The following is a 102,543-nucleotide window of genomic DNA, read 5'->3' as shown; positions in this document are numbered from 1 at the left end:
CCGCCGCCCTCACCTCCGTACGGAGGTGAGGGCGGCGGCACGACCTCTCCGGTCGGCTCAGACCTTGCGGTAGCGCGCCATGCCGAACGAGAACATCCCGAAGAGCACCAGACCCAGCGCGACCAGCACGAGCAGCCAGGGACCGGCCGGGGTGTCCGTGAACGAACGCAGCGTGGCGTCGAAGCCCTTCGCCTTGTCGGGCTCGTAGTCCATGGCGGCCTTGACCACGAACCAGCCCAGCGCCGCGAACAGCAGCCCGCGCGCCAGTCCGCCGCCGACCCCGGTCACGTCGATGTACCGCTTCGCCGCGCGGGACATCTGTCCGAGCTTGAGGTGCTTGTGGTACGACCGCCTCGCGGCGCGCACCCCGATCCACAGACCGGCGGCCAGGATGCCGACACCGGCCGCGCCGACCAGCCACTGTCCGGCGGGCAGTTCCATCGCCTTGGCCGTGACGTCCTGCGACTGCTCGTCGCCCGACGAGCCGCCCTTGTCGCCGGCGGCGAAGGTGAGGACCGAGTAGGCCACGAAGCCGTAGAAGAGGAAGCGCCCGGCCGACAACAGCCGCGTGCTCGTCTTGTGGCCGTCGGGTCCCGCGGCGCCGAACAGCGCCTCGGACAGCCGCCACAGGCACATGCCGACCAGACCGATGCCCAGGGCCCACAGGACGAACGAGCCCATGGGCTTCTCGCCGATCTCGGCCAGCGCGCCACCGCGGTCGGCCTGCTTGGCGCCGCCTCCGAACGCGATCTGCAGCGCCAGCAGCCCGATCAGCAGATAGATGACGCCGCGCGCGGCGAAACCCCAGCGGGCCGCGGCGTCCATCGCCGAACTGTTCGCCGCCTGACGGCCCTTGCTACGGCCTCTGAGTGACATCGTGCGTGCGTTCATGTGGCACCCCTCCCATCGGTGCTGGTCGGGTGCCCCCGGCGCGGGCGCGGAAACGGTGCGGCGGCCCGGCTCAGCTCCAGCCCGCCACGATGACTGACAGTCCGGCGGCGAAGCCGGCACCCAGCAGAGCCACGTACGCGCCGTAGTAACGGCGGAGACGGTGCAGCAGCAGACCGAGCATTCCGAAGACCGCGCCGACCGTCAGGGTCCGCGAGCCGCGGGCCCGCGCGGACTCCGCGAGCCAGTCGGCCGCCGGCACGTCGGCGCGGCCCGCCTCGGCGGCGTACACCTTGAACGGGATGCCGTTCCACGGCTGGTGGCGTACGGCGGACGCCGACTCGGCCGCCAGCTCGTGACGGACCTCCGCGCGCATCCGGTCCGTCGTCAGCGGCGCGGGCAACTGATGCCCCGTGTTCGCCAGTTGGAGGGCCAGCAGTCCGCCGGCGAGGCTTCCGGCGAGCGCGGCGAGGGAGAGCCGCGGCGCCGCGCGGGGGAGGGCCACGCATGCGATGCCGAGCAGCAGTTCGGGCATCAGCGGCCAGCTCAGCGCCTCGGCGCAGGCCCAGGCGAAGGCCAGCGGCAGTCCCCAGCGGGACGCGGCCACCGCCGCCACCCGGCGCCGTACGGGGGAGTCGCGCGGCGGCTCCGTACCCGTACGGGCGTGCAGCGCCGCGACCGCCGCCCGCGCGTCCTCCGGCGTCGCCGACGGCGGCAGCGGCTCGCCGATCCGCACCCGCACCAGCGACGAACGCAGCCGCCCGTGCTTGGGCAGCAGCCGGTCCGTGCCCGCGATACCCACCGGTACGACCGGGACGCCCGCGCGCTCCGCGAGGACCAGGGCGCCGCGGTGGAAGGCGCCGACCGCGCCGTCCGCCCCGCGCGTGCCCTCGGGGAACAGGACGACCGCGCGGCCGGCCCGCAGCCCGTCCGCCATGGACATCAGGTCGTCCATGCCGCCGCCGGTGCGCCGTACGGGGAACCCCGCGGCGAGCACCCGGCAGACGCGCCGTCGCCACGGCGAGGCGAACCAGTAGTCCGCCGCCGCCCCGATGGTGGGACGGTGCCGGGAGTCGAGCGCCGCCAGGAGCGCGGCGGTATCGGCGTGCGAGGAGTGGTTGGCCACAACTACGCACCCACGGGGCGGCAGTTGGCCCTGCCGCCGCACGCCGCCGGTGACGGTCAGGACGACCCACCACAGCGCGCGCCGCAGGAGCGCGCCGAGGCGCGAGGGCGCGAGGGCGGGCGCCTGCGCCGGGCCGGGGCCGCCGGGGACGGTGCGGCTCCCACGCCCACGCCCACGGCCGAGCGCGGAACCGCGCCGCCCGGAGCCACGAAACCGCCGAGCCTCGCTCCCGCAGAGATCACCGGGGCTGCCGACCGCGAACGCGACAGCCGCCGCCCCCGCACCCTCCCCCACACCTGTGCCCGCGTCCGCGCCCGCGCGCCGTCGCCGGTGCCCGACGACCGTCGGGCGGCGCCGCAGCCGTCGCGGCGCCGAGCGTGCCCCGGCCCCCGTACGGGAAGCGATACGTGCCGTCATGCCGTCACCACCATCGCGAGCAGGAGAGCCAGCAGCAGGGAGTCGATCCGGTCGAGCAGCCCGCCGAAGCCCGGCAGCCAACTGCCCGCGTCCTTCACGCCCGCCTCCCGCTTGACCATGGATTCGAGCAGGTCGCCGAGTACGCAGCCGGCCAGCACCGCCGCCCACAGCAGCGGCGTGAAGGCCCCGACGGCGGCCAGGGCGAGGGCGGTCGCCGCCGCCGCGCCGAGAACCCCCGCCCACGTCTTGCTGGGGGAGAGGGGCGACAGCGGCCGGGAGAGCGGGCCACGCCGCCCCAGCGCCGTACCGCCGCACCACGCCCCGACGTCGCCGAGCGCCACCGCCAGCCCGACCGCGACCGCCGTGTCCTGAAGCACCACAAGTCCCATGAGCGGGAGGGGAATCCACAACAGGGCGAAGACGGTGCGCGCGGAGCGGGTGAAGCCCCGCTCGTGGTCACCGGCCAGCAGCGCCGGGAGCGCCGCCGCCACCAGAAGCAGCGCCACCACCCTCAGATCGACCGCCCGCAGGTCCACCGCGTCCGGTACCAGCCACGCCAGTGCCGGGAGCACGACGGCGGCCACGGCCAGTACGGCGTGCTCCGCACGCGGCAGCCCCGTCATCCGCACGTACTCGCTCACCGCCGTCACCCCGAGCGCCGCGGCGAGCGCGAACGCGCCCCCGGCGCCCAGGACCAGCGCCCCGAGGAACACCGGAGCGGCGATCGCCCACGTCCGCCACCTCTTGCGCAGTTCCGCACGCACCGCGACCCGCGACGGCAGCGCCGCCACCGCGATCCCGCTCGCCCCGAGGGCGCCGGCGACGAGGGGCACGGCGCGCCCCACGGCCTCGCCCGCGATCATGACGGCGCTCATGCGAGCTTCCTCCAGACCCAGCCGAACCGCACGACCGCGGTGAGCGCCGAGCCCGCCGCGATCACGACGAGCACCGGCACCGCCCAGCCCGTCGCGGCGGCGATGACGACGAGCAGGCACCGTTCGGTCTTGCCGACGGGGCCCCCGTTACGGCGCGGCGCGCCCGCCGCCGTACCCGCGAGTGACACCCAGGACGGGAGCGTCGCCGCCAGAGCGGCGACCGCGACCAGCCACAGCGGCGCCAGCGCGACGAAGCCGGCCAGGACGACCAGGTCGGCCGCGCGATCACCGAGTTCGTTGAGGACGGCGCCGCGCCGCGTCGTCCGCCCGGTGTCCCGGGCCAGCGCCCCGTCGAGATTGGCGAAGGCCAGACGGGCGGCGAGAAGGGCGGCGACGGGGAGCGCGGCGAGCGGACCGGCGGGCAGCCACGCCACGGCGGCGGCCGCACCGGCCGCGCTGACGACACCCGCCGCGGTGAGCGTGTCGGGCGACACCTCGCGACGGACGAGGGCGGCCCGGACTCCGGAGAGCCGGGACGCGTACCAGGGCTTAAGTGCGTAAAGGCCGTTCATGCGCCAACTGTCGTGGCAGGCACGTTTTTTCGACATGGAGCAACTACTCAACCGGGCACTGAGTACGTGCGCGGGCGCCCGGCCTGAAAGAGTGAGAAGCATGTCAGACCCGCTGCGCACCGCCCACACCTTCGAACTCGACCCGGCGACCCTCGGCGAGATCCGCGCCCTCCTGGACGATGCCTTCGACGGGGCCTTCAGCGAGGAGGACTGGACGCACGGGCTCGGCGGCGTCCATGTCCTCGTACGGGACGGAACGGGCGCGCTCGTCGCCCACGGCAGCGTGATCCAGCGCCGGTTGACGCACGCGGGCCGGTCGTACCGCGTGGGTTACGTCGAAGCGGTCGGCGTGCGCGCGGACCGGCGCGGCGACGGGCTCGGCGGCCGGGTGCTGGAGGTGCTGGAGCGGGTGATCGCCCGGGCGTACGACGTCGGCGCGCTCTCCGCCTCCGACTCCGGCGCGGGCCTCTACCGCTCACGTGGCTGGCACCTGTGGCAGGGCCGGGTCGAGGCGCTGAGCCCGGACGGGGTCGTACGGCTGCCGGAGGAGGAGGGCTCGACCTATCTCTGGCCGGTGCCGGACCGCGAACTCCCGTCCGCCGACGACGCGTTGATCTTCGACTGGCGCGACGGCGACGTGCTGTAGACCGCGGGCCGCCGGGCGGCGGCCCCGCTCAGCCCCTGTTCCCCGGGTCCCTGTCCTCCCGGCCCGTCGCTCCGTCCTCGGCGCCGTCGATCACGTCCTTCCGGACACCGGACCGGGCGGCGATCCCCGCGGCGACGGCGATCGGGACGAACAGCGCCAGGTTGAACTCCACGGCCCCGGAGCCGTACAGGAACGTCAGGATCAGCGCGCTCACCGCCGTCACGGCCAGCAGCGCGCGTGTCCTCCTGCCGAAGTAGAAGCTCCACCGCGGCGTCCCGGGCCGGGTGGCGACCGTCGCCGCCGGTCCCGCGCTCGCCGCCGTGGGCCGCTTGAGATACAGGTAGTACGTCCACTGCCCGCACGGCTCCCAGCCGTCCGGGGCGAGCTCCGACTCCACCGCGCCGCGCCCGCGGCCGGTCAGCACCTCGCGCCGGTACTCCCAGCGCAGCGCCGCGCCGACGGTGCGGCGGCACACGAAGCGGCCGAAGGCGTCCAGCCGTTCGACCTCCCAGCCCTGGTCGCCGTAGACGTTGAACAGCCTGCGGTCGTTGTAGATGTCGGTGGTCCACTTCCACGTCTCGGCGGTGGCCTCCGGCTCCTCGGGCCCGCCACCGGCACCGTCGCCGCCGTTCGTGAGACGCACGGCGAACTCCTCGACCGGCCCGAACTCCTCCTCGGCGGCGGAGCCGGTCTCCGCCAGATACGCGGTCAGGTCGGTGACGGTGACGGTCACCTCGCGCTCGGCCATGCCGCCGGCCCGCAGGGCGGCGGCCAGTTCCTCGAAGTAGCCGGTCCCGGTGGTGGATCGCTCCCGATCGCTCATGACGCCCCCTCGGTGCTCAGCATCTTCCGCACGGTGGTGTGGAACTCCAGCCAGTTGCCGCTCTCGGTGGCGAGCCGGCGCCGACCCTCGTCCGTCAGCCGGTAGTAACGCCGCCCCGGCCCGCGCTCGGCCGCGCGGAACTCCCCGACGACCAGTCCGGCCTCTTCGAGCCGGTTGAGCACGGGGTAGAGCGTCCCGCCCTTGATGTCGCCGAGACCGGCGCCGGCGAGGGCCTTGGAGATCTCGTACCCGTAGCTCTCCCCGTCGGTGAGACAGGACAGGACGAGAAGGTCGAGGACCCCCTTGAGCCAGCTGGATCTGCGGTCTGCTGCCATGGCTGTATTCCACCACCACCTAGATAGGAATGCAATCTAGGTCGCTGTGCCAGATCGATGCTGCCGTCTCAGATGCTAGGACGTCCGACTAACTGTGGAGACAGAACGGCCTCGCTCCCTTAGCTTTGTAGAAGCCGAACGACTCGCTCGACCCAGCGAACGGCGGACGAGAGCAATCGCCCCCACACAGGCAACCCCTGTAGCGCGTGCTCCCCGCCCAACCGGCGCCTCGCAGATGCCTCATACGGCTTCCCCCGGCCGTATGCCTCAGCTGTCTCAAGGAGTCGATCACCATGGCCGAGACGACAATCCGCCGCCGCGTCCGTCACACCCCCCGCGCCAGTGAGTCCGACCGCAAGAACGCCGCAGCGGCGCTCCAGCGTGCCCTCGACCGCAGGGACAACGGCGGCTCCACCGGCCACTGAGTCGGGGCCGCCCCACCGTCGACGCCGGCGACGGCGCCGTACCTGCGCGCCGTCGCCGTCCAGTGCGCCGCGTTCACGGGCACACGCCCGCGCGCAACACGCGATCGTCCGAATCGTGGACCGCGCGTGTCAGGCACTGGGACGCGAAGTAAGGTGCCCGTCATGTCTCGCAGCATCAATCTCGCAGTGATCCCCGGTGACGGCATCGGCCAGGAGGTCGTGGCCCAGGGTCTGAAGGTCCTCAGCTCCGTGCTCCCGCAGGATGTGAAGCTGGAGACCAAGGAGTACGACCTCGGCGCCAGGCGCTGGCACCGTACCGGGGAGACCCTCCCGGACTCGGAACTCGCCGCGCTCAAGACGCACGACGCGATCCTCCTCGGCGCCATCGGCGACCCGTCCGTGCCGTCCGGGATCCTGGAGCGGGGGCTGCTGCTGAAGCTGCGGTTCGCCTTCGACCACTACGTCAACCTGCGCCCGTCGAAGCTCTTCCCGAACCAGGCGACCCCGCTCGCCGGCCGCCCGGACATCGACTTCGTCGTCGTCCGTGAAGGCACCGAGGGCCCGTACACGGGCAACGGTGGTTCCCTGCGCACCGATACGCCCGCCGAGGTGGCCACGGAGGTCAGCCTCAATACGGCGTACGGCGTGGAGCGTGTCGTACGCGACGCGTACGAGCGTGCCGACTCCCGCCCCCGCAAGAAGCTGACGCTGGTCCACAAGAACAACGTCCTCGTCTACGCGGGCCACCTCTGGAAGAGGATCTTCGACCGGGTCGGCCAGGAGTACCCCGAGGTCTCCACCGACTATCTGCACGTCGACGCCGCGACGATCTTCTTCGTCACCCAGCCCGAGCGTTTCGACGTGATCGTCACCGACAACCTCTTCGGTGACATCCTCACCGACCTCGCCGCTGCCGTGACCGGCGGCATCGGCCTGGCCGCGTCCGCGAACATCAACCCCGACCGGGCGTTCCCGTCCATGTTCGAGCCCGTCCACGGCTCGGCGCCGGACATCGCGGGCCAGGGGAAGGCCGACCCCACGGCCACGATCCTCTCGGTCGCGCTGCTGCTGCCGTACGACCGACGAGATCGGTGACGCGCTCGTCGTACGAGTAGCGAGCTGACCCGACGACTCCCACAGCCGCCGGGTCACAGCACCCGGCGGCTGTGCTTTGCGGCCACCGGGTGTCACCATCATCCGTAGGGCCGCATTCACCCCGTTTCATGCCCCGCCCCGCCGGACGCGATAATTGCGCTGGGCCGCGGCATGAGGGAAAGCTCGGACGTCCTAGTACCTGTAGCGGCGTGAGCGCGGTCCGTCACACACAACCGGTGAAGGACAAGAACTCATGACCACGCCCACGACACCGTTGCCCACGCTCGCGCTGAAGCCGTCGTCGAATCCGCTGTCCGACGCGAAGCGCGAGGCGATCCTGGCCGCCCCCGGCTTCGGCCGCCACTTCACCGACAACATGGTGACCATCAGGTGGACGGAGGGCCGGGGCTGGCACGACGCGCAGCTCGTCCCGTACGGCCCGCTCTCCCTCGACCCGGCAAACATGACGCTGCACTACGCGCAGGAGATCTTCGAGGGGCTCAAGGCCTACCGCCGCCCCGACGGCACCGTCGCCACCTTCCGGCCCGAGGCCAACGCCCGGCGCTTCCAGACGTCCGCCCGCCGGCTGGCGATGCCGGAGCTGCCGGTCGAGACGTTCATCGAGGCGTGCGACGCGCTGGTCCAGCAGGACGAGGCGTGGGTCCCGCCGCACGGCGGTGAGTCGTCGCTGTATCTGCGGCCGTTCATGATCGCGGCCGAGGTCGGCCTCGGGGTGCGGCCCGCGAACGAGTACCTGTTCCTGGTCATCGCCTCCCCGGCCGGCGCGTACTTCCCCGGCGGCGTGAAGCCCGTCTCCATCTGGCTCTCCGAGAACCGGGTGCGCGCCGTTCCGGGCGGCATGGGCGACGCCAAGACCGGCGGCAACTACGCGGCGTCCCTGCTCGCGCAGGCCGAGGCGGCGGCGGAGGGCTGCGACCAGGTCGCCTACCTGGACGCCGTGGAGCACAAGTGGGTCGAGGAACTGGGCGGGATGAACCTGTACTTCGTGTACGGGGACAAGATCGTCACTCCCGAGCTCACCGGCTCGCTGCTCGCCGGGATCACCCGCGACTCGCTGCTGAGACTGGCCGGCGACCTCGGCTACACCTCGCAGGAGCGCCGGATCTCCATCGACGAGTGGCGGCGCGACACGGAGAACGGCACCCTCACCGAGGTCTTCGCGTGCGGTACGGCCGCCGTCATCACCCCGGTCGGGCTCGTCAGGTCGGCCAGCGGCGAGTGGACGCACTCGGGCGGGGAGTCGGGCGCGGTCACGTCGAAGCTGCGCGAGGCTCTGCTCGACATCCAGACGGGACGGGCCGAGGACGTCCACGGGTGGATGCACCAGGTGGGCTGACGCGGAGCCCGTAACTCCACCGATGACAGATGCGGGACATCTCTCGCCGAAGAGATGTCCCGCATCGGTGCCTCGGTCCGCTCCGTGCGCACCGCCGTGCCGGGATTCGCTGTGTGACCCACCGGCAACCCCGTGTGCCCGCATCAGGTACAACGGACGGGTGACACCCACCGCGCGCCGCCGCAACGCCGCTCCGCCCCGCGAGGCCGTGCTCGCCGCCGCCATGGACACCATCGCCGGGGGCGGGCTCGACGGGCTCACCATGGCGGGGCTCGGACGTGACGTCGGGATGAGCAGCGGGCACCTCCTCTACTACTTCCGTACGAAGGACGAGCTGCTGCTCCAGACCCTGGAGTGGAGCGAGGCCCGCCGCGGCGCCGAGCGCCGGGGCCTGCTGTCCCGGCAGGCCACGGTGCGGGAGCGGCTGGACGCGTACGTCGACCTGTACGTCCCCGCCGGACACCGCGATCCGCACTGGACGCTCTGGCTGGAGGTCTGGAACCGCTCGCAGGACGCCGACGACGACGCCCGCGCCCGGCAGGCGGCGATCGAGCGGTCCTGGCACCGGGACCTGGTGGCGCTGCTCGCCGAGGGGATATCGCACGGCGAACTGCGGGCGGTCGACCCCGACAGATTCGCCGCCAGGCTGCGCGCGCTGCTCGACGGCTTCAGCGTCCATGTGGTGGTCGGCATACCGGGCACCGGCAGGGCCCAAGTCCTGCGACATGTTCGCGAGTTCATCGAGGACTCGCTGCTCTGAGCCGGGCACGGAGGCGCCACTCGGCCCCGTCCCATCCCACCCGCACCGCCCACGAGGCGCACCCGCATCGCCCGCATCGTGAGACGGGGCTTCCAGCGGAGGACAAACATGCCAGAATGCTGGCGTGTTCTCGTTCGCCATGATTATGGGCAGCAGGCGCGCCGGTCCGCAGTGACCGCCACGTACCACCACGTACGAGCGGCCATCTTGCCCCAGACCCGCGCGCAGACCTCTCGCACCCGCGAGGGGTTTTTTCGTTTTCCGGCCCCACCCCGGCCGAAACGGGAAGCACGCGAAGACGGTGGCAGTGGAGCCAGACCCTCCATCACTCGACAGGAGCCACAGAGGTATGACCACAGAGCCAACGGTCACCGACGACAGTTTCCATGTCTTCGACACCACGCTGCGCGACGGAGCCCAGCGCGAAGGCATCAATCTGACGGTCGCCGACAAGCTGACCATCGCGCGGCACCTGGACGACTTCGGGGTGGGGTTCGTCGAGGGCGGCTGGCCGGGCGCCAACCCGCGGGACACCGAGTTCTTCGCCCGCGCCCGCGGCGAGATCGACTTCAAGCACGCCAAGCTCGTCGCCTTCGGCGCCACCCGCCGCCCCGGTGCCGCCGCCGCCGACGACCCACAGGTCAGGGCCCTGCTTGAGTCCGGCGCCCCGGTGATCACGCTGGTCGCCAAATCGCACGACCGGCACGTCGAGCTCGCGCTCCGCACGACTCTCGAAGAGAACCTGGCGATGGTCGCCGACACCGTCTCCCACCTGTGTGAACAGGGCAGACGCGTCTTCGTCGACTGCGAGCACTTCTTCGACGGATACCGCGCCAACGCCGAGTACGCCAAGGCCGTCGTCAGGACCGCCGCCGAGGCCGGCGCGGACGTCGTCATCCTCTGTGACACCAACGGCGGCATGCTCCCCGCCCAGATCCAGGCCGTGGTCGCCACCGTGCTCGCCGACACCGGCGCCCGGCTCGGCATCCACGCCCAGGACGACACCGGCTGCGCCGTGGCCAACACCCTCGCCGCCGTCGACGCGGGCGCCACGCACGTGCAGTGCACCGCGAACGGATACGGCGAGCGCGTCGGCAACGCGAACCTCTTCCCCGTCGTCGCCGCGCTGGAGCTGAAGTACGGCAAGCAGGTCCTGCCGCCGGGCGCGCTGGCCGAGATGACCCGGATCTCGCACGCCATCGCCGAGGTCGTCAATCTGACGCCCTCCACCCACCAGCCGTACGTGGGAGTCTCCGCCTTCGCGCACAAGGCCGGGCTGCACGCCTCCGCGATCAAGGTCGACCCCGACCTCTACCAGCACATCGACCCCACACAGGTCGGCAACACCATGCGGATGCTCGTCTCCGACATGGCGGGACGCGCCTCGATCGAGCTCAAGGGCAAGGAACTGGGCATCGATCTCGGTGACGACCGCGATCTGGTCGGCCGCGTCGTCGGCCGGGTCAAGGAGCGCGAGCTCAAGGGCTACACGTACGAGGCGGCCGACGCCTCCTTCGAGCTGCTGCTGCGCGAGGAGGCCGAGGGCAGGGCGCGGCGCTACTTCCGTACGGAGTCGTGGCGCGCGATCGTCGAGGACCGCCCGGACGGCTCGCACGCCAACGAGGCGACAGTGAAGATGTGGGCCAAGGGCGAGCGCATCGTCGCCACTGCCGAGGGCAACGGCCCCGTCAACGCGCTGGACCGGGCCATGCGCGTCGGCCTGGAGCGCATCTACCCCCAGCTGGCCAAGCTGGAGCTGGTGGACTACAAGGTCCGCATCCTGGAGGGCAAGCACGGCACCGAGTCCACGACGCGCGTGCTGATCACCACGGGCGACGGCACGGCGGAGTGGTCGACGGTGGGCGTCGGGGAGAACGTGATCGCGGCGTCGTGGCAGGCCCTGGAGGACGCGTACACCTACGGGCTGCTGCGGGCGGGAGTCGAACCGGCCGAGTAGGCGACCTTCGTACCTAGGACGTACGGGGTGTCGGCGACCGCCCGGCCACCGACACCCCCTCCGTAGGAGGCAGCGCCCGCGAGAGAGCCCGCGGGCCCCGGCTACGCCTGGAGCCGCCACTTCTGGTTGGCCGCCCCGGTGCAGCTCCACAGCTGCGCCTTCGCCCCGTTCGCCGACGAATTGCCGGTGATGTCGAGGCACTTGTCGGCCGGAGCGTTCACCAGATCACCGCTGCCGGACTCGTATCTCCACTGCTGCGCCCCGGAACCGTTGCAGTCGTACAGCTGCACCTTCGCTCCGTTCGCGGTCGACCCGGACGCGACGTCCAGGCACTTGCCGAGCGAGCGCACCGTCCCGTCGCCGCCGACCGTCCAGCGCTGCGCCTGTGAGCCGTTGCAGTCCCAGAGCTGGACCGCCGTACCGTTGGCGGCGCTCCCGCCCGCGACGTCGAGGCACTTGCCGCCGAGACCGTTCAGGGTGCCGGAGGTGCCACCGCCGTCGCCGGACTGGCCGCCCGCCCAGGTGAAGGTGGCCGACGTCTTGCCGGGCAGCGAGTAAGCGAAGTTCTGGCCGCCCCAGTTGACCCGGATCTCGCGGGCCTGCGACGCCGCGTTGTACGCGATCAGCGCCTTGGAGCCGTTCGGGTTCTGCCAGGCCACGTTGGGCACGGTGGTGCTGGCGGTGGACTCGATACGGTGCGCGCCCGGCGTCACGAACTTGGTGAGGTGCCCCATCGTGTAGTACTCGATGTTGTACTTCACCTGGCCGTGCTGGGCACCGCCGTTGTTGACGGTGATCAGCCCGTCGCAGGTGCCGCAGCCGCCGTTGTGCGGACCTCGGTTCTGGTCCACGGCCAGGGACCACTTGGTCACCGACTTCGCCCAGTTACGGGTGTAGTTGATGATGTCGGACATGTCCTCGGTCTGCTGATTGCCGATCCAGGTGCCGCCCGAGTGCTCGGTCTGGAAGGCGTCCAGCTGCGGGTACTGGTTGTGCACCTGCGTCTGCTTGTTGACGTCGCCGCCGTAGCCGTGCCAGGCGATGCCGCCGAAGTTGGGGTGGTTGCGGATCGCCGCGTCGTTCACCGTCTCCGCCGCGTAGGCGTCGTACGTGTCCCAGTTCCAGTCGTGCGCCATGACCTTGGTCGGCAGGCCGGCGGCCTGGAGACCGGGCAGCAGTTCGGCCTTGGTGAAGTACGCGAGACCCGAGGCGTTCCAGCTCATGGACGGGTACGACGAGCAGCAGGTCGGCTCGTTCTGCGCCGAGACGTAGTCGATCGGAACGCCCTGATCGCGGTACGCCTGGAGGTACTTGACGAAGTAGTCGGCGTAGACGCCGTAGTTCTCCGCCTTCAGCCAGCCGCCGTTCAGCTGGCCGTTGTCCTTCATCCACGCCGGGGCGGTCCAGGGCGACGCCATCGTCGTCAGCGCCGGGTTGAGCTGCTTCGCCTGCTTCGTCAGCGGCAGCACGTCCTGGAGATCATGTGCGATCGAGAATTCCGACAGATCGGGGTCGGTCTGGCCGGCCGGCATGTCGTCGAACGTGTAACCGAACCGCGCGAGGTCGGAGCCGCCCAGCGGATTGCGGATGAACGAGAGCCCGATGCCGTCGGTCGGCGAGAACAACTTGCGCATCGTGTCGTCGCGCGTGGCCTGGGAGAGCGCCCCGCTGCCCTTCATCAGCCAGGCGGCCGTGTCCGTGAACGAGGCGCCGCCGCCGGTGAAGGTCTGGTACTTGGTGTTCTCGTTGACGGTGAGGTTCGTACCGCTGCCGCCGTTGCCCGGCTGGAAGGTGACCGGCGTCTGCGGCTGGAGGCCGCGCGTCACGGTGCGGCCGCCGCTGTCGCTGGTGGTCGTCAGCCAGATGTTCACCTGCTCGCCGGCCGCCTGCGCCGTACCCGCGGAGACGCCGGTGAGTCCGGCCGTCGTGAGCACACCGGCGAGAAGCATCCTCGTCAGCCGCCGCCGTGGGCCTCCCGGTCCGCTCCGGCCGCTCCGTCTGCTCGTGCCACTCGGTCTGATCATGGGGCGCTGCCCTTCTTTGGCAGAGGGGTGGGGGGTATTCCATGGATCGTGAGGCGAGAGTGAACTCCGATGTGAACTCCAGTCAAGGGATTGAACATTCAGAACCTGAACGCATAACCCCCTCTGGATCCCCAGGAGTCACCTCCCGAGTAATTTCGGTGTGAAGTCTTGACGACGTTGGTCTGGACCGGTTAACTCACCGCTCAAATTGGAACCGGTTCCGGTACCGGTACCGGAACCGGTTCCACCCAACGATTCGAGGCCCTCCGATGCGCGTCACCATTGCGGATGTGGCCCGCGCGGCCGGTGTCAGCAAGACGACCGTGTCCCGGGTCATCAACACCAAGGGCGAGGTCGACAGCAAAACGGCCGCGCGGGTCCGTGACGTGATCGCATCTCTTGGATACGTGCCCAGCTCGGGCGCCGTCGGACTGGCCCGCGGCAACAGCCGTACGGTCGGGATGCTGGTGCCCTCGCTGACCTGGGCGTGGATGGGCGAGGTCCTTCAGGGCGTCGTGGACACGGTGGAGGCCGCGGGCTACGGCCTGCTGCTCTTCACCTTCAACCGCGGCGCGGACTCCGTCGAGCGCTTCACGACCCAGGTCTCCGCGCGGGCCTTCGACGGACTGCTCGTCGTCGAACCCGAGAACACGCTCGACAAGATCATCGCCCTGAGTCACAAGGGGCTGCCGGTCGTGCTCATCGACGACCGCGGCAGCCACCCCGACGAATTCCCCTCCGTCGTGACCACCAATCACGAAGGAGGTGCGTCCGCCGCCCGCCATCTGCTGGCCGACGGGCGCAGCAGACCCCTGGTCATCACGGGGCCGGAGCGGTTCGGCTGCGTACGTGACCGGCTCGGCGGCTTCCGCGAGATCCTCCCGACCGACCTGGTCGCCGTGGGGGACTTCACGGAGCTGTCCGGGCGCCTCGCCGTCGAACAACTCCTCGCCGCCGGCACCCCGTTCGACTCCGTCTTCGCGCACAACGACATCAGCGCCGCGGGGGCGCTGAGAGCGTTGCGCGCGGCGGGACGGTCGGTGCCGGACGACATCGCCGTGGTCGGGTTCGACGACATTCCGATGGCCCGGCACACCGAACCGCCCCTGACCACTGTCCGCCAGCCCACCCGGCGGATGGGGGAGACGGCGGCGCGGATGCTGCTCGGGCACCTGGGAGGGACGACCGCGCCGGACGAACCGGTCGTTCTCCCCACCGAGCTGGTCGTACGGCAGTCGGCGCCGCTGGCGGGGGTGAGGTCCGGGAGCAACTCCGGTGCTTCCGTCGGGAGTTCGCCGACCGCCCATCCCGTCGGCTCGGTACCCGCGTAACGCACAGCCGCAACGCCGTAACGGTGCACAGCTCCCACCGTGCACACGCGCCACGCCGCACAGCCGCAACGTCGCACAGTCCCATCCAGGCACACCCGTAATTCAGCGCACCCGCACACCCGCACACGGCACCTGGTACCCGCACCAGAACCCGGTCCCAGGCCCACAGCCCCACGGCCCGCCGTCCCACAGAGCCGCATTCCCTTTCTGGAGTCGCCATGTCCGCACACCGCAAGCTCCGGGCGCTGGCCGCCGCCACCGTCGTGGCCGCGCTCGCCGCCGGATGTTCCTCGGCCAACTCGGATGCCAACCGGTCATCAGGCGGCGCCTCCGGCGTCCTCACCGTCGGTATGCCGAACGGCCCGCAGACCAACAACAGCAACCCGTTCCTCGGCACTTCCGCCGGCGCGTCGCTCGGCTACCGCTACATGATCTACGAGCCCCTGGTGATGACGAACCTGGTGCGTCCCAGCGAGAAGGGCAAGCCCTGGCTGGCGAGCGAGTGGAAGTGGGAGGAGAACTTCACCAAGGTCACCTTCACCATCGACGAGCGGGCCAAGTGGTCGGACGGCAAGAAGCTGACCGCCGAGGACGTGGCGTTCACCTTCGGGCTGATCAAGAAGTTCCCGGCGCTCAACGGCAACGGTGTGCCCTACGACGGCATAACCGTCGAGGGCGGCAAGGTCGTCCTCACCTTCAAGGACTCGCAGTTCGTCAACCAGAACAAGATCACCACGACGTTCGTCGTGCCGAAGCACATCTGGGAGAAGGTCAAGGACCCGGCGACCTGGCCCAACCGCGAGCCGCTCGGCTCGGGACCGTACAAGCTCAAGACGTTCACGCCGCAGACCACCACGCTCGACACCACGTCCTCCTACTGGAAGGGCAAGACGCAGGTGAAGGAGCTCCGCTTCACCTCGTACAACGACAACAGCGCGCAGACCACCGCACTGGCCAACGGCAAGGCCGAGTGGTCGTTCGTGTTCATGCCGAACTACAAGCAGCTGTACGTCGCCAAGGACCCCAAGAACAACAAGCTCTGGTTCCCCTCCGGACTCGGCATCCACGGCCTGTGGTTCAACACCACCAAGGGCCCGCTCGGTGACCCGGCGCTCCGCAAGGCGATGGCCATGGTGATCGACCGCAAGGCGATCCACATCCAGGCGCAGGCCACGCTCTACCCGGAGATCACCAACCCGACCGGCATCCCGCTGCCCGCCGGTGAGTCCTTCCTCGCCCCCGAGTACAAGGGCGTCACGATCAAGCCCGACGTCGCCGGCGCCAAGAAGGTGCTGGGCGAGGCCGGTTACAAGCTCGACGGCAGTGTCCTGAAGGACCCGGACGGCAAGGCCGTGAAGCTGACCTTCACCGACCCCGCCGGCTGGAACGACTACATCACGGGTCTGTCCATCATCAAGGACAACATCAAGCCCCTGGGCATCGAGGCGAAGGTCAAGACGCAGACCGCCGAGGCGTGGACCGCCGACGTCGGCAACGGCAACTTCGACGCCACGCTGCACTGGACCAACTCCGGTGCCACGCCGTACGACATGTACCAGAACATCATGGACGGCGCGCTGCTCCAGCCCATCGGCAAGAACGCGCCGCTCGGCAACTTCGGCCGGTTCGACAGCCCCGAGGCGACCAAGGCGCTGAAGGAGTACGCCAACGCGACGGAGGACTCCGCGCGTACGACGGCCCTCAACACCATCCAGAAGATCATGGTGGACGAGGTCCCGATGATCCCGACGGCCGCGGCGCCCATCGGGGCGGAGTACTCCACGAAGAACTGGGTGGGGTGGCCGACCGAGGCCGACCCGTACGCCCCGCCGCAGCCGACCCAGCCCAACGCGCTGGACGTCGTACTGCACCTCAAGCCCGCGAAGTAACGAGGCCGGCCGATGACCAACCACGACCGAGACCCCGCCGAGAGCGGATCCACCCGGGCCGGCGACAACGACATCGTGCTCGAAGCGCTCGGCGTCACCAAGCACTTCCCCGTCAGACGGACCGTCGGCGACCTCTTCGGCCGCCGACGCCGTACCGTCCACGCCGTCGACGACGTGTCGCTGCGCCTGCGGCGCGGCAGCGTCACGGCGCTGGTCGGGGAGTCGGGGTCGGGCAAGTCGACGGTGGCCCGGCTGCTGTCACAGCTGTATCCGCTCACCGAGGGCGAGATACGGCTCGGCGGCACCCCGGTCAAGGCTGGTCGCGGCCGGTCCTTCCGGGCGTACGTGAAACAGGTCCAGCTGATCTTCCAGGACCCGTTCGCCTCGCTCAATCCCGTGCACACCGTGCGCTACCACCTCACCCGCTCGCTGAAGATCCACGGCAAGCAGGCCACCGAGGCGCAGGCGTGCGAACTGCTGGAACGCGTCCAACTGCTGCCACCTCTTCAGTACTTGGACAAATTCCCGCACGAGCTGTCCGGCGGCCAGCGCCAGCGCGTCGCCATCGCGCGGGCGCTGGGTGCCGACCCGAAGGTGCTCCTCGCGGACGAGCCCGTCTCGATGCTCGACGTCTCGATCCGGCTCGGCGTACTCAACCTGCTGCGTGACCTCAAGGAGCGTCTGCACCTGGCGATCCTCTACATCACGCACGACATCGCGTCCGCGAGGTACTTCGCGGACACGACCCTGGTGATGTACGCCGGCCGGATCGTGGAGGGCGGCGACAGCGAGACCGTCACCCAGCAACCCGCCCACCCCTATACCCAGTTGCTGATCGCCTCGGCCCCCGACCCCGACCGGATCGCGGACGAGGAGGACCAGGAGGAGACCGGAAGCGGCGAGCCCCCTTCACTCATCTCCCCGCCGGGGGGCTGCCGCTTCCACCCCCGTTGCCCCAAGGCGATGGAGCGCTGCCGCACCGAACTGCCGCCGCGCTTCGAGCTCGACGGCGGCCAGTGGGCGGCGTGCTGGCTGTACGAGGACCGCCCCGTCACCACCGCCGTCCCCGGCGCCCCCGCGGACGGCGACGGCGCCGCCGGCACCACGGGCTCCGGCCCCACCGCGAGCACGACGGAGGTGGCGGCGAAGTGAAGTTCGTCCTCCAGCGGATCCTCTTCTACGTCATCACGGCGTGGGCGGCGATCACCATCAACTTCCTGATCCCGCGGCTGATGCCCGGCGATCCGGTCCAGGCCCTGATCGCCCGGTTCCAGGGCCAGCTCGACACCAGCGCGATCGCCTCGCTCAAGGCCCTCTTCGGCCTCGACAAGGAACGCTCGCTCTGGCAGCAGTACACCGACTACTGGGGCCAGCTCTTCCAGGGCGACCTCGGGCTCTCCTTCACCTTCTTCCCGACGCCCGTCAGCGAGGTCATCTCGCAGTCGCTGCCCTGGACGCTGGTACTGGTCGGCCTCACCACCCTGATCAGCTTTCTGCTCGGCACCGGCATCGGGGTCTACAGCGGCTGGCGGCGCGGTTCCTGGATGGACAGCCTGCTGCCCGTCACGACGTTCATCTCCTCGATCCCGTACTTCTGGCTCGGGCTCATCGCCATCGCCCTGTTCGCCGTGAAGTGGCCGATCTTCCCGGCCGCCGGCGGTTACGACAGCTCGCTGGTGCCCGCGTTCGACGTGCCGTTCATCTCCAGCGCGCTCTACCACGGCTTCCTGCCCGGCGTCACGATCGTCCTCAGCGCCATCGCCGGCTGGATCCTCGGCATGCGCAACATGATGGTGACCGTCTCGTCCGAGGACTACGTGATGGTCGCGCAGGCCAAGGGACTCTCCGAGCGCCGCGTGATGTTCTCGTACGCCGCGCGCAACGCGATCCTCCCCAACATCTCCGGCTTCGCCCTCTCGCTGGGCTTCATCGTCGGCGGCACGCTGCTGGTGGAGATGGTCTTCTCCTATCCGGGCATCGGCTATCAGCTCTTCCAGGCCGTCGGCGCCAAGGACTATCCGCTGATGCAGGGCGTCTTCCTGATCATCACGCTGTCCGTGCTCGCGGCGAACCTGCTCGCGGACCTGGTCTATCTCTTCCTCGACCCGCGCACCCGGAAGGAGGCCTGAGCCATGTCCATTCCCGCAACAGAGGTCGCCGTACTCGACGCGGCTCCGGCGCCGACGCCCTCCAAGCGAGCCAGGCTGCGCTTCCTGCGCGGAGGCAAGACCCTCACCGGGATCTCGATCCTGGGGTTCTTCACCCTGCTCGCGGTCATCGGCCCCTGGATCGCCCCGTACGACCCCGACATGATGAGCGACCAGCTGCTCCAGCCCCCGTCGGGCGACCACTGGTTCGGCACCACACAGACCGGTCAGGACGTGCTGTCGCAGATCCTCGTCGGCACCCGGGGCGTGCTCCTGGTGGGCTTCATCGCCGGATTCTTCGCCACGGTCCTGTCCGTGCTGATCGGCGTCACCTCCGGCTTCCTCGGCGGCGTCATGGACGAGATCCTCTCGGCCCTGTCCAACATCTTCCTCGTCATCCCGGCGTTGCCGCTGATCATCATCATCGCCAGCTTCGTCTCCGACGCGGGCGACCTGCTGATCGCCGCCGTGATCGCCTTCACGTCGTGGGCCTGGGGAGCGCGAGTGCTGCGCGCCCAGACGCTCTCACTGCGCAAGCGCGACTACGTCGAGGCGGCGCGGGCGACCGGCGAACCCACGTGGCGGATCATCGGCTTCGAGATCATGCCGAACCTCACCGCCGTGATCGCGTCCGGCTTCGTCGGCACCGTCATCTTCGCCGTCCTGCTGGAGATCACCCTCGCCTTCATCGGCGTCGCCGACATCTCCAACTGGAACTGGGGCACCGTCCTGTTCTGGGCGCAGTCCAACCAGGCGCTCGCGCAGGGCGCGTGGTGGTGGTTCGTCCCCGCCGGGCTCTGCATCGCACTCCTCGGCACCGCGCTCGCGCTGATCAACTTCGGTATCGACGAGTTCGTGAACCCGCGGCTGCGCACCGAGACCGGCGCCTCGCGGAAGATCCGGATGCGGGTCGGCTTCACGCCTGTGGCGCGCACGGACCGTACGAACGGGTCGGCCGACGGAGCCGACGGGGCGAACGGGGCGAACGGGTCGCGGGGCACCGGCCTCGCGAAGAGCGGCGCCAACGGCAGCGGCCCCGCCGAGGCCGCCCCGCCCGAACACACCCCCGCACGGACGCCAGACCGCACGCCCGACAAGGAGCCCCGCGCATGACGACCGGTCGCCCCGTCCTCACCATCAGCGGCCTCAATGTCGATTACGGCACCGGCCCCGGCGCGGTCCACGCGCTGCGCGACATCGACCTGACCCTGCACCGCGGCGAGGTCCTCGGCCTCGCCGGCGAGTCGGGCTCCGGCAAGTCCACGCTCGCCTACGCCGTGACCCGGCTGCTCTCCCCGCCCGGCGTGATCACCGGCGGCGACGTCCACTACCAACCGCCGGGGGACGACGCCGCCCCGGTGGACCTGCTGGCGCTCACGCCGCAGCAGTTGCGCGCCTTCCGCTGGCAGGAGCTGTCGATCGTCTTCCAGGGCGCGATGAACTCCCTCAACCCCGTGCACACGGTGCACAGTCAGCTCACCGACGTCCTCAAGGCGCACCGTCCGGCCATGAGGTCGGCCGAGCGCACCGCGCGCGCCGAGGAGTTGCTGACCCTGGTCGGCATCTCCCGCGACCGGCTCGGCGCGTTCCCGCACCAGCTCTCGGGCGGCATGCGCCAGCGCGTGATGATCGCGATGGCGCTCGCCCTGGAGCCCGAGATCGTCATCATGGACGAACCGACCACCGCGCTCGACGTAGTGATGCAGCGTCAGATCCTGCGCAAGCTCGTCGCGCTCCGTGAGGAGCTGGGCTTCTCGGTCGTCTTCATCACCCACGACATCTCGCTGCTGATCGAGTTCTCGGACCGGATCGCGATCATGTACGGCGGCCGCATCGTCGAGGAGGCGGGCGCCGCCGAGATCTACCGCGACCCACGCCACCCCTACAGCGACGGGCTGCTCCACTCCTTCCCCGCCCTGCACGGCCCCCGCAGGGAACTGACCGGCATCCCCGGCTCGCCGCCGCACCTGACGGCGATGCCGACGGGCTGCGCCTTCCATCCACGCTGCGGCAAGGCGTTCGACCCCTGCTCCGAGCACGTACCGGCGCTGTCCGCGCCGGACACCGCCCCGGACGGCGCGCCCGAACGCACCGTGGCCTGCTGGCTCCACCAGTCCCCGCCCGCCGCCTCCGCCGCGCGGTCCCCGGCGTTCGCGAAGGCCTCCGGGCCCGAGCCCGACGCCGGTGCCCCGGAACCGGCCGACGACACATCGGCGGCCCGCTCCGGCTGATCCGCTTACCGACCACCCCCGGCCACGCCTCGCGCTCCACGCGCCCCGCCCGCGCCGTGCGCTCATCGATGAACCAGGAGACCCATGAACGCCACCCCCGTCCAGGACCTCGCCCGCCCCGCCGCGGCGATCAAGGGCCTGCCCGCCGACTTCCGTTGGGGCGTCGCCACCTCCGCCTACCAGATCGAGGGAGCGGCTGCCGAGGACGGCAGGACCCCCTCGATCTGGGACACCTTCTGCCGGGTACCGGGTGCGGTGGAAGGCGGTGAGCACGGTGACGTGGCGTGCGACCACTACCACCGGATGCCGCAGGACGTGGAGCTGATCGCGGGCCTCGGCGTCGACACGTACCGCTTCTCGCTCGCCTGGCCACGCATCCAGCCCGGCGGGCGCGGGCCGGCCAACGCGAAGGGCCTGGACTTCTACAAGCGCCTCGTCGACGAGCTGCACGGCAGGAACATCACCCCCTGGATCACGCTCTACCACTGGGACCTGCCGCAGGAGTTGGAGGACGCGGGCGGCTGGCCGGCCCGTGACACCGCCTACCGCTTCGCCGACTACGCGGCGCTCGCCTACGACGCGCTCGGCGACAGCGTCAAGCACTGGACCACGCTCAACGAGCCCTGGTGCTCGGCGGTCCTCGGCTACGACGCGGGCGTCCACGCCCCCGGCCGCAAGGACTTCGGCGACTCCATCCGCGCCGTGCACCACCTCCTGCTCGGCCACGGACTCGCCTCGCGGCGCATCCGCGACGCCGCCGGCGACAACCCGCTCGAACTCGGCATCACCCTCAACCTCGGTACGGCCACGCCCGAGACCGACAGCGAGGCCGACCGCGAGGCGTGCCGCCGCGCCGACGGCCAGGGCCGGCGCCTCTACCTCGACCCGCTCGTCCACGGCCGCTACCCCGAGGACGTCGTCGCCGACCTGGCGCTGCGCGGCGCCGAACTTCCCGTCCAGGACGGCGACCTGGAGATCATCGCCGATCCGCTGGACGTCCTCGGCGTCAACTTCTACCGGGGCGCCCTGTTCTCCGGCGTCACCGAGAGCGGCTCCCCGGTGGACGACAACGGGCTGCCCGTCACCCGCGGCGTGCCCCGTGACCTGCCCCGTACCGCCATGGACTGGGAGATCACGCCGACCGAACTCACCGACCTCCTCCTGGGCGTCCAGGAGGACTACGCCATCCCCACCGTCATCACCGAGAACGGAGCGGCCTTCGACGACACCGTCGCCGCCGACGGCTCCGTCCCGGACGCGGACCGGACCGCGTACCTCGCGGACCATCTCGCTGCCGTCGCCGAGGCGCGCGCACAGGGCGCCGACGTACGCGGCTATTTCGCCTGGTCGCTGATGGACAACTTCGAGTGGGCGTACGGCTACGACAAGCGCTTCGGCATTGTCCGCGTCGACTACGACACCCAGGTCAGGACCCTCAAGGACAGCGCCAAGTGGTACCGCGACACGATCGGACTCACCCGCGAAGCGCGATAGGTCCCGACCGGACCCCGGCTCCCGCTCCCGCCCCGGCGACGGCAACCCCACGGGGCGGGGGCGGGACCCGTCCGCCCGCACGCATCGATCGCGGTAACACCCCCGTACGGACATCGCTCCATTCACCCGCTTTCCACGGAGTAGTCGATGCCCCCACGTACGTCCTTACTCGCGACCACGACCCTCGCCCTGCTCGCGCTGTCGGCGCCGCTCGCCTTCAGCGCGCCGCCGCAGCCGCGCGCCGTCCAGGCCGCCGCGGCCTGGAACACCGACCGCGCGGCGGAAGCCGTCGCGGCCAGACCGGCGGCCGTCACCACCTCCGGCACCGAGAACGCCGGCACCCCCGCCGCTGCCGCCTTCGACAACAACCCCACCACGCGGTGGGCGAGCAACTTCGCCGACAACGCCTGGATCCAGGTCGACCTCGGCAGCGTCATCCGCGTCAGCCAGGTCAAGCTCGAATGGGAAGCCGCCCACGGCAAGCAGTACGTCCTGGAGATCTCCAGGAACGGCACCGACTGGACGGACTTCTACACCGAGAACGAGGGCACCGGCGGCACCGTCACCGCGCACACGTACCCGCAGGAGGCCACCGGGCGCTACGTCCGGATGCGCGGCGTCGAGCGCGCCACCGCCTGGGGCTACTCCCTCTTCTCCTTCCAGGTCTTCGGCGGCGAACCCGCCCCCGCCTCCACCACGCGCAGCAACCTGGCGCTGAACCACCCCGCGTACGGCAACCTCTACCAGCACGCGGGCAACTCACCGGCCTTCGTCACCGACGGCGGCTGGCCGGCCGACCTCAAGGCCGACCAGTCCCGCTGGTCGAGCGACTGGAACCAGAACCGCTGGGTCGGGGTGGACCTCGGCGCGCAGTCCACGATCCAGTCCGTCGACCTGTACTGGGAGGCGGCCTACGCGGTCAACTTCGACCTCCAGGTCTCCGACGACAACCGCAACTGGCGCACCGTGTACCAGCCTTCGGCCGCACAGATCGCCGAGCGCCGGGCGAACATCAAGTCACCGGGCGACGCCGTCGGCAGGCACGACACGATCAATCTGCCGACCCCGGCGACCGGCCGCTATGTGCGGATGCTGGGCAAGGAGCGCCGCTCCTTCTACAACCCGGCGCCGTCCACGGCGCAGTTCGGCTACTCGCTGTACGAGTTCCAGGTCTGGGGCACCGGCGGCAGCGCGGCGGCGGCGTACCCCGCACTGCCGCAGAACCCGGGCGGCGCCTACCGGCAGACCTTCTTCGACGACTTCACCGGATCCGGCCTCGACCGCAACAAGTGGCGCGTGGTCCGCACCGGCCAGGAGATGGGCTCCGTCAACGGCGAGTCGCAGGCGTACGTGGACTCGCCGGACAACATCAAGACGCAGAACGGCGCGCTCGTCCTGGAGTCGAAGTACTGCAAGGGCTGCACCACGGTGCCGGGCGGCGGCACGTACGACTTCACCTCAGGCCGCGTCGACACCAACACCAAGTTCGACTTCACGTACGGCAAGGTCAGCGCCCGTATGAAGCTCCCCGTCGGCGACGGCTTCTGGCCGGCGTTCTGGCTGCTGGGCAGCGACGTCGACGACCCGTCGGTGTCCTGGCCGGGCTCGGGCGAGACGGACATCATGGAGAACGTGGGCTACGCGGACTGGACGAGCACCGCGCTGCACGGCCCCGGCTACTCGGCCGCCGGCAACGTCGGCAAGTCGCAGACCTTCCCGAACGGTGGCCGGGTCGACCAGTGGCACACCTACGCCGTCGAGTGGACGCCCGAGGGCATGGTCTTCACCGTCGACGGCCAGGTCGTACAGACCACCTCCCGGCAGAAGCTGGAGTCGACGCGCGGGCAGTGGGTCTTCGACCACAACCAGTACGTGATCCTCAACCTGGCGCTCGGCGGCGCCTACCCGGCCGGGCACAACCAGGTCACCACGCCGTACTGGGGTCTGCCCCAGTCGAGCGTCGACAGGGTCGCGCAGGGCGGGGTGAAGGCGGAGATCGACTGGGTGCGGGTGGAGCAGAAGTAGACGACCGGATGTGACGGCGCGGGACGCCGCGCCGTCCGGACCCCCATGAGTGACGCACCCGGGCCTCCCCGCCCGGGTGCGCCGCTCGTTCCGGGACCGGGAGGGCGGGACCGGGGCCACCCCGGCCGCGCCACGGCGCAGCCCCCGCCCTGCCCCGGCGCCGCCCCGTTCCGTCCTCGTTCCGTCATATTCGGCCCACTCCGGATCGTGCCGCCCTCCGGTACCGTCGGTGATATGAGGACGAGGCTGTTCACCACTCTGTCCGGGTTGCTGCTCGCCTTCTCGGGCGCCGCCGTTGTCGCGGCGCCGGGCGCGCAGGCAGCAGCCACCGGCCCCGATGCCGTGGCCGAGGCCTTCAAGAAGGGCCCGGTCTATGTCGACCCGCGCGCCTCCGACCAGCTCTCCCGGTCGGACGCCGACGCGCTGACGAAGAAGATCAAGGACGCGGACAAGCCGGTCTTCGTCGCCGTCCTGCCACAGGCCGCCGAATTCAACCCGGACAACACACTGCTGAACAGGCTCCGGGACGCGACCGGGGTGTCGGGCGTGTACGCCGTACGCCTCGGCGACAGGTTCGACGCCGCCGCCGACGCCCGCGTGCTGCCGCCGGACGCCGTCCGTTCGATCACCGACGGGGCGAAGGGCACGGGCCCCGTCGCCGCGTCGACGGAACTCAACAACTTCGTGGACCAGGCCCTCGCCGAATCGCGCGGCCAGGCTCCGGCGGGCTGGGACACGTCCTCCGGGGACGGCACCGGCGGTGGAGACGCGACGACCGGGCTGATCACGCTCGGTGGCATCGTCGTGCTGGGCGGCGCCGGTGTGTACGCGGTGCTGCGCCGCAACCGCCTCCGCAAGGAGGAGCGCGACAGGCAGGCCCTCGACAAGCTCAGGGTCGTCGTGGACGAGGACATCACCGCCTTCGGCGAGGAGCTCGACCGTCTCGACTTCCACCCGGGCGAGAAGGGCGCCGACGACGCGATGCGCGCCGACTACGAGCACGCGCTGGACGCGTACGAGAAGGCGAAGTCGCTCATGGCCGCCGCAGGGCGCCCCGAGGACGTACGCGCGGTGACGGAGGCGCTGGAGGACGGCCGGTTCTCGCTCGCGGCGCTGGCCGCGCGGCGGGAGGGCGCGCCGCTCCCGGAGCGCCGTTCGCCGTGCTTCTTCGATCCCCGGCACGGTCCCTCGGTCAAGGACGTGGACTGGTCACCGCCACCCGGCGGCGCCGTGCGCCCGATCCCCGTCTGCGCTGCCGACGCGGCGCGCCTGGAGGACGGCGACGACCCGATGACGCGGATGGTGCAGACCGAACACGGTCCGCGCCCGTACTACGACGCCGGTCCGGCGTACGGCCCCTGGGCCGGCGGTTACTTCGGCGGCGGCATCCTCCCCGGCCTGCTGGTCGGGACCCTGCTCGGCACGGCTCTGGCCACCCCCACCTACGCCGCGGACTTCGGCGGCGGTGACTACACCGGCAACGACGGCGGGTCCGGCGGTGACTGGGGCGGCGGTGGCGGCTTCGACGGCGGCGGCTTCGGCGGGGGAGGGGACTTCGGAGGCGGCGGCGGATTCGACGGAGGCGGCTTCTGACGCCCGCCCCGTACCGTTCCGCCGCCCGCGCTCCTCGTACTCCGGGCCGCCGGCCCGGACTACCTGTCCTTCGGTGCGGCCGGGTCAGGCGGCCTGGGGCTGGGTCTTGATCGCCGAGATGTCGAAGACCAGCTTCACCTTGTCACTGACCACCACGCCGCCGGTCTCCAGCGCCGCGTTCCAGGTCAGGCCCCAGTCGGAGCGCGAGATCGTGGTGCCGCCCTCGAAACCGACGCGCTCGTTGCCGTAGGGGTCCGTGGCCTTGCCGTTGAACTCGAGGTCGATGGTGAGCGGCTTGGTGACATCCTTGATGGTGAGGTCGCCGGTGATGCGGTACTCGTCGCCGCCCACCTGCTCGGCGCTCGTCGAGCGGAACGTCATCTTGGGGAAGGTCTCGGCGTCGAAGAAGTCGGCGCTGCGCAGGTGACCGTCACGGTCCGGCGCGCCGGTGTCGATGCTCTCGATCTCCACGTCGATCGACGCGGAGGAGTTCTCCGGCTTCGAGCCGTCCAGGCTCAGCGTCCCCTCGTGCTTGCCGAAGGTGCCGCGAACGTTGGTGACCATGGCGTGGCGCACCTGGAAGCTGATGCTGCTGTGCGTCGGGTCGATGGTGTATTCACCGGTCAGCGCGGCCAGCTCGGGGTTCACCTCGGTGACGGTGGCGGAGCCGGACTCGGACTTGCGGTTGAAGAGTGACATGGTTTCTCCCTGTACGCGTTTGTTTAGCCTTCAAGTACATTCACTGTAGCCCTATCTCGTTCAAATTTCAACATCTTCCGTCGATCGACTGACTCCGTCCGGAGTGGCGCGCCCCCGGACCCGCCTTCGAGCGCACATGACGGTGCCCCGTCACCCCCTCGGGAGGAGGGAGGTGACGGGGCACCGTCGGGCCGCTGCGGCCCCGGTCTCAGGAGCCGACGGACACGGTGAAGCGCACCGGGTTCCCGTCGTGCGCCGCGCCCGAGACGTCCGGCTCGCCGTCCGGCCGTACGTCGTCGTACGGGAACGCGTACCCGATCGGGGTGTTCGCGTGCAGCACCCGCGCCCAGTGGTTGGTGGACGGGTCCTTGTAGTAGTCCGCCGCGTTGGCGCCGTTCGGCTGGTCGGGGTGGGTGAGCAGCGTCGAGCGGTTGAATCCGGCCGCCAGTCGCGCGAGGAGCGCCTTCTTGTCGTCCGAGTCGCCCGGGTTGTTGGTGAAGGGGCCGTGGTTGCAGGTGAAGATGTCCTTCGAGGACGGCTTGGAGAAGGTGTGGCCGCCGGCGAAGGTGAGCGTGTCACCGCTGACCCGGCCGGCCAGCACGCCGCGGCCGCCCTGGAGGTCGATCTTGAGGTCCTCGGCGGCGTACTTCTGCCAGACCTGGTCGATGTAGCCGTCGAAGACGTCCCTGAAGGGCATCTCGTCGGGCTTGTCGAAGTACGGCGCCATCGCGTTCTGCGGCGCGATCACCCGCAGGACCTGGCCGTCGGCGCCGCGCGTGATCAGCTTGTCCCACGGCTGCCCGTCCGCCGCGGCCTGCGCGGTCAGACCGTCGGCGATCTTCTGGAGCGCGCCCTCGGGCAGCGGGGCGACCTCGTGCTTGGCGTCGCCCTCCAGCGTGATCCCGATGGGCAGCGCGGTCACCAGGTCGACGTAGCTGATGTTCGAGTACAGCTGCTGCGGGTTGAAGGTGAACTCGCAGAACGACCACGTGCGGCCGTAGTTGGGGTCACCCTCGCTCGCGAACGCCGGCTCGACCAGCGAAGGCCCCGGGTTCAGGAAGAAGTCCAGGGTGTCGTCGCGTACGAAGTAGACGCGCGCGCCGAACATCTGAGGCAGCGTCAGCGTCACCGCGGCGCCGCCCGCCGGGTTCAGCGGAATGGCGCAGTCGACCGGCAGGGGGGTGTTGGCCTCTGCGGGCGACTCTGGCTTGTACACGGTGCCGTCGGCACGGAGCAGCACCCAGCGGTCGGTGCCCTGCTCGTGGCCGGTGACGTACGCGTTGACCGAGCCGGGCAACGACTTGTTGACCAGGGCGATTTCACAGGTCTCGGCGGCGGCCGAAGCACGGGGACTGAGAGCGCTTCCCCAGGCGGGGTAGGTGAGCGCCGTGGCCGCCGCGGCCGTGCCGGTCAGAAACATTCTGCGCGATATCACGGATGTTCTCCTGAGATGTGGGGGGAACGCGGTAGGGCGCGGTACGTGGGGGGCGCGCCTCGCGTCTGCGCCCCACTCTCGCCAGGTGTCCGGGACGCGTCAAGAGTTGCGACTGAGAGCGCTCTCAAAAGTTTGGGAGTCTTCACAACCTGACGTCGGTCGCTCACCCGCGGCCATCGGCGCCGGCCCCGTCGGCGCTCCCCGGCGCCCGGTGGCGACGGTGTACCCCTGGTCGGCCACCGGCTCGCTCATCGGTCGGCCACGGCTCGACGTCCGCTCGGCGTCCGATCGACGTCCGCTCGACTTCCAGCTGACATCTGGAGGAACCTCACAAGCGCGAGGGGCTCCCGGCTGTCGAATCAGCCCGCGTTCATCCCGGTTCTGTCCAGGCCCACCAGGAATCCGGGCAGGAGACTGTGTGGAGTCGACGGCGGCTTTTTGCCTCCGATGTTCGTAGGGTCAGTACATGACCGTTGTGGACCAGACGCCGAGTGAGCCCGTCGACGCCCGTGGGCGCGTGGCCGAGCTGCACTCGCTGCGGGGGCAGGCGCTGAGCGGACCGAGCGACCGCGCGACCGAGGCGCAGCACGCCAAGGGCAAGCTGACCGCCCGCGAGCGCATCGCGCTGCTGCTCGACGAGGGCTCGTTCCGGGAGGTCGAACAGCTGCGCAGGCACCGGGCCACCGGCTTCGGCCTGGAGGCCAAGAAGCCGTACACGGACGGGGTGATCACCGGCTGGGGGACCGTCGAGGGCCGCACGGTCTTCGTGTACGCGCACGACTTCCGGATCTTCGGCGGCGCGCTGGGCGAGGCCCACGCCACCAAGATCCACAAGATCATGGACATGGCCATCTCGGCCGGTGCCCCGCTCGTCTCGCTCAACGACGGCGCGGGCGCGCGTATTCAGGAGGGCGTCTCCGCTCTCGCCGGTTACGGCGGCATCTTCCAGCGCAACACCAGGGCCTCGGGTGTCATCCCGCAGATCTCGGTGATGCTCGGCCCGTGCGCCGGCGGCGCCGCCTACAGCCCCGCCCTGACCGACTTCGTGTTCATGGTCCGTGAGACGTCGCAGATGTTCATCACCGGCCCCGACGTCGTCAAGGCGGTCACCGGCGAGGAGATCACCCAGAACGGACTCGGCGGCGCGGACGTGCACGCCGAGACCTCGGGCGTCGCGCACTTCGCGTACGACGACGAGGAGACCTGCATCGCCGAGGTCCGCTACCTCCTGGCGATGCTCCCCTCCAACAACCGCGAGAACCCGCCGACCACCGACTCGCAGGACCCGGCAGACCGCCGCTCCGACGTACTCCTGGACCTGGTCCCGGCGGACGGCAACCGCCCCTACGACATGCGCAAGGTCATCGAGGAACTCGTCGACGACGGCGACTTCCTGGAGATCCACGAGCGCTGGGCCACCAACATCATCTGCGCGCTGTCCCGGCTCGACGGCCGCGTCGTCGGCATCGTCGCCAACCAGCCGCAGTCCCTCGCCGGCGTCCTGGACATCGAGGCCTCCGAAAAAGCCGCGCGCTTCGTCCAGATGTGCGACGCCTTCAACATCCCGATCGTCACACTCCTGGACGTACCCGGCTTCCTGCCCGGCGTCGACCAGGAGCACGGCGGCATCATCCGCCACGGCGCGAAGCTGCTGTACGCGTACTGCAACGCCACCGTCCCCCGGATCTCGCTCATCCTGCGCAAGGCGTACGGGGGTGCTTACATCGTCATGGACTCCCAGTCCATCGGCGCCGACCTCACCTACGCCTGGCCCACCAACGAGATCGCGGTGATGGGCGCGGAAGGCGCCGCGAACGTCATCTTCCGCAGGCAGATCGCCGAGGCCGAGGACCCCGAGGCCATGCGCGTACGCATGGTCAAGGAGTACAAGGCCGAGCTGATGCACCCCTACTACGCCGCGGAGCGCGGTCTGGTCGACGACGTCATCGACCCGGCCGAGACCCGCGAGGTCCTCGTATCGGCCCTCGCGATGCTCCGTACGAAGCACGCCGACCTGCCGTCCCGCAAGCACGGCAACCCGCCGCAGTGAGCCCGCGCCCGCCGGACGCGGCCCCCGCGCCGCGAACGCCGCCGCCCGCCCACCGAGAAGACGGAGACACGAGCCCGATGAACATCCCCGCCGACAACTCCCTGCTCCGCGTCGAGAAGGGGCATGCCGGCCCCGAGGAACTGGCCGCCATCACCGCCGTCCTCATGGCGCGCGCCGCGGCCCGCTCCGACGCCGACGCCGCCCCGGCCCACCGAGGCCGCTCCACGGCGGGCTGGCGCCGCCTGGAGCGCACGCCGGGCTTCCGGGCCCCGCACAGCTGGCAAGGCTGAGCCCAGGCGCCCCAGCGGGCGTACAGCGCCGCGAGAGCCCCGTACTCCTCGGAGTACGGGGCTCTCGCGTTGACCGGACCCGGAATCACCGGACGTGCGACGTGCCGAACGGCTGCGGCCCCGTACTCCGAGGAGTACGGGGCCGCAGCCGTCGCCGGTCGGCTCCGGGGCCCTTGCCCGTGGCCGCACGACGAGAAGGCTCAACGAAGTCGTGCCATGAGTGCGTGTTCGACGAGGGTGATGAGTCCGCTCTTGGCGTCGGCGCGGTGGCGGGCGTCGGTGGTGATGATGGGGGTGTCGGGGCCGATCTGGAGCGCCTCGCGTACCTCGTCGGGGGTGTAGGGCTGGTGTCCGTCGAAGCCGTTGAGGGCGATGACGAAGGGGAGGCCGGAGTTCTCGAAGTAGTCGACGGCGGGGAAGCAGTCGGCGAGGCGGCGGGTGTCGACGAGGACGACGGCGCCGATGGCGCCGCGTACGAGGTCGTCCCACATGAACCAGAAGCGGTCCTGTCCGGGGGTTCCGAACAGGTAGAGGATCAGGTCCTGGTCGAGGGTGATACGGCCGAAGTCCATGGCCACGGTGGTGGTGGTCTTGTCTCCGGTGTGGGTGAGGTCGTCGATGCCGGCGGAGGCGCTGGTCATGACGGCTTCGGTACGCAGCGGGTTGATCTCCGAGACGGCGCCGACGAACGTGGTCTTGCCCACGCCGAATCCGCCCGCCACCACGATCTTCGCGCTGGTGGTTGAGCGGGCTGCACCGCCGCTAGAGCTTGCGAAGTCCACTGAGCACCCTTTCGAGCAGTGTCACATCTGGTTGGCCCCCGGCGGTCTCGTCGCCGCCGGGTTGATGAATGGCGACAAGTCCGGCCTCCGCCAGGTCGGCTACGAGGATCCGGGCGACGCCCAGGGGGATGGAGAGCAGTGCCGAAATCTCGGCGACCGATTTGATCTCGAAACAGAGCCGGCAGATCCGCTGGTGCTCGGGCAACTGCCCTTGCAGCCTTGACGGATCGGCCGTCGTGCTGACCAGTGCCTCGATGGCGAGCTGGTACCGCGGCCGCGTCCGTCCGCCGGTCATGGCGTACGGACGTACCAACGGGTTGTGCGCGGCGTACTCCGGCTCCTGATGGCGCCTCGGCTGCACCGGCTGGATGCGGGGCGGCGGCTGCCCGTACTGCGGCGGCTGCTGACCCTGCCCGTACGACGGCTGCTGACCGTACGGCTGTTGCTGCCCCTGTCCGTACGACTGCTGTTGTCCGTACGGCTGTTGAGGCTGATAAGGCTGCTGCTGCGGATGATACGGCTGCCCGCCGCCGTCCCGCCGCCCACCCTGACCGCCGTTCCCGCCCGGCGTGGAGGGGGAGTTGAAGTGGTTCCGGGCATGCTCACCCGGAACCTGTCGGCCACCTTCGTAAGGGTGTCCGCCTGGGGGTGTTGCCACCGTTGCCTCCTCCGACTCCGAATCGCCGGTAACTGTTCTGTGGAGTCGCGCCACCGAACCCTATGGTGCGATGGCGCGAAACGCACTGTCTGTCTGTTAGTTGAGAAGACTTCCCTGGAGTTCGGCGCGCAGGTCCGGTGTCAGCACCGTTCCCGCCCGGTCGACGAGCAGAGCCATTTCGTAGCCCACCAGGCCGATGTCGGCCTCGGGGTGTGCGAGGACGGCCAGTGAGGAGCCGTCCGAGATGGACATCAGGAAGAGGAACCCGCGGTCCATCTCCACCACGGTCTGGGTGACGGCACCGCCCTCGAAGATCCTGGACGCCCCCGCGGTCAGCGAGGTCAGCCCGGAGGCGACGGCCGCCAGCTGGTCGGCGCGGTCCCGCGGGAAACCCTCGGACATGGCCAGCAGGAGTCCGTCGGCGGAGACCACCACGGTATGGGACACCCCGGGGGTGTGGTCCACGAAATTGGTGATCAACCAGTTGAGATTCTGCGCCGCCTGGCTCATCGGGCTCACACTAACGCTCCTGGTTGTAGGTACTGCCCGGGCCTCGACCCGGTCCGTTCGTATCCGTCCCCGTGGTTCCCGCGTTGCCGGTGTTGCCCGCCCCCGCGTTGCGGCCCCGCTGGACGCCGCGCCGCAGGTTGCTCAGCCTGCCACGTACATCCTCCGGCGCGCGCGAGACCTGGGGGCCGTTCTGCGGCGTAGACTCCGCCGTTCCCTCGATCAGGTTGGCCTTGGGAACGCGCCGGGGGAGTCCCGAAGGAGTGATCCCGCCGGCCTTGGGCTCGCGGAGCTTCTCGGCCCGCTGCCACCGGTCGTCGTTCGTCGAACGCCACTCGTCGGGGCCGTTCGCCTCACTCTGTCCGTTCTGCGGCTGCGGGGCTGCTGTCGGTGCGTACGTCTCGTCTCTCGGGTGGCTGTCGTTGGTCGGGGCCTGCTGCTCGGAGGCCCGCGCTGTCTCCTGCGGCGTACCGGCCGACGGCGCGGTCCCGCCGAAGAGATCGGTCCCACCGCCGTTCTGTCCGTTCCGCTGCCCGTCGTCCTCACCGGTGGACGGCCACGAGTCGGCCTTCGGCGGCTGCGGGGCGCCGCCACGGCGTGGCAGTCCCGCTCCGGTCATCTCGTGACTGGTGCTCGGGGAGGGACCCGGACGTTCGAATTCTACGCGTTTCCCGGTGCCCGCCGCAGCGCCGTCGGAGGATTCCGATTCGGTCCGCCGCTCCGGCTCGAACCCGCCCTGGTAGCCACTGTTGTCACTCCAGCCACCCTGGTCGGCCTGGGGCGCGAAGAGGTTGTCGTAGCCCGCCCCGTTCGGCTGCGGAGCCCCGTAGGCCCCTTCCGTATACCCGCCGCCCAGGGGGTCCTGCTGGTCCTGGTACCCGTCGGGTGTCCCGTATCCGTCGCCGGAGCCGGAGGCCGGGTAGCCGTCGGCGCCGGTGTACGCGCCGTACCCCGCGCCCTCGTACGTCTGCCCGCCCTCGGCGCCACCCTGCTGGGTGGGGTAGCCGTTCTGGTCGTACGACGCCTCCTGCGGCGCGTACCGGCCGTCCGTCTCCTCGCGGTACTGCCCGTCGACCTGATCGCCGTACAGCGGCTGATCGCCGCCGGGCAGGGCCGCGGCGTCGCCGTTGCCACCGCCCAGTGCCGCACGGCGCTCGTCGCGCATGAGGGAACGGTTCACCGGGTCGAGGCTGCGCGGATTCGCCGCCCCGGCCCCGGCCCCGTCGTCGTACCGGGAGTCGTCGAAGCCGAGTTCGGCCGCGGTCAGCATCGGCGTCGAGAACGCCCGCGACTCCGGCTCGAAGGCCGGCGCCTGCTGCTCCGGAATGATCTGGGAGACGGTGAAGTCGTCCGGCGGGAGCTGCTCGCCGCCGCCACCGTGGGTGATCGCGTCCGGGAGCATGACCAGCGACGTGGTGCCCGCCTGCTCGCCCGAGGGTCGCAGCTGCACCCGTACGCCGTGCCGGTCGGCCAGCCGGCCGACCACGAACAGACCCATGCGCTGGGACACCGCGGCGTCCACCGTCGGCGGGTTGGCCAGCTTGTGGTTGATGTCGGCGAAGTCCTCGGCGGTGAGACCGATGCCCTTGTCGTGGATCTCGATCATCACGCGGCCGTCGGGCAGCCGGGTCGCGGTCACCCGCACCTTGGTCTGCGGCGACGAGAACGTGGTGGCGTTCTCCAGCAGCTCGGCGAGCAGATGCACGAGGTCGGTCACGGCCTGGCCGTGGATCTCGGTCTCGGGCACACCCGACAGCTCGATGCGCTCGTAACTCTCCACCTCGGAGGACGCGGCGCGCAGTACGTCGACCAGCGGCACCGGCTGGTTCCAGCGGCGGCCCGGCTCCTCACCGGCGAGGACCAGCAGGTTCTCACCGTTACGGCGCATACGGGTGGCGAGGTGGTCCAGCTTGAAGAGGTTCTCCAGCTGCTCGGGCTCGGCCTCGTTGTTCTCCAGGTCGGTGATCAGGGTCAGCTGGCCCTCGATCAGCGACTGGTTGCGCCGCGAGAGGTTGGTGAAGATCGCGTTGACGTTGCCCCGGAGCATGGCCTGCTCGGCCGCGAGCCGCACCGCCTCGCGGTGCACCTGGTCGAAGGCGCGCGCGACCTCGCCGATCTCGTCCCTGGAGTCGATCGGGATGGGCTGTACGCGGGTGTCGACCCGGCCGGGCTCGGTACGCGACAGCTGGTCGACCAGCATCGGCAGCCGCTGCTCGGCGATGCCGAAGGCGGCCGTACGGAGCTGGCGCATGGACCGGCTCATCTGCCGCGCCATCATGCCGGCCAGCACGAAGGCGGCCAGCAGGGCGATCAGCACGATCGCGCCGTTGATGATCGCGTCGTTCCTGGCGTCGTCGGAGATCTGCGCGGCGTCGCCGACGGCGTTGTCGACCAGGTCCTTCTCGATGATCGTGTAGCCGTCGAACTTGGCGGTGGTCGCCGCCATCCACGCCGTGGGGGTGACGCCCCGCTCCTCCAGCTGGGAGGGGCTGTCGCCGGTGGCGATCGCGGCGACCATGCCGTCGACCACCGAGCCGTCCTGCGCCGGCGGGGCGATGAACTTCTGGCCCGCCGCCGCGGCCTGCTGCCGCGCCGTCGCGAGCTTCTTGGCACCCTCGGCGGCCTTCTCCTCCATGACCTTCTGGAGCTTGGCCGTGTCCGCGTCCGTGCCGCCGGAGACGTACTCGGCGACCGCGATGTCCTCCAGGTAGGCGTACGACGAGAACGCGACCGACTGGCCGGACCGGACGGCCGGTTTCTCGCTAGGCCGCACAAGCAGGTGCAGACCGATGGAACGCTGGAGCGACGAGGCGGCCTTGGAGAGCTGGATGGCGTAGACGGTGCGGCCGTAGCTGGTGATGTTGCCGGTGCCGAGACCCATCTCGTTGGAGAACTCCATGAGGGAGTGCTGGACCAGCACGTAGCCCTCTTCGGTCGCCACCGGACCGCCGTTGCGGCCGGTCTTGTCCGGCGTCTCGACGCCCGCGGTGTACGCCGTCTTGCGGATCGTCTCCAGCTTGGGCTCTTCGGCCCGGAAGAGGCGCAGCCGCCGCTCCAGGCCCTCGTCCGGCGGCATGGACGCGACCGCGCGGTCGAACGTGGCCTTCGCCGCGTCCGTGGTGGCCCTGGCGTCCACGACGATCTTGTCGTCGCGCTTGTTCGTCAGCAGCGGCACGGCGGTGAGGTCGCGCTCGTTGAGCAGGGCCTGGCCGTACTCGGACGCGGCGCGTACGACGAGCGCGGTCCGCTCGGCGTCCTGCGCTTCCTTCCAGGTGTCGATGGAGCCCTTGACCTGGAAGCCGCCCATGACAAGACCGACGAGCACGGGTATAAGGAGGATCGCGTTCAGCCGGGTCGGCACCCGCCAGTTGCGCGGGGCCAGCCGGCTGGTGCTGCCGGGTGCCGGAGGCTTCCCTGGCGCGTTCGCAGGCGGCGCCGCTGTACGCCGCGGCGGGGTGAAGTTACCCCGCGCCGCCTGCTCCGCGGAGCTCGTCTTGCTACGCCTCACTCGACCAACAACCTCTCGGCGTCGGCACCTACGCTGTGCCGTTTTTCGTTCAGGGCTGTACTACTCGGGAGTTCATCGAATTCCAGCACGTGAGGCGGTCCCGTTCCAAACAGTGGGAATCGGCCATTCCGAGTGGTCCATACCGCAGATAAAACGGGCATAAAGAACGAGGCCCGTCAAAAGGCGAAGCCGATATGAGCGCAGGGATACCAGCCGAACGCGTCGGGTGTCCGAGCGGCGTGAATTCTCTTCTCAAACGTTATGAACACCGAGGTGGGCCGTGTCAAAAGACACAGCCCACACCCGGCTGGGGATACAGCAACTGCCGTACGCGGTCGTCTACTTGAGCCGTGCCATGAGTGCGTGTTCGACGAGGGTGATGAGTCCGCTCTTGGCGTCGGCGCGGTGGCGGGCGTCGGTGGTGATGATGGGCGCGTCCGGGCCGATCTGGAGCGCCTCGCGTACTTCCTCGGGGGTGTAGGGCTGGTGTCCGTCGAAGCCGTTGAGGGCGATGACGAAGGGGAGGCCGGAGTTCTCGAAGTAGTCGACGGCGGGGAAGCAGTCGGCGAGGCGGCGGGTGTCGACGAGGACGACGGCGCCGATGGCGCCGCGTACGAGGTCGTCCCACATGAACCAGAAGCGGTCCTGTCCGGGGGTTCCGAACAGGTAGAGGATCAGGTCCTGGTCGAGGGTGATACGGCCGAAGTCCATGGCCACGGTGGTGGTGGTCTTGTCTCCGGTGTGGGTGAGGTCGTCGATGCCGGCGGAGGCGCTGGTCATGACGGCTTCGGTACGCAGCGGGTTGATCTCCGAGACGGCGCCGACGAACGTGGTCTTGCCCACGCCGAATCCGCCCGCCACCACGATCTTCGCGGAGGTCGTCGATCGTGCCGCTCCGCCGCTAGAGCTTGCGAAGTCCACTGAGCACCCTTTCGAGCAGTGTCACATCCGGCGTGCCGCCGGCCTCTCCGTTACCCGGCTGGTGGATGGCCACCATGCCTGCCTCGGCCAGGTCGGCCACGAGGATGCGTGCCACTCCGAGTGGCATGGACAGCAGTGCCGAGACCTCGGCGACGGACTTCACCTCACGGCAGAGATGGCAGATCCGCTGGTGCTCGGGGAGCAGCCCGGCGAGATGCGCCGGATCGGCCGTCGTGCTGACCAGCGCCTCGATGGCGAGCTGGTACCGCGGCCGCGTCCGTCCGCCGGTCATGGCGTACGGGCGTACCAGCGGCTGATCGCCTTCAAGTCCGTAGGACGCGTCGACTGAGGCGCCGTACGGATCGTGAGAGGCGGGTGGCGGGGTCATGAATCCTCCGGGCGTGACAGCAAGATGTCTGCGTGCCGTCTGACTGGGCCGGGGTGGGGCCGGTTGGCGGCCTGACGGTGTGTGGTGCTGTGGGCGGTACCTGGAAGTCTCAGTGCAGCAGGCTCCCCTGGAGCTCGGCGCGCAGGTCCGGTGTGAGCACCGTTCCCGCCCGGTCGACCAGGAGGGCCATCTCGTAGCCGACCAGGCCGATGTCGCAGTCGGGGTGTGCGAGCACCGCCAGTGAGGAACCGTCGGAGACGGACATGAGGAAGAGGAACCCGCGATCCATCTCGACGACGGTCTGGGTGACAGGCCCGCCCTCGAAGATCCGGGACGCTCCCGCGGTCAGCGAGGTCAGCCCGGAGGCGACGGCCGCGAGTTGATCGGCACGGTCGCGCGGGAAGCCTTCGGACATGGCCAGCAGCAGGCCGTCGGCGGATACGACCACTGTGTGGGACACCCCGGGGGTGTTGTCCACAAAGTTGGTGATCAACCAGTTCAGATTCTGCGCCGCCTGGCTCATCGGACTCAACTAACGCTCCTGCTGGTGAGAGGGGCCGAGGTTGAAACTGCCGGTCGTCGAGCTGTCGGCGGTACGGCCGCCGGCCTGACGTCCCTGCTGAATGCCCCGGCGAAGGTTGGTCAGCCGGCCGCGTACGTCATCCGGCGCACGCGAGACCTGCGGACCGGTCTGATTGCTCTGCTCCTGCGCGGTTCCCGGCACCAGGTTGGCACGCGGGACCCGACGGGGCAGGCCTGAGGTGGTGATTCCGCCCGCGGCGGGCTTCTTGACCCGCTCGGCCTGGCGTACCAGCTCGTCATTGGGTGACGTGCGCCAGGAGGACGTGACGGCGCCGTTGCCGTTCGTGTTGCCGTTCGCGGGCTGCCGTTGCGGCATCGGGGGAGGAGAGGACGCCGGTCGGTCCGGCAGTCCCTCCGGGGAGTACTGCGGGGACGTCGGCTGCTGCTCGGGTCCCTCGGGCTGTTCCGGGCGGCCGGAGCCGCCGTTCTGCTGCCCGTGGAACCAGTTCGTCTCCAGCCTGTCGAACAGCGGCGTACGGCCGTCGCCCGGCCCGGCCGGGGGCAGTGCCTCCGGCTGCGGCTGCTGGGGCAGCGCGCCGACCGGCGGGCGCGGGGCGCCGAAGTCGGCGCCGTTCGGGCCGTTCTGGCCGAACGCGGGGCGGCCCTGGCTCTGGTCGTTGCCCGGCCGGCCCTGTCCGGGCGGCGGGTTCTGACCGAAGAGGTCGGCGCCGGGCGAGCCGGGCGCGGCCCCCGGCGCGGGTGGACGGGGCGCGTTGAAGTCGGGACGGGGGAACTGGGCCGTGGAGCCCTGGCCCTGGTCCTGCCAACCGCCATTCACGTCGCCCGAGTTGGGCAGCTGGTGGGATCCGGTGTCACCGAATCCGTTGCCACCGCCGGCGCCGACGGCGCCGGTGTTCAGGTCCGGTCGCGGACCGTCGAAGTCGGGACGCTGGAACTCGGCCGTGGAGCCGGGACCCTGCCCCGCCGACGGCATGGCGAACTGACCGGTGGACTCGGGCTCCTCGTGGCCGCGCGGGGCGTCCGGCGAGAACCGCTGCGGCGCGGGCGGCTGCTGGCCGCCCCAGCTCGTGGTTCCGGGACGCTGCGGGCGCTGCGGCGGCTGCGGGTTGCCCCCCGGCAGCTCGGCGCGCGGACCGCCGGGCGGCGGAAGCTGACGGCCGCGGTCGACCGGCGGCGGTCCACCGGCCGAGGCGTTGGCACCCTGCGGGAACCCGCCGCGGTCGCGGTTGCCGGGGCCGCCGCGTCCGCTCGGACTCGACAGGCTCTGACCGGGCCGGGCGAGCCGGCCGCCGGCCTGCGGCACCTGACCCGAAGGGCCGGGACCGGCCTGGGGGCCCGGACGGCCCGGTGCGCCCTGTTCGCGGGGGCTCGTACCGAACAGGCTCGGCTGACCCGAACCCTGGCCGGGGCCCTGACGCTGCGGATCCTGCGGCGGACCGGACTGCTGCGGCCGGGTGGGCAGACCGCTCTGCGCCCCGTTCCTGGCCGGCAGCGCGGCGCGGGGCCCCGTACCGGCGCCGACCTGGCCGCGTGACGGCGGGGTGGCGAGACGGCCCGCTCCGGCCGCGCCGCCCGCGAGCCCGGCGGCGATGCCGGACTGCTGACCGCCGCCGAGGCCGCCCTGACCGGCGGGTGACTGTCCGCCCGCACCGTTCTGCGCGCCGACGCCGGGGCGCGGCGGCATCTTCTTGCCGCCGTTGGCGACATCGACGGGCAGCATGACCAGCGCGGTCGTGCCGCCGGAGTCGGAGGGGCGCAGCTGGATCCGGATCCCGTGACGCAGGGAGAGCCGGCCGACCACGAACAGACCCATGCGGCGCGACACCGAGACGTCCACGGTGGGCGGCGAGGCGAGCCGTTCGTTGATCGCGGCCAGGTCCTCGGGGGAGAGGCCGATGCCGGTGTCGTGGATCTCGACGAGCACACGCCCGTCGGGCAGCGCGTGACCGGTGACGCGGACCTTGGTCTGCGGCGAGGAGAACGACGTCGCGTTCTCCAGCAGCTCGGCGAGCAGGTGCACGAGGTCGTTGACGACGCGGCCGGCGACCTCGGTCGTGGGCACCGAGGCCAGTTCGATCCGCTCGTACTGCTCCACCTCGGAGGCCGCGGCACGGAGCACGTCGACCAGCGGGACGGGGCGCGTCCAGCGGCGGCCGGGCTCCTCACCGGCGAGGACCAGCAGGTTCTCACCGTTACGGCGCATACGGGTCGCGAGGTGGTCCAGCTTGAACAGCGAGGACAGCTGGTCCGGGTCGGCCTCACGGGATTCGAGCTCGGAGATCAGCGACAGCTGACGCTGGATCAGGCCCTGGCTGCGGCGCGAGAGGTTGGTGAACATCGCGTTGACGTTGCCTCGCAGCAGCGCCTGCTCGGCGGCCAGTCGGACCGCCTCGCGGTGCACGTCGTCGAACGCCGCGGCGACCTTGCCGATCTCGTCCCTGGAGTGCACACCGACGGACTCGACGGAGGTGTCCACGTCCTGCGGGTCGGCCTCGGAGAGCTGCTTGACCAGCTCGGGCAGCCGGTCCTGGGCGACCTTGGTGGCCGTCTCCTGGAGGCGCCGCAGCGAGCGGATCATGGAGCGCGCGACGACGAAGGCGCCGACAAGCGAGACGCCGAGCACGACGAGGATCAGCGCACCGTTGATGAGGGCGTCCTGCTGCGACTTCTCGCGCAGCTGACGCGCCTTGTTCTCCATCTCACCGAGCAGCGTCTGCTCGATGATGTTCATCGCGTTGATCTTGGTGGACGCCTGGTCGGTCCAGTCCAGGTACGAGCGCTTCGGCCGCCCCTCCAGACCGCCGGAGATACCGAGCACCCGGTCCGCGTACTCGTCTGCCGCGTTGATCTCCGGGTTGCCCTTGCCGCTGAGCGGCGCCGTCAGCTCCTCGGCGTTGCCGCCCATCGACTCGTACAGGGCGTCGAAGGAGGCGAGTGCGTTGTCGCCCTTGGTGGCCGCCGCCAGACCGTAGAGCCGGTCGTTCTCGTTGAGATCGCCCGCCTCCTTGGGAGAGGCGGGCAGCGCGGAGGCGATGATCGCGCGCTGGATCGACGCGTACTCCTTGGCGGAGGAGAAGGCCGCCAGGGCGCGGGTCCGCTTGATCATGTCCGGGTTGCTGGTCGCCTGCGCCATGTCCTGCGAGAGGCTCAGCAGCGAGTCGATGAGACCGCTGTACGCGTCGACCGTCAGGGAGTGCGTGGCATCCGTGTCGTACGCGTCCTTGCGGATTTCCTGGATCTTGTTGACCTGGGTCGCGATCTGGCTGACGTTGGCGCGGATCGACTCCAGCGCCTGGTCGCCGTCGGTGTTCCCGATGTCCACGGTGGCGCCGAGGAAGGCCTTCTTCGCCCGGTCCGTCTTGGTACGACGGTCCTGGACCTTGAAGTCCTTGGGGTTCGCGCCGTTGGTGAGGGGACCCGCCGACTCGTCACGCTCCGCCTGGAGCGCGGCGGCGAGGCTGGTCGCTTCCTTCGTCATCTTGGTCAGCAACTGCATGTGCTCCAGCTGCTGCATGTCGTTCATGGACTCGTTGATACGCAGTCCACCCAGCGTGGTGGCCGCGACCACCGGCAGGGTGAGCAGTGCCACCAGACGGGTGCTGATGCGCCAGTTGCGCAGCGCTATTCGCGAACCCGCGTCGGTCGACGCCGACTTGGGAGCGGGGCTCGGGGTGTCGCCACCGGGCGCCGCACCGGACTTGGCACCCCGGTCGCCACCCTCGCCGGCCGGACCCGGGCCCGGGTTCTGGGTGTGCTGGGGCGAGGAGCCGCGGTCGGTTCCGCCGCGGGGCTCCTGCTCCGCCGCAGCGCTGCTATCCCTCTTGAAACGTCCCTGCACTAGCGTCGCAACCTCTGGACCAGGCGTCCCCCCGCAGTACGGCGGAACGGTGTCGGCGTCGTGGAGCGCAGAGTGCGCTCCAAGGTGGTCGTTGAGTGACCGGCGATGCTCCCCTTCCCCGCATGCCACTCGGCGCCGCGTCGCGCCCTTACGCGCCGTCCTGAAGAACCCGCGGCGGTGCGTGGAATTCCAGCACAGAGCCGGATCTCCAACAAGGGCCGCGTACCGGGCTGTGACCTGGGTGACACGTTGTGAGGGGGGAGTGACGATCGGTAGACGTCGTTCAGGGAGGAAACGGACTTCCCGTAACGAGTCCCTGACAGTCGGGGGGTGCCCCAGTCCTGATGATCAGGAGCGGAATGAAGGGTTCGATAGGGCAATGTCCGTTTCCGGAGGTCTCGACCTCTGTCCGTGTTGGGCGAAATGCCCGGCAGGTCGTGAGCAAACTCACATGGAGATCGTTGCGGCATCAGGGCTCTGGCGGGGAATTACGTGTTTAGCCTGACGCTTTACAGAGATGACGAATCTGACAACCGGTGCTCCCGGGCACCCGTATCCCGACAAGGTCTGAAACCACCGATGAAGACGACGAAGCTGTTCCGCAACACCGCCAACCCCCGCCGCACCACGCTGGCGAACCTGGACGACGCCGGGGAGCTCCTCCCGCCCGTGCAGCCGGAACACTCCGTCGACCTGCCGCTGCGCACCGCGAACCCGCGGCGTACGACGCTGATCGACGCCCCCGTCGCACACTAAGGCACGGCCCGCGGCGCCACCGCACCGCGTCGGCCCCCGGCCCCCACCGCGCTAGCCTGAGACGTCCTGAGACGGATCGTCTCCAGCCAGCCAGCAGCAAAGTGAGGGGCGACAGCTTCCCGTGCGCATCGCCAGATTCTCCATCGACGGCAATGTCGCCTTCGGCGCGGTCGAGGAGGACGGCACCGGCGGTACGGCCGCCGGCCTCGTCCTCGACATCATCAAGGGCATTCCGTACGCCGACTTCGAGCTCTCCGGCACCAAGGTCCCGCTGAGCAAGGTCCGCCTGCTCCCTCCCGTGCTCCCCAACAAGGTCGTGGGCATCGGGCGCAACTACGCGGCCCACGCGGCGGAGCTCGGCAACGAGGTGCCCGAATCGCCGGTCGTCTTCTTCAAGCCGACCACCTCGGTCATCGGCTCGGGCGACGACGTCGAGTACCCCTCGTTCTCCGAGGACCTTCACTACGAGGCCGAACTGGCCGTGGTGATCGGCCGGATGTGCCGCGAGGTGCCCCGCGAACGCGTCAAGGACGTCATCCTCGGCTTCACCTGCGCCAACGACGTCACCGCGCGCGACGCGCAGAAGCGCGAGAACCAGTGGGCCCGCGCCAAGGGCTTCGACACCTCCTGCCCGCTCGGCCCCTGGGTGGAGACCTCCATCGGTCTGCCGGCCGTCGCCGACGGCCTCGCCGTCCAGTGCACCGTCAACGGCGAACAGCGCCAGCTCGGCAGCACGAGTGACATGGTCCGCTCCGTGGAGGACCTCGTCGTCCACATCACCGAGGCCATGACGCTGTTGCCCGGCGACGTCATCCTCACGGGCACCCCCGCGGGGGTCGGCCCCCTCAGCGTCGGCGACGAGGTCGCCGTCACCATCGAAGGCATCGGCACTCTCACCAACAAGGTGATCAAGCGTGGCTAACGCGACCGTCCGCGTACGTTTCTGTCCCTCGCCGACCGGCAACCCCCACGTGGGCCTGGTCCGCACCGCCCTCTTCAACTGGGCGTTCGCCCGCCACCACGGCGGCACCCTGGTCCTGCGCATCGAGGACACCGACGCCGCGCGCGACTCCGAGGAGTCGTACCAGCAGCTCCTCGACTCGCTGCGCTGGCTCGGCCTCGACTGGGACGAGGGCCCCGAGGTGGGCGGCGAGCACGCGCCGTACCGTCAGTCGCTGCGCATGGACATCTACCGGGACGTCGCCGAAAAGCTGCTCGCCGCCGGCCACGCGTACCACTGCTACTGCACCACCGAGGAGCTGGAGGTCCGCCGCGACGCCGCGCGCGCCGCCGGCCGCCCCTCCGGGTACGACGGCCACTGCCGCGACCTCAGCGCCGCGCAGAAGGCGGCGTACGAGGCGGAGGGCCGTACCTCCATCGTCCGCTTCCGGATGCCCGACGGTCCGATCACCTTCACCGACCTGGTCCGCGGTGAGCTGACCTTCACGCCGGAGAACGTGCCCGACTACGGCATCGTCCGCGCCAACGGTGCGCCGCTCTACACGCTCGTCAACCCGGTCGACGACGCGCTGATGGAGATCACCCACGTCCTGCGCGGCGAGGACCTGCTCTCCTCGACCCCCCGTCAGATCGCGCTCTACCAGGCGCTGATGGGGCTTGGCGTGGCCCACTTCGTGCCGCAGTTCGGGCACCTGCCGTATGTGATGGGCGAGGGCAACAAGAAGCTCTCCAAGCGCGACCCGCAGGCCTCGCTGAACCTCTACCGCGAGCGTGGCTTCCTGCCCGACGGTCTGCTCAACTACCTGTCCCTGCTGGGCTGGTCGTTCTCCGCGGACCAGGACGTCTTCTCCCGCGCGGAGATGGTCGGTGCCTTCGAGATCACCGATGTCAACGCCAACCCGGCGCGCTTCGACCTGAAGAAGGCCGAGGCGATCAACGCGGACCACATCCGGCAGCTGGACGTGAAGACCTTCATGGAGGCGTGCGCCCCCTGGCTGCGGGCCCCGTACGCCAACTGGGCGCCGGAGGACTTCGACCAGGCCGCCTTCGAGGCGATCGCCCCGTACGCGCAGACCCGCGTGACGGTGCTCTCGGACATCACGGCCAACGTGGACTTCCTGTTCCTCGCCGAGCCGGTCGAGGACGAGGCGTCCTGGACGAAGGCGATGAAGGGCGACCCGCTGGCCCTGCTCACCACGGCCCGCGCGAAGCTCGCGGACGCGGACTGGTCGAGCGCCGAGTCCCTGAAGAACGCGGTCCTCGAGGCCGGCGAGGCGCACGGCCTCAAGCTCGGCAAGGCCCAGGCGCCGGTCCGCGTCGCGGTCACCGGCCGCACCGTGGGCCTGCCGCTTTTCGAGTCCCTGGAGATCCTGGGCAAGGAGCGCACGCTGCGGCGTATCGACGCCACGCTCGCCAAGCTCGCGGCCTGACGCGCTGACGAACTGACGCGCGAGCTCCATCCGATCGGTACGACACGTGGGCCCGGCGGCCGGACGCCGTCGGGCCCACGTCCACTCTCTGCGAAAGACAACGGGGGACAACGGTGCGGAAGTTGATACGAAGAAGCGTCCCGGCGGTGCTGCTGGTCGCTCTGGTGACCGGGTGCTCGTCGGACTCGGGCCCGGACTCGGGTTCCGGCTCGGACTCGGGCCGCAAGGGTGGCGACAGCGCGGACGCCGCCGCGTCGCCCGCCCAAGACGCCTCGAAGACGGCGGAGAAGGGCGAGACGATCGGCGCAGCCGGATCTCCCTGCGCCCTGCCCGTGACCTTCGCGCTGGCCGCGAAGTGGACGGCGGAAGCGGTCGAGATCGACGCCGCCGCCGACGCCGCGCTCGCGGAGCTGGCCCGGCAGGGCCCGGTGGAGATGGCCTGCGAGATCGACGCGAAGCCGGCCGGCAACATCGGCTACCTCCGCGTCTGGACCGCGGACACCACCGACTCCACCGCGCGCGAGGTCCTCGAAGCGTTCGTCGCGGCGGACAAGACCGCGGGCGACGCCGAGTACCAGGAGACGAAGGCCGGCTCCCTGCCCGCGGCGGAGGTGGGCTACATCACCACCAGTGAAGTGCTCGAGGAGTCGAAGAAGGAACGGGCCCTGGCGGTCACCACCTCCAAGGGCGTGGCAGTGATCCACCTCGGCGGGCTGGACAGCGGGGAACACGACGCCATGCTCCCCGCCTTCGAACTGGCCAAGAAGACCCTGCGCGCGAACTGAGCCCCCGAGGCCATCGGCGGAGCCGATACCGTGACCGGCATGCCGATCCGCGCCGTCGTCTGGGACATCGACGACACCCTCTTCGACTACACCACCGCCGACCGCGCGGGTATGCGGCTGCATCTCGCGGCCGAAGGGCTCACCGACCGCTTCGGCACCGCCGAGCGGGCCCTGGCGTACTGGCGTGAGATCACCGACGTCCAGTGGCTGCGGTTCGCCGGCGGGGAGACGACCTTCCAAGGACAGCGACGCGACCGCGTAAGGCAGTTCCTCGGTACGGAGGCGCTCGACGACACCGACGCCGACGCCTGGTTCGACCGCTACGTCGCGCACTACGAGTCCGCCTGGAAGCTCTTCCCCGACGCCCTTCCCGCACTGGACTCGCTGGCCCCCGACTACCGTCAGGCCGTGCTGTCCAATTCGAGCCTCCACAACCAGGAGCGCAAGCTCCGTACCCTCGGCGTACGGGACTACTTCGAGACGGTCCTGTGCGCCGCCGAACTCGGTGTCTCCAAGCCCGACGCCGCCGCCTTCCACGCGGCGTGCGACGCCCTGGAACTCGATCCGGCCGAGGTCGTCTACGTGGGGAACGAACCGGACATCGACGCCGGCGGAGCCACCGCCGCCGGACTGGCCGGAGTCTGGCTCGACCGGGGGCGGCTCGGCGGGCGTCCCGAGCTCGTCACGATCACCGATCTGGACCGCCTGCCCGCCCTGCTGCGCGGTGATACTCGTTTTGGAGCGCCGTCTCCCATCGGGTAATGTTCTTCCTGCGCCGCCCGAGAGATCGCAAGGTCTGACCGGAAGGCGCAAACCCAAACAAAACCCCCCATCCAGGGGGTTGGGTTTTGGTGGGCTATGGTGTAATTGGCAGCACGACGGTTTCTGGTTCCGTTAGTCTAGGTTCGAGTCCTGGTAGCCCAGCGCAGAGTTCTTCTGCAACGCCCCCGTTGTGTAGCGGCCTAGCACGCCGCCCTCTCAAGGCGGTAGCGCCGGTTCGAATCCGGTCGGGGGTACAGATCCTTCTCTCCGATTTCTTCGGGTCGCACCCGGACACATCGATGCAGGATCGCTAGGGCCCCCGTTGTGTAGCGGCCTAGCACGCCGCCCTCTCAAGGCGGTAGCGCCGGTTCGAATCCGGTCGGGGGTACGCAGCAAGTAAGTCTGAACCACCCTTGGGCTATGGTGTAATTGGCAACACGACGGTTTCTGGTTCCGTTGTTCTAGGTTCGAGTCCTGGTAGCCCAGCTCAACGCTCCACCTGCTGGCCCCCGTTGTGTAGCGGCCTAGCACGCCGCCCTCTCAAGGCGGTAGCGCCGGTTCGAATCCGGTCGGGGGTACGTGACGAAGAGGCTCTCCGCGTCAGCGGAGGGCCTCTTCTTCTGTTCCGAACCGCTCGACGCGCTCAATTCCCGGGACTGTAGCGCCGGTTGGACTCCTCGGCCTCCGCGAGCCGGCGCAGGCTGAGCAGCACCGGCTCGTACAGCACGGTGAGCGCGACCGCCGCCTCCACCTGCTCGTACGGGTCCCCGTACCGCTCCACCATGTCGATGTCGGTGACGCCGAGCCGGTCGGCGAGCCGCCCGTACGGCAGCAGGTCCGCGAGCTCGCACGGATAGCCGGTCCTGGACAGCCCGGCAATCGCGCCCACCAGGACGCGGTACGCGGCCTCCGAGGCCCCCACCTCGGCCGCGTGCGTCCAGCCCAGCTCCCCGAACAGCTCCTCGGCCCGGCGCCGCGCGGACTCCGTCTCCTCGTCCAGCTCGCCGGCGTCGAACGCGGCGTCCAGCGCCCCGTCGTTGGGGAGCGCCCTGATCGCCGCGCCCAGGCGCCTGTGGTGGTCGATGGACTCGTCCTCGATGGCCGTCAGGACCTCACGCGCCGTGGCGACCGGCATCCGGCCCACCTGGATCAGCGCGCGCACGAGGCGCAGCCGGCGCAGATGCCCGTCGTCGTACGTGGACTGCGTGGCGGTGATCCGGTGGCCCGGCCTGAGCAGCCCCTCCCGCAGGTAGTACTTGATCGTGGCGGTGGGTATCCCACTGCGTTCACTCAGCTCCGCCATGCGCATACCGCTTGCACCTTCCTTTGGAGAGTGCCACTATCCAATCATGGATAGTGGCACTCTCCAATGAGGGGGCCGCCCGTAGCGCCGCCGCCGTGCGGCCGGAACCAGGGGGAACGTCATGGGTACGAAGCCGATCGAGGGCCGCATGACCGCAGATGCCGAGGGCGACGTCGTCGTCTTCGTCATCGGGATGCGCATCAACAACTTCCGCGCCCTGCGCAGCTGGTGGCCGGTGTTCACGGCCATGCCGAGAATGCTCAAGGAGCTGTCGCGGGACAAGGAGAGCGGGCTCATCGGCTTCCAGCCGCTGCTGGGCTTCCCGCGGGTGATGTACGTCGTCCAGTACTGGGACTCGAAGGAGAAACTGCTCGCGTACGCCTCCGCGCAGGACGGCGAGCACCGCCCCGCGTGGGCGGCGTTCAACCGTCGGCTCCGCGCCGGCAAGGGCAAGGTGGGCTTCTGGCACGAGACGTACGTCGTCCCGGCCGGCTCGTACGAGAACGTCTACATCAACATGCCGGCCTTCGGCCTCGCCGCGGCCACGGGAGTCGTCCCCGTCGGCCGCCGCGGTGAGCGCGCGGCCGACCGCCTCGGCTCGTAACGTCCGACAACGCAGACAACGCAGACAACGCAGACAACGCCGAGAACGCTGAAAACCCGGAGGACTCAGCGCACGCTCCGCACTTCACGAGAGCACGCGAGGGCGTGAACTCCGCAGCGTACGGGGCGGAGTTGGGACGCTCGCGGCACACGGAGGCGGCATCGCGGGCGCCGGGTCACGGCGTGTGACGGCGCGGATTCAGCTGGTGCGGCGCAGTGCCTCCGACAGCCGTCCGGCCGCGTCGATGATCGCCTGGGCGTGCATCCGGCCCGGATGCCGGCTGAGCCGCTCGATCGGGCCGGATACCGAGACCGCCGCGACGACCCGGTTGGACGGCCCGCGTACCGGCGCCGAGACCGATGCCACACCCGGCTCGCGCTCGCCGATCGACTGGGCCCAGCCCCGCCGCCGTACGCCCGAGAGTGCCGTCGCCGTGAATCGCGCCCCCTGGAGGCCGCGGTGCAGCCGCTCCGGCTCCTCCCAGGCCATCAGGATCTGCGCGGACGAGCCCGCCTTCATCGTGAGCGTGGAGCCCACTGGCACCGTGTCCCGCAGACCGGACAGCCGCTCGGCGGCGGCCACGCAGATCCGCATGTCGCCCTGGCGCCGGTAGAGCTGCGCGCTCTCCCCGGTCACGTCCCGCAGATGTGTGAGCACCGGTCCGGCCGTCGCCAGCAGGCGGTCCTCGCCTGCCGCCGCGGCCAGTTCCGCCAGCCGAGGGCCGAGGATGAACCGGCCCTGCATGTCCCTCGCCACCATCCGGTGGTGTTCCAGGGCCACGGCCAGCCGGTGTGCCGTGGGCCGTGCGAGCCCGGTCGCAGCGACCAGCCCGGCGAGGGTGGCCGGACCGGACTCCAGGGCGCTCAGTACCAGAGCCGCCTTGTCGAGAACGCCGACGCCGCTAGAGTTGTCCATGCAACGATACTCGCGTCTCACTCTGTGAAACGCAAGTTCAATTTTCCGAGGAACTTGCCAACCTGTAGGGACGGGCCCGTACACGAACCGGGTTCGCAGCCGACGCGGGCGCGTGGGACACCGGCGTGGGCCCCACATATCTCCAGGACTGCCGGCGGCGCTGCCGGCCGAAGGGAAAGCGATGGGTAGGACACTCGCGGAGAAGGTCTGGGACGACCATGTCGTCCGGCGCGCCGAGGGCGAGCCCGACCTTCTCTTCATCGATCTGCACCTGCTGCACGAGGTGACGAGCCCGCAGGCCTTCGACGGCCTCCGTCAGAACGGCCGGCAGGTGCGGCGGCTCGACCTCACCATCGCGACCGAGGACCACAACACCCCGACGATCGACATCGACAAGCCGATCGCCGACCCCGTCTCGCGCGTCCAGCTGGAGACGCTGCGCAAGAACTGCGCGGACTTCGGTGTACGGCTGCACCCGCTGGGCGACGTCGAGCAGGGCGTCGTCCATGTCGTGGGCCCGCAGCTGGGGCTGACCCAGCCCGGCACCACCGTCGTGTGCGGCGACAGCCACACCTCCACCCACGGCGCCTTCGGCGCGCTGGCCTTCGGCATCGGCACCAGCCAGGTCGAGCACGTCCTGGCCACCCAGACGCTGCCGCTGGCCCGCCCCCGCACCATGGCCATCACCGTCGAGGGCGAACTGCCCGCCGACGTCACGGCCAAGGACCTGATCCTCGCCGTCATCGCCCGCATCGGCACCGGCGGCGGCCAGGGTTACATCCTCGAGTACCGCGGCTCCGCCATCGAGAAGCTCTCGATGGAAGCCCGCATGACCATTTGCAACATGTCCATCGAGGCCGGCGCCAGGGCGGGCATGATCGCCCCGGACCGGATCACCTTCGACTACCTCCAGGGCCGCGACCACGCCCCCGAAGGGGCCGACTGGGACGCCGCGGTCGAGTACTGGCAAACGCTGCGCACCGACGACGACGCCGTCTTCGACGCCGAGGTCTTCATCGACGCCACGGAACTGGCCCCGTTCGTCACCTGGGGCACCAACCCCGGCCAGGGCGCGCCGCTGTCGACGCACGTCCCCGACCCCGCTTCGTACGAGGACGCTTCGGAGCGGCTCGCCGCCGAAAAGGCCCTGGAATACATGGGGTTGACCGCCGGGCAGGCGCTGCGCGACATCACGGTGGACACCGTCTTCGTAGGTTCGTGCACCAACGGGCGTATCGAGGACCTGCGCTCGGCCGCCTCGATCCTGGACGGCCGCAAAGTCGCCGACGGCGTACGGATGCTGGTGGTCCCGGGCTCCGTACGGGTCGCGCTCCAGGCCGTCGAGGAGGGCCTGGACAAGGTCTTCACCGGCGCGGGCGCCGAGTGGCGGCACGCGGGCTGTTCGATGTGTCTGGGCATGAACCCCGACCAACTGGCGCCCGGCGAGCGCTCCGCGTCGACCTCGAACCGCAACTTCGAGGGCAGGCAGGGCAAGGGCGGCCGGACCCACCTCGTCTCACCGCAGGTGGCCGCGGCCACCGCCGTGCTGGGCCACCTGGCCTCGCCCGCCGACCTGTCCGACACCCGCACCCCCGTGGAGGCCTGAGCGCCATGGACGCTTTCACCACACACACCGGCCGGGCCGTCCCGCTGCGCCGCAGCAACGTCGACACCGACCAGATCATTCCGGCCCACTGGCTGAAGAAGGTCACGCGCGACGGCTTCGAGGACGGGCTGTTCGAGGCCTGGCGCAAGGACCCGGACTTCGTTCTCAACCAGCCCGAGCGGCAGGGCGCCTCGGTCCTGGTCGCCGGATCCGACTTCGGCACCGGCTCGTCGCGCGAACACGCCGTGTGGGCGCTCCAGAACTTCGGTTTCCGCGCCGTCATCTCCTCGCGGTTCGCCGACATCTTCCGCGGCAACTCCCTCAAGAACGGTCTGCTGACGGTCGTTCTGGAGCAGCGCGTCGTCGACCACCTCTGGGAACTGACCGAGGCGCACCCGACCGCGGCCGTGACGGTGGACCTCGAAGCGCGTCAGGTGCGCGCCGAGGGCCCCGACGGAGCAACGGTGACCGCTGATTTCGAGCTGGACGAGAACGCTCGATGGAGGCTCCTCAACGGCCTCGACGACATCGGTCTCACCCTGAAGAACGAAGCGGACATCGCTACGTACGAAGCCTCCCGGCCCTCCTTCAAACCCCGCACAATTGCCGTCTGATCAGCGCTTTTCTCCACCTGCGCCCCCTGCCTCCGGGTAGGGGGCGCAGTGCCTTGTTGAGACCCCGCCGGGCGACAACTCGCCCCAGATGGCACAATCGGTGCATGGAACGCGACAGCCAACTCGAGCGTTACGGAGTGGTCGCCGACCGGCTCAAGGAAGCGCACACAAGGGTGCGCGCACTGCAAGTCCCGGAGGGCGTACGGATGGCGCTGACCCGGAAGCTGCTGGTCATCACGGCCGCGGCCAAACACGACCTCTTAGACGCGGCACGTCGTCTGGACCGCTTGATGAAGGACCTCGACGAGGGTCGATTCCCGCAAGGCGACTGAAGCCGCGGAACTCCGCGGGGTCGACTTCGTTGCGGCACTAGGGTGATTAGCCCGTTTCGTGTTTGATTTGCGGTATATATCTGCCTAACGTGCGGAAAAGCTTGAACACTTTCGTTCTGGCAATGTCTCCGAAGGGGAAGACGTGAACAAGGCGCAGCTCGTAGAAGCAATTGCGGACAAGGTCGGCGGTCGCCAGCAGGCGGCCGACGCGGTCGACGCGGTACTGGACGCGGTTGTCCGCGCCGTCGTCGCGGGTGAGCGGGTCTCCGTCACCGGCTTCGGTTCGTTCGAGAAGGTCGACCGTCCGGCCCGTTACGCGCGTAACCCGCAGACGGGTGAGCGGGTCCGGGTCAAGAAGACGTCGGTGCCGCGCTTCCGCGCGGGACAGGGCTTCAAGGACCTGGTGAGCGGCTCGAAGAAGCTTCCCAAGAACGACGTGGCCGTCAAGAAGGCCCCCAAGGGCAGCCTCTCGGGCGGTTCTTCCACCCGTACGACCGCCAAGGCCGCGGCCAAGAAGGCCACCGCCAAGAAGGCGACGGCGAAGAAGACCGCCGCCAGGAAGACCGCGGTCGCGGGCACCGCCAAGCGGGCGGCGAAGAAGACCTCCACGGCCAAGAAGACGGCCACGAAGAAGACCACGACCGCCAAGAAGGCCACCGCCAAGAAGACGGGCGCGGCCAAGAAGGCCACGGCGAAGAAGACCTCGCCGGCCAAGAAGGCGACCGCCAAGAAGGCGCCGGCCCGAAAGGTGGCATCACGCACGACCACCGCCAAGAAGGCCACCGCGAGGAACAGGTAAGCGGCACAAGGCCGTAGGGCCACTCACGCGCCGGGCCGGGCTCCCTTCGGGGGAGCCCGGCCCGCGGCGTTGTGGGGCCGCCCGACGGCCCTCAGAACGTCTGGAGCGTCACCAGGGTGATGTTCCCGCTGTTCCCGCCCGCGCGTTCGATACGGACTCGCTGGCCCGGCCGCAGCAGCCGCAGACCGCCCGCGTCGAACGCCACGGCGTCGAAGTCCACCGGAGTCCCGTCGTCGAGCAGCACACTGCCGCTGCGGGTCTCGGAATCGAAGGTGTACGCGGTCGCCTGCATGCCCGCCAGCGTATCGGTCAGCAGCCCGGCCGCGCCCCGCAGACGGGGTCGCAGGCCGGAGCGGGCGCGGGGCCCCCGACGGGGCCCGGCGGGGGGCCTGGAACGGGGCCCGGGACCGGGCGCGGGCCCGCGTGACGCCGCGCCGTGTACGGGCCGAGCCCCAGGGCCGCGGCGGCCAGCAGATCCTCGCCCGTATCGACGTCCCGCCGTACGGAATCCACCCCGGCCAGGACAATTTCCACCGCTCCCGTGGACAAATGCCGATGCCGCGAAGCGCCACCGAATGCCGGATTCAATTCCGATCCGGCCCGCGCGGCCAGCAATGTCGTACCGATTTCGGCGGCATCGGCGAGAAATGCGCGCGGAAAATCCCCGGCGGCCGTGAGCACCCGCGCCAGCTCCGCCGGTCGCAGCGCCGGCAGATCGGCGTTGAGCGCCGCCACGCAGGCCCGTGGCCTGCCCGCCCTGACGGCCCGCGCGCCGTGCGCCAGCGCGGCGTTGAGCCCGGCCGCCGGACTGTCGGGGACGGTGCGCGCGCCCAGCGCGGTCAGTTCGGCCGCGGCCAGCGGATCGTCGGTGACAACCACCACGTCGCGTACGACGGGGCAGGCCAGCGCGGCGGCGACGGTGTCCTGGGCGAACGCCAGCGCCAGCCGGGGCCGCAGCAGATCGCCCGTCGAACCGGCGAGCCTGCTCTTGGCCACGGCGAGCGGCTTGAGCGGAACGACCAGGGACCAGGCGGCGATCGGGTCGGTGTTCGTGGCGAGCTCTCCGTCCTTACGCGTTCGGCCCTCTATTGTGGCCCGATCGCGGCGTGCGGCGCGGTACAGGGCCCACGACGCCCCGGGAATGGCGAACTGAGCCCGCAGGTCCGGTCCGCGGGCCGGGGCGTACGGTGTTCTCGACAGAGCAGAGGCCTGGGGCGACACTTGACCCCCGGCAGCCAGGGCCGGCCCAAGCCAGGCCACAGAGAAAGGTGTCCGAGTGTCCCGCCCCAGAATCGGCTTCTGGTACCGCCTGGCAGCGGTCATCGCGAAACCGCCGTTGATCGTTCTGTTCAAGCGGGAGTGGCGGGGAATGGAACACATTCCGGCCCAGGGCGGATTCCTCACCGCCGTGAACCACAACTCGGCTCTGGACCCTCTCTCCTACGGACACTTCCAGTACAACAGCGGCCGGGTGCCGCGACTGCTCGCCAAGGCCGCCCTCTTCGACCTGCCGTTCGTCGGCATGATGCTCCGCGGCACCGGACAGATTCCCGTCTACCGCGAGAGCTCCAACGCCCTGGACGCCTTCCGGGCAGCCGTGAACGCCATCGAGCGCGGGGAATGCGTCGCCTTCTACCCCGAAGGCACCCTCACCCGCGACCCCGACATGTGGCCGATGACCGGCAAGACCGGTGCGGCACGCGTCGCCCTCCTTACGAAAGCGCCGGTCATTCCCGTCGCCCAGTGGGGCGCCAATCTGGTGATACCGCCGTACGCCAAGCCGAACAAGGTCAGGCTCTTTCCGCGCCAGACGCTGCGGGTGCAGGCGGGCCCGGCGGTCGATCTCTCCCGTTTCTACGGGCAGGAACCGACGCCCGAACTCCTCCGCGAGGTCACCGAGGTCATCATGGCCGCCATCACCGAATTGCTCGCCGACGTACGCGGCGAACCGGCGCCCGCCGCACCGTACGACCACCGCAGGGTTCTGGAAGAGAAGCGGCGCAAGGCCGCGGAAGAGGGGTTGCAGTGACGCGCGTCGCGGTCTTCGGGACGGGATCGTGGGGAACGGCGTTCGCCATGATTCTCGCCGACGCGGGATGCGAGGTGACTCTCTGGGCACGCCGCCGCGAGGTCGTCGACGCGGTCAACAACACCCGCACCAATCCGGGCTATCTGCCGGGTGTCGAACTGCCCTCCTCGGTACGGGCCACGACCGATCCCGCCGAGGCGGCCAGGGACGCCGAGTTCACCGTTATCACGATCCCCTCGCAGACGCTGCGCGCCAATCTCGCCGAATGGGCCTCGGTGCTGCCTGCGGACACCGTCCTCGTCTCCCTGATGAAGGGCGTCGAACTGGGCACCGCCAAGCGCATGAGCGAGGTGATCGGCGAGGTGGCCAAGGCGCCGGCCGACCGGGTCGCCGTCCTCACCGGCCCCAACCTGGCCGGCGAGATCGCCGCCAGGCAGCCCGCCGCCGCCGTCGTGGCGTGCACCGACGAGGCGGTGGCCACCCGGCTCCAGGCGGCCTGCCACACGCCGTACTTCCGCCCGTACACGAACACCGACGTGGTCGGCTGTGAACTCGGCGGCGCCGTCAAGAACGTCATCGGGCTCGCCGTCGGCATCGCCGACGGCATGGGTCTCGGCGACAACACCAAGGCGTCGCTGATGACGCGCGGCCTCGCCGAAACCACCCGGCTGGGGCTGGCGATGGGCGCCGACCCGCACACCTTCTCCGGTCTCGCCGGAATGGGTGATCTGATCGCGACCTGTTCCTCGCCCCTCTCGCGCAACCACACCTTCGGCACCAACCTCGGGCGCGGCATGACGCTGGAGCAGACGATCGCGGCGAGTACGCAGACCGCGGAGGGCGTCAAGTCCTGCCAGTCCGTGCTGGATCTGGCCCAGCGGCACGATGTCGACATGCCGATCACCGAAACGGTCGTGAGCATCGTCCACGAGGGGAAGCCCCCGCTCGTGGCGGTGAAGGAGCTGATGGCGCGCAGCGCCAAGCCCGAACGCCGCTGACTCGGCGGCGGTCGAGCAGGTAACCTCATCGCGATATGAGCAGCGAGAACCTCCCCCAGAGCCCTGAGCAGCAGCTCCGTAAGCCGCGCGTGGCGGTCGTCTTCGGCGGCCGGAGTTCCGAGCACGCCATCTCGGTGGTCACGGCTGGCGCCGTACTGCGGTCCATCGACCGTACGAAGTACGACGTGCTGCCCATCGGCATCACCACGGACGGACGCTGGGCGCTCACCGCCGACGAACCCGACCGTATGGGCATCGCCGACCGCAGGCTGCCGAGCGTCGAGGAACTGGCCGAGTCCACGGAGGGTGACGTCGTCCTCTCCGTAGACCCCGGCAACCGCGAGGTCGTCTACAGCGAGCAGGGCTCCGTACCCAAGGCGCTCGGCGAGGTCGACGTCGTCTTCCCGGTGCTGCACGGCCCGTACGGCGAGGACGGCACCCTCCAGGGCCTGTTGGAGCTCTCCGGAGTCCCGTACGTCGGCGCGGGCGTCCTGGCGTCGGCCGTAGGCCAGGACAAGGAGTACATGAAGCGGGTGTTCCTCTCGTACGGGCTGCCCGTCGGGCCGTACGAGGTGATCCGCCCGCGCGAGTGGCAGCTGGACCCGTCCGCCGCCCGCGAGAAGATCGTCGCCTTCGCCGCCGAGCACGGCTGGCCGATCTTCGTGAAGCCCGCACGCGCCGGCTCCTCCATGGGCATCACCAAGGTCGACGCCCTGGAAGGGCTGGAGGACGCGATCGAGGAGGCGCAGCGCCACGACCCGAAGATCCTGGTCGAGTCGCTGCTGCGCGGCCGGGAGATCGAGTGCGGGGTGCTGGAGTTCGAGGACGGGCCGCGCGCGAGCGTGCCGGCCGAGATCCCGCCCGTCACGTCGCACGAGTTCTACGACTTCGAGGCGAAGTACATCGACGCCGCCACCGGCCTGGTGCCCGCACCTCTTACGGAGGAGCAGACGGCCGAGGTCCAGCGGCTCGCCGTAGAGGCGTTCGACGCCGTGTCCTGCGAGGGACTGGTCCGCGCGGACTTCTTCCTTACGGAGGACGGCGGGTTCGTCATCAACGAGATCAACACCATGCCGGGCTTCACGCCGATCTCGATGTATCCGCGGATGTGGCAGGAGAGCGGCGTCAGCTACCCGGAGCTGATCGACCGGCTGATCGAGGCGGCGCTGCGCCGCCCGACCGGCCTGCGCTGAGGGGACTCGCGGGCGGTAGCGGACCGCCGCTACAGACTGGGCGGCACCGTGTCGGCGACCGGTGCCGCGAGGTCCGAGAGCGGACCGATGTCGTGCATGAACCGCTCGTCCAGAGTGACCTCGACATAGGTCCTGCGGTACGTCGTGGTGAACCGGGGGCCCGAATCCCGTTCCTCCAGCAGCCAGTTGACGCCGTCCACCTCCACGCCCTCCGCCTGGGGGTCGCTCATCCGCTCGGGCCGGGGGACGCCGCAGCGAAGTACGATCGCGGCGTCCCCCCACCCGGCGGTCAGTTCGGAACCCGGCTCCGGATCACTCCGGTCGTGCCCCGCGACGGCCTTCGGCAGCTCCTTGTCCAGTGCGCGGCACAACGCCGCCTCCTCCGCCGGCGGGCTGGGAACCGGGACCTTCGCCGGGGCGTCCGTGGAGGAGCAGCCGACTGTCACGGCGAGCACGAGGACGGCGGGCAGGCGGGCGAGCCGGGGGCCGGATAGCCTGCGCATCGGAAGGGTCACCGGCCAAGCGTAGACGGGGGCTACAGGTGCACGACCGGGCAGGTCAGGGTGCGGGTGATGCCGTCCACTTGCTGGACTTTGGCGACCACCATGCGGCCGAGGTCGTCCACGGTGTCGGACTGGGCACGCACGATCACGTCATAGGGACCGGTGACGTCCTCGGCCTGTATCACTCCAGGGATCTTCGCGATGGTCTCGGCGACGATCGTCGCCTTGCCCACCTCGGTCTGAATAAGGATGTACGCCTGTACCACGGAACCTCCAGGGCGGCCACGAGGATCTTGTGGGGGGAAGGGACGCCACGTTATCGCGTCACCCAGTGCCGCGGGGAGACCTGCGCGTACTGCGGCACCGGCGGCGTGACGTACCGGGCAGTGAAGTTGACGTACAGCGCGGCCGGCTCCGCCGGCCGCACGACGAGAGGTGGGACTCGGTGAAGGGCACCGTGGGCGAGTTGGGGGAGTTCGGACTCATCAGGGAGCTCACTTCCCGGCTCACCACCACCCCGGCGGTCCGGCTCGGGCCGGGCGACGACGCCGCGGTGGTGACCGCACCCGACCGCAGGGTCGTGGCGAGTACGGACATCCTCCTTGAAGGGCGGCACTTCCGCCGCGACTGGTCGACCGCCTACGACGTGGGAAGAAAGGCCGCCGCGCAGAATCTCGCCGACATCGCGGCGATGGGGGCGGTTCCGACCGCGCTGCTGCTCGGCCTGGTCGTCCCGGCCGATCTCCCGGTCACCTGGCCCACCGAGTTGATGGACGGCATCCGCGACGAATGCCAGGTCGCGGGCGCCGCGGTGGTCGGCGGCGATGTCGTACGGGGCGAGACGATCACCCTCGCGATCACCGCGCTCGGCGATCTGCGCAACCACGAGCCGGTGACGAGATCGGGCGCGCAGCCCGGCGATGTCGTCGCGTACACAGGCTGGTTGGGCTGGTCGGCGGCCGGACACGCGGTCCTGTCGCGCGGATTCCGGTCACCCCGTGCCTTCGTCGAGGCGCACCGGCGTCCCGAACCGCCGTACCACGCGGGGCCCGCGGCGGCGGGGCTCGGCGCCACGGCGATGACGGACGTGAGCGACGGCCTCGTCGCCGACCTCGGACACATCGCCGACGCCAGCAAGGTCCGAATCGATCTGCGGTCGGGGCTCATCGACATTCCGTCGCAGATGAACGACATCGGGCAGGCGGTGGGCGTGGATCCGCTCCAGTGGGTGCTGACCGGGGGAGAGGACCACGCGATCGTCGCGACGTTCCCGCCGGACGCCAAGCTGCCCGCCAGATGGAAGGTGATCGGCGAGGTCCTCAACCCGTCGGCGCTGCCGCAGGTGACGGTCGACGGGGCGCCGTGGACGAGCAAGGGCGGCTGGGACCACTTCGGGGACACGGCGTAGGGCCGAGTCCGGCGGGCCAGTAGATTCGGGGGCATGGCCATATCCCCCGAGTCCGCCGCGCTCTCCGGGTCCGCCCGTGTGCCCGCCCGTGTCCTCACCGTCGCCGGTTCCGACTCCGGTGGCGGTGCGGGAATCCAGGCGGACCTCAAGACCATGCTGGCGTTCGGCGTGCACGGCATGAGCGTGCTCACGGCCGTCACCGCGCAGAACTCCCGCGGCGTGCAAGGCGCTTGGGAACTGCCCGTGGAGGCGGTACGGGCCCAGTACCGCAGCGTCGTGGACGACATCGGCGTCCAGGCGGTGAAGACCGGCATGCTCTCGTCGGCGGCGCTGGTGGAGACCGTCGCCGAACTCCTCGCCGGGACCGATGTCCCCGTGGTGGTCGATCCGGTCGGGTTCTCCAAGCACGGGGACCCGCTGCTCGCGGCGTCCGCGCTGGACTCCGTACGGAAGCGGCTGCTGCCGACGGCGACCGTCGCCACTCCCAACCTGGACGAGGTCGCCCAGCTGACCGGTCTGGAGGTGCGGGACGAGGCGGAAATGCCTCGCGCCGCCGCAGCCGTACTGGCCTTCGGGCCGCGCTGGGTGCTGATCAAGGGCGGGCATCTGCCGGGGGACGCCGTGGACCTGCTGACGGACGGCAGCGAGGAGCACTGGCTGCGCGCACCGCGCCACGACAACCGTCATACGCACGGCACCGGCTGCACGCTCGCCTCCGCGATCGCGGCGGGGCTGGGGACGGGGCAGGGGGTCCTGGAGGCCGTCGTCGCGGCGAAGCGGTACGTGACGGGGGCGATCGCCGCCGGCTTCCCACTGGGTGGTGGCATCGGCCCCGTGGACCACGCCTGGCGCTTCCGCTGAGGCTCGTGGCCCGATGCTTGCCGTGCCGCTTGCCGCCGAACGCCGGTGCCCGGTGCTCAACTCCGGGAACACGGTGCGCCAGTTGGGCACGACGGGGCGCGGCACAGCGCGAGACGGGCACGACAAAAAGCCGGTCCACCGAGGTGGACCGGCTTTCAAGGCAACCGCAGGGGCTGCGCTACGACGAGAACGTCAGCGCGAGACCTTGCCGGCCTTGATGCACGATGTGCAGACGTTGAGCCGCTTCGGCGTCCGACCGACCACGGCACGCACGCGCTGGATGTTCGGGTTCCAGCGACGGGACGTACGGCGGTGCGAGTGCGAAATGTTGTTGCCGAAGCCCGGCCCCTTGCCGCAGACGTCGCAGTTGGCAGCCACGGGTCACTCCAAAGACTTCAGATGCACTTACGGTGAATTCCGGCGCGGCAGAATCATTGACTGATTTCTGCTGTGCCGGGGGAAATGGCCCGACTCTCGACGGGCAACCGGAGGAGCATACAACGCCCGATCCGGTTGAACGAAACTACCATGGCCGAACCCGCCCTCGTCCCGCCCCCTCTCCCACCTGCCACTACGGTGCGGGCGGACTACCCTGCGGTGCAGTTCGCAGCCCCAGGCCGCCAAGGAGGACCCCCAGGTGCCGCAGACCCTCGACGCCGCAGCGGTACGTACCTGGTGCTCGCTGGCGCTGGACGCCCTGGGCCGGGACCGCGAGGAGATCGACGCGATCAACGTCTATCCGGTCGCGGACGGGGACACCGGCACCAATCTCTATCTGACGGTGGAGTCCGCCGTGCGGGCCGTCGAGGCCGTCTTCGACGCGCACGCGACGGGGACCTCCGTACCGGACCTGCCCGACGCCGTACGGGCCATGGCGCACGGGGCACTGATCGGCGCCCGGGGGAACTCCGGCACGATCCTGGCGCAACTGCTGCGGGGCATGGCCGAGGTGCTGTGTGAGGACACGGCCGGCGCCGGGGCTGAGGACGGCGGCGATCACCTGGCCAGGGCGCTGCGCAGAGCGGCGCAGCTGGCACGAGAGGCCGTCGCGCACCCGGTCGAGGGCACGATCCTCACGGTGGCCGCCGCAGCCGCGGACGCCGCCGCGCGTGAGGCGGGCGACGGGGCGAACGGTGCGGGCGACGACGGTGCGGCGTACGGCAGCGACGCGGCCGTCCACGCCGCCTACGCCGGGGCCCGCGTCGCGCTCGACGCGACACCGGGACAGCTGGCCGTCCTCGGTCGCGCCGGGGTCGTCGACGCCGGCGGACGGGGCCTGCTCGCCGTCCTCGCCGCACTCGTGGAGGCCGTGACGGGCGACGCCCCGGCCCGCGTCGCGCCGGGCGCCCGCCCGCACGACCTGCCCGCCGTCGTGGAGTCCTGCGACGCCGACGACAGTCCCGTCGGCCCGGCCTTCGAGGTGATCTACCTCCTGGAGACGGACGAGGCGGGCATCACCCGGCTCCGTCGCCGGCTCGACGCACTGGGTGACTCGCTCGTCGTGGTCGGCGGCGACGGGCTGTGGAACGTGCACGTGCACGTCGACGACGCGGGCGCCGCCGTGGAGGCCGGGGTCGAGGCGGGGCGCCCGTACCGGATCCGCATCACGCACTTCGGCGCCGCCGCCGGGCATCAGCGGGAGCGGGCACAGCGCGCCGTGGTCGCCGTGGTTCCGGGCGAGGGTCTCGCCGGGCTGTGCGCCGAGGCCGGAGCCACGACGGTGCTCGCGCGCCCCGGAGAGCCGCCGGCGAGCGGCGAGCTGGTCGAGGCCATCCGGCGCGCCCACGCCCACGAGGTGGTGCTCCTGCCGAACGACGCGGAGCTGCGCCACACCGCCGCTGCCGCCGCCGAACAGGCCCGCGCCGAAGGCATCCGGGTCGCCCTCATCCCGACCAGGGCGGCCGTACAGGGCATCGCAGCCCTCGCGGTGCACGAACCGGACCGCCGTTTCGACGAGGACGTGGTCGCCATGACCTCGGCCGCCGGCGCCACCCGCTACGCCGAACTGGCCGTCGCGGAGCGGCAGTCCTGGACCATGGCCGGCATCTGCCAGGCCGGAGATCTGCTGGGGCTGATCGACGGCGACGTCGCGGTGATCGGCACCGAACTCGCGGCCACCGCCGAGAGCGTCCTGGACCGGATGCTGTCGGCGGGCGGCGAACTGGTCACCCTCGTGCTCGGCGAGGACGTGCCCGACACCCTGGCCGAGCGCCTGGAGCGCTACGTACGGGACGGACACCTGGCCGTCGACACGGTGATCTACCGAGGAGGCCGCCAGTCGGTGCCGTTGCTGATCGGCGTGGAGTAGGGGCGGCACGGCGTACACGCGGCCACGTACACGTACACGCGGCCACGTAGTGGCCACGGCTTGCACGGGGCGCGGTACCTGTGACGATGGTGGGTAGGCGCCTTATGACAGACGCGCGCACCGCCCGAGGTGAGAGGCCCACCGATGGACGACCTGACCGCACTCGCCCGCCACCAGCTCGACGACGCGCGAGCCAGCGCCCACGGCCGGAGCGCGCACCTTTTCCTGCACGACGGTCCACTGCGGCAGACGGTCATCGCGCTGACCTCCGGTTCGTCCCTCGACGAGCACAACGCGCCCCCGGCGGCCAGCCTTCAGGTACTGCACGGCCGGGTACGGGTGACGAAGAAGTCCGGCGACCAGGACATGATCGCCGGGCAGGTGGGCCCTGTTCCGCACGAACGGCACGGCCTGGAGGCCCTGGAGGACTCAGCCGTCCTGCTCACCGCCGTCACCGAGGTCCGCGCGACAAGCCGCTGAACCGAGTCCGCGCCGCCCCGATCCCGCAGCCCCTGACCCGCCTCCGACCTGGGGTTGTCCACAGGTGCGCGACGGATGTCAGTGATGTGGTGTGCAATGGATCGTGTGTCCGCGCTGGATGAATCACTCAAGAAGACGCTCGGCCCCGCCACCGCGAAGGTGATGGCCGAGCAGCTGGATCTGCACACGGTCGGTGACCTGCTGCACCACTACCCGAGGCGGTACGAGGAGCGGGGCCAGCTCACCCGCCTCGCCGACCTCCCGCTGGACGAGGACGTCACGGTCGTCGCCCAGGTCGCCGACTCACGCGTTCTGAAGTTCAACGGCGGCCGGGGGCAGCGGCTGGAGATCACCCTCACCGACGGCAGCGGCCGGCTCCAACTGGTCTTCTTCGGCAGGGGGATCCACAAGCCCCACAAGGATCTGCTGCCCGGCAGCCGGGGCATGTTCGCGGGCAAGGTCTCGATGTTCAACCGGAAGCTCCAGCTCGCCCATCCCACGTATGTGCCGCTCGGTACGGACAGCGGCGACGAGGCCGTGGACGCCTTCGCGGGCAAGCTGATCCCGATCTACCCGGCCTGCAAGGGACTGGAGTCCTGGAAGATCACCAAGGCGGTCGACGCCGTGCTGCCGAGGGCCACCGAGGCCGTCGACCCGCTGCCGCCGTCCCTGCGCGAGGGCCGCGGCTTCGTGCCTTTGCCCGAGGCGCTCATGAAGGTCCACCGGCCCGACACCAAGGCCGATGTCGCGGCGGCCAGGGACCGGCTCAAGTGGGACGAGGCGTTCGTACTCCAGGTCGCCCTCGCCCGGCGGCGGCACGCGGACGCCCAACTCCCCGCGGTGGCACGGCGACCGGTGGCGGGGGGCCTGCTCGACGCCTTCGACGCCAAGCTGCCCTTCACCCTCACCGACGGCCAGTTGAAGGTCACACGCGAGATCTTCGACGATCTGGCGACCGAGCATCCGATGCACCGCCTCCTTCAGGGCGAGGTCGGCTCCGGCAAGACGATGGTGGCGCTGCGCGCGATGCTCACGGTGGTGGACGCGGGCGGTCAGGCCGCCATGCTCGCGCCGACCGAGGTGCTCGCGCAGCAGCACCACCGCTCGATCACCGAGATGATGGGGCAGCTGGCCGAGGGAGGCATGCTCGGCGGCGCCGAGACGGCCACCAAGGTGGTGCTGCTCACCGGCTCCATGGGCGCTGCGGCGCGGCGGCACGCGCTGCTCGACCTGGTCACCGGCGAGGCCGGGATCGTCATCGGCACGCACGCGCTGATCGAGGACAAGGTGCGGTTCCACGACCTGGGTCTGGTCGTCGTGGACGAGCAGCACCGCTTCGGGGTCGAGCAGCGCGACGCCCTGCGCTCCAAGGGCAAGCAGCCGCCGCATCTGCTGGTCATGACGGCGACGCCCATTCCCCGTACGGTCGCCATGACCGTCTTCGGCGACCTGGAGACCTCCGTCCTGGACCAACTGCCCGCCGGTCGCTCCCCGATCGCCACCCATGTCGTACCGGCCCAGGACAAGCCGCACTTCCTGGCGCGCGCCTGGGAACGGGTGCGCGAGGAGGTCGGCAAGGGGCACCAGGCGTACGTCGTCTGCCCCCGGATCGGTGACGGCGAGGACGAGCCGAAGAAGAAGGCCGCGGCGAAGGCGGCCGAGGCCGACGGGGACAAACGTCCGCCGCTGGCCGTGCTGGACATCGCCAAGCAGCTCGCGGCCGGGCCGCTGGTCGACCTCCGCGTCGAGGTGCTGCACGGCCGTATGCAGCCCGACGACAAGGACGACGTGATGCGCCGCTTCGCCGCGGGCGACGTGGACGTCCTGGTCGCGACCACCGTCATCGAGGTCGGTGTGAACGTGCCCAACGCGACGGCGATGGTGATCATGGACGCGGACCGGTTCGGCGTCTCGCAGCTGCACCAGTTGCGCGGCCGGGTGGGCCGAGGCTCGGCCCCCGGCCTGTGCCTGCTGGTCTCGGAGATGCCGGAGGCCAGCCCCGCGCGGGCCCGTCTCGGCGCGGTCGCCTCGACCCTCGACGGCTTCGAGCTCTCCCGTATCGACCTCGAACAGCGCCGCGAGGGCGATGTCCTCGGCCAGGCCCAGTCCGGGGTCCGCTCCTCGCTGCGGATGCTCGCGGTCATCGAGGACGAGGAGGTCATCGCCGCGGCCAGGGAGGAGGCCGTGGCCGTCGTCGCCGCGGACCCGGAGCTCGACACCCTCCCGGAGCTGCGTACGGCACTGGACGCCCTGCTGGACACGGAGCGGGAGCAGTATCTCGACAAGGGCTGAAAGGCCCTCACAGGCGCTCTCAGCGCCCCGGCGGGGGCTCTGGGACTCCCTCCCGGCGGGCCGCGCCGGGAGCGACGCCATATCGTGGGTGACGGCGCGCATGCCCCCCGCCGGCGCACCGGCGGGCGGCATGCACCACGCCGTTCCGCAATCCGCGCACCCCACGAACCGAGGACCCGACACCCATGACCCGCGTGATCGCCGGCGCCGCCGGCGGGCGCCGTCTCGCCGTCCCCCCGGGCAACGGCACCCGCCCCACCTCCGACCGAGCGCGCGAAGGTCTCTTCTCCACCTGGGAGGCGCTGCTCGGCACCCTCGAAGGCCTGCGCGTCGCCGACCTGTACGCCGGCTCCGGCGCCGTCGGCCTGGAAGCCCTCTCCCGGGGCGCCGCGCACACCCTCCTTGTGGAGGCGGACGGCAGGGCGGCCCGCACCGTCCGGGACAACGTCCGCGCCCTCGGACTGCCGGGCGCCGAGGTCCGTACGGGCAAAGCGGAGCAGATCGTGACAGGACCGGCCCCCGAGACCCCGTACGACATCGTCTTCCTCGACCCGCCGTACGCCGTCACCGATGACGATCTTCGCGAGATCCTGCTCACACTCCGTTCGGGGGGCTGGCTCAATGACGATGCCGTCGCCACCGTGGAGCGCAGCACCAGAGGTGGGGAGTTCACCTGGCCAAGGGGCTTCGAACCGTTGCGGGCACGCCGCTACGGCGAGGGGACCCTTTGGTACGGTCGCGCCGCCGCACCCGAAGACGCCCGATGACCGGACCGGAGAGCGAGGGAATCAAGTTGCGCCGCGCCGTCTGTCCGGGGTCCTTCGACCCCATCACCAATGGTCACCTCGACATCATTGGCCGTGCCTCCAAGCTGTACGACGTCGTCCACGTCGCAGTGATGATCAACCAGTCCAAGAAGGGGCTGTTCACCGTCGACGAGCGGATCGATCTGATCCGCCGCGTCACCGCCGAGTTCGGCAACGTCGAGGTGGAGGCCTTCCACGGCCTCCTCGTCGACTTCTGCAAACAGCGCGACATCCCGGCCATCGTCAAGGGCCTGCGGGCGGTCAGCGACTTCGACTACGAGTTGCAGATGGCCCAGATGAACAACGGCCTCTCCGGCGTCGAGACCCTCTTCGTGCCGACCAACCCGATCTACAGCTTCCTCTCCTCCTCGCTGGTCAAAGAGGTGGCGACCTGGGGCGGGGACGTCTCCCATCTGCTGCCTCCGCTCGTGCACGAGGCACTGACCGAGCGCCTTGAGAACCGGTGACGGACGGGGCGCGACACGGGGCGGCGGAGTCGCCCCAAAACTGACGGACCGTCACCTGGTGTCGGGTGCGCACCGACTGGCCGTACAGTCGTTGCGTCCGTCTCCAACCCGGCTGTAGAGAGTGGCGAGCACACGGTGGACGTGCAGAAGAAGCTCGACGAGATCGTCGACGCGGTGGGGAACGCCCGTTCCATGCCCATGTCGGCCTCCTGCGTGGTCAACCGCGGCGAACTGCTCTCGCTGCTCGAAGAGGTACGGGAGGCCCTGCCCGGCTCGCTCGCCCAGGCGCAGGAGCTCCTCGGCGGCCATGAGCAGCTCTCCGAGCAGGCCCGCCAGGAGGCGGAGCGGATCGTCGCGGCGGCCCACACGGAGCGGTCCACGCTGATCTCCGACACCGTGATCGCCCGCACCGCCCAGGAAGAGGCGGACCGCATCCTCGCCGAGGCCCGCAGGGACGCCGAGGAGATCCGCGCCGAGGCCGACGACTACGTGGACTCCAAGCTCGCGAACTTCGAGGTCGTGCTCAACAAGACCATCGGCTCCGTGGACCGCGGCCGCGAGAAGCTGCTCGGCCGCGGCCCGGGTCTGGACGCGGAGGGGTACGCCGACGAGGACGCCCCCGAGTACAGCGCCGACCCCGGCACCCTGATCCGCCGCGCGGACGACTACGTGGACGCCAAGCTCGGTGCCTTCGAGGCCGTCCTCTCCAAGACCCTCGAGGCGGTCGGCCGCGGTCGGCAGAAGCTGCACGGCCGGGTCGCCACCGACGACCTGGGCCTGCACATGGCGGAACAGGACGCGGCGGGGCGCCAGGGGCACATGAGCGACGCGGACTACCTGTCCGGTCTCGCCGAGCTGTCGGGACAGCAGCCGCTCCAGGGCGCCGGGGCGCCCGCGCACCGGCCGATGGAGCCGCAGTCCCCGCCGCAGGTACCTGAGCAGCCGGTCCAGATCCCGATCCCCGCGCAGGCACAGGCCCCGCAGCAGTACGCCGACCCCGCCGCCGCGCAGCAGTACTCGGACCCCGCCTACGGCGGTTACCAGCAGCAGGACGCGTACGCCTATCAGCAGCAGGACCCGTACGCGTACCAGCAGGCCCAGCAGCCGGTCTACGACCCGGCCGCCTACGACCCGAACTACAGCCAGGGCTACGGGCAGAACTACGACCAGGCGGCGCAGGGCTGGCAGCAGCACCCGGACGCCCAGGGCCAGCCGCCCCAGCAGCAGCCGCATCAGCAGCAGTCGCAGGACCCGCAGGGCGCACTCGACGAGACCAGTCTGTTCGACACCAGCATGATCGACCTGGAGCAGCTTCGCCGGTACGAGCAGGGGCGCTGAGCCCCGCGCTCCGCGCCGTATCGCCGCCGGGCGCCCGCGTACGGCCGGATTGGGCCAACGGCGGCCGGTCAAGTATCCTGGTTCTTCGGTCGCGTGATGTCCGCGATCCGGCCGCCCGCCTCGTACGCGACATGGCGGCCCACTCCACGACTCGAAAGTTGGAACAGCCCTGAACGCCCGCCTCGACCACCGCGATCCCCTCGTGTTCGACACACACGAGCTGGGGCGCCGTCCTGGTGCGCTCAAGCGGCTGACCCGCTCCGCGGCGGCGCCCAAGGACTTCGGTATCGACGGAGTCATCGGAGTGCCGGAAGGCGCACCGGTGGAGCTCAAGATCCGCCTCGAATCGGTCATGGAGGGTGTGCTCGTCACCGGCACCGCCCGTGCGATCGCCGAGGGGGAGTGCGTAAGGTGTCTGGAGCCGGTGCGCCAGGACGTGGCAGCGGACTTCCAGGAGATGTTCTCGTACCCTGACGCCGACGACCGGGGCCGCAGCAAGCAGGCGGAACCGGCCGACGACGCCGAGGACGACGAGGACAGGCTCTACATCGAGGACGGACTGTTCGACCTCGAACCTGTGCTGCGCGATGCGGTGGTGCTCGCACTGCCGATGCAGCCGGTGTGCCGGGAGACCTGCGCCGGCCTGTGTTCCGAATGCGGGATCAGGCTGGACGAGAACCCGGACCATCACCACGACGCCGTCGACATCAGGTGGGCGTCACTGCAAGGACTCGCCGAAACCATCACGGACGGCGAGAAGGACAACATGGGCGGCGCCGACGACGGCGCCGACGAGAAGCAGGAGAAGTAGCCGTGGCTGTTCCGAAGCGGAAGATGTCGCGCAGCAACACGCGCCACCGCCGGTCGCAGTGGAAGGCTGCGGTCCCCACCCTGGTTTCGTGTGAGCGTTGCCAGGAGCCGAAGCTCCAGCACATCGCGTGCCCGAGTTGCGGCACCTACAACAAGCGCCAGGTCCTCGAGGTCTGAGCGGCTGGTGAGAGGCTCGATGTCTGAACTGTCCAGTACCAAGAAGGCAGACAACGTCAGCACAGCCTCGTCCCACACGCTTCTGGAAGGGCGGCTCGGCTATCAGCTGGAGTCCGCCCTTCTGGTGCGTGCGCTGACCCATCGCTCGTTCGCGTACGAGAACGGCGGTCTGCCCACCAACGAACGGCTCGAATTCCTCGGGGATTCGGTGCTCGGACTGGTGGTCACCGACACGCTGTATCGCATCCACCCCGACCTGCCCGAGGGCCAACTGGCCAAGTTGCGGGCCGCGGTGGTCAATTCGCGCGCGCTGGCGCAAGTGGGGCGCGGCCTCGAACTCGGCTCCTTCATCCGGCTCGGCCGTGGTGAAGAGGGCACGGGAGGCCGGGACAAGGCGTCCATCCTCGCCGACACCCTTGAAGCGGTGATCGGCGCGGTCTATCTCGATCAGGGCCTCGACGCGGCGTCCGAGCTGGTGCACCGGCTCTTCGACCCGCTCATCGAGAAGTCCTCCAACCTCGGTGCCGGTCTGGACTGGAAGACCAGTCTGCAGGAGCTGACCGCGGCGGAGAGTCTCGGCGTACCCGAGTATCTCGTCACGGAGACCGGCCCGGATCACGAGAAGACCTTCACCGCTGCCGCCCGCGTCGGTGGTGTCTCGTACGGCACCGGCACCGGCCGCAGCAAGAAGGAAGCGGAACAGCAGGCGGCGGAGACCGCGTGGCGGTCCATCCGCGCTGACGCGGACGAACGGGCTGCCGCGGCGAAGGCGGCCGTCGAAGTCGGGACCACGTCCGAGACCAAGTCCCCGGACGAGGTCGAGGGTGAGGTCGAGGTCGACGTTGAAGAGGCCGCCGACACCTCTTCGGTGGCGGCTTCGGAATCCGCCGACGTGGCCAAGTCCTGATCTCTTCTGTTCCGTTCCCTTCCGGTGCGCCCCTTGTGTCGATACGGCACGAGGGGCGCAGCTCGTGCCCGCCCCGTCGGCTGTTCCTCCGCCCTCCCCAACTCCCGCCCCGTGTTCGCCCAGTTGGCCTCCCAAGCCGCTGAACCCGCCACCCCTTAAGGAGCACCGTGCCCGAGCTGCCCGAGGTCGAAGTCGTACGGCGCGGACTCGAACGCTGGGTCGCGGGACGGACGGTGGCCGAGACCGAGGTCCTGCACCCCCGCGCCGTACGGCGCCACCTCGCCGGCGGCGAGGACTTCGCCGCCCGCCTCAAGGGGCACCGGTTCGGCGTCGCCCGACGCCGCGGCAAGTACCTCTGGCTGCCGCTCGCCGACACCGACGCCTCGATCCTCGGGCACCTCGGAATGAGCGGCCAGCTCCTCGTACAGCCGGAATCCGCCCCGGGCGAGAAGCACCTGCGGATCCGAATCCGCTTCGACGACGACCTCGGCACCGAACTCCGCTTCGTCGACCAGCGCACCTTCGGCGGGCTCTCGCTGCACGAGAACACCCCCGACGGGCTGCCCGACGTCATCGCCCACATCGCGCGCGACCCGTTGGACCCGGCGTTCGACGCCGCCGCCTTCCACACCGCGCTGCGTCTGCGCCGTACGACGGTCAAGCGCGCGCTGCTCGACCAGTCCCTCATCAGCGGGGTCGGCAACATCTACGCGGACGAGGCGCTGTGGCGCTCCAAGCTCCACTACGACCGGCCGACGGCCTCGCTGCCCCGCCCCCGCTCGGTCGAACTGCTCGGCCACGTACGCGACGTGATGAACGCGGCCCTCGCGGTCGGCGGCACCAGCTTCGACAGCCTCTACGTCAACGTGAACGGCGAATCCGGCTACTTCGACCGGTCGCTGGACGCGTACGGTCGCGAGGGCGAACCGTGCCGCCGCTGCGGCACCCCCATCCGCCGCCGCCCCTGGATGAACCGGTCGAGCTACTTCTGCCCCCGTTGCCAACGCCCGCCCCGCGTCGCCCCGTAACGCCGCCCCGTGCCCGCCCCGTATCCGAAGCCGTGACACGGGCGAGGCCCGCGACGCGGAGCTGTCGCGGGCCTCGTTCGGTTGGTTCGTCCGGCCGTGCGGGCGGGAGTGCGGCGGGTGCGGGCGTGGACGCGGCGACGGCTCAGAAGCCGAAGTCCTGCGTCCACCACGGGCCGCCCCCGGCGAAGTGCGCGCCTATGCCGATGGTCTTGTAGTCGCAGTTCAGAATGTTCTCGCGGTGGCCTTCACTCGCCATCCAGGAGGCCATCACCGCTTGGGCGTCGGCCTGGCCACGGGCGATGTTCTCGCCGCCCAGGTTCGTGACGCCCGCCTGGTCGGCGCGGTCCCAGGGGGTGTCGCCGTCCGGGTCGGTGTGGTCGAAGAAGCCGCGGTCCGCCATGTCCTTGCTGAACGCCTCGGCGAGGCCGTTCAGGGCCTTGTCGGCGCGCAGCGGCTGACAGCCGGCCTTCGCCCGCTCCTCGTTGACCAGCGCGAGGACCTCCGCCTCGGCGGTGGCCGGGGCGGAGACGGAGGGGCGGGGCGTCTGCGGCGGCTGCGTGGGCCGGTCGGTGGTCTTCGCGGGCGCGGGGGCGCTGCTGGACGGGCTGTCGCTCGTCTCCTGGCTCCGGCTCCGTGTGGGATCGCTCTCCGGCGTCTTCGCCGGCTTCGACGGGCTCGTGGACGCGGACGGCTTCTCCGGCGTCGACGGCTCGGACTTCGGCGGCGTGCTCGGCCGGTCGTCGCCACGGCTGGGCGGCGCGGCCGCCTCGTCGGTGGGCTCGGCGGTCGAGCCACCCTGCTGCTGGAGTTCGGGCGCGCCCGCGGTGCGGACCTGCTCGCCCGGGAGATTGCCGCCGCCGACGGTGTACTGCTCCCCGCCGGGAAGCAGCCCGGATGCCACGGCCACGGCTCCCATGGCCATCGCGGCGGAGGCACCGAGCAGTCCGGTGCGCACGGGGCCGCCGATTCCCCTCTTCCGGCCTCGGCCCCGCCCGCGGTGCCGACCTGCCGCACCGGCCGCGTGGTCCTCAGCGGCGGGTGCGCCGGCCGAGCGACTATGGCGTCCCATCAGCTGCGCCTTCCTCGATGTGCCCAGGTGCTCGTGATTGCTCTCGCACCGCTCATGACGTCAATGTCCTTCACCCATTCGAGTGAGGCTCATTTCGACGGGACTGTACGCCAAGCGGCGTGGGGGCGATGTGCTCACGGAGGTATTGGCCCATTAGCTTGCACCTATGAACGAAGACGTGCGGATCACCGCTTGGGTACGCGGTCGCGTACAGGGAGTTGGCTTCCGCTGGTTCACCAGGGCAAACGCTCTGGAGATCGGGGCTCTGACGGGCTTCGCCCTGAATCTGGACGACGGTCGGGTGCAGATCGTCGCAGAGGGACCACGTGAGAATTGCCACCGTTTGCTCGAGTGGCTTCGTTCGGACGACACGCCCGGTCGTGTTGACGGAGTCACCGAGATCTGGGGCACACCACGCGGTGGATACGAGACCTTCGCCATCCGGTGATCGCGACCGACGGAGCAGCGTCCGGAAGCGGCCGGAACGATCGCGATCATTCCTGCTCGATCTTGAACGGGCCGCGGTATGCCGAGCCGCGCCCGACCGAAGTGGCGCCCGGCCTGCCCGTATGCCTCCGGCAAGTGCGTTTGGCAGGAATTGACTGATGGTTGCCAAGAACGGGCGCTCATGCCAAGCTGCCGCGTTAACGATGATCTCCACGCCCTCCGGGGCCGCAGGAGAGGCGCCGCCGCACCGCACGCGGACGCACGCCCCTGGGCCGCCCGGCGATGACGGGCTGTGATCGTGTTGACCGTCAAACTTTTTGGTGAGACTCTGGAAGCCCCGCGCACCTTGGCTGTTTGGCAGTAAGAATCACAGTGCGGAACCTCTGCCAGGCAGTGCGGGTGCGGAAATCCCTCACGACCCACACCGCTTCGGTCGGTCACTCAGTGTGGAGGCCCATCCATCATGGCAAAGGCGCTTCTCGGTTACGTCGGCGGTTCTGACCCGCGACTCCTCGCCGAGATGCGACGGCTTCAGCAGCGCGTCCAGGACCTCGAATCCGAGCTTGTACGGATCCAGTCCGAGAATGACGCGTTGAGCGCTGCCGCCGCACAGCACCATGGCGATTCGCCGTTCGACGGCATCGACCTCGATGTACCCCAGGCGGAGCCAGCACTCACCTGACAGCAGCCCCCGCCGGGGCCAGGTGAGAAACACTCTCGCGAGAACATGCAAGGGACGCTTCGGCGTCCCTTCTGTCTTTCCCCCCACCGTGAAGCCGGTTCTTCTCACGTCTGATGTGCCCTCCTCATTCGGCGGTGAAACCGCCGTCGGGCGAAGTGAGGAAGGTAGAGTCCGGCGGCGTGCACCTCAAGGCCATGACCCTGCGCGGGTTCAAATCCTTCGCCTCCGCCACGACGCTGCGGTTCGAACCCGGTATCACGTGCGTCGTGGGTCCGAACGGCTCGGGCAAGTCCAACGTCGTGGACGCCCTGTCCTGGGTCATGGGCGAGCAGGGGGCCAAGTCACTGCGCGGCGGCAAGATGGAAGACGTGATCTTCGCCGGCACGACCGGCCGACCACCGCTCGGACGAGCCGAAGTCTCCCTCACCATCGACAATTCCGACGGTGCGCTGCCCATCGACTACGCCGAGGTCACCATTACGCGGATCATGTTCCGCAACGGCGGCAGCGAATACCAGCTCAACGGAGACACCTGCCGGCTGCTCGACATCCAGGAACTCCTTTCCGACTCCGGTATCGGCCGCGAGATGCATGTCATCGTCGGCCAGGGACAACTCGACTCCGTTCTGCACGCCGATCCGATGGGGCGCAGGGCATTCATCGAAGAGGCCGCGGGCGTTCTGAAGCACCGTAAGCGCAAGGAGAAAGCGCTGCGGAAACTGGACGCGATGCAGGCCAACCTCGCACGCGTCCAGGACCTGACCGACGAACTGCGGCGACAGCTCAAGCCGTTGGGACGGCAGGCCGCGGTGGCGCGCCGCGCCGCCGTCATCCAGGCGGACCTGCGCGACGCGCGGCTGCGGCTGCTCGCCGACGATCTCGTGAAGCTGCGCGACGCCCTCCGTACGGAGGTTGCCGACGAGGCGGCGCTCAAGCAGCGCAAGGAGGAGGCGGAGCTCCGGCTGAGGAACGCGCTGGCGCGCGAGGCGGAGCTGGAGGACGAGGTACGGAGGCTGGCACCGAGACTCCAGCGCGCGCAGCAGACCTGGTACGAACTCTCGCAGTTGGCCGAGCGGGTACGGGGCACCGTCTCGCTGGCCGACGCCAGGGTGAAGAGCGCCACCGCCACACCGGACGACGAACGGCGCGGGCGGGACCCCGAGGACATGGAGCGTGAGGCCGCGCGCATCCGTGAGCAGGAGGCCGAGCTGGAAGCCGCGCTCGAAGCCGCCGAGCGCGCGCTGGAGGACACCGTCGCGCACCGCTCCGACCTGGAGCGTGACCTCGCGTCGGAGGAACGCCGCCTGAAGGACGTGGCGCGCGCGATCGCCGACCGCCGGGAGGGACTCGCCCGGCTGAACGGGCAGGTGAACGCAGCCCGCAGCCGCGCCGCGTCCGCGCAGGCCGAGATCGGCAGGCTCGCCGAGGCCCGCGACGGGGCGCGGCAGCGCGCCGTCGCCGCCCAGGAGGAGTACGAACAGCTCAAGGCCGAGGTCGACGGACTGGACGCCGACGACCACGAGCTGGGCGAGCGGCACGACGAGGCCAAACGGGCGCTGGGTGAGGCGGAGGGTGCGCTGACGGCCGCGCGAGAGGCGGCCACGGCGGCCGAACGCGAACGCGCCGCCCTCTCCGCCCGCCACGACGCGCTTGCCCTCGGCCTGCGCCGCAAGGACGGCACCGGTGCGCTGCTGGGGGCGCGGGACAGGCTCTCCGGCCTGCTGGGTCCCGCCGCCGAACTGCTCACCGTCACACCGGGCTTCGAGGTCCCGGTGGCGGCGGCGCTCGGCGCGGCGGCCGACGCGATCGCGGTGACCGACGCGACGACCGCGGCCGAGGCGATCCGGCTCCTCCGTAAAGAGGACGCGGGCCGGGCCTCCCTGCTGCTCGGCGCCGATCGGCCCGCGCGGGCGGCCGGCGTACCGGGGCAGGTGACGCCGCCGGGCGGACCGGACGACGGGGCCCCGGCCGAGGCGACCGGACCCGGTACGGCGCCGGGCGTGCCCGGTCAGGGCGCCGCCGGAGCGAGGGGCGTCGCGGACGCGGCGTCGAGCACCACCGGTGCGGCGGACACGGGGCCGGTGCCGCACCAGGACGGCGGCGTCCCCGCCGCCTCCGGCGCCGTGCCCGGCCAGGGGGACGGGGCGCGCGATGTCCCCGCCGTCGCGGACGGCGGCGACGCCCACGGGGCCGCCCACGCCCGCCCCGTGCACGCCGCGGTCACCGATCTGGCCGTCCCCCGCGTCGTCGACCTCGTACGGGGCCCCGACGCGCTCATGGGCGCCGTACGACGCCTCGTCCAGGACGTGGTCGTCGTCGGCACCCTGGAGGACGCCGAGGAGTTGGTCGCCGCGCGCCCCGGGCTGACCGCCGTGACGGCGGAGGGCGACCTCCTCGGCGCGCACTTCGCTCACGGCGGCTCCGCCGGGGCGCCCAGCCTGCTCGAAGTGCAGGCTTCCGTCGACGAGGCGGCCGCCGAGCTGGCCGAACTCGCCGTACGGTGCGACGAACTGGCCGAGGCACAGCGCCGGGCGACCGCCCGCCGTACCGAATGCGCCGCGCTCGTAGAGGAGTTGGGGGAGCGGCGGCGGGCCGCCGACCGTGAGAAGTCCGCCGTGTCCGGCCAGTTGGGGCGCCTCGCCGGCCAGGCCAGGGGCGCCGCGGGCGAGGCCGAGCGGACCTCGGCCGCCGCCGCCAAGGCCCAGGACGCGCTGGACCGGGCCACCGAGGAGGCCCAGGAGCTGGCGGAGCGCTTGTTGGTCGCCGAGGAGGCGCCCGTCGAGGAGGAGCCGGACACCTCCGTACGGGACCGGCTCGCCGCCGACGGGGCCAACGCCCGGCAGACCGAGATGGAGGCGCGGCTCCAGGTCCGTACCCACGAGGAGCGCGTCAAGGGGCTGGCCGGCCGCGCGGACTCCCTCGACCGGGGCGCCCGCGCCGAGCGCGAGGCGCGGGCCCGCGCGGAGCAGCGGCGTTCCAGGCTGCGCCACGAGGCCGCCGTCGCCGGGGCCGTCGCCTCCGGTGCCCGGCAACTGCTGGCGCACGTCGAGGTGTCGGTCGTACGCGCCGACGAGGAACGCACGGCGGCCGACGCGGCGAAGGCGGGACGCGAACAGGAACTGGTCGCGGAGCGGAACCAGGGACGCGATCTCAAGAACGAACTCGACAAGCTCACCGACTCGGTGCACCGGGGCGAGGTCCTGGGCGCCGAGAAGCGCATGAGGATCGAGCAGTTGGAGGCGAAGGCCCTGGAGGAGCTGGGCGTCGAGCCCGCCGGCCTGATCGCCGAGTACGGCCCGGACCAGCTCGTACCGCCGTCCCTGCCCGCCGAGGGCGAGGAACTGCCGGAGGACCCCGACGACCCGCGCAACCAGCCCCGGCCCTACGTACGGGGCGAGCAGGAGAAGCGGCTCCGGTCGGCCGAACGGGCGTATCAGCAACTCGGGAAGGTGAATCCGCTCGCCCTGGAGGAGTTCGCGGCGCTGGAGGAGCGGCACAAGTTCCTCTCCGAGCAGCTGGAAGACCTCAAGAAGACGCGCACCGATCTGCTCCAGGTCGTCAAGGAGGTCGACGAACGCGTCGAGCAGGTCTTCACGGAGGCGTACCGGGACACGGCCCTTCAGTTCGAGGGCGTCTTCTCGCGGCTCTTCCCCGGGGGCGAGGGACGCCTCATCCTTACGGATCCCGACAACATGCTCACCAGCGGCGTGGACGTCGAGGCCCGGCCTCCCGGCAAGAAGGTCAAGCGGCTCTCCCTGCTGTCGGGCGGCGAGCGGTCGCTGACCGCCGTGGCGCTGCTCGTGTCGATCTTCAAGGCGAGGCCGAGCCCGTTCTACGTGATGGACGAGGTCGAGGCCGCGCTGGACGACACCAACCTCCAGCGGCTGATCCGGATCATGCAGGAACTCCAGGAGAGCTCCCAACTGATCGTGATCACGCACCAGAAGCGCACGATGGAGGTCGCCGACGCGCTGTACGGCGTCTCCATGCAGGGCGACGGCGTCTCCAAGGTGATCAGCCAGCGCCTCCACTGAAGGCGCGCCCGGACGAGCACAGGCGCCGCCGCTGAACGGCCACCGTCAGGTGGTGGGCCCCGCTGAGCTGTGCCCAACTGAGGGGGCTTTCCAACCACGCCCGGCGCAGCTTCCGGGCGGCCACAGGAGCCCCATGTGACGAGCACAGCGGAGTCGCCGAGGTCCGGCGGCCGACAGTCCCACCCGGAGCACCTCGGCCACGTCGTCTTCATCACCGCCGCAGCCGCCATGGGCGGCTTCCTCTTCGGCTACGACAGCTCCGTCATCAACGGCGCCGTCGAGGCCATCAGGGACCGTTTCGACATCGGCTCCGGCCCGCTGGCCCAGGTGATCGCCGCCGCGCTGATCGGCTGCGCCATCGGCGCCGCGACGGCCGGCCGGATCGCCGACCGCATCGGCCGTATCCGCTGCATGCAGATCTCGTCCGTGCTGTTCACCATCAGCGCCGTCGGCTCCGCGCTGCCGTTCGCGCTCTGGGACCTCGCCATGTGGCGGGTCATCGGCGGGTTCGCCATCGGCATGGCCTCCGTCATCGGCCCGGCATACATCGCGGAGGTCTCGCCGCCCGCGTACCGCGGCCGGCTCGCCTCGTTCCAGCAGGCGGCGATCGTCCTGGGCATCGCCCTCTCGCAGTTGGTGAACTTCGGCATCCTGCAGATCGCCGACGGCGACCAGCGCGGCGAGATCGGCGGCCTGGAGGCCTGGCAGTGGATGCTCGGCGTCATGGTCGTCCCGGCGATCCTCTACGGCTTGCTCTCCTTCGCCATCCCCGAGTCGCCCCGCTTCCTGATCTCCGTCGGCAGGAACGAAGCGGCCAGGGGCGTGCTCGCCGAGGTCGAGGACAAGAACGCCGACCTGGACGCACGGGTGCGGGAGATCGAGGCCAACCTCCATAAGGAGCACAAGCCGACGTTCAAGGACCTGCTCGGCAGGGTGGGCTTCCTGCCGGTCGTCTGGATCGGCATCGGCCTCTCCGCGCTCCAGCAACTCGTCGGCATCAACGTGATCTTCTACTACAGCGCGTCGCTGTGGCAGTCCGTCGGTATCGATCCCACCAGCTCGTTCTTCTACTCGTTCACCACGTCGATCATCAACATCATCGGCACCGTCATCGCGATGATCTTCGTCGACCGGATCGGCCGCCGGCCGCTGCTGCTGATCGGCTCCGTCGGCATGACGGTGTCGCTGGCCCTGGCGGCCTGGGCGTTCTCGCACAAGAGCGGCAGCGGCACCGACATCTCCATCCCGAACACCCAGGGCACGGTGGCGCTCGTCGCCGCCCACTCCTTCGTGCTCTTCTTCGCGCTGTCGTGGGGCGTCGTCGTCTGGGTGCTGCTCGGCGAGATGTTCCCCGGCCGGATCCGGGCCGCGGCGCTCGGTGTGGCCGCGTCGGCGCAGTGGATCGCCAACTGGGCCGTCACGGTCACCTTCCCGACGCTGTCGGACTGGGATCTGTCGGGGGCGTACGTCATCTACTCGGGCTTCGCCCTGCTCTCGGTCTTCTTCATCCTGAAGTGGATTCCCGAGACGAAGGGCAAGGCGCTGGAGGAGATGGGCTGAGGCGCCCCGGGCCGGCCCCTGGGGCCGGGATCCGGCGCCCCGCCGGGGCCCGGAATCTCCCCACCGGCCGAAGCGGGTCATCGCCTGCGAAGATGACGTGGTGGACATCGTCATTCTTGCCGTAGTCATCGCCGTGGTCGCTGTCGGCGCAATCACCGGGCTCCTGGTCAGCAGCCGTAGGAAGAAGCTGCCGCCCTCGGGACCGTCGAGCACGCCGACCATCACGACCCCGCCCGCCGAGCCGCACGTCGGCGACGAGGCGGGGCCGCCGCGGGAGGAAACCCGCCGCACCATCGAGGAGGTGGGCCTCCCCGACGCGACGGCGACGCCGCCCGCCGTCGAGGACCCGGTCGTGGCCGCCCCGCCCGTGGCGATCGAGATCCCGGAACCGTCGGCCGGCCGTCTGGTCAGGCTTCGCGCCCGCCTCGCCCGCTCGCAGAACACCCTCGGCAAGGGACTGCTCACGCTGCTGTCGCGCGAGCACCTGGACGAGGAGACGTGGGAGGAGATCGAGGACACCCTGCTCACCGCCGACGTCGGTGTCGCGCCCACGCAGGAGCTGGTGGAGCGGCTGCGTGAGCGGGTCAGGGTGCTCGGTACGCGTACTCCCGACGAGCTGCGGGCCCTGCTCCGCGAGGAACTGCTCGCCCTGCTGCGTACGGACTTCGACCGCGCCGTGAAGACCGAGAGCGGCCTGGACACCCCGGGCGTCGTGATGGTTGTCGGCGTCAACGGCACCGGCAAGACCACGACGACCGGCAAGCTGGCCCGGGTCCTGGTGGCCGACGGCAGGTCGGTCGTGCTCGGCGCCGCCGACACGTTCCGCGCCGCCGCAGCCGATCAGCTTCAGACGTGGGGCGAGCGGGTGGGCGCGCGTACGGTGCGCGGCCCCGAGGGCGGCGACCCGGCGTCGATCGCGTTCGACGCGGTCAAGGAGGGCATCGCCGAGGGCGCCGATGTCGTCCTCATCGACACGGCGGGGCGGCTGCACACCAAGACCGGGCTGATGGACGAGCTCGGCAAGGTCAAGCGCGTGGTGGAGAAGCACGGTCCGCTGGACGAGGTGCTGCTGGTCCTGGACGCGACGACGGGGCAGAACGGCCTCGTGCAGGCGCGGGTGTTCGCGGAGGTCGTGGACATCACCGGCATCGTGCTGACCAAGCTGGACGGCACGGCCAAGGGCGGCATCGTGATCGCGGTCCAGCGCGAACTGGGCGTGCCGGTCAAGCTGATCGGGCTGGGCGAGGGTCCCGACGACCTGGCGCCGTTCGAGCCGGAGGCGTTCGTCGACGCGCTGATCGACGGCTGAGGACGCGGTACGCACCGTACGAGACGCCGTACCCGGCGGAGTACGGGGCGGCGTACGAAGAAAGGGCCCTTCCGCGTGGTGCGCACGCGGTGGGGCCCTTCGTACGGAGGCGACGTGGCGCGGCCCCGGACGGCGCCGCGGTCGGGGCCGGTTCAGTCGCGGACGGGCGAGCGGTGGCAGACGTACGCCAGGGTGCCGAGCAGCAGTCGCGCCTGCGGCGGATCGGCGGCCGTGTCCAGGGCCGGCGGCCGGAGCCAGCGGACGGGCCCGAGGCCGCCGAGGTCGGACGGCGGGGCGGTGACATGGTCGCCCGCGCCCAGACAGCGCAGATCGAGGCCGGCGTCGTCCCAGCCCATCCGGTAGAGCAGGTTGGGCAGTTCGGCGGCGGCGCCGGGCGCGACGAAGAAGTACGCCCGCCCCGTCGGCGTGACGGCGACGGGGCCGAGCGGCAGCCCCATCCGCTCCAGCCTGACCAAGGCGCGGCAGCCCGCCGGTTCGGTGACGTCGAGGATGTCGAAAGTGCGCCCCACGGGCAGCAGTACGGCCGCTCCCGGGGTCTCGGACCACGCCTTGGCGGCATCGTCCAACGTGGCACCCGCGGGGACTTCCGGCCCGGCCTCCAGCGGATGCGCGCCCGGTGCCGGGCACTCGGCCTCGCCGCAGGAGCAGCGGCCCGCCACGGCACGTGCGCCGGGGGCGACGTCCCAGCCCCAGAGTCCGGTGTACTCGGCCACCGTCGTGAATTCGGTACCGCGCCCGCGGCGCCGTGTACCGGACCGCATCTCCCGGATCCCGCCGATCGTGAAGCCCATGCCCCCTCCAACGGGTCGAACTCGTCGGTAGTTACGATGCGGAGTTCCGTCGCTACCCTCCGTCGGATTTCTGTCCTCTTCGCGAACTTCGTACTCGTTCCGGTGGTGTGAAGTGACATCTTGGGTGGTGCGTTCGGGCTCGCGCGCCCCCGCGTGCAACGCTCCACCTGTTCCTGATCGTCACTCGACAAGTGAATCGCGCCTGGCCGTGGGCGAGTTCATTCGAAGGGGTGGCGAATGGTGGCGTTTATGGAATCCTCCTCGCCGGAGGGGTGATCGTAGGATTACTTTGAGTACGCGAACGCTGGGAAGTCGCACGTTCGCGGTTATGCCGCAGGCAACTCGGTTTTCTGTTCGAAGGAGCGCGATCTCCGGACAGACGGCCGTAAGTGACGGCATTCTGGTAGAAGTTCGCGCGACAGGGCTTCAGCGAATGGGGGCGTTCCAGTGGGCGGCAGCGGCGCAGACGGTACGGCTACCGGCAAGCGCCCGAACGAGCAGTTGAGCTCGTGGTTCCGGCGCAGCGGCTGGTCCAAGGGTGAACTCGCTCGACAAGTGAACCGCCGGGCCCGCCAGATGGGCGCGCACCACATCAGCACGGACACCTCGCGCGTGCGCCGCTGGCTCGACGGCGAACAGCCGCGGGAGCCCATCCCGCGCATCCTCTCGGAGCTGTTCTCGGAGCGCTTCGGCACCGTCGTCTCGGTCGAGGACCTCGGACTGCGCTCCGCGCATCAGTCGCCGTCGGTCTCCGGCGTCGACCTGCCCTGGGCGGGCCCCCAAACCGTCTCGCTGATCAGCGAGTTCTCACGCAGCGACCTGATGCTGGCCCGGCGCGGCTTCCTTGGGACGTCGCTGGCGCTCGCCGCCGGACCCGCCCTCGTCGAACCGATGCAACGCTGGCTCGTGCCCACCTCGCCGGCCGAACAGGACGCCGCGGACGCGGCTACGCCACGCCGCCCCTCCCGGCTCTCCGCACCGGAGTTGGACCTCCTGGAGTCCACCACGGTGATGTTCCGCCAGTGGGACGCCCAGTGCGGCGGCGGTCTGCGCCGCAAGGCGGTCGTGGGCCAGCTCCACGAGGTGACGGACCTGCTTCAGGAGTCGCAGTCCGAGGCCACGGCGCGGCGCTTGTTCAGGTGCGCGGCCGAACTGTCCGAGCTGGCCGGCTGGATGAGCTACGACGTGGGACTCCAGCCCAACGCCCAGAAGTACTTCGTCCTGGCCCTGCACGCGGCCAAGGAGGCCGGGGACAAGGCCCTCGGGTCGTACATCCTCTCCTCCATGAGCCGTCAGATGATCCATGTCGGTCGCCCCGACGACGCCCTGGAGCTCATCCACCTCGCCCAGTACGGCAGCAGGGACTGCGCCACGGCCCGTACGCAGTCGATGCTGTACGCGATGGAGGCGCGGGCTTACGCCAACATGGGGCAGCCCGGCAAGTGCAAGCGCGCGGCGCGGATGGCGGAGAACATCTTCGGCGACGCCGGGGAGGACGGCGAGCCGGAGCCCGACTGGATCCGGTTCTTCTCCGAGGCCGAGCTCAACGGCGAGAACGCGCACTCCTACCGAGACCTGGCCTACGTCGCCGGGCGCAGCCCGACGTATGCCTCGCTCGCCGAGCCCGTCATGGAGCGCGCCGTCCAGCTCTTCGAGAAGGACGAGGAGCATCAGCGGTCGTACGCGCTGAACCTCGTCGGAATGGCCACCGTCCACCTCCTCAAGAGGGAGCCCGAGCGGTCCACTCCGCTGATCAAGGAGGCGCTGGGCATCGCCAAGAAGGTGCGCTCCGAGCGCGTCAACACGCGGCTCCGTAAGACGGTGACCACGGCCACCAGGGACTTCGGAGACGTCTCCGAGATCAACCAGCTCACCGAGCAGCTCACCGAGGAGCTTCCGGAGGCCGCGGAAGCCGTCTGAGCGGCCCGTGGAACGCCTCGTGGGTCCTCCGAGCCGGTGGAGGGCCCCGCCTGTCCCCACGGCCTCTGAGCCCCCCCGGCCGCGGTCCTTGCCCCGTACGGTCCGGCACGGCTTCCCCACGCCAGGTCACCGCGGTGGGTGCCGCGGCCGGATTCTGCCATCGCCGCACCCCGCGACACGGCAGTTCATCCAGGCGTAACACCCCGGACCACTTCGTCACTGGCGTGAAACATCGGGTGGCATCGACCGAAATCACCCCACGTCAATCTCCTCACCACTAGTCGGCCCACAGAAGTAAGAGCATCCGCACGGGCCGTATTTCCCACCCACGAGGAGACGCCGGCCTTGAATGGCGCAGATACCGCATTCGTATTGATCAGTGCCGCGCTCGTCATGTTGATGACGCCCGGCCTGGCCTTCTTCTACGGCGGCATGGTCCGGGTCAAGAGCGCCCTGAACATGCTCATGATGTCCTTCATCTCGCTCGGCATCGTCAGCGTGCTGTGGGTGCTCTACGGGTACTCGCTCACATTCGGTGACGACATCGGTGGAGGACTGCTCGGGAACTTCGACCACATCGGTCTGAAGGGCATCACCCCCGAGACACTCACAGGTGGCGACGAGGGAATCCCCGTCTACGCCTTCGCCCTGTTCCAGTTGATGTTCGCCGTACTGACCCCGGCGCTGATGAGCGGCGCACTCGCCGACCGCGTCAAGTTCACCGCCTGGGCCCTGTTCATCGGCCTCTGGGTCACCGTCGTCTACTTCCCGGTCGCGCACTGGGTGTGGCAGGCCGACGGCTGGCTCTTCAAGCTGGAAGTGATCGACTTCGCCGGTGGTACGGCGGTCCACATCAACGCCGGTATCGGAGCACTCGCCGCGGTCCTTGTCGTCGGCAAGCGCATCGGGTTCAAGAAGGACCCGATGCGGCCGCACAGCCTGCCGCTCGTGGTTCTCGGCGCCGCGCTGCTGTGGTTCGGCTGGTTCGGTTTCAACGCCGGCTCCGCCCTCGCCGCCAACGGCACGTCCGCGATCATGGCCTTCAACACGCAGATCGCCACCGGCGCGGCCATGCTCGGCTGGCTCATCTACGAGCGCATCCGGCACGGCGCGTTCACCACGCTCGGCGCGGCCTCAGGAGCCATCGCCGGTCTCGTGGCGATCACCCCGTCCGGCGCTCACGTCAACCCGTTCGGCGCGCTGCTCATCGGCGTCGTCGCCGGAGCGGCCTGCTCGTGGGCCGTCAGCCTCAAGTACAAGCTGGGCTACGACGACTCGCTCGACGTGGTCGGCGTCCACCTCGTCGGCGGCGTCATCGGCACCCTGCTCGTCGGCGTCCTGGCCGTCGACGGCATCGGCGGCGCCTCGCAGCTCGGCAAGCAGGCGATCGGCGCCTTCTCGGTGATGGCGTACTCCTTCGTGGTCTCCTGGATCCTGGCCAAGATCGTGGATGTCACCATCGGCTTCCGGGCGTCCGAGGACGACGAGACCAGCGGTGTCGACATGGCGTTCCACGCGGAATCCGCCTACGACTTCAGCGCGGTGGGAGGCTCGCCCTCGGGCCGCAGCAGTGTGACCGCTACGGACAAGGACCTCGCCGGCGCGGCGCGGAACAAGAAGGTGGATGTATGAAGCTCATCACCGCAGTCGTCAAGCCACACCGACTGGACGAGATCAAGGAGGCCCTCCAGGCCTTCGGAGTCCAGGGCCTGACGGTCACGGAAGCAAGCGGATACGGCCGGCAGCGCGGCCACACCGAGGTCTACCGGGGCGCGGAGTACACCGTCGACCTCGTACCGAAGATCCGCATCGAGGTGCTCGTCGAGGACGGCGACGCCGAGCAGCTCATCGAGGTCGTCGTGAAGGCCGCCAGGACAGGCAAGATCGGCGATGGCAAGGTGTGGAGCGTGCCGGTGGACACGGCGGTCCGGGTCCGCACGGGGGAACGCGGCCCCGACGCCCTCTGACACCGGACACGGTCCGATGCCAGCGCGTGCTCGGTGAGCGGGCACGCTCTGGCGCCGGGCGCACTCCGTCAAGGGGTGCGTCCGGCGCCGCTCGCGTTCCGGGGACGGGGCGGGAGCAGGCGCCCAACTCGTGACAACGGCGCGCGAGTTGAGACACCGAGCGCGCTCGGAGACCGGACGCGCAGCGAAACCGGGCGTTCCGTACGCGGGACGCCCGCCGAAAGACGGGACCTGCCGGGTGACCACCCCTGAACAGACGACCGGACGACCGGACTCGGGACCCAGCGGCTACGCGGCAGCCCGGCTGCGCCTGCTGCACGAGAAGACGCGATCGGGCCCGCCACGCAGGGCCGCCCTGGCACGGCTCACGGACGACTGGCTGCACGCCCTGTTCACCGCCGCTGCCCGCGAGGCGGGCGTCCAGGGCGCGGCCCTCGTCGCCGTCGGCGGTTACGGACGCGGCGAACTGTCCCCCCGCAGCGACCTCGACCTCCTCCTCCTGCACGACGGCAGCTCCGACGCCGCGGCGATCGCCGCGCTCGCGGACCGCGTCTGGTACCCCGTGTGGGACCTCGGGCTCGCCCTCGACCACTCCGTACGCACGACCGCCGAGGCCCGCAAGACCGCCGGCCAGGACCTGAAGGTGCAACTCGGGCTCCTCGACGCCCGCCACATCGTCGGCGACCCGGCGCCCACCGCCGCGCTGCGCACCGCCGTACTCGCCGACTGGCGCAACCAGGCCCCCAAGCGCCTTCCCGAACTCGACGAACTCTGCCGCGAACGCGCGGAGCGCCAGGGCGAGCTGCAGTTCCTCCTCGAACCCGACCTCAAGGAGGCACGGGGCGGGCTCAGGGACGCCTCCGCGCTGCGCGCCGTCGCCGCGTCCTGGCTGGCCGACGCCCCCCGTGAGGGACTCGCCGACGCCCGCCGCGCGCTCCTCGACGTACGCGACGCCCTGCACCTGACGACCGGGCGGGCCACCGACCGGCTCGCCCTCCAGGAGCAGGACGGCGTCGCCGCCGACCTCGGCATCGCCGACGCCGACGAACTCCTGCGGCAGGTCTACGAAGCGGCCCGTACCGTGTCGTACGCCTCCGACGTCACCTGGCGCGAGGTCAACCGCGTCCTGCGCTCCCGCGCCGCCCGTCCGCGCCTGCGCGCCCTCCTGGGCGGCAGCAGGCCCGCCCCGGAGCGGACGCCGCTCGCCGAAGGCGTCGTGGAGCAGGACGGCGAGGCCGTGCTCGCCAGGACGGCGCGCGTCGAACGCGACGCCGCGCTGCCCCTGCGCGCCGCTGCCGCCGCCGCCCAGTCCGGGCTGCCGATCTCGCCCTACGTCGTCAGGCGGCTCGCCGCCGCGCGCCCGCTGCCCGTGCCGTGGCCCGCCGCGGCGCGTGAGGAGTTCGTCACGCTGCTCGGCGCGGGGGAGCCGACCGTCGCCGTCTGGGAAGCGTTCGAGGCCGAAGGCCTCATCACCCGCCTCATCCCCGATTGGGAGCGCGTCCGCTGCCGGCCCCAGCGCAACGCCGTGCACACCTGGACCGTGGACCGCCACCTCGTGGAGACGGCGGTCGAGGCGTCCGCACTGACCCGCCGGGTCAGCCGCCCCGACCTGCTCCTGGTCGCGGCCCTTCTCCACGACATCGGCAAGGGCCTGCCGGGAGACCACTCCGTAGCCGGCGAGCCCGTCGCGCGCTCCGTCGCCCTGCGGATCGGCTTCGACCGGGCCGACGCGGAGATCGTCGCCACGCTCGTACGCCACCATCTGCTGCTCGTCGAGACGGCCACCCGGCGCGACCTGGACGATCCGGCGACCGTCAGCTCCGTCGCCGAGAAGGTCGACTCGCTCTCCACCCTCGAACTGCTCCACGCGCTCACCGAGGCCGACGCGCTCGCCACCGGGCCCGCCGCGTGGTCCACGTGGCGCGGGTCACTCGTCACGGACCTCGTCGCCCGCGTCGCCGCCGCCCTCGCGGGCAAGGCGCCCGCCGTCCCGCGCCCCGTGGTGACCAGCGCGGAACAGGAACGCCTCGTAGTCGAGGCGCTGCGCACCGGCGGCCCCGTCCTGTCCCTCCACGCCCAGCCGGAGCCTCCCCAGGAGGGCGACGAACCGGAGCCGGTCGGCGTCGAACTGCTGATCGCCCTCCCCGACCGCCCCGGCGTCCTGCCGGCCGCCGCAGGGGTCCTCGCGCTGCATCGGCTCACCGTACGGGCGGCCGATCTGCGCACCGTCGAACTGCCGACGGCGCTCGGCGAGGTCTCCGACGTCCTGCTGCTGAGCTGGCGCGTCGCGGCGACGTACGGCTCCCTGCCCCAGGCGACGCGGCTGCGCGCCGACCTCGTACGGGCCCTGGACGGCTCGCTCGACATCCCGTCCCGGCTCGCGGAGCGCGAGGCCGCCTATCCCCGACGGCGCGGCACACAGGCGCCGCCGCCCCGTGTGGCGGTGGTGCCGGGCAGCTCGGAGCTGGCCACCGTCATCGAAGTACGCGCGCAGGACGCCCCCGGCCTGCTCCACCGGATCGGCCGGGCGCTGGAGGAGGCGGCGGTACGGGTCCGCAGCGCGCACGTCTCCACGCTGGGTGCGAACGTGGTGGACACCGTGTACGTCACCCGCCCCGACGGGGCCCTCCTGACGTCGGGGGAGGCGACGACGGTCGCGAAGACGGTGGAGGAGGCCCTGCGCGGGTGACGCGGGGCGGCGGACCGTCGCGGCACGGGGCGGGGACGACGCCGCGTCGGAGGGCCCCGTCGGGGCAATCCCACCGGGCACGGCCCCTCGTATTTGCCGGGCCGGATACCCTGGAGAGCAATCCACTCTGCCCCCGACCCCTGAGGACCTACGAGCGCCGTGTTCGATACCCTCTCCGATCGCCTCTCAGCGACTTTCAAAACCCTCCGCGGCAAGGGGCGACTGTCCGAGGCGGACATCGACGCCACCGCACGCGAGATCCGCATCGCGCTCCTCGAGGCGGACGTCGCGCTCCCCGTGGTCCGCGACTTCACCGCGAAGGTCAAGGAGCGGTCACGCGGTGAAGAGGTCTCGCGGGCGCTCAATCCCAGCCAGCAGATCATCAAGATCGTCAACGAGGAGCTCGTAGGCATCCTCGGCGGCGAGACGCGGCGCCTGCGCTTCGCCAAGCAGCCGCCCACCGTGATCATGCTCGCCGGTCTCCAGGGCGCGGGCAAGACGACCCTCGCGGGCAAGCTGGGTCTCTGGCTCAAGGGACAGGGACACTCCCCGCTGCTGGTCGCCTGTGACCTCCAGCGCCCCAACGCCGTCAACCAGCTCGCCGTCGTGGCCGAGCGCGCGGGCGTCTCGGTGTACGCGCCGGAGCCCGGCAACGGTGTGGGCGACCCGGTCAAGGTGGCCGAGGACTCGATCAAGTACGCCAAGGACAGGGTCCACGACGTCGTCATCGTCGACACCGCCGGTCGTCTCGGCATCGACGAGGAACTGATGCGGCAGGCCGCGGACATCCGCGACGCCGTCAACCCCGACGAGGTCCTGTTCGTCGTCGACGCGATGATCGGCCAGGACGCGGTCAACACCGCCGAGGCCTTCCGCGACGGGGTCGGCTTCGACGGCGTGGTGCTGTCCAAGCTCGACGGCGACGCCCGCGGCGGCGCCGCGCTGTCCATCGCACACGTCACCGGCAAGCAGATCATGTTCGCCTCCAACGGCGAGAAGCTGGACGAGTTCGACGCGTTCCACCCGGACCGCATGGCGTCCCGCATCCTCGACATGGGCGACATGCTCAGCCTCATCGAGAAGGCCGAGCAGACCTTCAGCCAGGCCGAGGCCGAGAAGATGGCCCAGAAGCTGGCGAAGGGGCCCAAGGAGTTCACGCTCGACGACTTCCTGGCGCAGATGGAACAGGTCCGGAAGATGGGCTCCATCTCGAAGCTGCTCGGGATGCTGCCCGGCATGGCGCAGATGAAGGACCAGATCAGCAACATCGACGAGCGGGACGTCGACCGCACCGCCGCGATCATCAAGTCCATGACGCCGGGTGAGCGGCACGAGCCGACCATCATCAACGGTTCACGCCGGGCGCGCATCGCCAAGGGTTCGGGCGTCGAGGTCAGCGCCGTGAAGAGCCTGGTTGAGCGGTTCTTCGAGGCCCGCAAGATGATGTCGAAGATGGCGCAGGGCGGCGGGATGCCGGGAATGCCGGGCGCTCCGGGCTCGGGCGGCGGACCCGGCAGGCAGAAGAAGCAGCAGAAGCAGGCCAAGGGGAAGCGGCGCTCCGGCAACCCGATGAAGCGCAAGGCCGAGGAGCAGGCCGCCGCGGTACGGCGCGAGGAAGCGGCGCAGTCGGGCGGCGCGTTCGGCCTGCCGGCGGCCGAGGCGGACAAGAACTTCGAACTGCCCGACGAATTCAAGAAGTTCATGGGCTGAGGCCCGCTCCGCCGGCGGCCGCTCGGTGCCGCGCCTCTTCGCCCTGGACGGGGCGGTACTCAGCGCGGCCGACGAGCGGTGTGACCCGCTGGTCGGCCGAGCAGCGTCGCTCCCGTCGTGAGGGCGCCCGCGTCCAGGCCCAGGGCGGCCGCGGCCGTCGCCCCCACGTCCGCCAAGGTGGCCGCGTCCGGGAGGAGTTCGATCCCCGTGGCGTCCGGGCGGTGGATCAGTACCGGGACGTACTCGCGTGTGTGGTAGGCGTGCCCGATCGTCGGATCGTTCCCGTGGTCGGCCGTGACGATCAGACGGTCGCCCGGCGCGGTGAGCAGCCCCGTCAGCTCGGCGAGCCCGACGTCGACCTGCTCCAGGACGTTCCCGTAGCGCCCCGTGTCCTGCTGGTGGCCCGCGAGATCGGTCTCCTGGACGTTCGCGACGACGAGGCCGCCCCGCCCGCCCCGTACCGCCGCCAGCGTGTGCTCCAGGACCTCACCCGTCGCGACGGCGGGGCGACGCACGGCGGCTTCGCACGCCAGGATGTCCGCCGCCTTTCCGACGAGGGTGACCGGGACGCCGGCGCGGGCGGCGACGTCGGGCAGTTGCCGGGTGTGGTCGAGCTCCACGCCCAGATGCCGCACCTGGAGGCCGCCGTTGCGGTAGAAGCCGGTGGCCGGGGTGTCCAGGCCCACGGTGCCGCCGTCGCCGTCCCGTACGTACATGGCGAGCGCCCCGTCCGCGTGGCCGCCGACCGCGATCACGCGGGCGACCGGCGCGATGGCCCGCACCGTACGGGCGATGGCGAGGATGCGGTCGAAGGACATGTCGTCCAGACGCCCGGAGGCGTTCCAGTTGATGCCGGGGTCGGCCTCCAGGTTGTCGTGGACCAGGACGGCGCCGTCGACGAGCAGGAGCGGCCGTCCCGCCAGGGGCTCGACAAGGTGGCCCGCCGACTTCAGCGCGCCGCTCACCTCCTCCAGATGCCCGGCGAGCGGAGCCACCGTGACCCGGCTGAAGTCCGCGCCCATCATGGTCTGATGCCCGGCGAAGGTGTCCGCCCCGGGGTAGCCGAGAGCGGCCCGGCCCGCGGCGACGGGGCGGTCGGTGCGGCGGGCGAGATCCGGATGCGGATGCACGAGACCGAGGCCCAGCGCCCCGAGCGCGGGCAGCCGGAGCGGCCGGCCCAGCGCCGCGCGGCAGTGATCGAGTACATGCCCGCAGGTGTCTGCGGTGAGATCGCCGGGCCGTAGCGCCCCCGCGTCCGGCATCGCGCCGACACCGAATCCGTCGATCACGACGATCACGGTCGTGCTCATGGCTCTGGCTCCTTACCGGGCCCGGCCCTGAGCGTCGTACAGGCCGGTCAGCCGAGGTTCTCCGGTGGAGAGCCCGGCGACCACCGCGACGGTCGAGCGGGTGACGAAGATCTGGGTGCGGAAGGCGAGTACGGCGGTGTCCCCGACCTGAACGTCCGTGGCGTGGGTGGGGAGTTGGAGCAGCCGGTAGTAGTCGATGTTCTCCGGGAGCGCGTCCTGCACGGGCAGCCGCAGCCCGGTGCGCGGCAGCAGGGCGTCCCGGATGTGCGCGCGCGGATAGAAGCCGCCGCCGTGGATCGCGGGCCGTCCGTCGGCGAGGGTATGGGCGACCTCGCTCACGTACACATAGGCGGGGCGTTCGGGCTGCTGGTGGTCGACCGCGTGCAGCGGCGTCGTCCCGGTGAGGGCGTGGCCCGGCTCGCCGTGCGTGGCGCCCAACTCGGCGAGGAGCGGGAGGGAAGCCATGGAGGTGGCACTGGGAGCGCTGAGCTTCAGCCCTTCATGCCCACGCCCCGCCAGCAACTCCCGCGCCTTGATCGCGAGTTGAAAGTTCTGAGTGGGAGCCGGAGCACCCGTCGACGGATCGCACAGGACACAGGGGAACGCGGTGACACCCGCGATCCTGATGCCCGGCAACGTCTCCGCCACCGCCGCGAAGTCGTCGAGGTCGGCGAACGGCACGCCGCCCTCCTGCCCCGGATAGACCCTGTCGGTGCCCTCAAGCCGTACGAGTACGTCCTGGACGACGCCGAGTCGCCGGGCGGCGTCCGAGACGGCGCGGGCGTTGGCGAGGTCGAAGACGGTCACCGTCTCCGGCCGCCAGCCGAGCATCTCGGGCAGCTGGCGGGGCGGGATCTGTACGAGGTGGCCGAGGTTGCCGGCCCGTGCCCCCGCGTCGTGCAGCAGCCGCGCCTCGTACGGATCGATCGCGGCGAACCGGGGGATGTGCCGGGCGATCGCCCGGATCAGCTCCGGATTGCGGCCGATCTGCTTGACCACGAACCAGAGCGAGAGGCCGAGCCGTTCGGCCTCACCGGCCAGTAGCGCGGCATTGGCCTCCACGGTGTCGGCGTCGATCACATACGTGTCGGGCGGGACGGCGCCGGAGCGGTGCAGCGAGACCGCCACATCGACGAGCGCGGGGTTGCGGGCCAGGACAGCGTCCAGGAACACGGTCAGTCCTTCAGGTCGTGCAGCGAACGGCGGAGGATCTCGATCACCAGATCGGCGCCGGCCCGCATGGGGTTGATCCGCACCGTCCGGTCGGCGAGTTCCGGAGCGTCGTCGAGGGACGAGCTGGACATCCGGTAGAAGAGCGGGGCGATCTCGTAGCGGGAGTTGGAGCCTACGGGGTACGGCGCGGCGCCGTACCGCGCCGCCGCTGCGGGCAGTTCACGCGCGACGGGGCGGTCCAGGCGTACGAGCAGACAGCGGTCCTGTGCGTTGGCGATCCGCACCTCCGCCACGCCGGGCACCTCGCCGGCTGCGAGCCGGTCGGCGATCTCGGCGCCGACCTGGGACTGGACGGCCCACATGACGGGGACATGGGTGAGGGCGCGCAGCGCGTCGAGCGCCTGGTGGCCCTGCACCTGCCCGCCGCCCGAGTAGTTGTCGGCGCGCACGCGCTCCACGACATCGGCCGCCCCGACGACGGCGCCGACCCCCTCGGGTCCGTGCAGTTTGAAAAGTGAGAAGCACGAGGCGTCGGCGCCGAGCTCAACTCCCGACGACGGTGCGCGCATTACCGCGTAGTTGTCGTCCACGATCGTGCGTACCCCCGCGGCCCGGCAGGCGGCGAGAACGCCCCCAGCGTCGTACGAGTCGGCGAGCCGCTGCCGGCTGTGCTGGACGTACGCCCACCCGAACTCACCCGAGTCCAGGGCCCCGCGGAGCGCCGCGTCATCGTTGAAGTCCGCCTCGACGGTGCGGACTCCGAGCCCGCGCAGTGTCACGGCAGTCGTGCGGTAGACCGGCGCCCGGTGGATCAGCAGCGGGTCACCGGGCCCCACGGCGCCCTGGAGCGCCGCCCGGATGGCGCCCGTGCCCGCGCCCTGCACGAGCGCGGCGTCCTCGGCGCCGAAGAAGTCGGCCAGCACGGACTCGACCCGCGCGGTGGTACGGGGCCGGCCCAGGTCCGGCACCACACCCGCGTCCGCCTCGAAGAGTTGCTGACCCTCGAAACGCGCGGCGGTGCACTCCAGCAGCCGGAACTGCATCCGTACCGCCTCGTCCAGCGGGATCGTCGCCAGGGGGAAGGTCAGCGGCAGTTGGACGGACATCTCAGTTCTCCTTCGTGTCCGCGCCGGTCAGGAACCGGAGCGGATTGCGCCGTGTCATCAGGTCGATCAGGTCCTCGTCCACGCCGGCCGCGCGCACCCGGGGCAGGAAGGACCGGAAGAGATGCCCGTACCCCTGGCCCCCCTCCGACCGCAGATAGGCGTGCCGGGAGATGTCGCAGCTGAGCAGGACGCGGTCGGCGTGGCCGGCCTCCACCAGCGCGAGCAGGAGACGCAGCCGTGTGGTGTCGCTCTGGTAGCTCTCCTTGCCGACGGTGTCGAAGGCGACGTACGCGCCGCTCGCCGCCAGCTCACGGTGCACCGACGGGGCGTCGAGAAGGTCCTGGTGGCCCAGCGAGATCCGGTGCGGTGGAAGTCCGGCGCCGGTGAGCAGTTCAAGCTGGGCGAGACCGCCGCGGCCGAGCTGGGCGTGGGTGGCGACCGACAGGCCGGTGGCGACGGCGGCGTGCGCCGAGGCCAGCAGCACACGTGTCTCGGGCTCGCTCGGCGCATCGCCGTGGCTGCCGATCTCGCCGAGTACGCCGGGCCGGATTCCGGTGTCGCCGAATCCGTCGTGGATCTCCCGTACGAGGGTCGCGGTCAGCTCCTCGACGCCGGCCCCGTTCAGCTCCGCCGGGTGGAACGGCTCGTAGTACCAGCCCGTGGCGGCCACCACCGGCACGCCGGACTGCTCGGAGATCCGCGCCAGGGCGTGCGGACTGCGGCCCATGCCGCGGCAGGTCAGCTCGACGACCAGGCCGAGTCCGTACTCCTCGCGCAGATGCGTCAGTTCCGTGGTGACGGCGGGCCCGTGCGGGTCCGCGTGGAGAACCGCCGCGCCGTCCCCGGCACGGTCGAGGTCGAGGACCAGGTGCTCATGGGCGAGCGCCGGGCCGCGTACGGCGGAGACGGGCAACGTGCCGGTGACGGTGCGCAGATGGCGTGGATGGTGGGAATCGTCGGACTGCTGCTGCATGGTGCGCGGGCCTTCCTGTGTCGTGCGAGTTCGGCGCGGTGGTCCTTGAGCGCCACCTATCCCTTGATCGGCGTGAACAGGTCCAGCCAGTAGAGGATGTTCAGCAGCACGCCGCCGACGATCACCGCGGCGGGGGCGGCCGCCATCCGCACCACGGGGCGGCCCATCGACTCGTTGAGCAGATAGAGCCCGCCGACTATGAGGATGCCCAGGCCCCCTCCCATGACGTTGGCGGCCATCAGCGAACCGAAGAGGATCGCGAGCCCCAGCGCGTCGCCGATCGCGCTCCGCAGATGCTCGGAGGAGTCACGCACGCTCGGCAGCTTCCCGAGGACCTTGCCGATCGCGGAGAGCGCCAGGACCTCCAGGGCGAAGACCGCCGCGCCGACGACGGCGGCGATGAACGGGTTCGGCATGAGGTAGCCGATGGGGTAGACGAAGGTGAAGCCGGCGATGCCGTACGCGCCGGAGGCGAGCGCGGTCGTCGCGATCAGCGGTACGAAGCCGAACGCCCGGTAGAAGTCCACCTGGGCGGCCTCCGCGTAGTCGCCCTTGGCGATCAGGAAGCTCGTCGCCTCGCCGCCGCCGAACACATGCGACTGGGCCAGTACGCAGACGCCCGCCCCGAGCAGCATGAACAGCGGCAGGTAGCGGCGCAGCCGCAGCGCGCTCGCGCTGAACAGCGAGGCCATCGGATCTTCCGCGTCGTCCCCGGCCCCGTTCTTCACCTCCGGGGACAAGCCGCCCGCTGCCACCGCCTTCGCCGCCTCGGCACGGTCCAACTTCCGCTGTGCCAGGTCCTTGTTGACGGCGAAGCCGATGAGCGTCAGGACTCCTACGGCCATGGCGATGGAACCGGGGAAGATGTCGGGCCAGATCTTCATCGTCATCACGACGAGCGCCAGCTCGACGACCGCCGCGATGCCGCCCCGTAGGCGCCCGAACTGCTTCGTGATGGCCAGCACCGGGAAGAGCGTGAACAGGAACAGGATCGGCGTCGACATCTGCTGGAGCGCGGTCAGGAAGTCGACGGGCAGGTCGTGCGCGATGCTGTTGGCCCCGTTGAGGCCGAACACGACCACGGCGCCCCACGCGCCGCCGAGCAGCGGCGCGATCCACTTCTTGGGCGACAGGATGCCCAGGATGTCGGTGGGCAGGAAAACGAGCCACGGGTTGAGTACGCCGGTGGACAGCGCCATCGGGGCGCCCAGGCCGAAGATGAAGCCGGCCGAGAGACCGAAGGACACGGCCGTGGTGGCGTTGCGTGTGGACCGCCCCTGGATGAAGTCGAGCATGAAGGGGCGGACACCGTCGTTGAAGACGGCCAGTGCCATATGAGAGATGAACGCGGTCAGCGCACACAGCGCTATCACGGTCAGTTGCTGTGCCAGCGAGAGTTCGAGATCGGTCGAACTCGCTGCGAGGACGCTGTTCACGGGATTCACTCCTCAGTGCCCGGCGGGGGCTTGGCCCGGCGCGGGGTCTTACGAGGTCTGTCGAGCCCTTGGGGCTCGTACGGGGCCGTCAGCCGCGCGCGGCGATGGCGCGGGCCATGAGCGGGGCGATCACGTCGATCTGGTCGATGGCGAAGCCGAAGACCTTCTTGCCTTCCGCGAGCAGGGCATTCACCTCGTCCTCCGTGGGGACGGAGCGGCCGAAGGTGTGGCAGGCGGGCTTGCCGAGCAGTCCGACGAGTACGCCGAGGGAGGCGCCGGCGCCGGTGTGGCAGGTGCCGAGGAAGTAGTCGGCCTGGCCGCCACGCAGCTTCATCGCGGCGTCCATGTCGTTGGAGACAGTGATCTCGATGCCGTCGAGGCCGAGTTTCTTGACGGTCTCCGTGACCTCGGCCTTGCCGACGCCGCCGGTGAGGATCTTCGTCATGGCTGGTTCCTTCTCATGTCTCGTGCCGTGGGGGCGATTTCTGGTCGAGCAGGGCGAGGTGCAGTCCGAGGAAGTTGATCTCGGAGTCGGGAAGGGGCGCGCCGAGTTCCGAGGCGGCCCGTACGGAGACGGCGCGGGCCCGCGCCACCGCGTCCGGGTGCCCGGCGAGTTCGGCGGTGATCTCGGAGTCGGTGGGGAATTCCGCGATCGGCTCACCGTTGAGCAACCTGGTGAGGGCCATCATGAGGTGGCTGGTGAGCGTGCCCGCCGTCTCCTCGGTGACGGTGCGGCCCTCAGCGCCCAGGGCGTCCAGCTCGGCGGTCACGAACGCGGCGACCTCGGGCCGGACCTGACCGCTCTCGCGGAACAGTTTGATGCGTAGGGCGAGCTGGTCGTCCATGGTGTTCCCTCCACCCCTTCGAATACGACAGTAACCAGGATTTTGGATTTTGAGCAGAGGCTCGGCTTCTTCTTTTCTCGACAGGAGAGCGGGCCCGCCCGCCCCGTCGGGGCGGGCGGAGCGTCAGTACGACGGGGCGCGCTCACCCCGCAACACCTCGGCCTGGCAGGTGGTGATGACCGACAGGTCGAGGGAGTCGCGTACGGCGCCGAGCGCCTTCGCCCCCTCCGTCCTGCCGATGATCGCGGCGCTCGAGTTGCGCAGCGACAGGTCGCGGGTGACCTCGTCGCCCAGCGGCAGTACGTCCATGCCGGCGCCGAGCCGGTCCTGCACCTCGTCGAGATTCCAGAGGGTCGCGTCGACACGGTCGTGTGCGAACAGATCACGCAGCTGCATGTACGACGCCTCGACCCACCTGATGTCCGTGCGCCCGGCGAAGACCCGCTCCGCGAGTATGCGCTGGTCCTCGGAGGCGTGGTCGACGGCGACGCGCAGCCCCTTCGCCTCCAGGGCGGCGCCGTGCCGCAGCAGCAGCCCGTGAGCCCCCACGTACGTAGCGGGCCCGAGGTCCGCGACGAGTTCCACGGGGCGCTCCTCGATCAGCCGGTCGGCGGCGAAGCGCGAGAGGACCACCAGGTCGACCTTGCCCTCGATCAGGGCGGTGGTACGTGCCCCGGCGCCGCGCATGAACGTGATCGCGAAGGGCGCCCCGGCCTGCTCGAACGCGGCGCGCAGCCCGGTGGCCAGGCCCTCGTACCGGTGCGAGTACGGCAGCGGCATCGCCGCCAGCAGTGTGCCGAGCCCGGAGAGTCGCCACAGGACCGAGCGGTCGGAGTGGACGAGGAAGGTGCCGAGGTGACCGCGTGCGGTCGTACGGATCGCCCCCGCCGTCTCCAGGAGTTGGAGCGCCGCCTGCACCGTGCCGTTGCCGACGCCCAGCTCTTCGGCGAAGTCGCGGACCCGGGGCAGGCGCGTGTCCGGCTCGTGGTTGAGCAGCAGGACGGCGAGCTGCCGGGCGGCGAGGCCGTTGCGGGTCAGGAAGCGTTCGTCGAAGCCGGTCACAGGTGGGACAGTAACCAGGATTCTGGATACTGACAAGGCTGTCTCGAAGTGTCCTTCATCGGGGGTTGATCGGGTGTCGCTCGTGACGTCGGCTGTCAGCCGACGGCGATGTCCTCAGTAGGAAGGGCGGCCCGCGGCGCACCGCACGGACCGCCCGCACCCACTGTCGTCAGGGCGTACGTGCGATCAGGTAGCGGAAGACGTTGGGCATCCATACGGTGCCGTCGCGCCGGACATGCGGGTGCAGCGCCTCCGTTATCTCCTTCTCCACCTGAGACTGGTCCGTCGCCCGCACCGCCGCGTCGAACACCCCGGTCGACAGCAGCCCACGCAACGCGCTCTCCATCCCCGCGTAACCGAACGGGCAGGACACGCGCCCCGAGCCGTCGGGCTTCAGCCCGGCTCGCGCCGCCACGTCCTCCAGATCGTCCCTGCGTGGCGGACGGTACCCGCCGCCCTTCCGCAACCGTTCGGTCAGCCGCCCCGCGACCCGCAGGACGGCGGACGTCGCGCAGCGCTCCGGTGGTCCCCAGCCGGCGAGGACCACGGGCGTGCCGTGGTCGGCCATCGGTACCGCCTCCGCCAGCGCGGGTCCGAGCCCGTCCGAATCGTCGTCGGCGACGCCGATGGGCTGGAACGCCGTGATCACGTCATAGGCGGGGCGCTCCGCCTCCACGACGGCCGTCGCGCCGCCCGTCAGCACTCGCGCCCCCGCCCGGCCGCCGAACGTCCCGGACGCGACGCTCGCGGCCCTCACGGGCACCGCGGACGGCGCCGTGAGCGCCATCGGGTGCGAGTCGTCGTGGACGAGCCGCTCGCGAGCCAGCGCGACGCGCTCCTGGTCGGCGTCCACGCCGGTCACGTGAGCGCCCCTGGCGGTCGCGATCAGCAGCGCGAGCCCCGAGCCGCAGCCGAGGCCCAGCAGCCGCGTTCCGGGGCCGACCTCCAGGCGCTCGTACACCGCCTCGTAGAGCGGCACCAGCATTCGTTCCTGGATCTCGGCCCAGTCGCGGGCACGCTCGCCCGCCTCCCTGGAAGGATCGGTCGAGGCCGCGTTCACCTGCTGCTGGTGGTGCTGGACGAGCGTACGAGTCATTGATAGCGCCCCAATCCGGCCGAGAGTCCTTGTGCCCCGATTGACAGCCCCCGTGTGCATGCGCGCCTTCGTCCCCCGTATGCCAGGGAACTCCGCATCCGTGCCCGCGTCCAGTGGTTCGCGGGCAATCCTTGTGCGCTCCGGTCGTACGCCCCGGCGCACGGAAAAAACGCTCTCACCGGACCTTGTCCTCCTACGGTGCGAGCCTCCGCCGAAACGCCCCTGGCCGCGCCCCGAGCGCCGCCGCTCAGGACCTTCGTGGAGTCCGCACGGGCAAGGCGGAGCGGCGTACGGGGGCGTGGACGCGCGTCGGTGAAGGTTGGGCCGAAAGGGTGAGGCCGTCGGGACGGGATCTCTCAACTCCCCGCCGGCCGCGCCGGTATCGGACGATTGCGCGCTGCCCGCCCCGACCGGGGCCGATGCCGGGGATCGGCGGCGCGCCCGATAATGTCGTTCTTGTGGCCCCGCCCTCCTGGAAGAGGGCCGAGCCGCGACGCCATCGGCGCGGTGGCCCGAACGGTCGTCGGCACGCGTGGCCTCGATCTGGTGTACGTATTTCTCCTACGCGTCCAGGCGTAGGAGACGCTACGTACCGGCTTGTGGTGAGAAGCGAGGCTTCTCCGCAGATCTACGCACCCGCCCTCGTCAGGACGCATCAACGGCAACTGACGGGTACGTGCAAAATATTTGGGATGCCCCGGAATGGAACCCGGGAGGGCTCAGGCTCGTTGTTCACGACGTGAGCACGACACCACCTGTTCTCGCCGCAGAGCTGGCGCAGGCGTGGGCCGAGATTCAGCGGTACCACGCCGAGCTGCCGGATCTTGCCGCGCCAGAGTCCCTGATCGGAGAATCGTCGTCCGCCTGCGGCGCCGAGCTCTCCTTCGAGCGACTGCTTCACGAGGCAGTCCATGGCATCGCCGCCGCCCGGGGTGTCCGAGACACCTCCCGCGCGGGCCGCTACCACAACCGCCGATTCCTCGCGATCGCCGAGGAGTTGGGCCTGGACCATTCCGAGGAGCCGCATCCCAGCAGCGGTTTCTCCCTGGTCTCACTCAACCCGGAGGCGAGACGGCGCTACCGCCCCACCATCGAACGGCTCCAGCGCGCCCTCGCGGCGCACACGGTCGCGACGACGTCCGACACCGAGCGCAGCTTCCGGGGCCCCGCCGCTCGGCACGGCTCGTCGGGCGGTGGCGTCCGTGTGAAGGCGGTCTGTGACTGCGGCCGTAACGTACGCGTCGTTCCGTCGGTCCTCGCGCAGGCCCCCATCGTCTGCGGCGGCTGTGGCAAGCCCTTCCGCATTCCGGAAGTGGTCGCCGCTGCGAGCTGAGCACCACCGATGCACCACCGATGCCCGCCCGGCCCCGGAGCCGCCCCGGTCGGGCGGGGCGCGGCGCGCCTCGGGCGTGTGGCACAATGGCCAGCTGTACTCGACAGTCGCACAGGACCCCTCTCTCCTCCGGCTGACGCGTCCATCGGGCACACGAGTACCGCAACCCCACGCGGCATGTCGATGTGCCCAACCACGTCAAGATCCAGGAGAGACCACTTCCGTGGCAGTCAAGATCAAGCTGAAGCGTCTGGGCAAGATCCGTTCGCCTCACTACCGCATCATCGTCGCCAACTCCCGCACCCGCCGTGACGGCCGGGCGATCGAGGAGATCGGCCTGTACCACCCGGTGCAGAACCCGTCGCGTATCGAGGTCGACTCGGACCGCGCGCGTTACTGGCTGTCCGTCGGCGCCCAGCCGACCGAGCCGGTTCTCGCGATCCTCAAGCTCACGGGCGACTGGCAGGCGCACAAGGGCCTGCCCGCGCCGGCGCCGCTGCTCCAGCCGGAGCCGAAGGCCGACAAGCGTGCCCTCTTCGAGGCTCTCACCAAGGACGGCGACGAGCCCAAGGGTGATGCCATCACCCCCAAGGCGAAGAAGGCGGACAAGAAGGCGGACGACGCCGACGCCGCTGCTTCGGCGCCCGCCGCTGAGCCGACCGAGGCCTGAGCATGCTCGAGGAGGCTCTCGAGCACCTCGTGAAGGGCATCGTCGACAACCCGGACGATGTGCAGGTCGCCTCGCGCACCCTGCGCCGTGGCCGTGTGCTCGAGGTACGGGTGCATCCCGACGACCTCGGTAAGGTGATCGGCCGCAACGGCCGCACCGCACGCGCCCTGCGCACCGTCGTGGGCGCGATCGGCGGCCGTGGTATCCGTGTCGACCTCGTCGACGTGGATCAGGTCCGCTGACACAGTTGTGAACCGGCACGGGCCGGGGAGGGCCACCGCCCTCCCCGGTCTTTGTCGTCTTCGCGGCGGCGCGGAAGCGGCACGCCGCGGCGTCTCTCCGCCGCCGCGCCAATGTCGAAGTAGCCGCAGAAGTCGCAGAAGTTGGAGAACAGGGACGTGTGCAAGTGCAGTTGGTAGTCGCGCGGATCGGTCGTGCCCACGGCATCAAGGGCGAGGTCACCGTCGAAGTGCGTACGGACGAGCCGGAGCTGCGGCTCGGCCCCGGAGCCGTACTGACCACCGAACCGGCCTCCACGGGGCCCCTGACAATCGAGACCGGCCGGGTGCACAGCGGCAGGCTGCTGCTGCGCTTCGCCGGGGTGAGCGACCGTACGGCCGCCGAGGCCCTGCGCAACACCTTGCTCATCGCCGAGGTGGACCCCGAGGACATGCCGGAGGACCCGGACGAGTACTACGACCACCAGCTCATGGACCTGGACGTCGTCCTGGCGGACGGCACGGAGATCGGCCGGATCACCGAGATCACCCACCTCCCGTCGCAGGACCTGTTCATCGTGGAGCGCCCCGACGGCGCCGAGGTCATGATCCCCTTCGTGGAGGAGATCGTGACCGAGATCGACCTGGTGGAACAGAAGGCCGTGATCGACCCGCCGCCCGGCCTCATCGACGACAACGCGGTGGTCGCGGCTCCCACCGACGGCGCCGACAGCCTCGATGACCACCGCCGCGGTGACGACGGCCCTGATGGCGACGGTCCTGATGGCGACGGCCCCGACGGTGCGGTCAAGGGCGAGTCGGCATGACGTACGCCAGCACCCTGCGGGCCGACGTGATCACGATCTTCCCGGAGTACCTCGAACCGCTGAACGTGTCCCTCGTCGGCAAGGCACGCGCGCGTGGCCGTCTCGACGTCCATGTGCACGACCTCCGGGAGTGGACGTACGACCGGCACAACACGGTCGACGACACCCCGTACGGCGGCGGCCCCGGCATGGTCATGAAGACCGGCCCCTGGGGCGACGCCCTGGACGAGGCGATCGCGGACGGTTACGAGGCGGGCGCCCACGCCCCCGTCCTGGTCGTTCCCACCCCCAGCGGCCGTCCCTTCACCCAGGAACTCGCCGTCGAGCTCTCCGAGCGGCCCTGGCTGATCTTCGCGCCGGCCCGGTACGAGGGCATCGACCGCCGCGTCATCGACGAGTACGCGACGCGGATGCCGGTGTACGAGGTGTCCATCGGCGACTACGTCCTGGCCGGCGGCGAGGCGGCCGTACTCGTCATCACGGAGGCCGTCGCACGGCTGCTGCCCGGGGTCCTGGGCAACGCCGAGTCCCACCGTGACGACTCGTTCGCCCCCGGAGCGATGGCCGATCTGCTCGAGGGCCCCGTCTACACGAAGCCCCCGGAGTGGCGCGGTCGCGCCATCCCGGACATTCTGCTCAGCGGTCATCACAGCAGGATCGCGCGGTGGCGGCGGGACGAGGCTTTCCGTCGTACGGCGCTCAACAGGCCCGACATGATTGAGCGTTGTGACGCCGCGGCCTTCGACAAGAAGGACCGCGAGACGCTCTCCATCATGGGCTGGGCCCCTGAGCCCGGTGGCCGATTTTGGCGCAGGCCCGAGGCCATGGAAGAATGAGCCGTTGCCGTACTTCCGGTGCGCGCCCCTGCCACAGGGGGAACGACGCCCACCCGACGCGAACGGCGCTCCGAACTTTCCTTTCGACATTCCGTTGATGACCTGTGGCATCAGCGAGGAAGCAGACCATCATGGCTCACCTGCTCGACACCGTCGACTCGGCGTCGCTGCGCAGCGACCTCCCCGCGTTCCGCCCCGGCGACACCGTGAACGTCCACGTGCGTGTCATCGAGGGCAACCGCTCCCGTATCCAGCAGTTCAAGGGTGTTGTCATCCGCCGGCAGGGCTCGGGCGTCCGTGAGACCTTCACGGTCCGCAAGGTCTCCTTCTCCGTCGGCGTCGAGCGCACCTTCCCGGTGCACAGCCCGATCTTCGAGAAGATCGAGCTCGTCAGCCGCGGTGACGTACGTCGCGCCAAGCTCTACTACCTCCGTGAGCTGCGCGGCAAGGCCGCGAAGATCAAGGAGAAGCGCGACAACTGAGCCCCCGGCTCGAATCTCGCGCATGGTTCCACCGGACGGCCGGATAAGCTCTGAGCCCGATGGACACCGAACCACAGCACTCGGAGCGCGACCCTTCTTCCACACCCGCCACAGGGAAGGAAGAGGGGTCGCGCTCCGTGCGTATGCCGGGCCTCCCGGATTTTCTGAGAGATCTGTCATGGCGCCGGGCCGCGGTGCTGGGCGTGCTCGGCACGGCCTCTCTCCTGCTGTTCAGCGCCTTCGTCGTGCAGCCCTTCCTGATCCCGAGCGGCTCCATGGAGCCGGGTCTCCAGGTCGGGGACCGGGTGCTGGTCAACAAGTTGGCGTACCGTTTCGGTACCGAACCGCGCCGCGGTGATGTGGTCGTCTTCGACGGCACCGGGTCCTTCGTCCAGGAGCCGGCGCGGGAGAACCCTCTCACCGGGCTCGCACACGGGGCGGCTGCGGCCCTCGGTCTCGCCGAGCCAGCCGAGACCGATTTCGTGAAGCGCGTGGTGGGCGTGGGGGGCGACCGAGTGGTCTGCTGCGACGAGGGGGGCAAGGTCGAGGTGAACGGCCGGGCGATCGAGGAGCGGTACGTGTACTTCGGCGACGCGCCGTCCAGCGCGCCCTTCGACATCGTCGTGCCCTCCGGAACCCTCTGGGTGATGGGCGACCACCGCAGCAACTCCCGCGACTCACGTGACCACTTGGGCGAGCCCGGCGGTGGCACGGTGCCCGTCGACAAGATCATCGGGCGGGTGGACTGGATCGGCTGGCCGCTCGGCCGCTGGGCCTCTCTGGAGCCCACCGACGCCTTCAGGGACGTACGAGATCCGGACGGCGCCCATGGGTAACCGAGGACGGCCCGGGGGCCACCGGGCCGACACCCGGCTGC

The 102,543-nt window shown here is 70.5% G+C and carries 93 protein-coding genes, 5 tRNA genes and 2 pseudogenes (1 of these 100 cut by a window edge); 65 read left to right on the top strand and 35 right to left on the bottom strand.

Features of this window, described 5'->3' with window-relative positions; translation table 11 throughout:
• Positions 1-57 precede the first annotated feature (57 nt).
• From ACFWHU_RS30525 to ACFWHU_RS30510, 4 genes are all read right to left on the bottom strand, one after another.
• Positions 58-891: a DUF1206 domain-containing protein gene (locus tag ACFWHU_RS30525; protein ID WP_385798691.1), complete on the bottom strand. Its 834-nt coding sequence runs from the start codon at positions 889-891 to the stop codon at positions 58-60.
• 70 nt (positions 892-961) lie between these two features.
• A complete protein-coding gene (locus ACFWHU_RS30520; RefSeq protein WP_387228702.1) occupies positions 962-2,431 on the bottom strand; it encodes a lysophospholipid acyltransferase family protein in 1,470 nt (489 codons plus the stop codon).
• Positions 2,428-3,306, bottom strand: a complete 879-nt coding sequence (locus ACFWHU_RS30515) for a phosphatidate cytidylyltransferase (protein WP_387228700.1) — start codon at positions 3,304-3,306, stop codon at positions 2,428-2,430. The genes ACFWHU_RS30520 and ACFWHU_RS30515 overlap by 4 nt, the downstream gene beginning before the upstream one ends.
• Complete coding sequence (locus tag ACFWHU_RS30510; protein WP_385798685.1) at positions 3,303-3,878, bottom strand: CDP-alcohol phosphatidyltransferase family protein; 576 nt, start codon at positions 3,876-3,878, stop codon at positions 3,303-3,305. Before ACFWHU_RS30510 ends, ACFWHU_RS30515 begins: the two co-directional genes overlap by 4 nt.
• Positions 3,879-3,978: 100 nt before the next feature.
• Between ACFWHU_RS30510 and ACFWHU_RS30505 the strand changes: the two genes are divergently transcribed.
• Positions 3,979-4,524, top strand: a complete 546-nt coding sequence (locus tag ACFWHU_RS30505; protein ID WP_387228698.1) for a GNAT family N-acetyltransferase — start codon at positions 3,979-3,981, stop codon at positions 4,522-4,524.
• 28 nt (positions 4,525-4,552) lie between these two features.
• Here the strand turns inward: ACFWHU_RS30505 and ACFWHU_RS30500 are convergent, their stop codons facing one another.
• Positions 4,553-5,347, bottom strand: a complete 795-nt coding sequence (locus ACFWHU_RS30500; RefSeq protein ID WP_387228696.1) for a hypothetical protein — start codon at positions 5,345-5,347, stop codon at positions 4,553-4,555.
• Positions 5,344-5,682 carry a PadR family transcriptional regulator gene (locus ACFWHU_RS30495; RefSeq protein WP_385798679.1) on the bottom strand — a complete coding sequence of 113 codons (339 nt, stop codon included), beginning with the start codon at positions 5,680-5,682 and terminating at the stop codon, positions 5,344-5,346. Before ACFWHU_RS30495 ends, ACFWHU_RS30500 begins: the two co-directional genes overlap by 4 nt.
• Before the next feature lie 293 nt (positions 5,683-5,975).
• Here ACFWHU_RS30495 and ACFWHU_RS30490 point away from each other — a divergent pair, with 293 nt between their 5' ends.
• The 5 genes and pseudogenes from ACFWHU_RS30490 to cimA all read left to right on the top strand — a co-directional run bounded on the left by ACFWHU_RS30490 (position 5,976) and on the right by cimA (position 11,276).
• On the top strand, positions 5,976-6,107 hold the full coding sequence (locus tag ACFWHU_RS30490) for a hypothetical protein (protein WP_385798677.1): 132 nt from the start codon (positions 5,976-5,978) through the stop codon (positions 6,105-6,107).
• A gap of 162 nt (positions 6,108-6,269) precedes the next feature.
• Positions 6,270-7,230, top strand: a pseudogene (locus tag ACFWHU_RS30485) (3-isopropylmalate dehydrogenase).
• 225 nt (positions 7,231-7,455) lie between these two features.
• Positions 7,456-8,559 (top strand): branched-chain amino acid aminotransferase, encoded by a 1,104-nt coding sequence (locus ACFWHU_RS30480; protein WP_385798673.1) that lies wholly within the window; start codon positions 7,456-7,458, stop codon positions 8,557-8,559.
• A gap of 160 nt (positions 8,560-8,719) precedes the next feature.
• Positions 8,720-9,319 (top strand): TetR/AcrR family transcriptional regulator, encoded by a 600-nt coding sequence (locus tag ACFWHU_RS30475; RefSeq protein ID WP_381902082.1) that lies wholly within the window; start codon positions 8,720-8,722, stop codon positions 9,317-9,319.
• Between the two features lie 349 nt (positions 9,320-9,668).
• The gene (gene cimA, locus ACFWHU_RS30470; protein WP_385798668.1) at positions 9,669-11,276 is read left to right on the top strand and encodes a citramalate synthase; all 1,608 of its coding nucleotides are present in this window, start codon (positions 9,669-9,671) and stop codon (positions 11,274-11,276) included.
• A 101-nt stretch (positions 11,277-11,377) separates the two neighbouring features.
• On the opposite strand, the gene ACFWHU_RS30465 is transcribed toward cimA, so the two are convergent.
• Positions 11,378-13,225, bottom strand: a complete 1,848-nt coding sequence (locus tag ACFWHU_RS30465) for a ricin-type beta-trefoil lectin domain protein (RefSeq protein ID WP_387228733.1) — start codon at positions 13,223-13,225, stop codon at positions 11,378-11,380.
• A gap of 344 nt (positions 13,226-13,569) precedes the next feature.
• Here ACFWHU_RS30465 and ACFWHU_RS30460 point away from each other — a divergent pair.
• The 9 genes and pseudogenes from ACFWHU_RS30460 to ACFWHU_RS30420 all read left to right on the top strand — a co-directional run.
• Positions 13,570-14,544: pseudogene (locus tag ACFWHU_RS30460) on the top strand (LacI family DNA-binding transcriptional regulator); the annotation flags it as partial.
• Positions 14,545-14,849: 305 nt separating this feature from the next.
• Positions 14,850-16,520: an ABC transporter substrate-binding protein gene (locus ACFWHU_RS30455; protein WP_387228693.1), complete on the top strand. Its 1,671-nt coding sequence runs from the start codon at positions 14,850-14,852 to the stop codon at positions 16,518-16,520.
• A gap of 12 nt (positions 16,521-16,532) precedes the next feature.
• Complete coding sequence (locus tag ACFWHU_RS30450; protein ID WP_385798664.1) at positions 16,533-17,672, top strand: ABC transporter ATP-binding protein; 1,140 nt, start codon at positions 16,533-16,535, stop codon at positions 17,670-17,672.
• A complete protein-coding gene (locus ACFWHU_RS30445; RefSeq protein WP_385798662.1) occupies positions 17,669-18,649 on the top strand; it encodes an ABC transporter permease in 981 nt (326 codons plus the stop codon). Before ACFWHU_RS30450 ends, ACFWHU_RS30445 begins: the two co-directional genes overlap by 4 nt.
• A gap of 3 nt (positions 18,650-18,652) precedes the next feature.
• Entirely contained in the window at positions 18,653-19,780 is a 1,128-nt protein-coding gene (locus ACFWHU_RS30440; RefSeq protein ID WP_387228691.1) for an ABC transporter permease, read from the top strand.
• Positions 19,777-20,898 (top strand): ABC transporter ATP-binding protein, encoded by a 1,122-nt coding sequence (locus tag ACFWHU_RS30435; protein WP_387228689.1) that lies wholly within the window; start codon positions 19,777-19,779, stop codon positions 20,896-20,898. The genes ACFWHU_RS30440 and ACFWHU_RS30435 overlap by 4 nt, the downstream gene beginning before the upstream one ends.
• Positions 20,899-20,982: 84 nt before the next feature.
• A complete protein-coding gene (locus ACFWHU_RS30430) occupies positions 20,983-22,392 on the top strand; it encodes a GH1 family beta-glucosidase (RefSeq protein WP_385798656.1) in 1,410 nt (469 codons plus the stop codon).
• 147 nt (positions 22,393-22,539) lie between these two features.
• Entirely contained in the window at positions 22,540-24,417 is a 1,878-nt protein-coding gene (locus ACFWHU_RS30425; RefSeq protein ID WP_385798654.1) for a discoidin domain-containing protein, read from the top strand.
• Between the two features lie 234 nt (positions 24,418-24,651).
• Positions 24,652-26,010 (top strand): hypothetical protein, encoded by a 1,359-nt coding sequence (locus ACFWHU_RS30420; RefSeq protein WP_385798652.1) that lies wholly within the window; start codon positions 24,652-24,654, stop codon positions 26,008-26,010.
• An 84-nt stretch (positions 26,011-26,094) separates the two neighbouring features.
• Here ACFWHU_RS30420 and ACFWHU_RS30415 read toward each other — a convergent pair whose 3' ends face one another.
• On the bottom strand, positions 26,095-26,709 hold the full coding sequence (locus tag ACFWHU_RS30415; RefSeq protein ID WP_385798650.1) for a YceI family protein: 615 nt from the start codon (positions 26,707-26,709) through the stop codon (positions 26,095-26,097).
• Positions 26,710-26,917: 208 nt separating this feature from the next.
• On the bottom strand, positions 26,918-28,129 hold the full coding sequence (locus tag ACFWHU_RS30410; RefSeq protein ID WP_387228731.1) for a glycoside hydrolase family 64 protein: 1,212 nt from the start codon (positions 28,127-28,129) through the stop codon (positions 26,918-26,920).
• A 481-nt stretch (positions 28,130-28,610) separates the two neighbouring features.
• Here ACFWHU_RS30410 and ACFWHU_RS30405 point away from each other — a divergent pair, with 481 nt between their 5' ends.
• The gene (locus ACFWHU_RS30405) at positions 28,611-30,194 is read left to right on the top strand and encodes an acyl-CoA carboxylase subunit beta (protein ID WP_385798648.1); all 1,584 of its coding nucleotides are present in this window, start codon (positions 28,611-28,613) and stop codon (positions 30,192-30,194) included.
• 77 nt (positions 30,195-30,271) lie between these two features.
• On the top strand, positions 30,272-30,484 hold the full coding sequence (locus tag ACFWHU_RS30400; RefSeq protein ID WP_385798646.1) for an acyl-CoA carboxylase subunit epsilon: 213 nt from the start codon (positions 30,272-30,274) through the stop codon (positions 30,482-30,484).
• Positions 30,485-30,684: 200 nt separating this feature from the next.
• On the opposite strand, the gene ACFWHU_RS30395 is transcribed toward ACFWHU_RS30400, so the two are convergent.
• The 8 genes from ACFWHU_RS30395 to ACFWHU_RS30360 all read right to left on the bottom strand — a co-directional run bounded on the left by ACFWHU_RS30395 (position 30,685) and on the right by ACFWHU_RS30360 (position 41,629).
• A complete protein-coding gene (locus ACFWHU_RS30395) occupies positions 30,685-31,266 on the bottom strand; it encodes an ATP/GTP-binding protein (RefSeq protein WP_031229389.1) in 582 nt (193 codons plus the stop codon).
• Entirely contained in the window at positions 31,247-31,924 is a 678-nt protein-coding gene (locus ACFWHU_RS30390) for a DUF742 domain-containing protein (RefSeq protein ID WP_355187370.1), read from the bottom strand. The genes ACFWHU_RS30395 and ACFWHU_RS30390 overlap by 20 nt, the downstream gene beginning before the upstream one ends.
• Before the next feature lie 96 nt (positions 31,925-32,020).
• Positions 32,021-32,434: a roadblock/LC7 domain-containing protein gene (locus tag ACFWHU_RS30385; RefSeq protein WP_078079450.1), complete on the bottom strand. Its 414-nt coding sequence runs from the start codon at positions 32,432-32,434 to the stop codon at positions 32,021-32,023.
• A 10-nt stretch (positions 32,435-32,444) separates the two neighbouring features.
• Positions 32,445-35,939 carry a nitrate- and nitrite sensing domain-containing protein gene (locus tag ACFWHU_RS30380; protein WP_387228684.1) on the bottom strand — a complete coding sequence of 1,165 codons (3,495 nt, stop codon included), beginning with the start codon at positions 35,937-35,939 and terminating at the stop codon, positions 32,445-32,447.
• Between the two features lie 339 nt (positions 35,940-36,278).
• Entirely contained in the window at positions 36,279-36,860 is a 582-nt protein-coding gene (locus tag ACFWHU_RS30375) for an ATP/GTP-binding protein (RefSeq protein WP_078074889.1), read from the bottom strand.
• Positions 36,841-37,248 (bottom strand): DUF742 domain-containing protein, encoded by a 408-nt coding sequence (locus tag ACFWHU_RS30370; RefSeq protein WP_023538417.1) that lies wholly within the window; start codon positions 37,246-37,248, stop codon positions 36,841-36,843. Before ACFWHU_RS30370 ends, ACFWHU_RS30375 begins: the two co-directional genes overlap by 20 nt.
• A 109-nt stretch (positions 37,249-37,357) precedes the next feature.
• Positions 37,358-37,771, bottom strand: coding sequence for a roadblock/LC7 domain-containing protein (locus tag ACFWHU_RS30365; protein WP_023538416.1), 414 nt, complete (start codon positions 37,769-37,771; stop codon positions 37,358-37,360).
• A gap of 9 nt (positions 37,772-37,780) precedes the next feature.
• Complete coding sequence (locus ACFWHU_RS30360) at positions 37,781-41,629, bottom strand: nitrate- and nitrite sensing domain-containing protein (protein ID WP_387228682.1); 3,849 nt, start codon at positions 41,627-41,629, stop codon at positions 37,781-37,783.
• A gap of 579 nt (positions 41,630-42,208) precedes the next feature.
• Between ACFWHU_RS30360 and ACFWHU_RS30355 the strand changes: the two genes are divergently transcribed.
• From ACFWHU_RS30355 to ACFWHU_RS30310, 10 genes are all read left to right on the top strand, one after another.
• Entirely contained in the window at positions 42,209-42,385 is a 177-nt protein-coding gene (locus tag ACFWHU_RS30355; protein ID WP_187280366.1) for a hypothetical protein, read from the top strand.
• A gap of 121 nt (positions 42,386-42,506) precedes the next feature.
• A complete protein-coding gene (locus ACFWHU_RS30350; RefSeq protein ID WP_381793791.1) occupies positions 42,507-43,307 on the top strand; it encodes a fumarylacetoacetate hydrolase family protein in 801 nt (266 codons plus the stop codon).
• Positions 43,300-44,775, top strand: a complete 1,476-nt coding sequence (gltX, locus tag ACFWHU_RS30345) for a glutamate--tRNA ligase (protein WP_385798638.1) — start codon at positions 43,300-43,302, stop codon at positions 44,773-44,775. The genes ACFWHU_RS30350 and gltX overlap by 8 nt, the downstream gene beginning before the upstream one ends.
• Before the next feature lie 113 nt (positions 44,776-44,888).
• Entirely contained in the window at positions 44,889-45,560 is a 672-nt protein-coding gene (locus tag ACFWHU_RS30340) for a lipoprotein (RefSeq protein ID WP_387228679.1), read from the top strand.
• 39 nt (positions 45,561-45,599) lie between these two features.
• Positions 45,600-46,322, top strand: a complete 723-nt coding sequence (locus tag ACFWHU_RS30335; RefSeq protein ID WP_387228677.1) for an HAD family hydrolase — start codon at positions 45,600-45,602, stop codon at positions 46,320-46,322.
• Between the two features lie 90 nt (positions 46,323-46,412).
• Positions 46,413-46,484: transfer RNA gene (locus ACFWHU_RS30330), tRNA-Gln, on the top strand.
• Between the two features lie 19 nt (positions 46,485-46,503).
• Positions 46,504-46,576, top strand: a tRNA-Glu gene (locus tag ACFWHU_RS30325).
• A 61-nt stretch (positions 46,577-46,637) separates the two neighbouring features.
• A tRNA-Glu gene (locus ACFWHU_RS30320) sits at positions 46,638-46,710 on the top strand.
• 26 nt (positions 46,711-46,736) lie between these two features.
• Positions 46,737-46,808 (top strand) — tRNA-Gln (locus ACFWHU_RS30315).
• Positions 46,809-46,827: 19 nt separating this feature from the next.
• Positions 46,828-46,900, top strand: a tRNA-Glu gene (locus ACFWHU_RS30310).
• A gap of 65 nt (positions 46,901-46,965) precedes the next feature.
• Here ACFWHU_RS30310 and ACFWHU_RS30305 read toward each other — a convergent pair.
• On the bottom strand, positions 46,966-47,631 hold the full coding sequence (locus ACFWHU_RS30305) for a MerR family transcriptional regulator (protein WP_387228675.1): 666 nt from the start codon (positions 47,629-47,631) through the stop codon (positions 46,966-46,968).
• A 115-nt stretch (positions 47,632-47,746) separates the two neighbouring features.
• Between ACFWHU_RS30305 and ACFWHU_RS30300 the strand changes: the two genes are divergently transcribed.
• Positions 47,747-48,229 (top strand): DUF4188 domain-containing protein, encoded by a 483-nt coding sequence (locus ACFWHU_RS30300; RefSeq protein WP_385798630.1) that lies wholly within the window; start codon positions 47,747-47,749, stop codon positions 48,227-48,229.
• A 198-nt stretch (positions 48,230-48,427) separates the two neighbouring features.
• On the opposite strand, the gene ndgR is transcribed toward ACFWHU_RS30300, so the two are convergent.
• On the bottom strand, positions 48,428-49,144 hold the full coding sequence (ndgR, locus tag ACFWHU_RS30295) for an IclR family transcriptional regulator NdgR (protein ID WP_078074883.1): 717 nt from the start codon (positions 49,142-49,144) through the stop codon (positions 48,428-48,430).
• 181 nt (positions 49,145-49,325) lie between these two features.
• On the opposite strand from ndgR, the gene leuC reads away from it, so the two are divergent.
• The 4 genes from leuC to ACFWHU_RS30275 all read left to right on the top strand — a co-directional run bounded on the left by leuC (position 49,326) and on the right by ACFWHU_RS30275 (position 52,495).
• Entirely contained in the window at positions 49,326-50,750 is a 1,425-nt protein-coding gene (gene leuC, locus ACFWHU_RS30290; RefSeq protein ID WP_385798627.1) for a 3-isopropylmalate dehydratase large subunit, read from the top strand.
• Positions 50,751-50,755: 5 nt separating this feature from the next.
• Entirely contained in the window at positions 50,756-51,364 is a 609-nt protein-coding gene (gene leuD, locus ACFWHU_RS30285; protein WP_385798626.1) for a 3-isopropylmalate dehydratase small subunit, read from the top strand.
• Between the two features lie 104 nt (positions 51,365-51,468).
• A complete protein-coding gene (locus ACFWHU_RS30280; protein ID WP_387228672.1) occupies positions 51,469-51,696 on the top strand; it encodes a hypothetical protein in 228 nt (75 codons plus the stop codon).
• Between the two features lie 142 nt (positions 51,697-51,838).
• A complete protein-coding gene (locus ACFWHU_RS30275; protein ID WP_385798623.1) occupies positions 51,839-52,495 on the top strand; it encodes an HU family DNA-binding protein in 657 nt (218 codons plus the stop codon).
• Between the two features lie 91 nt (positions 52,496-52,586).
• On the opposite strand, the gene ACFWHU_RS30270 is transcribed toward ACFWHU_RS30275, so the two are convergent.
• Together ACFWHU_RS30270 and cofC are read right to left on the bottom strand one after the other, a co-directional pair.
• Entirely contained in the window at positions 52,587-52,787 is a 201-nt protein-coding gene (locus tag ACFWHU_RS30270; RefSeq protein WP_387228670.1) for a hypothetical protein, read from the bottom strand.
• A 17-nt stretch (positions 52,788-52,804) separates the two neighbouring features.
• Positions 52,805-53,584, bottom strand: coding sequence for a 2-phospho-L-lactate guanylyltransferase (gene cofC / locus ACFWHU_RS30265; protein ID WP_385798716.1), 780 nt, complete (start codon positions 53,582-53,584; stop codon positions 52,805-52,807).
• Positions 53,585-53,771: 187 nt separating this feature from the next.
• Here cofC and ACFWHU_RS30260 point away from each other — a divergent pair, with 187 nt between their 5' ends.
• The 3 genes from ACFWHU_RS30260 to ACFWHU_RS30250 are packed head-to-tail and all read left to right on the top strand — an operon-like array spanning position 53,772 to position 56,715.
• Positions 53,772-54,524: a lysophospholipid acyltransferase family protein gene (locus ACFWHU_RS30260; RefSeq protein WP_385798618.1), complete on the top strand. Its 753-nt coding sequence runs from the start codon at positions 53,772-53,774 to the stop codon at positions 54,522-54,524.
• Positions 54,521-55,522: an NAD(P)H-dependent glycerol-3-phosphate dehydrogenase gene (locus ACFWHU_RS30255; RefSeq protein ID WP_385798617.1), complete on the top strand. Its 1,002-nt coding sequence runs from the start codon at positions 54,521-54,523 to the stop codon at positions 55,520-55,522. Before ACFWHU_RS30260 ends, ACFWHU_RS30255 begins: the two co-directional genes overlap by 4 nt.
• A gap of 35 nt (positions 55,523-55,557) precedes the next feature.
• Positions 55,558-56,715 carry a D-alanine--D-alanine ligase family protein gene (locus ACFWHU_RS30250; RefSeq protein WP_385798615.1) on the top strand — a complete coding sequence of 386 codons (1,158 nt, stop codon included), beginning with the start codon at positions 55,558-55,560 and terminating at the stop codon, positions 56,713-56,715.
• A 29-nt stretch (positions 56,716-56,744) separates the two neighbouring features.
• Here ACFWHU_RS30250 and ACFWHU_RS30245 read toward each other — a convergent pair whose 3' ends face one another.
• Positions 56,745-57,218, bottom strand: coding sequence for a DUF3515 domain-containing protein (locus ACFWHU_RS30245; protein ID WP_387228667.1), 474 nt, complete (start codon positions 57,216-57,218; stop codon positions 56,745-56,747).
• Positions 57,219-57,250: 32 nt separating this feature from the next.
• Positions 57,251-57,484 carry an Lrp/AsnC ligand binding domain-containing protein gene (locus tag ACFWHU_RS30240; protein WP_078074875.1) on the bottom strand — a complete coding sequence of 78 codons (234 nt, stop codon included), beginning with the start codon at positions 57,482-57,484 and terminating at the stop codon, positions 57,251-57,253.
• A 179-nt stretch (positions 57,485-57,663) separates the two neighbouring features.
• Between ACFWHU_RS30240 and ACFWHU_RS30235 the strand changes: the two genes are divergently transcribed.
• Together ACFWHU_RS30235 and thiD are read left to right on the top strand one after the other, a co-directional pair.
• Positions 57,664-58,626 carry a thiamine-phosphate kinase gene (locus ACFWHU_RS30235; RefSeq protein WP_385798611.1) on the top strand — a complete coding sequence of 321 codons (963 nt, stop codon included), beginning with the start codon at positions 57,664-57,666 and terminating at the stop codon, positions 58,624-58,626.
• Positions 58,627-58,659: 33 nt separating this feature from the next.
• The gene (gene thiD, locus ACFWHU_RS30230; protein WP_385798609.1) at positions 58,660-59,487 is read left to right on the top strand and encodes a bifunctional hydroxymethylpyrimidine kinase/phosphomethylpyrimidine kinase; all 828 of its coding nucleotides are present in this window, start codon (positions 58,660-58,662) and stop codon (positions 59,485-59,487) included.
• Positions 59,488-59,679: 192 nt separating this feature from the next.
• Here thiD and rpmB read toward each other — a convergent pair whose 3' ends face one another.
• Entirely contained in the window at positions 59,680-59,865 is a 186-nt protein-coding gene (rpmB, locus tag ACFWHU_RS30225) for a 50S ribosomal protein L28 (protein WP_003957616.1), read from the bottom strand.
• A gap of 259 nt (positions 59,866-60,124) precedes the next feature.
• Here rpmB and ACFWHU_RS30220 point away from each other — a divergent pair, with 259 nt between their 5' ends.
• From ACFWHU_RS30220 to mutM, 10 genes are all read left to right on the top strand, one after another.
• Positions 60,125-61,795, top strand: a complete 1,671-nt coding sequence (locus ACFWHU_RS30220) for a DAK2 domain-containing protein (RefSeq protein WP_387228664.1) — start codon at positions 60,125-60,127, stop codon at positions 61,793-61,795.
• A gap of 144 nt (positions 61,796-61,939) precedes the next feature.
• Positions 61,940-62,275 carry a cupin gene (locus ACFWHU_RS30215; protein ID WP_381793766.1) on the top strand — a complete coding sequence of 112 codons (336 nt, stop codon included), beginning with the start codon at positions 61,940-61,942 and terminating at the stop codon, positions 62,273-62,275.
• A gap of 96 nt (positions 62,276-62,371) precedes the next feature.
• A complete protein-coding gene (gene recG, locus ACFWHU_RS30210; protein WP_387228661.1) occupies positions 62,372-64,567 on the top strand; it encodes an ATP-dependent DNA helicase RecG in 2,196 nt (731 codons plus the stop codon).
• A gap of 185 nt (positions 64,568-64,752) precedes the next feature.
• On the top strand, positions 64,753-65,334 hold the full coding sequence (gene rsmD, locus ACFWHU_RS30205) for a 16S rRNA (guanine(966)-N(2))-methyltransferase RsmD (RefSeq protein WP_385798602.1): 582 nt from the start codon (positions 64,753-64,755) through the stop codon (positions 65,332-65,334).
• A 26-nt stretch (positions 65,335-65,360) separates the two neighbouring features.
• Complete coding sequence (gene coaD / locus ACFWHU_RS30200) at positions 65,361-65,840, top strand: pantetheine-phosphate adenylyltransferase (RefSeq protein ID WP_385798714.1); 480 nt, start codon at positions 65,361-65,363, stop codon at positions 65,838-65,840.
• 135 nt (positions 65,841-65,975) lie between these two features.
• Positions 65,976-67,178, top strand: a complete 1,203-nt coding sequence (locus ACFWHU_RS30195) for an ATP synthase F0 subunit B (RefSeq protein ID WP_387228659.1) — start codon at positions 65,976-65,978, stop codon at positions 67,176-67,178.
• Between the two features lie 202 nt (positions 67,179-67,380).
• On the top strand, positions 67,381-67,989 hold the full coding sequence (locus ACFWHU_RS30190; RefSeq protein ID WP_385798598.1) for a YceD family protein: 609 nt from the start codon (positions 67,381-67,383) through the stop codon (positions 67,987-67,989).
• 2 nt (positions 67,990-67,991) lie between these two features.
• The gene (rpmF, locus tag ACFWHU_RS30185; RefSeq protein WP_003965982.1) at positions 67,992-68,165 is read left to right on the top strand and encodes a 50S ribosomal protein L32; all 174 of its coding nucleotides are present in this window, start codon (positions 67,992-67,994) and stop codon (positions 68,163-68,165) included.
• A gap of 19 nt (positions 68,166-68,184) precedes the next feature.
• The gene (gene rnc / locus ACFWHU_RS30180; RefSeq protein ID WP_385798596.1) at positions 68,185-69,072 is read left to right on the top strand and encodes a ribonuclease III; all 888 of its coding nucleotides are present in this window, start codon (positions 68,185-68,187) and stop codon (positions 69,070-69,072) included.
• A gap of 167 nt (positions 69,073-69,239) precedes the next feature.
• Entirely contained in the window at positions 69,240-70,100 is an 861-nt protein-coding gene (gene mutM / locus ACFWHU_RS30175) for a bifunctional DNA-formamidopyrimidine glycosylase/DNA-(apurinic or apyrimidinic site) lyase (protein WP_387228657.1), read from the top strand.
• A 142-nt stretch (positions 70,101-70,242) separates the two neighbouring features.
• Here mutM and ACFWHU_RS30170 read toward each other — a convergent pair whose 3' ends face one another.
• A complete protein-coding gene (locus ACFWHU_RS30170; protein WP_387228655.1) occupies positions 70,243-71,169 on the bottom strand; it encodes a CAP domain-containing protein in 927 nt (308 codons plus the stop codon).
• Between the two features lie 166 nt (positions 71,170-71,335).
• On the opposite strand from ACFWHU_RS30170, the gene ACFWHU_RS30165 reads away from it, so the two are divergent.
• From ACFWHU_RS30165 to ftsY, 5 genes are all read left to right on the top strand, one after another.
• The gene (locus ACFWHU_RS30165; protein ID WP_385798579.1) at positions 71,336-71,617 is read left to right on the top strand and encodes an acylphosphatase; all 282 of its coding nucleotides are present in this window, start codon (positions 71,336-71,338) and stop codon (positions 71,615-71,617) included.
• Positions 71,618-72,079: 462 nt separating this feature from the next.
• Entirely contained in the window at positions 72,080-72,298 is a 219-nt protein-coding gene (locus tag ACFWHU_RS30160) for a hypothetical protein (protein WP_023538382.1), read from the top strand.
• Positions 72,299-72,477: 179 nt separating this feature from the next.
• On the top strand, positions 72,478-76,332 hold the full coding sequence (locus ACFWHU_RS30155) for an AAA family ATPase (RefSeq protein ID WP_387228652.1): 3,855 nt from the start codon (positions 72,478-72,480) through the stop codon (positions 76,330-76,332).
• Between the two features lie 135 nt (positions 76,333-76,467).
• Positions 76,468-77,892, top strand: coding sequence for a sugar porter family MFS transporter (locus ACFWHU_RS30150; RefSeq protein ID WP_387228650.1), 1,425 nt, complete (start codon positions 76,468-76,470; stop codon positions 77,890-77,892).
• Between the two features lie 100 nt (positions 77,893-77,992).
• Positions 77,993-79,201 carry a signal recognition particle-docking protein FtsY gene (gene ftsY / locus ACFWHU_RS30145; RefSeq protein ID WP_385798575.1) on the top strand — a complete coding sequence of 403 codons (1,209 nt, stop codon included), beginning with the start codon at positions 77,993-77,995 and terminating at the stop codon, positions 79,199-79,201.
• A 152-nt stretch (positions 79,202-79,353) separates the two neighbouring features.
• Here ftsY and ACFWHU_RS30140 read toward each other — a convergent pair whose 3' ends face one another.
• Positions 79,354-80,013, bottom strand: a complete 660-nt coding sequence (locus ACFWHU_RS30140; RefSeq protein ID WP_387228647.1) for a bifunctional DNA primase/polymerase — start codon at positions 80,011-80,013, stop codon at positions 79,354-79,356.
• A 447-nt stretch (positions 80,014-80,460) separates the two neighbouring features.
• Here ACFWHU_RS30140 and ACFWHU_RS30135 point away from each other — a divergent pair, with 447 nt between their 5' ends.
• The 5 genes from ACFWHU_RS30135 (at position 80,461) to ffh (ending at position 88,299) form a co-directional block, all read left to right on the top strand.
• Positions 80,461-81,933 carry a hypothetical protein gene (locus ACFWHU_RS30135; protein ID WP_385798571.1) on the top strand — a complete coding sequence of 491 codons (1,473 nt, stop codon included), beginning with the start codon at positions 80,461-80,463 and terminating at the stop codon, positions 81,931-81,933.
• Between the two features lie 345 nt (positions 81,934-82,278).
• On the top strand, positions 82,279-83,565 hold the full coding sequence (locus ACFWHU_RS30130; RefSeq protein ID WP_385798569.1) for an ammonium transporter: 1,287 nt from the start codon (positions 82,279-82,281) through the stop codon (positions 83,563-83,565).
• The gene (locus tag ACFWHU_RS30125; protein ID WP_078074856.1) at positions 83,562-83,900 is read left to right on the top strand and encodes a P-II family nitrogen regulator; all 339 of its coding nucleotides are present in this window, start codon (positions 83,562-83,564) and stop codon (positions 83,898-83,900) included. Before ACFWHU_RS30130 ends, ACFWHU_RS30125 begins: the two co-directional genes overlap by 4 nt.
• A 238-nt stretch (positions 83,901-84,138) precedes the next feature.
• A complete protein-coding gene (locus tag ACFWHU_RS30120) occupies positions 84,139-86,589 on the top strand; it encodes a [protein-PII] uridylyltransferase (protein WP_387228645.1) in 2,451 nt (816 codons plus the stop codon).
• 159 nt (positions 86,590-86,748) lie between these two features.
• The gene (gene ffh / locus ACFWHU_RS30115) at positions 86,749-88,299 is read left to right on the top strand and encodes a signal recognition particle protein (RefSeq protein WP_385798565.1); all 1,551 of its coding nucleotides are present in this window, start codon (positions 86,749-86,751) and stop codon (positions 88,297-88,299) included.
• Between the two features lie 59 nt (positions 88,300-88,358).
• Here the strand turns inward: ffh and ACFWHU_RS30110 are convergent, their stop codons facing one another.
• The 9 genes from ACFWHU_RS30110 to ACFWHU_RS30070 form a co-directional block, all read right to left on the bottom strand.
• Positions 88,359-89,609 carry a phosphopentomutase gene (locus tag ACFWHU_RS30110; protein WP_387228642.1) on the bottom strand — a complete coding sequence of 417 codons (1,251 nt, stop codon included), beginning with the start codon at positions 89,607-89,609 and terminating at the stop codon, positions 88,359-88,361.
• Between the two features lie 12 nt (positions 89,610-89,621).
• The gene (locus tag ACFWHU_RS30105; RefSeq protein WP_387228640.1) at positions 89,622-90,782 is read right to left on the bottom strand and encodes a YhfX family PLP-dependent enzyme; all 1,161 of its coding nucleotides are present in this window, start codon (positions 90,780-90,782) and stop codon (positions 89,622-89,624) included.
• A gap of 2 nt (positions 90,783-90,784) precedes the next feature.
• Positions 90,785-91,888, bottom strand: coding sequence for an aminotransferase class V-fold PLP-dependent enzyme (locus ACFWHU_RS30100; protein ID WP_387228638.1), 1,104 nt, complete (start codon positions 91,886-91,888; stop codon positions 90,785-90,787).
• Position 91,889: 1 nt separating this feature from the next.
• Positions 91,890-92,861, bottom strand: a complete 972-nt coding sequence (locus tag ACFWHU_RS30095; protein ID WP_387228636.1) for a phosphotriesterase — start codon at positions 92,859-92,861, stop codon at positions 91,890-91,892.
• A gap of 56 nt (positions 92,862-92,917) precedes the next feature.
• The gene (locus ACFWHU_RS30090; protein WP_387228727.1) at positions 92,918-94,195 is read right to left on the bottom strand and encodes a YhfT family protein; all 1,278 of its coding nucleotides are present in this window, start codon (positions 94,193-94,195) and stop codon (positions 92,918-92,920) included.
• A 190-nt stretch (positions 94,196-94,385) separates the two neighbouring features.
• Complete coding sequence (locus ACFWHU_RS30085; RefSeq protein WP_078074848.1) at positions 94,386-94,742, bottom strand: DUF2620 domain-containing protein; 357 nt, start codon at positions 94,740-94,742, stop codon at positions 94,386-94,388.
• A gap of 13 nt (positions 94,743-94,755) precedes the next feature.
• A complete protein-coding gene (locus ACFWHU_RS30080; protein ID WP_387228633.1) occupies positions 94,756-95,142 on the bottom strand; it encodes a transcriptional antiterminator in 387 nt (128 codons plus the stop codon).
• Between the two features lie 123 nt (positions 95,143-95,265).
• The gene (gene yhfZ, locus ACFWHU_RS30075; RefSeq protein ID WP_387228631.1) at positions 95,266-96,204 is read right to left on the bottom strand and encodes a GntR family transcriptional regulator YhfZ; all 939 of its coding nucleotides are present in this window, start codon (positions 96,202-96,204) and stop codon (positions 95,266-95,268) included.
• A 169-nt stretch (positions 96,205-96,373) separates the two neighbouring features.
• The gene (locus tag ACFWHU_RS30070; protein WP_387228628.1) at positions 96,374-97,300 is read right to left on the bottom strand and encodes a methyltransferase domain-containing protein; all 927 of its coding nucleotides are present in this window, start codon (positions 97,298-97,300) and stop codon (positions 96,374-96,376) included.
• 739 nt (positions 97,301-98,039) lie between these two features.
• Between ACFWHU_RS30070 and ACFWHU_RS30065 the strand changes: the two genes are divergently transcribed.
• The 8 genes from ACFWHU_RS30065 to lepB (ACFWHU_RS30030) all read left to right on the top strand — a co-directional run.
• Complete coding sequence (locus tag ACFWHU_RS30065) at positions 98,040-98,633, top strand: hypothetical protein (protein WP_189105598.1); 594 nt, start codon at positions 98,040-98,042, stop codon at positions 98,631-98,633.
• A 223-nt stretch (positions 98,634-98,856) separates the two neighbouring features.
• A complete protein-coding gene (gene rpsP / locus ACFWHU_RS30060; protein ID WP_385798550.1) occupies positions 98,857-99,303 on the top strand; it encodes a 30S ribosomal protein S16 in 447 nt (148 codons plus the stop codon).
• A 2-nt stretch (positions 99,304-99,305) separates the two neighbouring features.
• On the top strand, positions 99,306-99,545 hold the full coding sequence (locus ACFWHU_RS30055) for an RNA-binding protein (RefSeq protein ID WP_003980229.1): 240 nt from the start codon (positions 99,306-99,308) through the stop codon (positions 99,543-99,545).
• 164 nt (positions 99,546-99,709) lie between these two features.
• Entirely contained in the window at positions 99,710-100,348 is a 639-nt protein-coding gene (gene rimM / locus ACFWHU_RS30050; protein ID WP_387228626.1) for a ribosome maturation factor RimM, read from the top strand.
• Between the two features lie 14 nt (positions 100,349-100,362).
• Positions 100,363-101,184, top strand: coding sequence for a tRNA (guanosine(37)-N1)-methyltransferase TrmD (gene trmD, locus ACFWHU_RS30045; protein WP_387228725.1), 822 nt, complete (start codon positions 100,363-100,365; stop codon positions 101,182-101,184).
• A 131-nt stretch (positions 101,185-101,315) separates the two neighbouring features.
• Complete coding sequence (gene rplS, locus ACFWHU_RS30040) at positions 101,316-101,666, top strand: 50S ribosomal protein L19 (RefSeq protein WP_385798545.1); 351 nt, start codon at positions 101,316-101,318, stop codon at positions 101,664-101,666.
• 59 nt (positions 101,667-101,725) lie between these two features.
• Positions 101,726-102,502 (top strand): signal peptidase I, encoded by a 777-nt coding sequence (lepB, locus tag ACFWHU_RS30035; RefSeq protein WP_385798544.1) that lies wholly within the window; start codon positions 101,726-101,728, stop codon positions 102,500-102,502.
• Positions 102,495-102,543, top strand: partial view of a signal peptidase I gene (gene lepB / locus ACFWHU_RS30030; protein ID WP_385798542.1) — the 5' portion only. The gene runs 956 nt beyond the window's last position; only the first 49 of its 1,005 coding nucleotides appear in the window; it begins with the start codon at positions 102,495-102,497; its stop codon lies off the right edge, out of view. The genes lepB (ACFWHU_RS30035) and lepB (ACFWHU_RS30030) overlap by 8 nt, the downstream gene beginning before the upstream one ends.

The sequence above is a fragment of the Streptomyces sp. NPDC060366 genome, assembly GCF_042725135.1.
Classification (GTDB): domain Bacteria; phylum Actinomycetota; class Actinomycetes; order Streptomycetales; family Streptomycetaceae; genus Streptomyces.
This window is presented reverse-complemented; position numbering and strand designations above follow the sequence as displayed.

Excerpts from the sequence above, each read along its gene's own strand:
- ACFWHU_RS30525 (WP_385798691.1), bottom strand. The coding sequence starts at position 891 with ATGAACGCACGCACGATGTCACTCAGAGGCCGTAGCAAGGGCCGTCAG.
- ACFWHU_RS30520 (WP_387228702.1), bottom strand. The coding sequence starts at position 2,431 with ATGACGGCACGTATCGCTTCCCGTACGGGGGCCGGGGCACGCTCGGCG.
- ACFWHU_RS30515 (WP_387228700.1), bottom strand. The coding sequence starts at position 3,306 with ATGAGCGCCGTCATGATCGCGGGCGAGGCCGTGGGGCGCGCCGTGCCC.
- ACFWHU_RS30510 (WP_385798685.1), bottom strand. The coding sequence starts at position 3,878 with ATGAACGGCCTTTACGCACTTAAGCCCTGGTACGCGTCCCGGCTCTCC.
- ACFWHU_RS30505 (WP_387228698.1), top strand. The coding sequence starts at position 3,979 with ATGTCAGACCCGCTGCGCACCGCCCACACCTTCGAACTCGACCCGGCG.
- ACFWHU_RS30500 (WP_387228696.1), bottom strand. The coding sequence starts at position 5,347 with ATGAGCGATCGGGAGCGATCCACCACCGGGACCGGCTACTTCGAGGAA.
- ACFWHU_RS30495 (WP_385798679.1), bottom strand. The coding sequence starts at position 5,682 with ATGGCAGCAGACCGCAGATCCAGCTGGCTCAAGGGGGTCCTCGACCTT.
- ACFWHU_RS30490 (WP_385798677.1), top strand. The coding sequence starts at position 5,976 with ATGGCCGAGACGACAATCCGCCGCCGCGTCCGTCACACCCCCCGCGCC.
- ACFWHU_RS30480 (WP_385798673.1), top strand. The coding sequence starts at position 7,456 with ATGACCACGCCCACGACACCGTTGCCCACGCTCGCGCTGAAGCCGTCG.
- cimA (WP_385798668.1), top strand. The coding sequence starts at position 9,669 with ATGACCACAGAGCCAACGGTCACCGACGACAGTTTCCATGTCTTCGAC.
- ACFWHU_RS30465 (WP_387228733.1), bottom strand. The coding sequence starts at position 13,225 with ATGCTTCTCGCCGGTGTGCTCACGACGGCCGGACTCACCGGCGTCTCC.
- ACFWHU_RS30455 (WP_387228693.1), top strand. The coding sequence starts at position 14,850 with ATGTCCGCACACCGCAAGCTCCGGGCGCTGGCCGCCGCCACCGTCGTG.
- ACFWHU_RS30450 (WP_385798664.1), top strand. The coding sequence starts at position 16,533 with ATGACCAACCACGACCGAGACCCCGCCGAGAGCGGATCCACCCGGGCC.
- ACFWHU_RS30440 (WP_387228691.1), top strand. The coding sequence starts at position 18,653 with ATGTCCATTCCCGCAACAGAGGTCGCCGTACTCGACGCGGCTCCGGCG.
- ACFWHU_RS30435 (WP_387228689.1), top strand. The coding sequence starts at position 19,777 with ATGACGACCGGTCGCCCCGTCCTCACCATCAGCGGCCTCAATGTCGAT.
- ACFWHU_RS30430 (WP_385798656.1), top strand. The coding sequence starts at position 20,983 with ATGAACGCCACCCCCGTCCAGGACCTCGCCCGCCCCGCCGCGGCGATC.
- ACFWHU_RS30425 (WP_385798654.1), top strand. The coding sequence starts at position 22,540 with ATGCCCCCACGTACGTCCTTACTCGCGACCACGACCCTCGCCCTGCTC.
- ACFWHU_RS30420 (WP_385798652.1), top strand. The coding sequence starts at position 24,652 with ATGAGGACGAGGCTGTTCACCACTCTGTCCGGGTTGCTGCTCGCCTTC.
- ACFWHU_RS30415 (WP_385798650.1), bottom strand. The coding sequence starts at position 26,709 with ATGTCACTCTTCAACCGCAAGTCCGAGTCCGGCTCCGCCACCGTCACC.
- ACFWHU_RS30410 (WP_387228731.1), bottom strand. The coding sequence starts at position 28,129 with ATGTTTCTGACCGGCACGGCCGCGGCGGCCACGGCGCTCACCTACCCC.
- ACFWHU_RS30405 (WP_385798648.1), top strand. The coding sequence starts at position 28,611 with ATGACCGTTGTGGACCAGACGCCGAGTGAGCCCGTCGACGCCCGTGGG.
- ACFWHU_RS30400 (WP_385798646.1), top strand. The coding sequence starts at position 30,272 with ATGAACATCCCCGCCGACAACTCCCTGCTCCGCGTCGAGAAGGGGCAT.
- ACFWHU_RS30385 (WP_078079450.1), bottom strand. The coding sequence starts at position 32,434 with ATGAGCCAGGCGGCGCAGAATCTCAACTGGTTGATCACCAATTTCGTG.
- ACFWHU_RS30370 (WP_023538417.1), bottom strand. The coding sequence starts at position 37,248 with ATGACCCCGCCACCCGCCTCTCACGATCCGTACGGCGCCTCAGTCGAC.
- ACFWHU_RS30365 (WP_023538416.1), bottom strand. The coding sequence starts at position 37,771 with ATGAGCCAGGCGGCGCAGAATCTGAACTGGTTGATCACCAACTTTGTG.
- ACFWHU_RS30355 (WP_187280366.1), top strand. The coding sequence starts at position 42,209 with ATGAAGACGACGAAGCTGTTCCGCAACACCGCCAACCCCCGCCGCACC.
- ACFWHU_RS30335 (WP_387228677.1), top strand. The coding sequence starts at position 45,600 with ATGCCGATCCGCGCCGTCGTCTGGGACATCGACGACACCCTCTTCGAC.
- ACFWHU_RS30305 (WP_387228675.1), bottom strand. The coding sequence starts at position 47,631 with ATGCGCATGGCGGAGCTGAGTGAACGCAGTGGGATACCCACCGCCACG.
- ACFWHU_RS30300 (WP_385798630.1), top strand. The coding sequence starts at position 47,747 with ATGGGTACGAAGCCGATCGAGGGCCGCATGACCGCAGATGCCGAGGGC.
- ndgR (WP_078074883.1), bottom strand. The coding sequence starts at position 49,144 with ATGGACAACTCTAGCGGCGTCGGCGTTCTCGACAAGGCGGCTCTGGTA.
- leuC (WP_385798627.1), top strand. The coding sequence starts at position 49,326 with ATGGGTAGGACACTCGCGGAGAAGGTCTGGGACGACCATGTCGTCCGG.
- leuD (WP_385798626.1), top strand. The coding sequence starts at position 50,756 with ATGGACGCTTTCACCACACACACCGGCCGGGCCGTCCCGCTGCGCCGC.
- ACFWHU_RS30280 (WP_387228672.1), top strand. The coding sequence starts at position 51,469 with ATGGAACGCGACAGCCAACTCGAGCGTTACGGAGTGGTCGCCGACCGG.
- ACFWHU_RS30270 (WP_387228670.1), bottom strand. The coding sequence starts at position 52,787 with ATGCAGGCGACCGCGTACACCTTCGATTCCGAGACCCGCAGCGGCAGT.
- ACFWHU_RS30250 (WP_385798615.1), top strand. The coding sequence starts at position 55,558 with ATGAGCAGCGAGAACCTCCCCCAGAGCCCTGAGCAGCAGCTCCGTAAG.
- ACFWHU_RS30245 (WP_387228667.1), bottom strand. The coding sequence starts at position 57,218 with ATGCGCAGGCTATCCGGCCCCCGGCTCGCCCGCCTGCCCGCCGTCCTC.
- thiD (WP_385798609.1), top strand. The coding sequence starts at position 58,660 with ATGGCCATATCCCCCGAGTCCGCCGCGCTCTCCGGGTCCGCCCGTGTG.
- ACFWHU_RS30215 (WP_381793766.1), top strand. The coding sequence starts at position 61,940 with ATGGACGACCTGACCGCACTCGCCCGCCACCAGCTCGACGACGCGCGA.
- recG (WP_387228661.1), top strand. The coding sequence starts at position 62,372 with ATGGATCGTGTGTCCGCGCTGGATGAATCACTCAAGAAGACGCTCGGC.
- rsmD (WP_385798602.1), top strand. The coding sequence starts at position 64,753 with ATGACCCGCGTGATCGCCGGCGCCGCCGGCGGGCGCCGTCTCGCCGTC.
- rnc (WP_385798596.1), top strand. The coding sequence starts at position 68,185 with ATGTCTGAACTGTCCAGTACCAAGAAGGCAGACAACGTCAGCACAGCC.
- ACFWHU_RS30170 (WP_387228655.1), bottom strand. The coding sequence starts at position 71,169 with ATGGGACGCCATAGTCGCTCGGCCGGCGCACCCGCCGCTGAGGACCAC.
- ACFWHU_RS30165 (WP_385798579.1), top strand. The coding sequence starts at position 71,336 with ATGAACGAAGACGTGCGGATCACCGCTTGGGTACGCGGTCGCGTACAG.
- ACFWHU_RS30160 (WP_023538382.1), top strand. The coding sequence starts at position 72,080 with ATGGCAAAGGCGCTTCTCGGTTACGTCGGCGGTTCTGACCCGCGACTC.
- ACFWHU_RS30140 (WP_387228647.1), bottom strand. The coding sequence starts at position 80,013 with ATGGGCTTCACGATCGGCGGGATCCGGGAGATGCGGTCCGGTACACGG.
- ACFWHU_RS30125 (WP_078074856.1), top strand. The coding sequence starts at position 83,562 with ATGAAGCTCATCACCGCAGTCGTCAAGCCACACCGACTGGACGAGATC.
- ACFWHU_RS30110 (WP_387228642.1), bottom strand. The coding sequence starts at position 89,609 with ATGAGCACGACCGTGATCGTCGTGATCGACGGATTCGGTGTCGGCGCG.
- ACFWHU_RS30100 (WP_387228638.1), bottom strand. The coding sequence starts at position 91,888 with ATGTCCGTCCAACTGCCGCTGACCTTCCCCCTGGCGACGATCCCGCTG.
- ACFWHU_RS30095 (WP_387228636.1), bottom strand. The coding sequence starts at position 92,861 with ATGCAGCAGCAGTCCGACGATTCCCACCATCCACGCCATCTGCGCACC.
- ACFWHU_RS30090 (WP_387228727.1), bottom strand. The coding sequence starts at position 94,195 with ATGGCACTGGCCGTCTTCAACGACGGTGTCCGCCCCTTCATGCTCGAC.
- ACFWHU_RS30085 (WP_078074848.1), bottom strand. The coding sequence starts at position 94,742 with ATGACGAAGATCCTCACCGGCGGCGTCGGCAAGGCCGAGGTCACGGAG.
- ACFWHU_RS30080 (WP_387228633.1), bottom strand. The coding sequence starts at position 95,142 with ATGGACGACCAGCTCGCCCTACGCATCAAACTGTTCCGCGAGAGCGGT.
- ACFWHU_RS30070 (WP_387228628.1), bottom strand. The coding sequence starts at position 97,300 with ATGACTCGTACGCTCGTCCAGCACCACCAGCAGCAGGTGAACGCGGCC.
- ACFWHU_RS30055 (WP_003980229.1), top strand. The coding sequence starts at position 99,306 with ATGCTCGAGGAGGCTCTCGAGCACCTCGTGAAGGGCATCGTCGACAAC.
- rplS (WP_385798545.1), top strand. The coding sequence starts at position 101,316 with ATGGCTCACCTGCTCGACACCGTCGACTCGGCGTCGCTGCGCAGCGAC.
- lepB (WP_385798544.1), top strand. The coding sequence starts at position 101,726 with ATGGACACCGAACCACAGCACTCGGAGCGCGACCCTTCTTCCACACCC.